Below are 112,673 nucleotides of genomic sequence, written 5' to 3'. Positions count from 1 at the left end.
AGCGGCGCATCCAGCAGTGACAGCGCTTCCTCCACGCCCGGCTCGCGCGCCAGCCGCGGCACCATGGCATGTACCCCGTGCACCAGCACGGCTGCCAGGTAGCGGCCATCGCGCTTGCGCCGCAGTACCCAGTGCGCCCGCGCCAGCAGGCGCGCATCGAGGTTGCTGCGCGCGCGCAGCAGGCCGGCCGGCCATGCTTCGATGGCCTCGGTATTGATCAGCAGGGGCGGGCGTCGTTGCATCGCCGCAGCTTACTGCCGTGGCACGGTCACGGCCACCTTGCGCAGGGCGTCCAGCAGCGCCTGCGGCCGTTCCAGGCTGAGCAGCAGCGTGCTGCCATCGCGCACCGGCAGCACCAGCACGCGGCTGCGGTCGGTCACCAGGGCAAAGCCCTTGCCGCCGCCCTGCAGGCGGAAATGGCCGGAATGGAACCCCGGCATCGAATAGCCGTTGGTCTTGAAGCGGATGGCGTAGCGCCGGTCACGGCCGAGATCGACCACTTCGGCGCGGTCCAGCTGCAGCTGCGCCACCGGCACGCGACGCCGGTACATCGTTGAACGGACGTCCAGCACGCTGCCATCGAACTCCACCCGGCGCCGGAAGAAGGCCAGGCCCAGCCCGATGCCGAGCGCGGCGATCACCACCAGGCTCCATGCCGCGCTGCCGCCCATCCGGAACCACGGCGGCGACAGGGTCACCTCCATCCACGGCGCGTTGGCACGCACCGTGTGCAACTGTGCGTAGACGCTGATGGCAAAGGCCAGCATTAGCGGCAGGACCACCCACAGCACGCGGAAGGGCGAGCTCTCCGCCACGTCGAAGCGCTTCGGGTCGCTGCCGTTCATCGCTGTGCCTTTATCCACGTGGCCACGTCATCGATCAGCGTTGCATCGACATGGCCCGGTTGCGTGTACTCCTGCAGCGAGCTGTGGCCAGTGCCGGCAATGCCGATATGGTTCAGGGCCGGATACGTGCGCCACTGCACGTTGTTGCGGGTGGCCAGCGCCTTCCGCCAAAGCATCCAGTCGGTGTCGGGCACCTGGAAGTCGCGGCCGCCGTGCAGCATCAGCAGCGGCGTGCGCAGTGCCTGTGCATCGGCGCGTGCATCAACGGCTTCGATGCTTTTCCAGAATGACTGCGGCACTCCCAGCGGCAGTTCGCTGGCGGCCACCGGCGCGGTGCCCCGTGCGGCGGCGATCTGCCTGTCGAGCGCCTCCAGGAAGGCCTGCTCCGACGCAGTGATGTCACCGTCCAGGCCCAGCAGGTAGCGGTTCTGTTCCGGCAGCAGGTCCAGCAGCGTGCGGGCCGGCGCCGCCCACAGGATCGCGCCACGCGCCTGCGGCCAGTGCCGGGCAATGCGCGGGGCGAGCATGCCGCCCTGGCTGTGACCGAGTACGAACACGCGGCGCCCGTCGATGCGCGGGTCGGCAGCCAGTGCGGTCAGCGCGGCCACGGCATCGTCGGTGGTTTCGTCATCAACGGTGAACGTGCCGCCCTGGAAATCCTGCGGGCGGGCGAAGGTGCGTTTGTCGAAGCGCAGCACGGCGATGCCCTGGCTGGCCAGGCCGCGGGCGATATCCAGGAACGGGCGGTTGCCGCCGATCGTCTCATCGCGGTCCTGCGGCCCCGAGCCATGCACAAGGACCACCGCCGGGAACGGACCCTTGCCGTTGGGCAGCGCCAGCGTGCCCGGTAGTGCGCCGCGCGGCTGCGGCACGCTGAATTCACTCTCGCCATAGTTCGCATCGGCGGGCGGCGGCGCTGCCTTGGCCGCCGGAGCCGGGCGCAGAATAAGGCCGGCCACCTTGTCCTGTGCATCCACTGCCACCTGCGCGACGACCCGGCCGCTGGCAAACTGCAGCGGCACCACCACCAGGTGCATGCCCTGCTGCGTGCTCACTTCGGCGGCACCTCGCTGCTGCAGGGTGCCCAGCGACTTCCACAGCACGCCGAGCCGGTCGGCGGGCACGGCCTGGGCCATCTGCGCGGTCAGCATCGCTTCGGCATCGGCAATCTGGCCAGCCTGCAGGTGATCCAGCAGCTGGTTGGCGACCTGCTGCGGTTCGGCGGCCAGGGCGGGGCCGGTGAGCAGGGCCAGTGACAGCATCAGCGCTCTGCGTTGCGCGGTCATGGTTACTGCTCCTTCTTGAAGACCAGCATGGCCGGGCACATCGGCGCCGGGATGATGATGTTGACCAGCTCCCAGCCGAGCATGCCCTGGCGGGTCAGCTCGCTCTGGATGTCCTCGGCCTTGAGGACGCCCATCATCGTGGTCTTCACTTCAACGGTCTGGTAGCTCCAACGCGTGCTCATCATTCCTTGTCCTCGGCTGATGTCTTCGGTTTTGGCAGGCGTCCTGCCTTGCGCAATGCGTCGCGCAGTACGTATTCGATCTGCGCGTTGAGGCTGCGCAGCTCGTCGTCAGCCCAGCGCTGTGCCGCGGCCAGGACCTCGGCATTGATGCGCAGCGGATAGGCTTTCTTCTCACTCATGAAAACTCCTGGCGGGGCGGTGGGGCGCCCCGTTGCGAGGATGGCTCAGTACAGCGAACCGGCGTTGACGATCGGCTGGGTGCCGCGATCGGAGCACAGCACGGTCAGCAGGTTGCTGACCATGTGCGCCTTGCGTTCTTCGTCCAGCTGCACCACGCCGTTCTTCTGCAGTTCGGCCAGGGCCATTTCCACCATGCCGACGGCACCGGCCACGATGCGCGTGCGTGCGGCGATCACGGCATTGGCCTGCTGGCGCTGCAGCATCGCCTGGGCAATTTCGGCGGCGTAGGCCAGGTGGCTGATGCGGGCATCGAGCACCTGCACGCCGGCATCGGCCAGGCGCTCGGCCAGCTCGTTCTTCAGGTGCTGGGAGATCTCGCTGGCGTGGCTGCGCAGGGCCAGCTGGCCGTCCTCGTGCTGGTCGTAGGGATAGCTGGTGGCCATCGCGCGCAGTGCCGACTCGGACTGGATGTGCACGAAGCTCTCGTAGTCGTCCACGTTGTAGACCGCTTCGGAGGCGTCGACCACCTGCCAGACGATCACGGCGGCGATCTCGATCGGGCTGCCGTCCAGCTCGTTCACCTTCAGCTTGCCACTTTCGAAGTTGCGCACGCGCTGGCTGACCCGGCGCTTGGCATAGAAGGGGTTGTTCCAGCGCAGGCCGTTGTCCTTGACCGTGCCCACGTACTTGCCGAAAAGGCTCAGCACGGCGGCCTGGTTGGGCTGGACGGTGTACAGGCCGGCCAGGATGAAGACCGCCGCGACGATCACCAGCACCCCGGCCAGCATCATCAGCAGGTTCGGCGCGCCGGTGCTGGCCTTGGCCGCCACTCCCAGCACGAACAGCGCTGCGCCGGCCAATGCGGCCAGCAGGGATCCAGCCAGGGTGCCCAGGCCGTTGAGGGAGGCAAGCGACTTCTCTTTCATGGCGGTACGTCCTTGAGGGTTCGATGAGAAGATATCAAAGTGATATCAGATGTGGCGACCGTTCGTCGGAAGATCCGGGCCGGGGGCGCAGGCCGGACCGGCTAGAATGCCCACCCGTCTTCACATCGCTGCTGGAACCGCCATGGCCAAGCTTGGAACCCCGTTGTCTCCCTCCGCGACCCGTGTGCTGCTGCTGGGCTCGGGTGAACTTGGCAAGGAGGTGGCCATCGAGCTGCAGCGGCTGGGCGTGGAAGTGATCGCCGCCGATCGCTATGCCAACGCCCCGGCCATGCAGGTGGCGCACCGCTCGCACGTGATCGACATGCTCGATGCGATGGCGCTGCGCGCGCTGATCGCGCAGGAGCAGCCGCACCTGGTGGTGCCGGAGATCGAGGCGATCCACACCGAGACCCTGGTCCAGCTGGAACAGGAGCAGGGCCTGCGGGTGATCCCGACCGCACGCGCCGCACGCCTGACCATGGACCGCGAGGGCATCCGCCGCCTCGCCGCCGAGACTCTGGGCCTGCCGACCTCGCCGTACCGCTTCGTCGATACCGAGGCCGAGTACCGCGCCGCGGTCGCGGCGATCGGCCTGCCGTGTGTGGTCAAGCCGGTGATGTCCTCTTCGGGCAAGGGCCAGAGCACGCTGCGCAGCGAGGCCGACATCGCCCCGGCCTGGGACTATGCGCAGACCGGTGGCCGAGCCGGTGCCGGCCGCTGCATCGTCGAAGGTTTCATTGACTTCGATTACGAGATTACCCTGCTGACCGTGCGTCATGCCGGTGGCACCTCGTTCTGCGCGCCGATCGGCCACCTGCAGAAGGACGGTGACTACCGCGAAAGCTGGCAGCCGCAGCCGATGTCGGACAAGGCACTGGCGCGCGCGGAAGAGATCTCGCGCGCGATCACCGATGACCTGGGCGGTTGGGGCCTGTTCGGCGTCGAGCTGTTCGTGAAGGGCGACGAGGTGTGGTTCAGCGAAGTGTCGCCGCGCCCGCATGACACCGGCCTGGTGACCCTGGTCTCGCAGGAACTGAGCGAGTTCGCCCTGCACGCGCGCGCCATCCTCGGCCTGCCGATTCCGCTGATCCGCCAGAGCGGTCCGTCGGCGTCGTGCGCACTGCTGGCGCACGGTGAGGGCGTGCCGTACTTCAACAACGTCGCTGCCGCGCTGCAGGTGCCCGATACCGCCGTGCGCCTGTTCGGCAAGCCGAGCGTGCACGGCCATCGCCGCGTCGGCGTGACCCTGGCGCGCGCGGAGACCATCGACCAGGCGCGTGCCATCGCCCGCGATGCCGCCGACGCCATCGGCGTCGAACTGCGCCCTTGAAGCAAAAAGGGGACGGAGGGGATTAAGTCGTTTGTGGCACAAACGACTTAATCCCCTCCGTCCCCTTTTTCCGGTGGGTACCGACCGTTGGTCGGTACAGATTTCCGTGCAGTCGACTAACAGTCGACTCTACCGCACATCCACCCACACCAGGTGGTGGTCGCTGCCGTCGGCGATCTTCGCCTCCGGGCTTTCATTGGCCGGCCAGAAGATGCCGCTGCCGACGTACTCGAAACCGGTCGAGGGCAGTACGTAGTCCAGGCGCATGGTGCCGGACTTCGGGCCGAAATCGCCGGTGGCGTGGAACGGTGCGCCCCTGCGCGTGATGCCCTTGGCCGCATAGGCCAGACTGGTCTGCTCGCCACCGATGCTGCGCGGGGTGGGGTAGCGCAGCACACGGGCGTTCTCGATCAGTTCCACTATGGCCTCATGGCGGCCATCGCCATCGACCGGGTCGTTGTTGAGGTCACCGAGGATCACGAAGCGCGCGTCCTGCGCCAGGCCACCGCACTGGCCCTTGTCATCGCACAGCCAGGGCTTGTCACCCTTGGCCAGGTATTCTTGCCACAAGCGCAGTTCGTCGTGGTTGCGCGCGGCATTGCGCTTCTCCGGACCATCGAACACCGGCGGCGTCGGGTGCGAGACCAGCGCATGCACCACGCCGGCCGGGGTCTTTACCGGCACGTCCCAATGCGACTTCGACGACAGGCGCAGCTGCGACCACACCGCATCGTTGTAGAAGCTCTGGCCGGTGCGCGGATCGACCGGGCGAATCGCACCAGGCATCGCACTCCACTTCAGCAGTTGGAAGCTGCGCACCTTGGCTTCATCGATCGGGTAGCGCGACAGCACCAGCATGCCGTACTGGCCCGGGTGCAGGCCGTAGCCCCAGGCATCGTTGCCGCGGCTGCGGCCTTCGCCGCCGACCACGCCGTTGTTGTCCAGGTCCAGCCCACTGGGCACGCCGGTGTTGACCGGAGCCAGATAACGGTAGGCGAAGTGCAGCGGCTTGCCGCCGCCGGGCTGGGCCACTTCCAGGTAACGCTTCTGGAACAGGTCGGCAGCGCGATGGGCGTCGTCGAAGTCGAACTCGTTCAACAGCACCAGGTCCGGGCGCACCTGCTGCAGCACCGCCGCGATCTTGCGCGCGTGCTCGCTGTCACCTTCCAGTTCCTTGATCAGGCCACCGGTCTCGTCGGAGTACAGCGAGGTGTTGTAGGTGGCCAGGCGCAGCGCAGCGGACGGCTTTTCGGTCATCGCGGGGGACTTGGCGAAGGCGGGGGCGGTGGCGCCGCAGAGCAGGGCCAGGGCGAGGATCAGGGGTTTGGCGTTCATGGCCCTATTCTGCACCCGCTCCGGTGTCAGCGGTTTGTCAGCGCCCGTCCAGATCGTTGTCGAAATCGTGCCAGCGGCGGCCGTCGTAGGCCTCCAGTGGATGGAAGCGGCGCTTGTAGTCCATCTTCTGATGGCCACGGATCCAGTAGCCCAGGTACACATGGGGCAGCCCCTCGCGGCGGGCCCATTCGATCTGCTGCAGGATCGCGAAGGTGCCCAGCCCGCGCGCGGCGTGCTCCGGTTCGAAGAAGGTGTAGACCGCCGACAGGCCGTGCTCGGTGACGTCGGTCACCGCCACCCCCAGCAGCTGGCTGGGCTGACCGTCGTGGCCGGGCAGGCGCATCTCCATGAAGCGGGTGTGCGACCAGCTGCCGATCAGGAACTGCTCGAATTCGTGCGGGCCGTGGTCGTCCATGCCGCCATTGGCGTGGCGGTGCACCAGATAGCGGTGGTACAGCGCGAACAGATCATCGCGGGCCGTGGCGGCGGTGATCCGCACCTCCAGGTCGGCATTGCGGGCGGCACAGCGGCGCTGGCTGCGGTCCGGGGCGAAACGCGCCACCGGGATACGCACGGCCACGCAGGCCTGGCAGTGCGCGCAGTGGGGCCGGTAGACCAGGTCGCCGCTGCGGCGGAAGCCCCAGCTCAGGGCCAGCGGGTACAGGCCGCCCAGGCGTCGGTCGTGGGGGTCCAGCACCAGGTCGCGCGCCACCCGGTCCGACCAGTACCCGCAGGGGTGCTCGCCGGTCTGGAAAAGCCGCAGTTCGTCGTCTCTGTCGCCGTGTATCGCCATGAGCACAGCATAGCCCCAGCCCGTCGCAGTAGCGGCGACTGTCCGCCGGATGAATGGAACCGGCCGCGGCGTCAACCGATGTCGCCCCCGGGCGTTGTTGTCCCCCGAGGGTGAAGTGATCACCCCGACGCAATTCCCACCCCCAGGAGTGACCTCATGATCCGTATCCCCCTGCTGCTGGCCCTTCTGCTCGGCACCTCCGCTTCCGGTATCGCGCTGGCGGCCGACACCCCGACCGCACCGGCGCAGCGCCCGGTCAAGCTGGATACCAACGGCGACGGTGTCATCGACCGCAGCGAAGCCGCTGCCAACCCGCGCCTGGCCGCGAAGTTCGACGAGCTGGACAAGAACAAGGACGGCAAGCTCTCGCGCGATGAACTGCCGCGCTGGAAGCACGGCCGCCGTGGCCATGGTGGTGAGCGCTGGGCCAAGCTGGACGTCAACAAGGACGGCCGCATCAGCCGCGAGGAAGCCAAGGCCGATCCGCGCCTGGCCGCGCGCTTCGACCAGCTTGACGTCAACAAGGACGGCTACCTGGACAAGGCCGACCGCGAACTGCGCATGAAGCAGATGCGCGATGCCTGGTTCGCCGCCGCCGACACCAACAAGGACGGCCAGTTGAGCAAGGCCGAGTTCGATGCCGCCAAGGGCCCGATGCACGGTGGCCCGCGCCACGGTGGCCAGCGTGACGGCAGCGCGCCGAAGCCGCAGCGCTGATTCATCGCACGCTGATCGATCACGACGCCGGCGTACTGCCGGCGTCGTGCGTTGCGGCCCTAGTGGCCGCCGGTATGGGCCACCGCATACAGCACGACGCCCAGCACCATGATGTTCATGGCGATGACCCCGGTACGCCCATAGAGCGATTCATACACCCAGTTGGTGCCGGTGCGCCCACGCCGCGCCGAATCGCGTGCGATCAGCGGCGCCATGATCTGCTGCAGCGGCCCCAGGCACTGGTAGTTCACCAGGCCCAGGCCGAGCACCAGCACCAGCAGATGCACCCACGTCGGGGTCTGCAGCAGTACCACCGCCAGCACCGCCAGGCAGCAGGCCATGGCGGTCCAGGTGTTCATGCGCACAAAGCGCCAGACCTGCGCACGTTCGGCATCGGTCTTGGCATAGGACAGCAGGAATCGACCGCCCAGGTAGCTGCCGATCACGCCACCGGCCACGCCACCGGCGAAGGCGCCCCAGGTGCTGGCCGGAATCATGTGCAGGTAGCCCAGGGTGGCCGTGACCGAGCCCATGGCTGTACCCCCGGCCACGCTGGCGCCGCCCAGGCCCAGCTTGCTGCTGCCCACACCGACGCCGGCGCTCAGCAGGATCGCCGCGCTGGCGGTCCCGGGGGCCGCCACCAGCACCATCGACACCACGGCGGTGGCGAACGCTGCACTGGGTGCGCTGCTGCGGGCGAACTCGCCGAAGCGCTGCAGCAGGCCTTCGCGGACCTGGCCGCGGGCGCGTGACAGGCGCTTGCGCACCGCCGCGTCGCTGAGCCCGAGCAGATCGGCCACCTGCTGCGAGCGCTGCCCTTCGCGGTAGTACAGCAGCAGCACCTCACGGCTGTCGGCGGGCAGGGCGGAGATGATGTCCTCGGCGGCGATCTCTTCTTCCACACGCTGCAGCCGGTCGGCTGTGCTCGGCGACGGATCGGCGGCCATGCCCAGCGCCACTTCGGCCGCCTCACCGGTGAGGGGCCGGCCACGTTGCGCACGCAACCAGTCGCGGGCCAGGTTGCGGGTGATCTGCCGCAGCCACGGCAGGAAGCTGGTCGAGCTGCGCAGCTGGTGCAGCTGCTGCCAGCCTTTCACGAAGGCTTCCTGGGCGATGTCCTCGCTGGCCTGGCGGTCACGGGTGATGGCCAGGGCGATGGCGGTGACCGTGTTCTGGCAGGCCAGCACGATGCGCCCATAGGCGTGCTGGCAGCCGCTGGCGGCGGCCGGCAGTTCGCGTTCCAGGGTCTGGTCGATCGATGCGGCGAACGTCGTCATGGCAGCGGTTCTCCTGCTGGGATTGTGTCCCATGACGGAGCCGCGCGCTCAATGTGACCGGCCGTCCACACGGTTAATGCCGGCCAGCGGCCGGCATTAACCGTGAGTCAGGTCGAGGGCTGGATGCGGACCCGGACTTCTTCCTCTTCCGGCGCGGCCTGCGGGGCCGGTTGTGCCTGCTGCGGCTGGGCCTGCGGGGCAGGGGCGGGCGCGGCCGGTGCCGGGGCGCCACGGTGGCGCAGGCCGATCACCAGCGCCACGCCGGCGATCACCACCAGCAGCGCGATGCGGATGCGCCAGGCCCAGCTGCGGCCACCGCCACCCTGTTCCGGCGCGTCGCGGAAGGCGAACTCGGCGGTCGGGTGGTCGCGACGGGTGGTATCGAGCAGGCGCGCCTCGCGCAGGATTTCGCGCGCGCGTGGCTGGTCGTCGGCACGTACGATCCACACCGCCGGATAGGCGCTGGCATTGCCCAGATCGGTATAGCTGAACTGGCCCCGGCGGCGGGTCTTGTACGAGCGCCCGTTGGTCACCTTGACCTCGATACCGTGCCCGCGCAGAAGCTCGGCCACGCCTTCGACGGTTTCCACGCGCTGGCTGCTGAAAATCTGGCGCATCGGTTTACTCCTTGGCCGGCACGGCGGCGGCCGCGGCCTGGTCCGGAACGACCCGGATCAGGCCTTCCTGCGCGGTGCTGGCCACCAGCACGCCGTTGCGGGTAAAGAACTGGCCACGGGCCAGCCCGCGCGAATCCTGCGCGCTGGGGCTGTCCAGCGAGTACAGCAGCCAGTCATCGGCTCGGAACGGGCGGTGGAACCAGATGGCGTGGTCGAGCGAGGCCATCTGCACGTGCGGGTGGTAGTAGCTGATGCCGTGCGGGAAGGTCGCCGTGCCCAGCAGATGGAAATCGGACGCGTAGGCCAGCAGTGCCTGGTGCAGTTCGGGCGCATCGCCGACCGGCTCGCTCAGGCGCATCCACACCTGGTGATAGGGCGGGCGCTTGGGTGGGTTCAGTTCGTCACGTGGGTAGACATGGCGGAACTCGAACGGGCCACCGCGCGACAGCCAGCGCTGCACCTTGATCGGCAGGCGTTCGAGCACTTCGGCCGGCAGCGGGCGGTTCGGCTCGATGTCTTCCGGCTGCGGCACTTCAGGCATCTTGTGCTGGTGCTCGGCACCGGTCTCGGCCTGCTGGAACGAGGCGGCGCAGAAGAAGATCACCTTGCCGTGCTGGATTGCGGTGACCCGGCGCACCGAGAAGCTGCCACCGTCGCGGGTGCGGTCCACGTCGTAGACGATCGGGTGGTCGATGTTGCCGGCGCGCAGGAAATAGGCGTGCAGCGAATGCACGTGGCGGCCGTTGTCGACCGTGGCCTGTGCAGCGGCCAGCGCCTGACCCAGCACCTGCCCGCCGAACACGTACTTGGTTCCGATATCGCGGCTTTGCCCGCGGAACAGGTTGTCCTCCAGCCGCTCCAGCGTGAGCAGGTCGATCAGCTCGGAGACGACGGGTTCGGGCGTGTCGTTCAAGGGGGCGGCCACAGCAGGGAAAGAGAGCCTGATTATACCGGTCAGGGGTCAGATCCCTTTCGCATCGCGAAAGGGATCTGACCCCGCCGCCGTGCGCCGGCACTACCGTTTACTTGCCCAGCCGGGCCACCAGCGCCTGCAAGGCGTTCTGTGCATCCGGGGCGAACCAGGCTTCGACAAAGCGGTCGAGCTGGATCAGGTCCGGGTGCAAGGCTTCGTGCAGATCGGTGCGGGCGACCGCGCGGGTCAGCAGCATCGGCTGGCGCGGCTGCTTCAGCAGGTTCTGCAGCCAGGCCACCGCGCGCGCCACCACCAGGTCGCCCTCGGCCAGCTCATCGACCAGGCCGATCTGCAGTGCCTGTTCGGCCGGCACCAGCGAGCCGGTGGTCAGCAGCACGCCGGCACGGTGCACGCCGACCGCACGGCGCAGCAGGCGCTGGATGCCTTCCGGCGCGATCAGGCCCACCTGCACTTCGTTCAGGCCGATAGCATACGGACGCGACGGATCGGCGCTGCGCGCCATCACCCGGTAGTCGCAGCACAGGGCCAGCACGCAGCCGCCGGCCGGCGCATGGCCGGTGATCGCCGCGACCACCGGAATGCGGCTCTCGGCCAGCGTGCGCACGGCGCCGAAAAATGCGTTCCAGGTGTCCAGCAGCTTGTGCTTGTCATCGCCGTGCGAGAGCAGGTGCGGCACGTCCATGCCGCCGGTGAAGACGCGCTCGCTGCCCGAGAGCACGATGCCGTGCGCGTCTTCGGCCATGGCCAGCTCGATGGCGTGGATCAACTGCCGGCACAGTTCGGTATCCAGGGCATTGACCGGCGGCCGCGCCAGGCGCAGTTCGCGGATGGGGCCATGGTTGATCACCTCGATGAGCGTCGTCATGCTGCGGTCTCGTTGCGAAGAAGGAACCTGGGCGATGATAACCAAACCATTCGTTGGCGTATTGTTGCTGCTGTGTGCGGGCGCAGCATCGGCGGAGACCGCCGTGCCGGCCTGCGTCACCGTGCAGCAGGGCTGGGCGCGCCTGCCGCCAAACCCGGCCATGCCGATGACCGCCGGCTACGGGGTGATCCACAACGGCTGCGCCAAAGCGGTGGCCATCAGCGGCGTACGCAGCGCCAGCTTCGGCGACGTGTCGCTGCACGAGACCACGATTGTCGATGGCGTCAGCCGCATGCGCGCCATCGAGCGTCTGCCGTTGGCGCCGGGTGCACGTGCCGAGCTCAAGCCCGGTGGCCTGCACCTGATGCTGATGGAGGGAAAGGGCACGCTGAAGGAGGGCCAGATCGTGCCGCTGCAGCTGCAGCTGGAGGGCGGTGGCGAAGCCAGGGTGACGCTGACGGTGCGCAAGGCCGCGCCGTAACGCGTCGCCCGTTCCGCCGGGCATGGCCCGGCGCTACCGGTGATGATCCGGCGGTCCTGCCTGGGTAGCGCCGGGCCATGCCCGGCGGGGTTTTACGACCAGTCGTAGGTGAACAATACGGTCCTGCTCACCGGTTCGTAGAACATCACAATCGCGTCAGCACCAGCGGCGCACCAGCGGTAGGCGGCCACGCTGGCGACATGGAAGAACGGCTGGCCGTCGCGGGTGATGCGGATACCCTCGTCAGGCAGGTGGTCGCTGCTGTTGCGGAAGTGCAGGTTGCCGCGCTGGGTGGTGCCGGCGAGGTCTTCGATCACGAAGGCAGACGGAATGCGTGTGTACCCGGTCCAGTTACCGAACCAGATCGGACCGCCCAGCTGGTCCAGCCATGCCCGTTCCTCCGGTTCGCCATCGCCGTAGCGCGAGACACTCGCCAGACAACCGTGCTGCTGGAAGTGCGCCTTGGCCTGGTCATGGCTGTCGCGCATCTCGGCCACGTGTGCACGTGCGTCTTCATCATCCGCCGCATCGCCCAGGAAGTACGCTTCGTTGCCGAGGAAACGCATCTGGTTGTCGGCAGTCAGTGCGAAGGCGATCCAGTTGCTGGCGGTAAACGCGTTGTGGTGTGCCGTGGTTTCGTCACCGATGCAGCCTTCATACGGCTCGATCGGGCACAGCATCGTCGCCACCTGACCGGCCAGTTCCGGGCGCAGCACACCCAGGTCGATCTTCAGCAGCGGCAGCAGGTGCTGGCCGAGCCACGCCTGATCGGCGGGGAAGACATCGGTGGGGAAGGCAACCATGCCGGGCAGCAGGTCGCGCAGTTCGGTGTGGTGGATCATGTCAGTCCTTTGAACATAGTGGGTAGTGCCGGCCGCTGGCCGGCAGCCTCATTGCCGCCGAAGCGTGCCGACCCAGGTCGGCACCCACCAGGGCATTTCAGGTAGACGCGCTGCGGATCGCGTCCGGCAGCGGCGCGCTCTTGCCGGTCTGGGTATCCATCCAGACCACCACCACGTTGCCGTCCGAATACAGCTTCGAATCGTCCTGCTGGTCGACGATGCGGTGGCCGATGGTCACGCTGCTGTTGCCCAGGCGTTCGACGAACAGTTCAACGAGGATGTCGTTGGGCCACACGATCGGCAGGCGGTAGTTGACGTTGGTCGCGGCCACCACCGGGGCGATGCGGTCGGTCATCGACACGCCGTCCACGCCCAGCATCCAGCGCACGCGCGCTTCCTCCAGGTAGGAGATGTACTTGGCGTTGTTGACGTGGCCCATGCTGTCCATGTCGCGCCAGCGCACGCTGATCGGGATGCGGGCCAGGATCTTGTGTTCGCTGCTCATCATGCGTCCTTCTTCTTGCTGGCCGTGGCACTCTTGCTGGCCTTGCCGGTGCTTTTGGCGGCCACCGCCTTCTTCGCCGGCTTGGCGACCTTCTCAGGCTTCACCTTGCGCGGCGGGCGGGCGTCGGGCTTGTTGGCCACGGCGGCCGGCTGCTCCGGGCGCGCGCTGGTGGAGGGCAACATGCGCGCCAGGAACTGGCCGGTGTACGACTGCGGGCAGGCCGCCACGTCTTCCGGCGTGCCGGTGACCAGGATGGTGCCACCGCGATGGCCACCTTCCGGGCCCAGGTCGACGATCCAGTCGGCAGTCTTGATCACGTCCAGGTTGTGCTCGATCACCACCACCGTGTTGCCTTCGTCGCGCAGCTTGTGCAGCACGCCCAGCAGCGCTTCGATGTCGTGGAAGTGCAGGCCGGTGGTCGGCTCGTCGAGGATGTACAGGGTGCGGCCGGTATCGCGGCGCGACAGTTCCTTGGACAGCTTCACGCGCTGCGCTTCACCACCGGACAGCGTGGTCGCGCTCTGGCCCAGCTTGATGTAACTCAGGCCGACGTCGACCAGGGTTTCCAGCTTTCGTGCGATCGACGGCACCGGCTCGAACAGCTTCAGTGCATCCTCGACGGTCATTTCCAGCACGTCGTTGATGTTGAAGCCCTTGTACAGGATCTCCAGCGTCTCGCGGTTGTAGCGCTTGCCGTGGCAGACATCGCACGGCACGTACACGTCCGGCAGGAAGTGCATCTCGACCTTGATCAGGCCATCGCCCTGGCATGCTTCGCAGCGGCCGCCCCGCACGTTGAAGCTGAAGCGCCCCGGCGAATAGCCGCGCGCACGTGCTTCGGGCACCTGCGCGAACAGTTCGCGCAACGGGGTGAACAGGCCGGTGTAGGTGGCCGGGTTCGAACGCGGAGTGCGGCCGATCGGCGACTGGTCGATGTCCACCACCTTGTCGAACAGGTCCAGGCCATCGATCTCCTTGTAGGGAGCGATCGGGTGCGAAGCGCCGTTGATCTCGTTGGCGGCCAGCGAGAACAGGGTGTCGTTGATCAGGGTCGACTTGCCCGAGCCGGACACGCCGGTCACGCAGGTCAGCAGGCCCGACGGAATCGCCAGGTCCACGCCCTTCAGGTTGTTGCCGCTGGCACCGCGCAGGTGCAGGGTCATCTTCGGGTTCGGCTTGTGCCGGCGCGCCGGAATCTCGATCGCGCGCTTGCCCGACAGGTACTGGCCGGTCAGCGAGCGCGGTGCCTCCAGGATGTCCTGCAGGGTGCCCTGGCCGACGATCTCGCCGCCGTGCACACCCGCGCCCGGTCCGATGTCCAGCACGTAGTCGGCCAGCCGGATCGCGTCCTCGTCGTGCTCGACCACGATCACCGTGTTGCCGAGGTCGCGCAGGCGGGTGAGGGTGCCGAGCAGGCGTTCGTTGTCGCGCTGGTGCAGGCCGATCGACGGCTCATCGAGCACGTACATCACCCCGACCAGGCCGGCGCCGATCTGGCTGGCCAGGCGGATGCGCTGCGCCTCGCCACCGGACAGGGTGTCGGCCTTGCGCTCCAGGGTCAGGTAATCCAGGCCCACATCGACCAGGAAGCCGAGGCGTTCGCCGATTTCCTTGACGATCTTCGAGGCGATTTCGCCGCGCCAGCCCGGCAGGCTCAGTTCACTGAAGAACTTCAGCGCTTCGTCGATCGGCAGCACCACCAGATCCGGCAGCGGGCGGTCGGCCACGAACACGTTGCGCGCGGCCTTGTTCAGGCGCGCACCATGGCATTCCGGGCACGGCTGTTCGCTGATGTACTTGGACAGTTCCTCGCGCACCGCCGGCGACTCGGTTTCCTTGTAGCGGCGTTCGAGGTTGGGAATGATGCCCTCGAAGCGGTGCTTGCGCTGGGTGCGGCCCCCGGCTTCGGTGAAGTAGGTGAAGGTGATCGCTTCATCGCCGCTGCCATACAGCACGGCCTGCTGCACGTTCTCCGGCAGCGAGTTCCACGCCGCGTCGACGTCGAACTTGTAGTGCTTGGCCAGCGAGGCGATCAGCTGGAAGTAGTAGGCGTTGCGGCGGTCCCAGCCGCGCACCGCACCGGCGGCCAGCGACAGCTCGGGGTGCACCACCACGCGCGAGGGATCGAAGAATTCGGCCATGCCCAGGCCATCGCAGCCGGGGCAGGCGCCCATCGGTGCGTTGAACGAGAACAGCCGTGGTTCCAGTTCCGGCAGCGAGTAATCGCAGACCGGGCAGGAGTACTTGGAGGAGAACAGCGTCGGCGCGGTACCGGCGTTGTCCAGGCTCTGCACCGAGGCCATGCCGTCGCCCAGTTTCAGCGCGGTCTCGAAGCTCTCGGCCAGGCGCTGCTTGATGTCCTCGCGCGGGCGGAAGCGGTCGATCACCGCCTCGATGGTGTGCTTCTGGCGCAGCGCCAGCGGCGGCACCGCGTCGATCTCATGCAGCTCGCCATCCACGCGTACGCGCACGAAGCCCTGCGCACGCAGCTGGTCGAACACCTGCGCATGCTCGCCCTTGCGGTCGCGGATGACCGGCGCCAGCAGCATGTAGCGCTGTTCCGGGTCGAGGGTTAGCACCTGGTCGACCATCTGGCTGACCGTCTGTGCTTCCAGCGGGTAGCCGTGGTCGGGGCAGCGCGGGGTGCCGACGCGCGCGTACAGCAGGCGCAGGTAGTCGTAGATCTCGGTGATCGTGCCGACCGTCGAACGCGGGTTGTGCGAGGTCGACTTCTGCTCGATCGAGATGGCCGGGGACAGGCCTTCGATGTGGTCCAGGTCCGGCTTTTCCATCACGCTCAGGAACTGGCGCGCATAGGCCGACAGCGACTCGACGTAGCGGCGCTGGCCTTCTGCATAGATGGTGTCGAACGCCAGCGAGGACTTGCCCGAGCCGGACAGGCCGGTGATCACGATCAGCTTGTCGCGGGGCAGGTCGAGGTCGAGGTTCTTCAGGTTGTGCGTCCGCGCGCCGCGGATGCGGATGAAATCCATCGCCATGGGGGATCCGGTTGTGGGGGCGTTGGCTGGGTGCCGGGCCAGCGGGGAACGGCAATCGGTCAGCCTACCGAGGTGACCAGATGGGGGCAATGGGCGACAATGCCAGCCCGGTGTCTCACCCTGTGAGACAGGCCGACAGGCAGGGGTCAGATCCCTTTTCACAACGTGAAACGGGATCTGACCCCGTTCTGGCCCGCGCCCCAAGCCCGTTCAGGGGTTGACTTGACCCGCGCCCGCTGATCTGCGTACAATCCCGCTCCTGTCCGCCCTCGATGGCGGCAGCTCAGACCACAATAACTACAGAGGAAGGCCTGGTCATGTACGCAGTACTGGTCACCGGCGGTAAGCAATACCGCGTGGCGCAGGGCGAAAAGCTCCGCATTGAAAAGCTCGAAGTCGAAGTCGGCAGCGAGATCAAGTTTGACAACATCCTGATGCTGGGTGACAGCGACGGCGTGAAGCTGGGCGATGCGCTGAAGGGCGCTGCCGTCACCGCCAAGGTCCTGTCCCAGGGTCGTGCTGACAAGGTCCGGATCATCAAGTTCCGTCGCCGCAAGCACCACATGAAGCGTCAGGGTCACCGTCAGTACTACACCGAAATCGAGATCACCGGCATCGCCGGCTAAGTATCAGGAGAAGCAGTCATGGCACATAAAAAGGGCGTAGGCTCCTCGCGCAACGGTCGCGACTCCAACCCGAAGTACCTGGGCGTCAAGATCTTCGGCGGCCAGGCCATCGAAGCCGGCAACATCATCGTGCGTCAGCGCGGCACCCAGTTCCACCCGGGTTCCGGCGTTGGCCTGGGCCGTGACCACACCCTGTTCGCCCTGGTGGACGGCAAGGTGGAGTTCTCGGTCAAGGGCGCCAAGAAGCGCCGCACCGTCAGCATCGTCTCGGCCGACGCCTGATCCAGGCATCGCCGGCACCCGTGCTACGGCAGGGTAGTGCTGGATGAAGAGCACGTTGCATGGAGGGCCCCGCTTCGGCGGGGCTTTTCGTTAGAGTGAACGCAAGACCGGCTGTGCCGGGTTGCCGGCCCGCGGCCGGCATGACATTCAAGGCGGCGGCCCGCAGGCTGCGCCCATCGCAGGCATCGAAACAATGAAACTGGTAGACGAAGCAGAAATCGAAGTGTTCGCCGGCAACGGCGGCAACGGCTGCATTGGCTTCCGTCGCGAGAAGTTCATTCCGCTCGGCGGCCCGGACGGCGGCGACGGCGGTGCCGGCGGCAGCGTGTACATCCGCGCCGACGAGAACCTGAACACCCTGGTCGACTTCCGCCATGACCGCATCTTCAAGGCGCAGCGCGGCGAGAACGGTATGGGCCGCCAGGCCTATGGCAAGGGCGGCGAAGACCTGACCATCACCGTGCCGGTAGGTACCGTGGTGATCAACGTCGCCACCGATGAAGTCATCGGCGACCTGACCCAGCACGGCGATCGCCTGCTGGTGGCCAAGGGTGGCCGTGGTGGCCTGGGCAACATGCACTTCAAGAGCTCGACCAACCGCTCGCCGCGCCAGGCGCTGCCGGGCGAGCCGGGCGAAGAGCGCACCCTGAAGCTGGAACTGAAGCTGCTGGCCGACGTCGGCCTGCTGGGCTTCCCCAACGCTGGCAAGAGCACCCTGATCCGTGCCGTTTCGGCGGCGACGCCGAAGGTGGCCGATTACCCGTTCACCACGCTGTACCCGAACCTGGGTGTGGTGAAGGTGGAGAATTACCGCAGCTTCGTGATCGCCGATATTCCCGGCCTGATCGAAGGCGCGGCAGATGGCGCCGGCCTCGGTGCGCAGTTCCTGCGTCACCTGCAGCGCACCCGCCTGCTGCTGCACCTGGTGGACATTTCACCGATGGAAGGTGGCGTGGACGGCATTTCGCCGGTGGAGCAGGTGCGTGCGATCGAGCGCGAGCTGGAGAAGCACGACCCGGAGCTGCTGGAAAAGCCGCGCTGGCTGGTGCTGAACAAGGCCGACCTGATGTTCGAGGACGAGGCCAAGGCCGCGGCGGAGCAGATCGTCGCCGAGCTGGGCTGGAAGGAGCCGTGGTTCCTGGTTTCCGCGCTGGGCCGCGAAGGTACCTTCCCGATCATGAGCCGGATCATGGCCTTCTTCGATCGCCAGAAGGAAGACGAGCTGGAAGCCCGCAACGCGCAGTGAATGCCGTTGTGGTTCCATGCGGAAAACCCGGCTTCGGCCGGGTTTTTTGTTGGTAGTGCCGGCCGCTGGCTGGCAATCCCGGTAAACTGCAGGCAACAAAAAACCCGGCCGGGGCCGGGCTTTTGTCTGCTGCCCAACCCCGAAGGGCAGGGCGGCAACGCCGGATCAGGCGGCCTTGAGGGCCTTGATGCGGTCGTTCAGGCGGCTCTTATGACGAGCAGCCTTGTTCTTGTGGATCAGGCCACGCGCGCTGAAGCGATCCAGGATCGGCTGGGCAACGGCGAAGGCGGCTTCGGCGCCGGCGGCATCGTTGGCGTCCAGCGCCTTGATCACTTTCTTGACAGCGGTGCGCAGCATCGAGCGCTGAGCCACGTTGCGCGCGTTGCGCACGACGGTCTGCTTGGCGCGCTTCTTGGCGGACTTGATATTGGCCACGGTGGTGGTTTCCTGAAAAAATCGGTGTTATGGGAACAGCAAGCTAGCTAGTATGATGGCGTAAGAAATGCACGTCAAGTCGATTGTCAAGAGGGACGCTGAGTGAGTTCACCCAAGTTGTTGCGGGGCCTGCTGTCGTTCAGCAGCATGACCATGGTCTCGCGCGTTCTCGGACTTGTCCGGGACTTCGTGGTGACCACCACGTTCGGCACCAACGCCATCACTGATGCTTTCTGGGTCGCGTTCAGGGTACCCAATTTCCTGCGCCGTTTGTTCGCTGAGGGCTCCTTCGCCACCGCTTTCGTGCCGGTGTTCACGGAAGTGAAGGAGACCCGCAGTCACGCCGAGCTGCGTGAACTGATGGCCCGCACCGCCGGCACCCTGGGCGGGGTGTTGATGCTGGTCACCGCGCTGGCGCTGATCTTCGCGCCGCAGCTGGCCTCGGTGTTCTCCAGTGGTGTTGATACCGACCCGGTCAAGCAGGGCCTGCTGGTAGACCTTTTCCGCCTGACCTTCCCGTTCCTGCTGTTTGTCTCGCTGACCGCACTGGCCGGTGGCGCGCTGAACAGCTTCCAGCGCTTCGCGATGCCGGCGCTGACCCCGGTCATCCTCAACCTGTGCATGATCGCCGGTGCGCTGTGGCTGGCGCCGCGGCTGGGCGGCACTCCGGAGAAGCAGATCCTGGCGCTGGGCTGGGCGGTGCTGGCCGCGGGCATCCTGCAGCTGCTGTTCCAGCTGCCGTCGCTGAAGGGCATCAACCTGCTGACCCTGCCGCGCTGGGGCTGGAGCCATCCGGGCGTGCGCAAGGTGATGACACTGATGGTGCCGACCCTTTTCGGTTCGTCGGTGGCGCAGATCAACCTGCTGCTGGACACGGTCATCGCGGCCAAGCTGACTGACGGCTCGCAGTCCTGGCTGTCGCTGGCCGATCGCTTCCTGGAGCTGCCGCTGGGCGTGTTCGGGGTGGCGCTGGGCACGGTGATCCTGCCAGCACTGGCCCGTCACCATGTCAGCACCGACCGCGAAGGCTTCTCGCGCTCGCTGGACTGGGGCCTGCGCATGACCCTGCTGATCTCGGTGCCGGCGATGCTGGGCCTGCTGCTGCTGGCCGAGCCGCTGATCGCGACGATCTTCCAGCACGGCCAGTTCAGCGCCTTCGATACCCGCATGACGGCGCTGTCGGTGTACGGCCTGAGCTTCGGCCTGCCGGCGTTCGCGCTGCTGAAGGTGGTGCTGCCGGCCTTCTACGCCCGCCAGGACACCAAGACCCCGGTACGCGCCGGCGTCGCCGCGCTGGTGGCCAACATGGTGTTCAACTTCGCTCTGCTGGCGGTGCTGTACCAGGTGATGGTGCCGGACGAGTTGAAGGCGCAGGGGGTGATGGCGGCCATCGGCAAACAGCCGGGCCTGCACCTGGCGCTGGGCATCGCCAGCGCGCTGTCCAGTTACCTGAACCTCGGCCTGCTCTGGTACTGGCTGGGCAAGACCGATGTCTACCAGCGCCGACCGGGCTGGGGCGGCTACCTGGGCCGCCTGCTGCTGGCCTGCGTGGCGATGGTTGCCGCGCTGCTGGCCCTGCTGCACTGGCTGCCGGCCTTCTCGGCGATGGGCGTGTGGGAGCGGATCGGCAGCCTGTCGCTGCTGGTCGGCGGTGGCGGTGCCACCTACGCGGTGGCCATGCTGGCGCTGGGCTTCCGCCCGCGCGACCTGCGCGGGCATTGATCACCGCTTGTGGCGGCTATACTTCAGGGTTACACCATTGAAGCGGCGGCCCCGGGTGGGCCGGAACGAGAGTTGATGAGCAGGCTGTTCAGAAGCGTCGAGGGCGGGGAGCTGTTCCCCAACGGAAGCGTGGTCTGTATCGGTGCATTCGACGGCCTCCATCTGGGGCATCGTGCGCTGGTCCGCCACGCGGTCGCCCGCGCGCGCGCCTTGGGCGTGGCCGCGGTGGCGGTGGCCTTCGAGCCGTTGCCGCGTGAATTCTTCGCCAAGGGCACGCCGCCGCCGCGGTTGACCCTGGCGCGCAGCAAGGTCGAGATCCTGCGCGAACTCGGCGTCGATGCGATCGGCCTGCTGCGCTTCGACGCGGCGATGGCAGCGATGCCGGCCGAGACCTTCGTGCGCCAGCTGCTGGTGCACCGGCTGGGCGCGCGTGAAGTGTGGATCGGGCCGGAGTTCTGCTTCGGCAACCGCCGCCGTGGCGATCTGGCCCTGCTGCAGGCGATGGGCGCCGAACTCGGCTTCACCGCGGGCGAGATCGAAGCGGTGGACCTGCATGGCGAGCGCATCTCCAGCACCCGCATCCGCCAGCTGCTGCAGGAGGGCGATTTCGCCCGCGCCAACGACCTGCTCGGCCGCCCCTACGCGATCAGCGGGCGGGTGGTGCGCGGGCGCCAGCTCGGCCGTACGCTGGGCTTCCCCACCGCCAACCTGCGCTTCCCGAAGACCCCGGCACTGTCGGGCATCTACGCGACTTGGGTGCACGGGGTGTTCGATCAGCCGTGGCCGTCGGTCTCCAGCTTCGGCACGCGGCCGACAGTGGACGGCGTGGAGCCGCTGCTGGAAGCGCACCTGTTCGACTTCCAGGGTGACCTGTACGGCCGCCACATCGACGTGGAGTTCGTCGCCAAGCTGCGCGACGAAGAGAAATTCAATGATCTGGCGGCGCTGACCGACCAGATGCACCGCGACGCCGAACAGGCGCGCGCCATCCTTTCCGAACATAGATTGCGAGCCACTGCGTGAGCCAGGACTACAAGACCACCCTGAACCTGCCAGCCACCGAATTCCCGATGCGCGGCGACCTGCCCAAGCGCGAGCCGGGCATTCTGGCGCAGTGGGAAGCGCAGGGGCTCTACCAGCAGCTGCGCGACAACGCCGCCGGCCGCCCGCTGTTCGTGCTGCATGACGGCCCGCCGTACGCCAACGGCCGCATCCACCTCGGCCACGCGGTCAACAAGATCCTGAAGGACATCATCGTCAAGTCGCGCTACCTGGCCGGCTTCGATGCGCCCTACGTGCCGGGCTGGGACTGCCATGGCCTGCCGATCGAGATCGCGGTCGAAAAGAAGTGGGGCAAGGTCGGCACCAAGCTCGACGCCGTTGAATTCCGGCAGAAGTGCCGCGAGTTCGCCGAAGAGCAGATCAACATCCAGCGCGTGGACTTCAAGCGCCTGGGCGTGACCGGCGACTGGGACAACCCGTACAAGACCCTGAGCTTCGACTTCGAGGCCAACGAGATCCGCGCGCTGGCCAAGGTCGTGGCCAATGGCCACCTGGTGCGTGGCGCCAAGCCGGTGTACTGGTGCTTCGACTGTGGCTCGGCGCTGGCCGAAGCCGAGATCGAGTACCAGGAAAAGGAATCGCCGGCGATCGACGTGGCCTACGCCGCGCGTGATGCGCAGGCCATCGGCCAGGCGTTCGGCGTGAGCGTGCCGGCCGACGTTGAAGTGGCCGTGCCGATCTGGACCACTACGCCGTGGACGCTGCCGGCCTCGCTGGCGGTGTCGCTGGGTGCGGAGATCAACTACGTGCTGGCCGAAGGCCCGGCGCACAACGGCAAGCGCCGCTGGCTGGTGCTCGCCGCCGCGCTGGCCGAGCGCGCACTGCAGCGCTACGGCGTTGAGAGCGTGGTGCTGCATGGTGAAATCGCCGGCGCCGCGTTGGAAAACCAGCTGCTGGCGCATCCGTTCTACCCCGAGCGCGAGATCCTGGTGCTCAACGGAGACCACGTCTCCGACGAGGACGGTACCGGTGCGGTGCACACCGCCCCCGGCCACGGCCAGGAAGACTTCGTGGTCAGCCAGAAGTACGGCCTGCTGGACAAGTACAACGCCGGTCAGGTGACCCCGATCGATGGCCGTGGCGTGTACCTGGAATCGACCCCGCCGGCCGGTGACGTAGTGCTGGCCGGCCAGCACCTGTGGAAGGCGCAGGAAGCCATCGTCGGCGTGCTGCGCGACAACGGTGCGCTGCTGGCCTTCCATCCGATCCGCCACAGCTACCCGCATTGCTGGCGCCACAAGACGCCGGTGGTGTTCCGCGCCACCCCGCAGTGGTTCATCTCGATGGACAAGGCCCACCTGCGCCGCGATGCGCTGGCGGCCATCGACACCGTCGGCTGGTTCCCGAGCTGGGGCAAGGCGCGCATCCAGAGCATGGTCGACGGTCGCCCGGACTGGACCATCTCGCGCCAGCGCACCTGGGGCGTGCCGATCGCCCTGTTCACCCATCGCCAGACCGGCGAGATCCACCCGCGTTCGGTGGAGCTGATGCAGCAGGTCGCCGATCGCGTCCAAGCCGAGGGCATCGACGTGTGGTACTCGCTGGACGCTGCAGAGCTGCTGGGCGCTGAAGCGGCCGACTACGAGAAGGTCACCGACATCCTCGACGTGTGGTTCGATTCGGGCGTCACCCATGAAGGCGTGCTCGCGGCGCGTGGCTTCGGCAAGCCGGCCGACCTGTACCTGGAAGGTTCCGACCAGCATCGCGGCTGGTTCCAGTCCTCGCTGCTGACCGGCGTGGCGATCGACAAGCGCGCGCCGTACAAGCAGTGCCTGACCCACGGCTTCACCGTGGACGAGCACGGCCGCAAGATGTCCAAGTCGCTGGGCAACGGCATCGAACCGCAGGACATCATGAACAAGCTGGGCGCGGACATCCTGCGCCTGTGGATCGCCTCGGCCGACTACAGCAACGAGATGTCGCTGTCGCAGGAGATCCTCAAGCGCAACGCCGACGCCTACCGTCGCCTGCGCAACACCGCACGCTTCCTGCTCGGCAACCTGGACGGTTTCGATCCGGCCCAGCACCTGCGCCCGCTCGACCAGATGGTCGCGCTGGACCGCTGGATCGTGCATCGCGCCTGGGAGCTGCAGGAGAAGATCAAGGCGGCCTACGACGGCTACAACATGGCCGAGATCGTGCAGCTGCTGCTGAACTTCTGCAGCGTCGACCTGGGTTCGCTGTACCTGGACGTGACCAAGGACCGCCTGTACACGATGCCGACCGATTCGCACGGTCGCCGTTCGGCACAGAGTGCGATGTACCACATCGCCGAAGCGTTCACCCGCTGGGTCGCGCCGATCCTGACCTTCACCGCCGACGAGCTGTGGGGCTACCTGCCGGGCGAACGCGCCGGCCACGTGCTGTTCACCACCTGGTACGACGGCCTGGCGCCGCTGCCGGCCGATGCCCAGCTCAACGCGGCTGACTTCGACCAGCTGCTGGCTGTGCGCGAGCAGGTGGCCAAGGTGCTTGAGCCGATGCGTGCCAACGGCGCGATCGGTGCCGCGCTGGAAGCGGAAATCACCCTCGCCGCCAGCGAAGCGCAGGCCGCCAGGTGGCAGCCGCTGGCCGATGAGCTGCGCTTCCTGTTCATCAGCGGCGACGTGCAGGTGCGCCCGGCGACCACCGACGAGGTGTTCGTCAGCGCGCAGCCGACCAGCAAGGCCAAGTGCGTGCGCTGCTGGCACCACCGCGCCGATGTCGGCAGCAACGCCGATCACCCCGAACTGTGCGGCCGCTGCGTGAGCAACATCACCGGCGCCGGCGAACTGCGGAGCTGGTTCTGATGGCCGCGCCCCGTCCGCATCCCAATGCCCTGGTCTGGCTGCTGCTGTCGGTGGTCATCATCGGCCTGGACCAGTGGTCCAAGGCCTGGGTCCTGTCGAGCCTGCCGGAGTTCCAGCCGGTGGTGGTCATCGAGGGCTTCTGGAACTGGTACCGCACCTACAACACCGGTGCGGCGTTCAGTTTCCTGAGCGACGCCGGTGGCTGGCAGAAGTACTTCTTCACCGCGTTGGCGATCGCCATCAGCGGCCTGATGGCCTGGTGGCTGCGCGGCACTGCCCGTGGCAACTGGAAGGCCGCGGTGCCGTATGCGCTGATCATCGGCGGTGCCATCGGCAACGTGATCGACCGCCAGGTGCACGGCCACGTGGTCGATTTCATCCAGTGGTACGTGGGCAGCTATACCTGGCCCTCGTTCAACATCGCCGATTCGGCCATCGTGGTCGGTGCCATCGGCATCGCCCTGTTTGGCCTGTTCGACGGCAAGTCCGCCAAAAAGGCGGATAATGCCAACCCGAAACCGTAAGCCGGCCGCCGCCGGGAGACTGAACTGATGGATGTGCTGCTCGCCAACCCGCGTGGTTTCTGTGCCGGTGTCGATCGTGCGATCGAGATCGTCAAGCGCGCGATCGAAACGCTGGGCGCGCCCATCTATGTCCGCCATGAAGTGGTGCACAACCGCTTCGTGGTCGATGACCTGAAGCAGCGCGGTGCGATCTTCGTCGAGGAACTGGACGAAGTGCCGGACAACAACACGGTCATCTTCAGCGCGCACGGCGTGTCCCAGGCCGTGCGCCAGGAAGCCGAGCGCCGTGGTCTGAAGGTGTTCGACGCCACCTGCCCGCTGGTGACCAAGGTCCACTTCGAGGTTGCCCGCCACTGCCGTGCCGGCCGTGACGTGGTGCTGATCGGCCACGCCGGTCACCCGGAAGTGGAAGGCACCATGGGCCAGTGGAACCGCGAAGCGGGTACCGGCCAGATCTATCTGGTCGAGGACGTCGAGCAGGTAGCCACGCTGCAGATCAACCAGCCGGAAAACTTCGCCTACACCACCCAGACCACGCTGTCGGTGGATGACACGCGCGGCATCATCGATGCGCTGCGCGAGCGTTTCCCGGAAATGCAGGGCCCGAAGAACGACGACATCTGCTACGCCACGCAGAACCGCCAGGATGCCGTGCGCGACCTGGCCAAGCGCTGCGACCTGGTGCTGGTGGTGGGTTCGCCGAACAGCTCCAATTCCAACCGACTGAGTGAACTGGCCCGCCGTGAAGGCGTGGAGTCGTACCTGATCGACGGTGCGCACGAGATCGACCCGCGCTGGGTGGAAGGCAAGCAGCACATCGGTGTGACCGCCGGTGCCTCGGCGCCGCAGGTGCTGGTTGATGGCGTGCTGGCGCGGCTGGCCGAGCTGGGTGCCAGCGGCGTGTCCGAGCTGGATGGCGAGCCGGAATCGATGGTGTTTGCACTGCCGAAGGAACTGCGCCTGCGCCTGGTCGACTGACCGGGCCTGACTCTGCTGGGTGCGAACCCGCACAAGGTGGGTGCGGACCTTGGTTCGCACTGCTTTTGCATGCACCCCATCCACGCACGGCGTGGATCTACCGCTCACGGCCTTGTTGCCGGGTTTGTCGCTTCTGGTGGGGTTAGGACGCCCATGACCTTTGGCCATGGGGCAGGGCACTCTACAGGCCTAGCATCGGAGGATTCTCCGTTGTTGGATGCCGCCCGATGAAGACCCGTGCCTTGGTGATGTCCGTGCTGTTCGCGCTGGGCGCAACGCCCGCACTGGCGCAGACCTCGCCGCCGGCCAACGCCGCCGCCCCCGGCCTGCTGCGCATCGATGTGGACGCGCGCGACCTGGCCCGGCGCATCTTCAAGGTCACCGCGACCGTGCCGGCCAAGCCTGGCCCGATGACGCTGCTGTATCCGCAGTGGATTCCCGGCAACCATTCGCCCACCGGCCCGATCGACAAACTGGCCGGCCTGCGCGTCACCGCCAACGGCAGGCCGCTGGCCTGGCAACGAGATCAGTTCAACGTCTACGCATTCAAGGTGGAGGTGCCCGAAGGCGTGAGCGAGATCGTCGCCCACTTCGATTTCCTGTCCTCGCAGGGCGGCAGCCAGGGCCGGGTGGTAATGACCCCGGAAATGCTCAACCTGCAGTGGAACGCCAACTCGCTGTATCCGGCCGGTGTCGATGCACGCCAGTTGCAGGCGCAGGCCAGCGTGACCCTGCCCAAGGGCTGGTCGTTCGCCACCGCACTGGAAACCGCGCGCCGCGACGGCGACACCGTGGTGTTCAAGCCGATTTCCTATGACCACCTGGTCGACTCACCGCTGTTCGCCGGCGAGCACTACCAGCGTATCGATCTCGACCCGGGTGCGAAGGTGCCGGTGCACCTCAACGTGTTCGCCGACGAGGCCAGGTCGCTGAAGCCGACCGACGCGCAGATCACGATGCACCGCGCGCTGGTGCAGCAGGCCGACAAGCTCTACGGTGCGCGTCACTACAACCACTATGAATTCCTGCTGGCGCTGACCGACCGCCTCGGCGGCATCGGCCTGGAGCACCACCGTTCCAGCGAGAACAGTGCCGATCCGGGCTACTTCACCGAGTGGGATGCCAACGCCTGGATGCGTGACCTGCTGCCGCACGAGTACACCCATTCCTGGAACGGCAAGTACCGTCGTGGCGCCGATCTGGCCACCGCCAACTTCAACGTGCCGATGGGCGACAGCCTGCTGTGGGTGTACGAAGGGCAGACCCAGTTCTGGGGCCAGGTGCTCGCAGCGCGCTCGGGTCTGTGGTCCACCGCGCAGGCGCGCGACATGCTGGCCAATGTGGCCGCCACCTATGACCGCGGCCGTCCCGGCCTGGCCTGGCGTCCGCTGCAGGACACCACCAACGACCCGACCATCGCCCAGCGCCGCACGTTGCCGTACCGCAACTACCAGATGAGCGAGGACTACTATTCCGGCGGGCAGATGCTGTGGCTGGAAGTGGAGGGCAAGCTGCGCGAGCTGAGCGGCAACCGCCGCAGCCTGGATGACTTCGCGCGCGCGTTCTTCGGCATCGGTAATGGCGATTGGGACGTCAACCCGTACACCTTCGACGACGTGGTAGCGACCTTGAACGGCATCGCTCCGTATGACTGGGCGACCTTCCTGCGCGGCCGACTGGACGGGCATGGTTCGCTGACCGGCGGCCTGGCGCTGGCCGGCTGGACGCTGGTCTACCGCGATACCCCGAACGAGGCCTACAAGGCGCAGGAGAAGCGCGCCAAGGCGGCATTGCTGGCCTACTCGCTGGGCGCGACTGTGCTCGACAGCGGCACGGTCGGCGATGTGATCTGGGACAGCCCGGCGTTCAACGCAGGGTTGGCCCCGGGCATGAAGGTGATCGCCGTCGGCGGCCGCGAGTACAGCAGCCAGCGGCTGAAGGATGCGGTCGCGGCCGCGGCAAAGGACAAGGCGCCGATCGTGCTGCTGGTGAAGCAGTTCGACCGCATCGAGACAATGAACATCGACTACCACGGTGGCCTGCAGTACCCGGTGCTGGAGCGCATTGCCGGCAAGCCTGACCGTCTGGCCGAGCTGTGGAAGGCACGATGAAACCGCGCGTGCGCGACGGCGTGATCCTGCTGATGGCGGTCCTCGCCATCGTTGGCGGGTTCCTGCACGGCGATGGGCGCTGGCTGCACTGGTTGACCAAGCCGGCGACGACGCTGCTGATCGCGGCCATCGTCTGGCAGGCGCGCGATTCCGCGCGGCCGCTCTACCGGCGCGCGGTGCTGGCCGGCATGCTGTTGTCGTGCCTGGGCGACATCGCGCTGATGTTGCCGGTGGATGCGTTCGTGCCGGGCCTGATTGCCTTCCTGCTGGCGCACCTGTGCTACATCACCGCCTTCCGCGAGGGCCTGCGCGCGGGCCGTGGGCTGCTCGCCGCCACCCTGTTGCTGGGCGCATTCGCCGTGCTCAACGTGATGGGCCTGTGGCCGCACCTGCCGGCGCCGATGCGTATTCCGGTGCTGGCCTATGTGGTGGTGCTGGCATCGATGGCGGTGCTGGCCCTGGCACGGCAGTGGCGCCGACCGCAGCCTGATGCGGTGGAAGCGTGCAGTGCGCGTTGGGCCGCGGCCGGCGCGCTGCTGTTCGTGGCCAGCGATTCCCTGCTGGCCTGGGACCGCTTCGGCGGCGGCCTGCCGTTGGCCAGCCTGCTGGTGCTGTCCACCTACTATGCCGCGCAGTACGCGATCGCCCGCTCGGTGAAACAGCAAAAAGGGGACGGAGGGGATTAAGTCGTATCCGGCATCCATGGCAGAAACGACTTAATCCCCTCCGTCCCCATTTTCTCAGCGGAACTGCAGGGTCAGCAGGACGTAGCGGCCGAGGGGATCATCCAGCCCCGGCATCTGCCCACCGTTGCCGACCAGGTAGTTCACTGGTTGTGCGTCCAGCACGTTGTGCACATCCACGGCCGCGACGATCCGAGGGCCGAGCCGGCGTGCCAGGTGCAGGTTCCAGCGTAGCTGCCGGGGGTTCATGCAGTGGTTCAGTTCGCGCTGGTCGTCCGGGCATTCCGCGCCGGGCAGCCAGGCGCGCGTTCGCCCCACCTGGTTGCCGCGCAGGGCGACATCCCAGTTGCTGTTCTGCCATTGCACGTTGAGTACGGCGGCCGTCGTCGGGGTGACGTGGCCGCGTAGGTCCACCGCCGCGTCCTGGCCGCGGTCGCGGCGAAGCGCTTGTTGCTTCAGTGCATCCAGCGAGAACAGCCACTGGCCGTTGCCACCGGCATCAATGCGGTACTCGCCGCGCATCACCCAGTTGCGTGAGGTGGTGCGGCCGATGTTGTCGAAGGACAGGCGCAGGCTGCGCAGGTGGCCGTCCTCATCCAGTTCCCAGGTGCTGCTGTTCCATACCGCATCGGCCGGTTGCAGGGCCAGGATCTCGTTGCGCAGCTCGACGATGTTGTGGGTCAGCGACAGCGAGACCGTTTCGGTGGGCGTCCACGATGCGGCCAGCGAATGGCTGCGTGATCGCTCCGGCTTCAATGCATCGTTCTCGAACACCTCGGCGGTGACACTGCAGCGGCCACCGCCGGCGAGCTGTGCGCATTCGGGCAGGGCACTGGATGCGGGCAGCTCGATTGAACCGAAGTAACCGGGCGGTCGGCGCTGCTCGAACAGGCTGGGGGCTCGGTAGCCGCGTCCGCTGGCCAGCAGGAACGACCAGTGCGCGGTGGGGCTCCAGCGCAGCCCGGCGCGCGGCGAGAACGCACTGTAACCGCCATCGCGATCGGCGCGCGCGGCCAGGTCCATGCGCAGCGTGGGCGCCAGCGGCAGGCCGAGTTCGGCGTAGGCGCCGCCGCTGCGGCGTGACAGTCGCCGCTGTTGCTGCGGCAGCCCCAGCGCCAGGTCGCCCTTGCTCAGCAGCGCGTCGGGATGCGATGTCCAGCGTTCCTGGCGCACATCAACGCCGGTGGCCAGCTGGGCATGCCCCCCGGGCAACGGCATCAGTTCGCGCTGTATGCCCCACCAGCCCTGCCACTGTTCGGTGCGGCCGCGATTGCGGATGGAAGGGAACAGCTGCTGGGCCGCATCCGTGCGCAGCGTGGTGAAGCCGGGCAGGAAGTCGAGCGTTTCGGCCGCCCGCAGCAGTGGCTCGGTACGCACCGTGCCCGACGTGGCCAGCGTGACATCGCTGCGCTGGGCGCTGATGCCGGCGTCCCAGCTGCGCCCACGCTGTTCGCGGCCGAGCCCGAACGCCAGATCCGCATCGGTGGCGCGCACCCGTGGGCGTACATTGCCGGCCTCGCGCAGCACACTGTTGAAGGTGAAACCGTACAGGCCGATCGCCACCGCCGTAGGCCCCAGGTCGAAGCGCTGCCGGTTGTGGCTGGCCCGTGCCTCGGCATAGGCGTAGCGCCCGTCGCCACGCTCATGGCGGTAGCGCAGGTAGGCCGAGGCGGTGTCCGAGGCGGGCTGGATCGAACGCGGGCGTGCGCTGTCGAACCAGCAGCCATCGTCGCGGCGCTGCAGCGGTGCCTCGCAGCTGCGCGCCGGCCAGTAGCGGTTGCCCTGGAATGCGCCGATCAGGTACTGCGAGGTTTCCGCATGCCAGTCGCGGCGATCGCCGGCCACGTGCTCGATGCGGTACAGGTCGACGCCGGCAAACCAACGGTCGCCGCCGTCGCGCACACCGCCGGTGGCCGCCTGCACGCGGTACTGGCCTGCGTCACCGCGGCTGCTCAGACCGGTCTGCAGCATCGCCTCGGGGCCTTCGGCCTGGTCGCGCAGGATGATGTTGACCACGCCGGACATCGCATCGGCGCCATAGATGGCCGAGGCGCCGCCGCGCACCAGTTCGATGCGTTCGACGAAGCTGAGCGGGATGCCGCCCAGGTCGGTGAGGCCGCCCTGTTCCAGCGACACCATCGGATAGCGTGGCAGGCGCCTGCCGTTGACCAGGAACAGCGTGGCGCGCGGCCCCATGCCGTCCAGGCTGGTGGTGGTGGCCGCGCCGACCGGCAGGTACTGCGAATCGCCACTGCGCGAGGTGCTCATCGCCGGGTGACCGTTCATGCCGGGCAGGTGCCGCAGCAGGTCGAACAGGCTGCCGTAGCCGCTGCGCAGGATGTCGTCGCGGTCGATGATGGTCACCGGCAGAGTGGTCTGCACCGACGTGCGTGGCAGCCGGCTGCCAGTGACGTGGATCGGTGCCAGCTCCACCTGCGGCGGTGCATCGGGTGCCTTGCGTGGCGCTGCCAACGCGGGGCGCGTGGCAACCTCGGCTGGCGCTGGCACGGCGGCACGCGTACGGCGCACCACGAATCCGCCGGAGGGGGTACGCAGGATGGTGACCGGCAGGCCGGCGACCAGTTCCTTCAGTGCCGCCGCCACATCGCGTCGGCCGTGGCTGCCACTGCTGCGCAGACCGTCCAGTTCGCGCGCGTCGAACAGCAGCGCGATGCCACTCTGCCGCGCCCACTGCTGCAATGCCGGGGCCAGCGGCCCAGCCGCAACATCGATGTCCAGTGTGCCGGTGGTCTCGGTCGCGGATGCAGGCAATGCGGCGAAGGCGAGTGCGATGCAAAGCAGACTGCGGCGCAGCCCTGCCTGCAGCGTGCCCGGTACTGCCCTCACCGCCGTTCTCCTCAGTAGGTGCGGCGCAGTTCCAGCGCGCCGTCCGGACGCGTCTGGCCAGCCACGGACCACCCCAGTTCCAGCGCCGCCAACAGTTCCTGTGCATCACCGGCGCGGAAGGTACCACTCACCGCCAGGTCGGCGATCTGCGGATCGGCGATCACCAGCGGGGTACGGCCATAACGGTTCATGCGTTCGACCACGATCGACAACGGCGTGCCGTCGAACACCAGCTTGCCGTGCAGCCAGCCTTCGGCGGCGGCGTTGGACGACAGCGCCGGACCCGGCTCGATGCGCCCGGAAGGCGACACCTGCAGCTGCTGGCCCGGCGCCAGGGTGTGCTGGGAGCTGCCATTGCTGACTTCCACCGCGCCCTCCAGCAGCGCCACTTCGACCCGGCCATCGCGCAGGCGCTCGACCTGGAAGGTGGTGCCGATATCGCGGATGGTGCTGTCGCCGGCGCGCAGCTGCAGTGCTTTGCTCGACGGTGCAACCTGCAGCTGCACGCGCCCGCGTTCAAGCACCAGTACGCGGTGTCGCCAGCCGAAGCGGGCACCCAGCGTGGTGCCGGCATCGAGGGTGACCACGCTGCCATCGGCCAGCGTCTGCTGCCGGGGTTGCAGGGAGTCATTGGCATAGCGCAGTGGCGTCGGGTTGCCATCGACGGCCACCATCCAGCCGATGCCGATGGCCAGGCGGAGGCCGGCTGCCGCCGCCATTGCCGGCCACAGCGGGCGCCGCGGCGGGCGCGCCGCGCGGGCTGCCGCCGTGCGCAACCATGGATCGGCCGCCAGCGCCTGGCCGCGCTGGAACAGGCGCTCGGCCTGGACCCAGGCGGTCACATGGGCGGGATTCTCGGCCAGCCAGTCTTCGAACGTCTCGCGCTCATCGGCGGTGCAGTCCGGTGCTTCCAGCCGCGCCACCCAGGCGCTGGCGCACTCGAATAGCCGGGCGTCATCCTTGTGCCGGTTGCCGCTCATTCGTTGTCCCTGTCGTTGTGCAACGGATCCGATCCGAGTTCCTGGCGCAGGCCCTGCAGCGCACGGGCGATATGTTTTTCCACGGTCTTGGCGGTAATTCCACAATGCCGCGCGATCTGGGTATAGCTCATGCCGGTGATGCGGTTGAGCAGATAGACCTCACGAGCGCGCTCGGGCAGCTTGAACAGGGCCTGCCGCAGCAGGGACAGCATCTGTCCGGACTCGGCCTGGCGCAATGGATCGGGCGACGAGCTGGACGGCTCGTTGCTCCCTTCGTGCTCGGCCAGTGACAGGTGTGGCCGCGACTGCGGCGAACGGCCGCGGTCTGCCAGGCGGTTGCGGGCGATACGATACAGCAGCAGGCGCAGTTCGTCGGCGCCGTGCGCACGGTAGCGGATCAACCGTTCCATGCAGTCCTGTGCGATGTCCTCTGCATCGTCCGGTCCGACGCCACGCATGCGCAGGAACGCGCACAACGGCCCGCGTTCTTCCCGTACGAACGCAATGAATGCATCCGCAGGCGCGGACAGGTCCGGCGCGCGATGGAGCAGAGGAGAGGGGGTGGACAGGGCTGGCCTCGGACAACGGTGACGGGGGCACCTTCGAGTTTTACGCGACCGTGACCGGATGGGGAAGAGTGAGATGGGCCATCGCACGGATCGTGAATGAATTCATGCTTGGCGTGGCCATCGACTGGGGGTGTTGGTGCCCAAAGAACGTTATATGTATCGGCGGCAGCCGGCGGCTTGGCCGTGCCAGGGGCGTTCCGCCCTGCCAGCAGCTGCGGTATGGTCGGCGCGGACCTTTGCCCAGACCCTGCCATGCAGATTGCCGTCTTCAGCGCCCGCCCCTATGACCGCCGTTTCCTGGACGAGGCCAACCTGCGCGATGCGGCCGGGCAGGGCTTTACGTTCGTGTACTTCGAGGCCGCGCTGGACGTGCATACCGCTGCGCTTGCGCAGGCGTGCGCCGGCGTCTGCGTGTTCGTCAACGACCGTCTGGATGCGCCGGTGCTGCACGCCCTGCATGCGCACGGCGTACGTGCCGTGCTGCTGCGCTGCGCCGGTTTCAACAACGTGGATCTGGCCGCCGCGAAGGCGCTGGACCTGTTCGTGGCACGGGTGCCTGCCTACTCGCCCGAGGCCGTGGCCGAACATGCGCTGGCGCTGGTGATGACCCTCAACCGCCAGACCCATCGCGCCTACAACCGGGTGCGCGAGGGCAACTTCATGCTCGATGGCCTGCTGGGGCGCACCCTGCATGGGCGCACGGTCGGCATCGTCGGTACCGGCAAGATCGGCCTGGCGACCGCGCGGATCTTCAAGGGCATGGGCTGCACGGTGCTGGGGCATGACCCGTATCCGTCGCCAGCCTTCGCGGGTGTCGTCGAGATGGTTGGATTGGACGAGCTGCTGGCGCGCGCCGACATCGTGTCACTGCATTGCCCGCTGACACCGGACACCCGCCATCTGATCAACGATGCCTCGCTGGCCCGGATGAAACCGGGTGCGATGCTGGTCAACACCTCGCGTGGCGGCCTGGTCGATACCCACGCGGTGATCCGCGCGCTGAAGTCGCGCCGGCTGGGGCATCTGGCCATCGACGTCTACGAACAGGAAAGCGCGCTGTTCTTCCAGGACCTGTCCGGCGAGATCATCGACGACGAAGCCTTCCAGCGCCTGATGAGCTTCCCCAACGTGCTGGTGACCGGCCACCAGGGATTCTTCACCGTGGAGGCGCTGCAGGAGATTTCGGCGATCACCTTGGGCAACCTGGCCGATTTCGCGGCGGGGCGGGCCTGTGCCAACCGGGTGGAGGCGGGCTGAGCCGGGTGGATTGACCGCCGGGGCGCCCAGCCCGTAAAATCGCGGGCTCCGCCGGAATAGCTCAGTTGGTAGAGCGGCGCATTCGTAATGCGTAGGTCGCAGGTTCGACTCCTGTTTCCGGCACCAGTTGCATGAAAAGCCCCGGCCTTGGTCGGGGCTTTTTTTGTGCTCTGGTAGTGCCGGCCGCTGGCCGGCAACCCGTAGTGCCAGCCCACGGCTGGCAGCCCAGGATTTCCGAGCCTAGTGGCCTGCCAATCACGCCGGCTTCCCAGGCGCTTAGCTCGCCGCACCGTTCCTGACATGGCAACCGCAGCCGTTCATTCCTGTGCTATGAATACACAGCCTTGCTTCGAGGCACTTTCAGGGATTGGAAGGATGCGCAGGTTCGGGGGAGCTGCAGGCGGTGTGTGGACCCGCTTCAGGGGATTTGAAGATCGAATTCGGAGGTTGGGAGCATTAGGCACCTGGCTGTGCTGTGCGCTGCTGATTGGCTTGGGTGTGTCGCCCGCCGCAATGGCACAGACGACGGTTACGTACATTCACACTGATGCCTTGGGCTCGGTTGTGGCTGAGAGCGATGCCAGTGGCAACGTGATCAAGCGCTATGACTACGAGCCCTACGGTGCTGTGGTCGGTGGTCAGGTCGCGGATGGACCGGGATATACCGGGCATGTGAGCGACTCGGCCACGGGGCTGAGCTACATGCAGCAGCGCTACTACGATCCGCAGATCGGATTGTTCCTGAGCGTTGATCCGGTCACGGCGTATGAGCAGCCGGTGGGGCAGTTCAACCGGTATAGGTATGCGAACGGGAATCCTTACAGGTTCACGGATCCAGATGGGCGAATCGTCAAGTACGCATTTGAAGGCGGAGCGACGCTGCGTGATGGTGCTGCCGTGCTCAACCATTGGATGAAGTCAGAAACCATCAGCTCTGAACTGAAGCAGATTCTCCTATCCGATGAGACCTACACCATACAGTTCAATCGCAATGGTGATTTTGGATATGATGAGAACAAAAGAATCATCAGCATTGATGTCACCTCTGGACTTCGCATCAAATCCTCCGGGGAGATCCAGTCTCCTGCTCTGGGGGGCGGTCACGAGGTGAGCCATGCTGCCCAGCATGATCGGGTTGGATTGTCCGCTTTCCAGGCTTCGCTTGTTGCGCCACAGTCCAATTCGGAGAGCAACGGCGTGATGCAGATCCGAGTCGGCGTATCTTCGGAAGAGGCGCGGGCTACGGGGGTGGAGACCCGGGCCGCGCGTGAGCTGGGGGAGCCTGCCCGGAAGAGCTACAGCGACACGAACGGCACGGTTAATGTCTGCTCCCCCACCAGCAATCGGGAGTGTTGAATGAACCGCGTTCTGATGCTTGCGTTGGCTTTGTCCAGTGCCTCATGTCGCGCGGGTGAGGAGCTCCCTGGGCCTTGCCAGACGGCAAGCATTCCGGTGGAGTCCATTGCGCCGGTCGTTCCCGCCGCGACTGAGATGCAGGTGCGTGGCTCTGTCGTGGCGACCGTCGTCGTTGAAGAGGATGGGCGGGTGACAAATCCCGTCATCACGCGGTCACAGTTTGAAGCGCTGGACCGGGGGAGGGTCGACAATGCTGCTTATGAGCGCGCAACCTTGGTTGCCGTGGCGAAGTGGCGTTTCCCTCCGGTCCCCTCCCGCTGCACCAGGAAGGTCACATTCGATTTCCAACGTCTGGATTGAATGAGCCCGGTCAACCTGTTGAAACAGCAACGGCAGCGAGCAGGAGTTGAAGACCCTCATCGAGGACGATCCGCATCCAAACATCGCCTCGCATCCTGTCCTAAGTTGGCCTTATAGCCACTTACGGACGCTCCGCCCAATGTCATCCGCCCTCACCAAGCGCATCGTTCTCACAGCAGAACCCCGAGATCGCCCCTACGAGCTCAGGGACTCTCAGGTTCGCGGCCTGATTCTGCGAGTGCAACCCTCGGGCCACAAAGCTTGGATCGTGACCTGGGCGCACGGTAAGCGTCGTACCTTGGGGTCGGTTGAGCATCTGACACTTGATCAGGCCCGTGACCAAGCCCGGCAAGCCGTTGCTGAGTAAGTTCAGTCGGGATTGCCAGCGCTTGCGAAGTCCAAGCCCACCAGTTGCACGCTCGAGACGCTGCTCAATGATCACTTCGAGCCTTGGGCTGTGGCTGAGCTCAAGGGTGGTCGTCAGTACCCGGACCGCATCCGATCGGTGTCCCCGTGGCTGTTACGCCGTCAGATCGTAGAAATAGACGTGCCCACAATGGAGCGATGGTGGCGCGGGCGTGTCACTGGTCCTGATGCCGTCACCAAGGCTACCGCAGCGCGCGACTTTGCTTGCCTGCGGTCTGCCTTGTCTCGGGCCGTTGAGTGGAAGCTGATCGAGACTAACCCTCTCATGGGCATGCGTCAGCGATCAGCAGCTAGCCGCAAGGTGGTTCGGTTCCTGTCCCCTGATGAGGAGGCGATGCTCCGGGCCACGCTGGCAACGCGCGATCTGGCTGGCGTAGAAGGCAGGGCGAACGCGAATGCGGCCCGACGTAAGTACAGGCAAGCGGTTCTGCCTGACTTGCCGATGGACGGCTATGTCGATCACCTGACCCCGGTGGTCCTTACAGCCATCAATACCGGCATGCGGCGGGGTGAGCTGCTGTCGATGACATGGGCGGACATCAACTGGGAAGCCAAGATGCTGACCATTCGAGCCGAGAACGCCAAGTCCGGTAGGCAGCGTCACATCCCGCTAAACGTCGAAGCCATGGAAGTCCTGCAGCGTTGGGCTGGGCAAGCGGGCGAGCGCCGTGCGGGCAAGGTCTTCGACGTGACCGACATCAAGAAGGGGTGGGGAAAACTCATAGCCGATGCCCGCATTGAAGAGTTCCGCTTCCATGATCTGCGCCATCATTTCGCATCACGCTTGGTGCGGGCGGGGGTGGACCTGAATGCCGTGCGGGAGCTCTTGGGACACGCAGACATCACCATGACTCTTCGCTACGCCCACCTGGCCCCGGACACCCTGGCGGCGGCAGTTGCCAAGCTGGCGGCGTGAGAGGGCTAGTCCCTCTGCTCACCAGCCAAACGATCGAGCTCTTCCCGCATCCTTTGGCGCTCCCCAGAGGGAAGCTTGGCGAAAGCCAAGATCGCCGCAGCCAGGTCATCGTCCTCAGCGAACAGGTAGGCGACCGGTACATCCAATGCCTTGGCCAACTCTGCAGCCTTGGTCATGTCAGCTTGGTTTCGTTCGCGCTCGTACCTGTTGATCAGCACGGCACCCCGGTTCTTGTCCTGGTCTGGTCCTTATCCACCAGCGCCCCCTGCGCGCGCTGGGAGAGCCCGCGCAATGCTCGAGCTTCGGAGAGCCGCTTGGAAAACGTTGCAGTAATGACAGTGGGCGACGGCGCGCGGAGGTAACCCGCTTCAGCAGGTGCGATATCCCAAGCTCATGTCGCATCTGCACCGTGAGGATCGTCCTGCTTCTGAAGAAATGTTCCCGAACGACGGTATCGGCAAGGCATCAGTTGGCTGTCCACAACGCCGGTGCATAGGCGGATTCCGGGCGCGTCGGCAAATCTGGCAAGCGCCGCCATGTGGTTCAGGAAGCCGGCTCGTGGCATCCCTTTTCCGTCTGTGCCTATACTCGATGCAACCGCATACAGCGGCCCGATCCATAGCACAAAGGCTTACTACAATGTCCATTGGCGCGATTCCTGACGTTTCGCTGGTCGACAACAGCGAACAGCGCACGCCGTTGATTCTGGTGCTGGACTGCTCCGGTAGCATGGGCGGTGGGCCAATCAAACAGCTCAATGCTGGCCTGAAGCTGCTGGAGAATGAGCTGAAGGATGACGTGATTGCGGCCAAGCGCGTGCGCGTGCTGCTGGTGGAATACGGTGGCATGGACACTGCCACGGTACGTGGCGACTGGTGTGATGCAATGGATTTCACCGCACCGGCGCTGAAGGCCAACGGCACCACCCCTACCGGCGCGGCGGTGGAGCTTGCCCTGCAGGAAATCGAAGATGAGAAGCAGCGCTTCCGGCAGGCTGGCGTGGCCTACACGCGGCCATGGTTGTTCCTGATGTCCGACGGGCAGCCGACCGATGCCTGGGAGGCAGCAGCCGAGCAGTGCCGTAGTGCCGAGGAGCAGAACAGAGTGGCGGTGTTCCCGATTGCAGTGGGTAATGCCGACCTTGGTGTGCTTGGCCAGTTCAGCCGGAATGGCGAGCGCGGGGTGAAGCGCTTGCAGGGCCTGCAGTTCAAAGAGCTGTTCCTGTGGCTCAGCGCGAGCATGCGAGTGGTGTCCAATTCGACGCCCGGCGGGCAAGTCCAGCTGCCGGCGACCGATAGCTGGTCGCACGCGCCGGTCTGACCGTGGGCTGGCGTGTTATGGCCGCCTCGGCTACGGGGCGGTCGCACGTAGATCGCGGGCAGTCCTGCCAGGACGCGCATGCCGCCGTATGCAACGGCGCGCTGCTGGCGGCCGTGGTCTGCGATGGTGCCGGTTCGGCCTCGCACAGTGATGTCGGGGCGCAACAGGTGTCGCGCAGCGTCGCCGCCGCAGTGGCGGCAGCACCGGCGTTGGGCGTTGCACCACTGGCGGTGCCCGTGGACGTGTTGCGGCCGATCATTGAAACAGCCATCGACGACGCGCGCGGTCAACTGGCGCTGTTAGCCGCCGGGTGTGGCCTGCGCCTGTCCGACCATGCCTGCACCCTGGTGGGGGTAGTAGCCGATGCGCGTGGTGGCTGGTTCTTCCATATCGGTGATGGGGTCGCTGTCTGCGCATTCAACGGTGACACTGCCGATGCAGTGTCGCTGCCGGCCAATGGCGAGTATGCCAACGAAACCTGGTTCGTCACCGGATCCAGTTGGCGGCAACAGTTGCGGCTGACCCGTTTCGAAGGGCCGGTGCAGGCGCTGGTGCTGATGTCCGACGGCGTGCAGCCCTTTGCGATGACACGCCGTGGGGATACCTTGTTCCAGCCATTTTTCGCGCCGGTGCTGCGCTATCTCACTGCCGTTGATGAGGTGCATGGCAGCCAGGCTCTGCATGCGACCTTGTCCGACCCACGCACCGATGGCATTACCGGCGACGATAAGACGCTGCTGATCGCACTGCCGGGCTGAGCACATGCCCGGCCGCAGTGGAGAAACCATTTTCGACCAGCGGCGCCAGCCGCTGACCCTCCTGCGCCTGCTCAAGAGCGGTGGCGCCGGCAGTGTGTTCACTCTGCGGGAGCGTCCGCGCGAGGTCGCCAAGCTCTATCATTCGGCCAAGGACGCGCCGCTCTACGAGCGCAAGCTGCGGGCAATGCTGGAGCTGCAGCCGGATCTGCTGACGCTCCGCGAGGGTGGGCGCGAACGGGTTCAGATCGCCTGGCCGACCGGCCTGCTCCGTAACCGTGACGGGTGCTTCATCGGCTTCAGCATGCCAATCCTGGACGTGTCGGCCACCACTGATCTGGAGCATGTACTGCAGGAACGGCAGGCACGCGCCGCAAAACTGCCCACCGGTCTGGGCGCGAAGATGACCTTGGCGGCGAATCTGGCGGCGACCCTGGCAGCCTTGCACCGCTGCCAGCACTACGTGGTCGACCTCAAGCCGCTGAATGTACGCTTCTACCGGGATGCGCTGTTCATCGCCATGCTTGATTGCGATGGCTTCAGCATCCAGGGCAAGGGTGAGCGTTTCCCGGCCGGCCAGGTGACCACCGATTATCTGGCGGCCGAGTTCCAGCAGCGTGGGGTCACGCCGGGCGATGAAGAGGCGCAGGATCGCTTCGCATTGGCGGTGATCGTCTTCCAGTTGCTCAATTCTGGCCTGCATCCCTATGCCGGGCGCCCCCAGGGGGCCGACGTGCCCAACGACCTGCCCGGGCGCATCGCTGCACGGTTGTATCCATATGGCCGGCGCGGCAACAGCCGCCTGCTGCCCGCACCAGTCAGTGGCCATGAGATGTTCCCGTCGGACCTGCGCGATCTGTTTGATCGTGCGTTTTCGGCGCAGCCGCAGCGCCGTCCATCGGCGCAGGAGTGGTCGTCGCTGCTGATGGGCTACGCGCAGCGAAGTGGCGGCCAGTTGGTAGCGTGCAGCCAGGACGCCAGCCACCAGCACTTCGCCGGGCTTTCCTGCGCAGCATGCGCGCGCGCCGGCCTGGTCGCACGCAGTGCGCACATAGCGCGGGTGGCACAGCACGCGAAGGGCGGCAAGGGTCGCGGTCGCAAGCGGAAACATACCCGCACTGCCTCGCCCCCGCAGCAGCCGGCAGCCGCACGTCCGGTAGCGAGGCCGGCAGCTCCGGGCGCTGCTGTCGCAACCAGTCAGCTTCCCGGCCTGGGATCGCGGGTGACGATGGCGGCGGTTGGCACCTTGGTGCTGGGTTGGGTGGCCGGCTGGGGCATGCCGGCCTGGCGTGCCTACAGCGCGCTGCCCTCGCCGGGCTGGTGGGATGGCTTTGAGTTGGCCCTGCAGTCCGGCATGCTCCTGCTGGGCGTGCTCTTGTACATCCTGTGCGTACCGGTCTTGATCCTGGGGAAGCGGCCGTGAAGTGGCTGGGCTGGCTGGCCGCGCTGCTGGCGGTTCTGATTGGCCTGACGCCATTGTGGGCGTGGCTGGGCGGTATGGTTTACTCCGCGTTTGATGTGCTGGGCCATCTGGGTGCACGCCCGTCCATCAGTGATGGTCGCGCTGCCTTCCGCGCAGCGGTGATGCTGGGCGGCACGGTTTCGGTGCTGTCGCTGCTGCGCGTGGCCTGGCTGGATCGGTCTGGCGATTACCTGGTGGCGGCTCTGATGCTGGGCCTGGGTTTTGGCGTGGTGGTGGTGTTCTCCGGTGGCGAAGGGCCTGTTGATCACGACGCACCACACCAGGTCTACGTAGGGGCGAGCGATCTGGCGCGCGATCAGCGGCAATGGAGTTCGCGCGAGGCATTCGAGCAGAGTTCGCTGCAGACAGTGGAGGCGGCGATGCGCGCTGGCGCACGCGGAGACCTAGCGCAGGTTGATCACCTGCTGAGCGAGCTGAAGACATCTGCCCGGCTCTGGCCGCGCGCGTCTGACCATACGCATGAATTTGCACGCCTGCGCGACCAGTACAGCGCAGTGACGGACAAGATGAACGCACTTTCGCCGCGCAGCCGTAACGGCGTAATCGATCGCAGTGTGCTGGCAGCAAGGCGGAGCCCGGAATACAAGGCGCTGGACGCGGAATCGACCGAACTGCTTCGGCAGATGTGGGCTGCGTCGCCGCGCCGCCCGGCCATTGCACTGGCGCTGTTGATCGAAGACATGCGAGCGCTGTCGATGCGCGGCTTCTTCGGCCGGCGGCAGCTGCCCCCTGCGTTGGACGAGTTGCCATTGCAGGAGCGCCTGTATCGAATCCAGACCCTCTTGGAACAGGTGCTGGCCTACGCGCCCAACGAAGTTCCCGTATGGGAGGCCTACAGCGAAGTAATGGTCGACCAGGACGAGGAACTGGCGCTGGGCGCGCGCGTGGTGGCCGGCCAGTTGGAACGACGGCTGCGCAGCGGCGTGGACACGCGTGACTACCTCAATACAGGCAATATCCTGTTGGGCAGCGACGTGCGCCTGGGAGCCATCATGATGTCGCGCGGCGCCAGGGAGCGCTCGGAGATTCTGGAGGCGCGGGCCCGGGTGCTGCTCGGACCGACTGTGGACAAGACTGCTGACGTTGCAAGTGATGACGCTGGCGGCGACACGGCGGCCTCGCCTGGCGGGATGTCAGAGCCGGGCGTGCCAGTGGCGTCGGTGACGCCGCCCTCGGAACAGCTCGACGCAGAGCGTGCGTTGCCGCCGCGCGGAACGCTGGCGGATGACACAGGGTTGTGGGTGCCGCCGCGACCCCGGGCGTCCACAGCCCCGGCGCAGGAAAAAGGCGGGCCAGCCAACGCGACGGACGGTGACCGAGGAACGCTGCGGGTGGATCTGGTCGCGGCGGGCTTCGCACCTGAGCCATCGCCATCTTTGCCGGCTGGCACCGTGGTTGCCCGCAACGTGCGTGTGTTACTGGTGGTTGATGTATGGGAGGACGGGCAGGTGACCTCCGTGCTTGTGCAGAAGAGCAGCGGCGTCCTCGCGCTGGACCAGGCGGCGCGGGCGGCAGCGGCCGGCTGGCGCAGTGCAGGCAAGGTGCCGGCTGGCGGGGAGCGACGAGGGGTGGCAGTCGAGTTCCTGCCACCGCGTGGTGAGCCCCCAGTGCTTCGCTGACCGGATTCATCCTGCCCTGCCGGAGCAGCCAGCAAGCCATGTGGCCTCTGGATGCCGTAACCACTGCCTGCCCGGTAGTGCCAGCCCATGGCTGGCAAAAGTAAGGTCATGGCCTGTCGCTTCCAGCACGACAAATCGGCCCATTGCGTCAAGTCGCCCCAAGCCATCGGTCCGTCGTGTATTAAGTCGCGTCGCGTCATACAACGAGTGATAAGCGAGAATCGTCACGCATCCAACCTATTGCCGCGCATTTTGCGGAACCAAAGTTCGCATGCGCCTCTGCATCGGTACGCTTGCGACTTCCCTTGTCGTCTCCACCACTCACTGCGCATGCAATAATTCGTGCCGCACTTTCGATGCATCCGAACCTTTCGGATTTTTCTCATTGAATCGAACGTGCAGGCGTAAACAACCTGGCGCGCCACCGAAAGCGGGTGGCCGGGCGTGCAAACCCGAGCACATGCTGTAAACGCTTGCCAGCCGGTATCGCTCTGAAGCGGTGCCGGCTGGCAATCCGTCGGCCTATATGGCGGACGGTGCGTGGGGGTCTTCGGGCCCGCCGGCATAGCATGTGTCCCGGTTTGCAACCCGCACCGTCCGCCACCCCATTCCGTGCGGTGGCGCTGTTAAGTACAGCCACGGAAGCCGACGTAATGACCACTCACAAGATTCCGCAGTTTCCCGTCGATGACCCCATCACCGACAACGACAATCCCTCCGACGAGTTCAGCACCTTCCTGGGCTGCCTCAAGCGCATCCGCGATGGCGAAGGCTCCGATGGAATGCTATGGCCGGAAGAGAGCCTGTCTGAAGGCCGTCGCCAGTCATTGGCCAGAATCGATCGCGCGGCCGTGGGCATGCTGACTGCAGTGGAGATGCTGCACGCGGCGAGTCGCTGCGAATCGGTGGCGACGCCCGACCGCCATCTGGATGAGGGAGTCGTCGAGGGGCTGTTCTTCGCATGCCGCGAATTGGCTGAATTGGTGTGCAGGGAAGTTCGGCCGTCTTGACATCCGCCGCCTGGGCAACCACTCACGGCATTCCAGAGTGAGTCACTATCGCTGGACGCGTCCAGCGTACTTTGCTGCTCTGGTGGTTCGCTCGCGGAATCTTTGGCACCCCGTTGTACTGCTGGTCGGCCTGAGTGCCTGGCCCCGAGGATGGTTGAACGCTTCGACGTGAAGCGCGGAGCGCTATTGGCCTAGCGTCGCACCCACACCGGGGGCATCTTCACCCCGGTCGATGCGAAGCCGGCTTCCACGCCAGTTGCTCACGATGGAAGCATCCCAGCGCCCGCAGGTAGCCGCCGGCCGCTCCCGCAACCGCACCGCACGCCAGCCGGCCTGCCATGTCCGCCCATCGGGCCGCGCGGATCCGCAGCCAGGGCAGGGTGCCCAGCAGTTGCGCGCCCAGCAGCAAGGCCAGCACATCCAGCCCCAGCGCATCGACCAGCGGCAGCAATGGCAGCAGATCCGGATTGCAGGCCAGCACGATCAGCAGCCCGGTGCCGAGCAGGGCGGTCACGCGCTGTGCGAGGGGCGAGGCCAGCCAGCGCCGCACAGCATTGAGGCCATGCCTGCCGCTCGCCGCCCCCGGGGCGTCCCTGCTCATGCCGTGGCTCCGTCGGCGGGGCCTTTCAGTTCGATGGTGTTGCCATCCGGGTCGGTGAAGTAAAGCGACAGCCCATCACCTTCGGCGCCGAAATTGACGTCGGCCGGCCCGGCCACCGGCACACCCAGCGCCTGCAGGTGCGCGACCAGGGCAGGCTCGTCGAAGGGGGTGATGCGCAGGCACAGGTGATCGGTGTTGCGCCCCTCCGCCTCGGGCCCACGCCCGCCGCGCAGGCCCAGCGGGCCGTCCAGGCTCACCAGGTCGATCATCGATGCCCCCGCACGCAGATGCACCAGACCCAGGTGATCGCGCCGCCGCACCACCTCACAGCCCAGCACCTGTCCGTAGAACGCCACGCTGCGCGCCAGGTCGCGAACCCGGAACACCACGTGGTCGATGCGCTCAACAACAAACGGACTTGCCATCCGATCCATCCTCCCAGTGCAGATGCAGCTACCTGAATATGTTCAGTGAACTTTGCCGGGTCTGTTGCGTCGGTGCCCGACGGCCTGATGCTACGCTGCGCGTCCTGTGGTGATCTGCCCCCGCGGGTGCGCGGTGCGACAACGTGTCGCAGCCAGATTGGCGCCTTTCCTGCGCCCGATCATTGTCAATGTCTTTCTTAAATGGTGGGTGACGGCCTAAAATTGAAAGGCTGACTCGACCCCACCTCACTGCCTGTCTCACCACAGGCGGGACCGGCTTTGCCGGAGCGGGCAGGACGGGGAACGGCATTCCCTCGCAATTGGATCGACCGATGATTCCGTTGAAAACCCTTGGGCGCTGGTTGCGCCCGGGCCTGCTGCTGTCGTTGCTGGTGATGCTCACCGGTTGCGATGCGGTGGCCATCCTCAGTCCGAAGGGCCAGATCGGCCAGGATGAGAAGACCCTGCTGATCACGGCCACCGTGCTCATGCTGCTGGTCGTCATCCCGGTCATCATCATGACCCTGACCTTCGCGTGGAAGTATCGCGCCTCCAACACCAAGGCCCGGTACGAGCCGAAGTGGTCCCACTCGACGGCGATCGAGGTGGTGGTGTGGTCGATCCCCTGCATGATCGTGCTGGTGCTGGCGGTCCTGACCTGGCGTTCGTCGCACGCGCTTGACCCGTACAAGCCGCTGGAATCGGACGTCAAGCCGGTCACCATCGAGGCGATCTCGCTGGACTGGAAGTGGCTGTTCATCTATCCGGAAGAGAAGGTGGCGGTCGTCAACGAAATCAAGTTCCCGGTCAACACCCCGCTGAACTTCAAGATCACGTCCGACACGGTGATGAATGCGTTCTTCATCCCGCACCTGGGCAGCATGATCTACTCGATGGCCGCGATGGAGACCAAGCTCCATCTGATCGCCAACGAGACCGGTCAATTCCCGGGCATGTCCTCGCACTACAGCGGCGCGGGCTTCGCCAAGATGCACTTCACCGCCTACTCGGTCACCGATGCCGAATACCGCCAGTGGCTGGACCAGGTCCGTGCCGGCGAGCAGACGCTGGACAAGGCTTCGTTCAAGGCGCTGGGTGAAGCACGCAACGCCGAGTGGTACCCGGTGACCTACTTCGGCAAGACCGAAGAAGGCCTGTTCAACTGGGTCATCGCCAAGCACATGGGCGACAACAAGCACTACGGCATGAAGCATGAACATGCCGGTGCCGCCGCTGCCGATGCCGCCAGCCATGAAGCGCACGAGGGCCACGCCCCCAGTGACGCGCATGATTCCAAGGAGTCGGGTGAGAACCTGGACGCCACCGAACACGAACACGCAGGCCACGCCGGCCACGCGGGTTCGGGAGAATGAACATGTTGGGAAAACTCTCTCTTGAGTCGATCCCCCACGATCCGATCGTGCTGACCACCCTGGTCGGCGCGGTGCTGGGTGGCCTGGGCGTCATGGCCCTGATCACCAAGTTCAAGCTGTGGGGCTATCTGTGGAAGGAGTGGTTCACCTCGGTGGATCACAAGAAGATCGGCGTGATGTACCTCATCGTCGCCTTCGTCATGCTGCTGCGCGGCTTCTCCGACGCCATCATGATGCGTACCCAGCAGGCGCTCGCCGTCGGCGGGTCCGAGGGTTACCTGCCGCCGCACCACTACGATCAGATCTTCACCGCCCACGGCGTGATCATGATCTTCTTCGTGGCGATGCCGCTGATCACCGGCCTGATGAACCTGGCCGTGCCGCTGCAGATCGGTGCGCGCGACGTCGCGTTCCCGTTCGTCAACTCGCTCAGCTTCTGGCTGTTCGTGTCCGGTGCGGTGCTGATCATGCTGTCGCTGTGGATCGGTGAATTCGCCGCCACCGGCTGGCTGGCGTTCCCGCCGTTGTCGGGCATCGAATACAGTCCAAGCGTCGGCATGGACTACTACATCTGGGGTCTACAGGTCGCAGGCCTGGGTACCACGCTGAGCGGTATCAACTTCTTCATTACCATCCTGAAGATGCGTACCCCCAGCATGAAGCTGATGCAGATGCCGGTGTTCACCTGGACGGCGCTGGTCACCAACGTGCTGATCGTCGCCGCCTTCCCGGTGCTGACCATCACCCTGGTGCTGCTGACCCTGGATCGTTACCTGGGTACGCACTTCTTCACCAATGACGGTGGCGGCAACGCCATGCTGTACATCAACCTGATCTGGATCTGGGGTCACCCGGAGGTGTACATCCTGGTCCTGCCGGCGTTCGGTGTGTTCTCCGAAGTCATCGCGACCTTCTCGCGCAAGGCGCTGTTCGGCTACAAGGGCATGGTCTACGCCACCGCCTGCATCGGCGTGCTGTCGTTCATCGTGTGGCTGCACCACTTCTTCACCATGGGCTCGGGTGCCAACGTCAATGCCTTCTTCGGCATCACGACGATGATCATCTCGATCCCGACCGGCGTGAAGATCTTCAACTGGCTGTTCACCATGTTCCGCGGTCGCGTGCAGTTCACCACGCCCGTGCTGTGGACCATCGGCTTCATGGTCACCTTCACCATCGGCGGCATGACCGGCGTGATGCTGGCGATCCCGGCCATCGACTTCGTGCTGCACAACAGCCTGTTCCTGATCGCCCACTTCCACAACGTCATCATCGGCGGCGTGGTGTTCGGCATGTTCGCCGGCATCACCTACTGGTGGCCGAAGATGTTCGGCTTCCGCCTGAACGAGTTCTGGGGCAAGTGCGCCTTCTGGTGCTGGTTCATCGGCTTCTATGTGACCTTCATGCCGATGTACGTGCTGGGCTTCATGGGCATGACCCGTCGCCTGCAGAGCACCGTGAACCCGGCCTACGAGCCGCTGCTGCTGGTGGCTGCCGCAGGTGCCTTCATCGTCGGTGCCGGCATCCTGTGCCAGATCATCCAGGTGGCCGTGTCGATCCGCGACCGCAAGAAGACCGTCGACCTGACCGGCGACCCGTGGGATGCCCGTACGCTGGAGTGGGAAACCTCTTCGCCGCCGGCCTTCTACAACTTCGGCACGCTGCCGGAAGTTACCGAGCTGGACGACTTCTGGGAGCGCAAGCAGCGTGGTGAAGCCTGGCCCAAGCCGGCCAAGTACACCGACATCCACATGCCGCGCAACACCGGCACGGGCGTTGTCATCGGTGCCTTCAGCCTGGTGTTCGGCTTCGCGATGATCTGGCACATCTGGTGGCTGGCCATCGTCGGCTTCGTCGGCATGATCGCCACGTTCATCTACCGCACCTTCGACCAGGACGTGGACTACTGGGTCCCGGCCGCCGAGGTGGAACGCATCGAGAACGAACACCGCAAGCACCTGGAAAGCCAGGGCCTGGTGAAGTCGGAGCTGAAGGCATGAGCACCAATACCTCCACCCTGAGCCACGGGCACGCCGCGCATGCGGCGGCCCATGGCCATGACGACCACGAGCACCACGACACCGGCGGCAACACCGTCTTCGGTTTCTGGGTGTACCTGATGAGCGACTGCCTCATCTTCGCCTCGCTGTTTGCCACCTACGTGGTGCTGGCCGGCGGTACCGATGGTGGCCCCGGCGCGAAGGACCTGTTCGAGCTGCCGTTCGTGGCGTGGGAAACCGCGCTGCTGCTGACCTCGTCGCTGACCTTCGGCCTGGGCATGATCGCCATGCACCGCAAGCAGATGGGCCAGATGTACCTGTGGCTGGCCATCACCTGGCTGCTGGGCTTCGGCTTCATGTGCATGGAAGTGTGGGAGTTCCAGCACCTGATCCACCAGGGCTACGGTCCAGACCGCAGTGCCTTCCTGTCGGCGTTCTTCGCCCTGGTCGGCACCCACGGCCTGCACGTCAGCGCCGGCCTGCTGTGGCTGCTGGTGATGTTCGTGCAGCTGAAGAAGTACGGCCTGACCCCGACCAACAAGACCCGCATGGCGTGCCTGAGCCTGTTCTGGCACTTCCTGGACCTGATCTGGATCGGCGTGTTCTCCGTCGTCTACCTCAATGGAGCGCTGTAATGGCACATGACAACCATGCACACGACCACGGCACCGGCGGCGAAAGCCATGGCACCGTGAAGTCGTACCTGATCGGCTTCGTGCTGGCGGTGGTGCTGACCGTCATCCCGTTCTGGATGGTGATGTCGGGCGATTTCTCGCGCACCGTCAACGGTGTGGTGATCGCCATCACCGCGGTCCTGCAGATGCTGGTGCACCTGGTGTTCTTCCTGCACCTGGACCGTTCCTCGGAAAGCCGCTGGAACGTCAACGCTGCGGCCTTCACCGTGGTGGTGATCGGCATCATCGTGGTCGGTACCCTGTGGGTCATGCACAACATGAACGTGCACATGATGCACTGACGTCTTCGCGACGTTGCCACGCAGAAAGGCCGCCCCCGGGCGGCCTTTTTGTTTTCCTGTGGACGGGTTGATGCCACTGGTCGGATCGCGCTGCGCCTGTGCCTGCAACTGGTTGCGGCGTGGTAGTGCTGGCCGCTGGCCGGCAAATGCGGGAAGCCGGCCAGCGGCCGGCTCTACCGATAGATCCACGCCATGCGTGGATGGGGTCGGAGCCCTTGCCTGCGGCACGGGATCCGACCCCAACGCAAAACCTCAGCCCACCCGGCGCAGGAACTCGTCGGCCTCCATCGGCCTGCCCAGGTGGTAGCCCTGCAGCTGGTCGCAGCCCAGCGCGCTCAGGTACTCACGCTGCGCCTGCGTCTCCACGCCCTCGGCCACCACCTGCAGCTGCAGGGTGCGGCCCAGTGCGATGATCGAGGAGACGATGGCGGCATCTTCGGCATTGCATTCCAGATCGTGCACGAACGCGCGGTCGATCTTCAGTTCGGTGGCCGGCATGCGCTTGAGGTACAGCAGGCTGGAATAACCGGTACCGAAATCATCGATGGCAATGTGCACGCCCATCGCGGTCAGGTCGTTGAGGATCGCCAGGCTGGCGTCCACATCCTTCATCGCGGTGGTCTCGGTGATCTCCAGGGTCAGTCGCGCCGGTTCGATGCGATGCCGCTGCAGCACCTCGCGCACGCTGTCCAGCAGCGCCGGCGAGGCGAACTGCAGGGGCGACAGGTTCACCGCCATCGTCCATTGCCCATGCCCGGCGTCGTGCCATGCGCGCAGCTGCGCACAGGCGCGGTCCAGCACCCAGTCGCCGATCGGCAGGATCAGGCCACTGCGCTCGGCGATGGGAATGAACACGTCCGGCGCCAGCAGGCCCAGTTCCGGGTGCTGCCAGCGCAGCAGGGCCTCGGCGCCGGTGGCCGGGGCGCCGGCGGCCGGGAACTTGGGCTGGTAGTGCAGCACCAGTTCGCCGCGTGCGATCGCCTTGCGCAGGTCCTGCAGCAGGCGCAGCTGCCGGTTGGCACTGAGCTGCATCGAGGGAGTGAAGAAGGTGTAGCCGTTACGGCCGGTCTCCTTGGTGTGGTACATCGCCGCGTCGGCGTGCGCCATCAGCTCGCGCTCATTGCTGGCATCGTCCGGATACAGCGCGATACCCAGGCTGGCGCTGACCTGCAGTTCGGCGGCGTCCAGCGTGAACGGTTCGCTGGCGGCGGCGATGATGCGCTCGGCCACCACCACCGCGTCATCGGGCGTGTCGATGGCCAGCACGATCACGAACTCGTCGCCGCCCAGGCGGGCGAAGGTGTCCTGCGGCCGCAGCTGGCTGCCGATGCGTTCGGCCACGGCCACCAGCAGGCGGTCGCCCAGCTGGTGGCCATAGACATCGTTGACCGCCTTGAAGCCGTCCAGATCGCAGAACATCACCGCCACGGCGTGCTGCCGCCGGCGTGCCTTCTCGATGGCCTGCTCGATACGGTCCTGCAGCAGCATGCGGTTGGGCAGCTGGGTCAGCGGGTCATGCAGGGCGGCCTGGATCAGCTTGTCGTTGGCATGGGCCAGTGAGTCGGCCAGCAGGCCGGTGCGCACACGCATCTGCCGGTCGAACAGCGAGGCCACCAGCGCGATGCCGAGGGTCGCCACGGTGGTCACGATCACCAGCATCGCCAGCCAGCGGGTGTCGATTGCGCCGCTGCCGACCGCGCCGCAGATGCTGCCTTGCGGGAAGCGCGCGGCGGCCATGCCGGTGTAGTGCATGCCGACGATGGCCAGGCCCATCAGCAGTGATGCCAGCAGGCGCAGCCGCAGCGTGTTGCGCTGCTCGGCGCGCAGGCGGAAGGCGATCCACAGCGCGGCGCCGGCCGCGCCGATGGCCACCGCGATGGATGCGGCGAACCAGCCCGGGTGGTAGTCGATGCCGGGCTGCATGCGCATCGCCGCCATGCCCAGGTAGTGCATGGCGGCGATCCCCAGGCCCATCAACACCGCGCCCGCCATCAGGTGGCGCCAGGGCAGGCTGGGGCGCGAGACCAGCCACAAGGCGTAGGCCGAGGCGCCGATCGACACCGCCAGCGAGTACAGGGTGATGGCCAGGTCGTAGCCCAGCGGAATCGGCAGACTGAAGGCCAGCATGCCGATGAAGTGCATGGACCAGATGCCCAGGCCCATCGCGGCGGCACCGCCGGCCAGCCACCAGCGCGCCACGCGGCCTTCAGCGGTGGCCAGGCGGCCGGCCATGTCCAGCGCGGTGTACGAGGCAAGAATGGCCACCAGCAGCGAGATGGCGACCAGGCTCTGACTGTAACTGCCAGTCATGTTGAATCCAGTGGGAAAGGAAGGGGCGGCCGCAAGGCACACGCCCGCGACCGCTATCGGCGCGGGTGGGCGGGACTTGAGCGGTCGCAGCAGCTGCGACCAGGCTCGGCTATCCTGCCACGCCTGTTCCCGTTGCTGGAAATCATCCGATGGCAAAAGCCCGTACCGCCTACGTCTGCAATGAATGCGGCGCCGAGTACAGTAAATGGCAGGGCCAGTGCACCGAGTGCAATGCCTGGAATTCGCTGTCGGAGATCGTCCTGGAAAGCGCCGCCGCAGCCAAGGCGCCGGCCTCGCGACGGGCCGGCTGGGCAGGCAAGATCGATCCGCCGAAGATCACCGCGCTGAAGGATGTCGAGCAGACCGAGCATCGCCGGGTCAGCACCGGCATCGGTGAATTCGACCGGGTGCTCGGCGGCGGCCTGGTGGAAGGCGCGGTGGTGCTGGTGGGTGGCGATCCGGGCATCGGCAAGTCCACCCTGCTGCTGCAGGCGGTGGCGAAGATGGCGGCCGAACTGCCGGTGCTGTATGTGACCGGCGAGGAGTCGCTGGCGCAGGTGGCCGGTCGCGCGCACCGGCTGGAGCTGCCGCTGGATGGCGTCAATGCCTTGGCCGAGACCGGCGTCGAATCGATCCTTCAGCACGCCTCCAAGGCCGGCCCGCGGCTGATCGTGGCCGACTCGGTGCAGACCCTGTGGACCGAGAGCCTGACTGCCGCGCCCGGCTCGGTCAGCCAGGTGCGCGAGAGCGCGGCGCGGCTGGTGCGCTTTGCCAAGGAGACCGGCACTGCGGTATTCCTGGTCGGTCACGTCACCAAGGAGGGCGGCATCGCCGGCCCGCGCGTGCTGGAGCATATGGTCGATGCGGTGCTGTACTTCGAAGGGGAGAGCGGTAGCCGGTTCCGCCTGTTGCGTGCGTTCAAGAACCGCTTCGGTGCGGTCAATGAGCTGGGCGTGTTCGCGATGGGCGACAAGGGCCTGAAGGAGGTCTCCAATCCCTCGGCGATCTTCCTGTCCGGTGGCAGTACCCATCAGCCCGGCAGCTGCGTGATGGTCACCCGCGAGGGCACCCGCCCGCTGTTGGTGGAAGTACAGGCGCTGGTCGATGCCTCGCCGCTGTCGAACCCGCGCCGTGTCGCCGTTGGCCTGGAGCAGAACCGGTTGGCCATGCTGCTGGCGGTGCTGCATCGCCACGGCGGCGTACTGGTCGGTGACCAGGACGTGTTCGTCAACGTGGTCGGTGGCATCCGGGTGCAGGAGACCGCCGCCGACCTGCCGGTGCTGTTGGCCGTGCTGTCCTCGCTGCAGGACCGTCCGCTGGCGGAAAAAACCATCGCCTTCGGTGAGGTCGGCCTGTCCGGCGAGATCCGCCCGGTGCCCAATGGTGAAGACCGCCTGCGCGAGGCCGCCACCCATGGTTTCAAGCGCGCCATCGTGCCCAAGGCCAATGCGCCCAAGGGCGGCTCGGTGAAGGGCATGGAGGTGATCGCGGTGGAGCGCCTGTCCGAGGCCATTGACGCGGCGTAACACCGGTCCTGTGGAGCCGAGCCATGCTCGACTGGTGGTCAAACAGCAGTCGAGCATGGCTCGACTCTACAAAGAGCGAACAGCAGCCGAGCATCGGCTCGGATCTACACGTGTCCAATGCAGTAACGGTCAGCTTCACTGTGCTAGTTTTTCCCGCTCGACGAAGACGCCCTCTGGTGTCTTTCCGTGCCCAGGAGTAACCGATTACATGCAGGACACCGCGCTCATTGCCCCCAACGCCGAAATCCGTCGTGCCGGGGTTGATCTCAATGGATTGATGACGGTGCTGGGCAAGCACCTGTATTCCACCCCGGTGGTGGCCCTGCGCGAGCTGGTGCAGAACGCGCACGACTCGATCATCCGCCGGCGCATCGAGCAACCCGGTACCGAGGTGCCTTCGCGCATCTCGGTGCAGGTCGATGCCGGTGCGGGCGTGCTGCGCATCACCGATACCGGTGCTGGCCTGACCCGCCAGGAAATCCACGACTACCTGGCCACCGTCGGCGTCGGCTATACCCGTGGCCTGCGCCAGGGCGGCGAGGACGATGAAGGCCTGATCGGCATGTTCGGCCTCGGTTTCCTCTCGGCGTTCGTGCTGGCGCGCCGCGTCAGTGTGCGCACCACCTCCTACCAGACGCCGGAGCAGGGGCACCTGTACGTGTCCAGCAACGCCGAGCAGTACACCGTCAGCGAAGTGCCGGCGCGTGCAGTCGGCACCGAAGTGGAGCTGGAGCTGCATCCGGATTTCGTGCCGCTGGCCAACGAGGCGCGCCTGCACGAGGTGCTGGGCCGCTACTGCGCGCTGCTGTCCGAGCCGATTTTCATCGGTGGTGCGGCCGAGGCGCTCAACCCGGAACCGCCGCCATGGCGTGGCCAGGGCGAGGTGGCCCTGCATCCGGTGCAGGCACGGCGGCAGGCGCTGCAGTTCGCCGCACGCTTCGAGCACGATTTCGAACCGATCGTCACCGTGCCGCTGCGCGCCGACGGCGTCAGTGATGCCACCGGCCTGCTGTGGGTGCAGGATGGCGCCACCTATGGCACCAGCGACAACCGCAACCTGTCGGTGTTCGTGCGCGGCATGCTGCTGGACGATGACGCACGCGATCTGCTGCCGCCGTGGGCTGGTTTCATCGGTGGGGTGATCGAATCCTCGCGGCTGACGCCGACGGCGAGCCGCGAGGATCTGCAGCGCGATGACCAGTACCGCGCAGTGCAGCATGCGTTGCTGGAAGCGCTCATCGATGGCCTGGCCGACGTTGCGCGGCAGCAGCCGGAAGCATGGCGGCGGGTGCTGACCCGTCACAACGAGGCATTGCTGGGCGCCGCCCTGTGTGATGACCGCCTGTTCGAGCTGCTGATGGAGCATGTGCGCGTGCCGACTTCGCAGGGCGACCTGCCGGCCAGCGCGTTGCCGGCTCGTGGCGCCGTGCACGTGATTCTCGACAACGGTGGCGGTTTCGAGGAAATGCTGTTCCGCGCGATGGGCGTGCCGGTAGCACACGGCCATCGCTACGCGGTGGTGCCGTTCCTGCGCCGCTGGGCCCAGGCCAAGGGCCTGCGCCTGGTGGAACTGGGCACCGAGCAGGGCAACCGCGCGCTGTTCCGCAGCGACGACAGCCTCGACGAAACCCAGCTGGCCTGGCTGCGTGAGCAGCTCGGTGACGGCGAACAACTGCTGCCGGCGCGCTTCAGCCCCGAGGCGCTGCCGGTGGTGGTGGTGCCCGACCGCGAGGCCGAACTGAAGCAGCGCCTGGAAGACGACGAGAACGACAAGCGGGTGTCGATGGCGGCCCTGCGCCTGGCCCGGCAGTTCACCGCGCGCATCGAGTCGCGTGCACCGTCGCGGCTGTACCTCAACCTCGATAATCCCGCGGTGCAGGCGCTGCTGCGCGCACAGCGCGAGGGCCATCCACAGGCCGAAGCGGCGGCGCGCCTGCTGCGCTCGCTGAAGATCATCGTCGCCGCGCAGGGGCGCCCGCTGGCACGTGCGGCAGCCACGCCCGGCCCGGATCTCAACGGCGCCTTTACCGATATCGCCGGTGCCCTGCAGCAGATGCTGCGCTGAGCACCGCACCTTCTCATCCAGCCTTCGCTAGACAGGAGCAATGACCCCGTGGACATCTGGAACTGGGTTGAAAAACTGCAGGGCGACCTGCGCCAGGCCGGCCAGGCGCAGAATGCGCACCTGCTGAACCGGCTCGCCGACGAGGTGAGCGAGCTGCACGTCGATCGCGTCGACGCTCTGCTGCCGGAAGCGCGCGCGCTGGGCAAGGCGCTGGACAATCCGTGGGTCGACGTCTACGTCGGCCACTGGGCGCTGCGCAACCGCGTCGGCAACCGCGTCGAGGGTGAGAGTGCGCTGGGCGAGGCGGTCGCGCTGTTCGAACGTGCGCATCGCGAGGATACGCTGGAGTGCCCGCAGTCGATCTGCGTGACCCAGGATCTGGCCGCCTGCTACGGCAACATCGACGGCCCGGGCTGGGTGCCCGAGCGCATCGAGGTGTGCGATGAAACGCTGGCGCGCATCGACCCGAGCTGGGCCTGCTTCCAGTGCCTGAGCTGCGAGAAGGCCGATGCGCTGCTCGATGATGGCCGTGGCCAGGATGCATTGGCGTACCTGCAGGTGCAGTCCGACGCGATCGAGGCCTGCGGCAAGGAAGTGTTCGACAGCTTCCCGGAGATGCAGATCAAGATCCTGCTCGGCATGGGCCGTGCCGAAGAAGCGTTGGCGCTGATCGACAAGCGCGAAGCCGAAGTGGCCGCATCCGGCGAGTACGAGCCGGCCAACTGCACGGTGCCGCGCCGTCTGTCCAAGGCCTGGGCGCTGGCCCAGCTCGGACGCGACGAAGAAGCACTGCAGCAGCTGGTGCCGTGGAGCGAACTGACCCCGACCTACTGGCGGTTGTGGGCCAACACGGCCGCTGCACTGTGCCAGCGCGATCCGCAGCGCAATACCTGGGATCTGGGTACCCGCTTCAACACCATCATCGAGCACTTCGCCCGGGTCGGTTCGCACCGCCTGCTGATCGAGGTGGCGGCACTGAGCCTGGAGCTGGCCCTGCAGCGTGGCGCGCGCTGGGTGGCGCAGCGTCAGCTGGAACTGGCCCGTACCCATCTGGCGCAGCTGCGCCAGGACCGCGGTGCGGCGGCGCTGGTGGCCGGCCTGGCCGCACGCATTGAGGCCTTGCCGGAAGCGGCGCCGCTGCCGGTGCCGGCCACCGAGCTGCTGGCCTGGCTGGGTGCGCAGGGCGAACAGAGCCAGGCACGGGACCCCGAGCGCGAGGCGCAGTGGTTGCTGCAGGCGCATGCGCAGTGTCCTGACGATGAGGCGCTGGCCGAAATGGCGGCCTCGGCACTCAATGCGTGCGGCGCGCAGGCCGAAGCCCGCGCGTTGCTGTGGCGGTTCGTGCGGGCACATCTGCAGGAAGATGGCGCGGCCGCCTATACGCTGATGCGCTGGCTGGCCGAGCAGGGCGACGACGAGGGCCTGCGCCAGCTGGCCGATGCTTACCGCGGCAGCGTGCCGGTGTTCGCGCACTGGTGCGAGGTGCAGCGTGCGCGCCGTGTGTCCGACTGGCCGGCGCTGGAGCAGGCAGCTCAGGCGCTGCTGGCGCTGTCGCCGGGGTCGAACGGCGCGCGCGGCACGCTGGCACGCATGTACATGGAGACCGGGCGCTTCAGCGAGGCGCAGGCCTGCTACGCACAGCTGGTGGAGCTGCTGGAAGACCCCAACGCCGCCCACTGGGATCACATGAGCGCGGCCAGCGCGGCGCGCGACTGGGATGCGGTACGTCGCTCGGCGGCGGCCATCGGCATGGAGCTGTCCAGCCAGGAGGGGGTTGTCGAGGAGCCCTGGGGCTGGGTGATCATCCGCAGCGAAGAGGAGGGCGAGCCGATGGAGTACTACGCCCGGCGCACTGGCCCGGTGACCGCGCGCATCGTCGAGAACGCCCCGGCCAACCGCGCCCAGCAGGTCGGCGACTGGGTGGTGTTCGATGCCGCCCTGGTGCATCCGGCGCCGGAGGAGGAAGAGGCGCGCCAGCACTTCATCCCGACCTACGCGCAGGTGCATGTGCTGGAGCGGGGCGGTTTCGCCCGCAGCTGGCTGATCGATGGCGCGCACCCGGGCGAGGACGCCTGGAACGCGCTGGTCGAATCGGCCGAGGCACAGGGTTGGCAGGTGTGGTCGCACAGCCGCGCCGACTACACGGTGACTGACCCGGATGAGCCAGATGGAACGCTGCCCGGCCTGTTGTTCACGGTCGCCCAGCCGCAGGACCATGCGCCGCTGGCGCTGCACCGTTTCCTGCAGCAGGCCACCGCTGACTGGCCGCATCCGCACTGCTGGCTGCGCCTGGCCGAGGCCTGCGACCAGGACCGCCAGCCGCACCTGGATGTGATCGAGCGCTACGGGCTGTAATCCTGGTATCGGGTGGTGCCGGCCGCTGGCCGGCAGCCCCTTGGATATCTGCAATTGCCGGCCAGCGGCCGGCACTACCTCAAGGACGAACGCAATGCGAAAGACAGGGATGTTGATGATCGCCGGCCTGCTGCTGGCGCCGGCCGTACAGGCTGTACCTGCCTGCCAGGAGCCTGCGGCTGTGGCCCGCGCCTTCTACGAGGCGACGATCGGCAATGGTGATCTGCTGGCGCCGCCGCCGGCGCTGGTCAGCGCGGCCTTCGGCAAGGCGCTGCGCGGTGAGCGTGTTTGCCAGCAGCGCGAGGAAGGCATCTGCACGATCGATTCGGACCCGTGGCTGGATGCGCAGGACGGCGACATCGACAGCCCGGTGCGCTACAGCTGGATAGAGACTTCGGCGGCTACCGGCCAGGTCGAAATGCGGTACTCGGTGTGGAAGGCTGCCTACGTGACCCGGTTGTCGATGGTGCGCCAAGGCCAGGGGTGCTGGCAGGTCGATGACATCCGCACCAACAGCGGCCGTTCGGTGCGGAAGATCCTGGCGCAGCCGGTGCCCTGAACCGCCTACGGCATCCACCCATGGTGCTGTCCAATTGCCGGCCTGCGGCCGGCACTACCGGGGTGGGTGCCGACCGTTGGTCGGCACGCCTCTATCGCGTATGCCCGAACACCAGCTCGATCACGAACTGGCTGCCGAAGAACGCCAGCAGCAGCAAGAGCATCGCTGCCAGTGTCCAGTGCACGGCTTTCATGCCTCGCCAGCCGTAGCGGCGGCGACCGATCAGCAGCACGCCGAACACGATCCACGACAGCACGCTCAGCACGGTCTTGTGCACCAGCTTCTGCGCCAGCAGGTCATCGACGAACAGCACGCCGGTGACCAGGGTCAGGGTCAGCAGCGCGAAACCCACGGTGATCACCCGGAACAGCAGCGATTCCAGGTCGGCCAGTGGCGGCAGGGCGCGCAGCCACGGGCGGAACTCACGGCGGCGCAGGGCGCGTTCCTGCAGCCACAGCATGATCGCCAGCAGCGCCGCAATGCTCAGCGTGGCGTAGGCCAGCAGCGCCAGCCAGGCATGGCTGGCCAGGCGCCAGCCCAGGACCTTGCTCGGTTCGTGGCCATAGCCGTGGTAGGCCAGCAGCAGGGCGGCGGCCAGCGGGAACACCACCACCCCCAGCGCCGACATCCGCCCGCGCGCACCGACCAGCGAGGTCAGCCACGCCATGCCCAGACCGACCAGCGACAACGCGGCGAAGAAATGCATGTCCGGGCCGCCGCTGGTACGCATCGCCACCATCACGTGGTAGCCGCCATGCAGCAGCATCGCCGGAAGGGCCGGCCACAGCCAGATCGGCGAGCCGGCGGTTTCATCGCGGCCGAGCGCCCGCACCAGCAGGGCACTGGCAGCCAGGTACAGCAGGACGGCGATGAGAACGATTGTCATCGTTGCAGTTTCGCATACCCCCGCCGTGGTGGCGACGGCCGCGGCGTCGCGGCGCGGGCGGCGGGGCGGACCCGCTATACTGTCTGCCTTATTGTCCCCCGCTTTCAGACAGGTTGCGCCGCATGTTCGAGTCCCTGACCCAGCGCCTTTCCGGCACCATCGAGCGCCTGCGTGGCCGTGGCCGCCTGACCGAGGAGAACATCCGCGAGGCGACCCGCGAAGTCCGCATCGCGCTGCTTGAGGCCGATGTCGCGCTGCCGGTGGTGCAGGCCCTGATCGAGCGCATCAAGGTGCGCGCGGTCGGCCAGGAAGTGCTGAAGTCGCTGACCCCGGGCCAGGCGCTGATCAAGGTCGTGCGCGACGAGCTGACCGCAGTGATGGGCGCCGAAGCCAGCGACCTGAACCTGAATGTTCCGGCCCCGGCCATCATCCTGATGGCCGGCCTGCAGGGCGCCGGCAAAACCACCACCGTGGGCAAGCTGGCCAAGCACCTGAAGGAAAAGCGCAAGAAGAAGGTGATGGTGGTCTCGGCCGACGTTTATCGTCCGGCCGCGATCGAGCAGCTGAAGACCCTGGCCGAGCAGGTCGGCGTGCTGTTCTTCCCGTCCAGCGCCGACCAGAAGCCGGAGGCCATCGTGCGCGCCGCCATCGACGATGCGCGCAAGTCGTTCGTCGACGTGCTGCTGGTCGATACCGCCGGCCGCCTGGCTATCGACGAAGCGATGATGGCCGAGATCAAGGCCCTGCATGCGGCGGTCAACCCGGCTGAAACCCTGTTCGTGGTCGATGCCATGACCGGCCAGGACGCGGCCAACACCGCCAAGGCGTTCGGCGATGCGCTGCCGCTGACTGGTGTGGTGCTGACCAAGACCGACGGTGACGCCCGTGGTGGTGCCGCGCTGAGCGTGCGCTACATCACCGGCAAGCCGATCAAGTTCGTCGGTGTCAGCGAAAAGCCGGAAGGTCTGGATGTGTTCCATCCGGACCGTATCGCCAGCCGCATCCTGGACATGGGCGACGTGCTGTCGCTGGTCGAGCAGGTCGAGCAGCAGGTCGACAAGGACAAGGCCGCCAAGCTGGCCGAGAAGGTCGCCAAGGGCAAGAAGTTCGACCTGAACGACATGCGTGACCAGCTGGAGCAGATGCAGAACATGGGCGGCATCGGCGGCCTGATGGACAAGCTGCCGGGTCTGGGCAACATCCCGGACCATCTGAAGCAGCAGGTCAGCCAGGGCAAGGAAGTGCCGCGCATGATCGCCATCATCGGTTCGATGACCAAGAAGGAACGGCGCAATCCGAACCTGCTGAACGGCTCGCGCCGTGCGCGCATCGCCAAGGGCTCGGGCGTGACCCCGGCCGACGTCAACAAGCTGATGAAGCAGTACATGCAGATGGAAAAGATGATGAGCAAGATGGCTGGCGGCGGCATGAAGGGCATGTTGCGCAGCATGAAGGGCATGATGGGCGCCATGGGCGGCCGTGGCATGCCGTTCCGTTGATCTGTTGATGCGTGGGCGCGCGCTGTGGTCGGCGCGCCCTGCGTAGAGTCGAGCTTGCTCGACTGCTGTTGGTAGTCCAGTCGAGCAGGCTCGACTCTACCCCCGCCCTGCGCGCACCATGGGGGCCTGTCCGAAACGATGGGCCGTCATGCAGAGCTCCGCTGTAACTTCCCGCGTCGAGGCGTTCTGCCGGCGCTTTGACGTTTCCGTCCCGATCCTGTTGGCACCGATGGCCGGCGCCTGCCCGGTGCCGTTGTCGGCTGCACTGGCCAATGCTGGCAGCATGGGCGCGATGGGCGCGGTGCTGTCGTCATCGGCCGACATCGGGCGCTGGATGGACGATTTCCGCGCCGCTTCGACCGGCCCGGCGCAGGTGAACCTGTGGCTGCCGGACCCCGCACCGACCCGCGATGTCGCCGCCGAGGCCGCCAGTCGCGCCTTCCTCGCGCAGTGGGGTCCGGACGTGCCCGCCAGTGCTGCCGACGCCACGCCCGCCGATTTCGACGAACAGTTCGCCGCGCTGCTGGCCGCGCGCCCGGCGGTGGCCTCGACCATCATGGGCGTGCTGCAGCCACGCTACGTGCAGCAACTGAAGGACGCCGGCATCGCCTGGATTGCCTGCGCGACCACGCTGTCCGAAGCGCGCGCAGCGCAGGATGCGGGTGCAGATGCCGTCGTGGCGCAGGGCGTGGAGGCGGGCGGTCACCGTGGTTCGTTCGACCCGGCGATGGCCGAACGCCAGCTGGTGGGATTGTTCGCGCTACTGCCCCGCTTGGCCGATCACCTGCAGATTCCGGTGATTGCCGCCGGCGGCATTGCCGACGGTCGCGGCATCGCTGCAGCGCTTACGTTGGGGGCCAGTGCGGTGCAGATCGGCACCGCTTTCCTGCGCACGCCCGAAGCGGCCATTGCCTCGGCCTGGGCCGATGGGCTGGCCGCCAGCGAACCGGAAGACACCTGGCCGACCCGCGCCTTCAGTGGGCGCCTGGGTCGTGGTCTGGCCACGGCCTATGTGCGCGCGGCCGCCGCCGAAGGCGCCCCGGCGCCACGCCCGTACCCGGTGCAGCGCGGGCTGACCGCGCCGATGCGCAAGCAAGCGGCGCAGCGCAATGAATTGGCGGCGATGCAGGCCTGGGCCGGGCAGTCGGCGTGGATGGCGCCGGCACGACCGGCAGCCGAGGTGCTGCGTGGCATGTGGGAACAGGCGCAGGCGCTGCTGCGATGACGGTAACCTGCAACGGCCAGCCGGCACGGGTCGAGGACCTGCTGCCGGCGCTGGTGAACTACGGTCACTTCACTTCCCTGCAGGTGCGTGGCCATGCCGCGCAGGGTCTGGACCAGCATCTGGCGCGGCTGTCACAGGCAACGCGTGAACTGTTCGGCAGCGAGCTGGACGCGGCGCAGGTGCAGGCATGGATGGCGCTGGCAGTGCGACAGTCAGGTCAGGCCGATGCCTCGCTGCGGGTGACCGTGTATTCGCGCCACTTCGATTTCCGCAATCCGCTGGCGGAGGTGCCGGTGGATGTGCTGGTGGCGGTGTCCGCGCCGGTGACGCTGAGTGCACCGAAGCGTGTGCGCAGCGTGGCCTGGCAGCGCGAACTGCCGCAGATCAAGCACGTGGGTACGTTTGGGCTGTTCGCGCAGCGTCGGGCGGCGCTGGCCGAGGGCTTCGACGATGCCCTGCTGGTCGGCAGCGATGACTGCATCAGCGAAGGCACGACCTGGAACCTGGCCGTGCACGACGGCCATCAGCTGCTCTGGCCGCGCGCGCCTGCCCTGCGCGGTACGGCCGAAAGCCTGCTGAAGCAGCATTGGCCCGGTCCGCAGGTAACCCGGCCGCTGCCGCGAGCGGCGCTGGCCGGTGTGAAGGCGGCCTTTGCCTGCAACGCCAGCGGCCTGTGGGCGCTGGACGCCATCGACGGGCGGGTGCTGCCGGGGTCGCAGGCGCTGGCTGAACAGGGCAGGGCGGCACTGGCGGGCGTGCCGTGGGACGCGCTGGGGTCAGAGCCCTTTTGCGCGGCAAAAAGGCTCTGACCCCGGGAGCAGGTGCCTGGGGTTGGCTCGGCCCGGCTCTGCCGCTATAATCGCCCGCTTACCTCGCCATCCTGGCGACTGGGCAATAGGAAAAACACCATGGTCAAGATTCGACTGACCCGCGGCGGCGCCAAGAAGCGTCCGTTCTACCACATCATCGTCACCGACGTGCGCAGCGCGCGCGACGGCCGCAACATCGAGCGCGTTGGCTTCTACAACCCGGTCGCCCAGGGCGCCGAGAAGCGCATCGAGCTGGACCTGGCCCGCGTTGACCATTGGGTCAAGAACGGCGCTCAGCCGACCGACAAGGTCCGCAACCTGATCAAGGAAGCGACCAAGTCCCAGGCCGCTGCGGCCTGATCCTGACGGGCCACGCTTCGGCGTGGCCCTCTTGGTTGAAGCAGATGAAAGATATCGAGCGCCGCATCCTGCTGGGCAGGGTTGTCGGCGCTTTTGGTGTGCGCGGCGAGATCAAGCTCGAGTCCTGGACCGAGCCACGTTCCGCCATTTTCCGTTACCAGCCGTGGATCGTGCGCAGCCCGTCCGGCGTGGAAACCACGATTGAAGGTGTGCGTGGCCGCGACAGCGGCAAGCACCTGGTCGCCCGTTTCCCCGGCGTTGAGGACCGTGATGCGGTCGAAGCGATGCGCGGCACCGAGATCTATGTGGCGCGCAGTGCCTTGCCGCCGCCGAAACCCGACGAATACTACTGGGTGGATCTGGAAGGCCTGGATGTGAAGACCACCGAGGGCGTTGCCCTGGGCCAGGTCTCGCATCTGTTCAGCACCGGCGCCAATGACGTGGTGGTGGTCCGCGGTGACCGCGAGCGGATGATTCCGTTCGTGCAGCCGGACTTCGTCAAGTCGGTCGACTTCGAGGCCAACCTGGTCGTGGTCGACTGGGATCCCGAGTTCTGAGTGTGAGCATGCGTTTCGACGTCATCACCCTGTTCCCCGAGTTCCTCGCCCAGTCCGCTGGACTGGGCGTGGTCGGGCGCGCGCAGGAGAAGGGGCTGTTCAGCCTGCATGGCTGGAACCCCCGTGATTACGCCGAAGGCAACTACCGCCGGGTGGATGACCGTCCGTTCGGTGGTGGCCCGGGCATGGTGATGCTGATCGAGCCGCTGCAGGCCTGCCTGCAGGCGATCCGCGAGGCCGATCCGACCCCGGCGCGGGTGATCTACCTCAGCCCACAGGGAGCGCCGTTGACCCAGGCCAAGGTGCGGGAACTGGCGGCACTGCCGCGCATGGTCCTGCTCTGCGGCCGTTATGAAGGCATCGACGAGCGTTTCCTGGGGGCCAACGTCGACGAGGAGATTTCCCTCGGCGACTACGTGCTGTCCGGTGGCGAACTGGGTGCGGCGGTGATCATCGACGCCGTGGCCCGCCTGCAGGACGGGGCCCTGAATGACGCCGAATCGGCGGCCCAGGACAGCTTCGAGGGGGACCTGGGCCTGCTCGACTGCCCGCACTACAGCCAGCCGGCCCAGCACCCGCTGGGTGACGTGCCGGACGTGCTGCGCTCGGGCAACCATGCGGCCATCGCCGCCTGGCGTCGCCAGCAGTCGCTGGTCCGTACCGCCGAGAGGCGCCCGGACCTGCTGGATGAACAGGCGCTGGGCAAGGCCGACCGCAAACTGCTGGAACAGGGCCGCCAGGCCCGGAAACAGAAGGCCAGCCCCTAGCGCAAGGCTGGCTTTATCGGCTATCATGGCCAATTCCCGTCGGCCCCGGCCGGCGTGCGCAGTACCCAAAACAAACGTGCAGCACAGTCCGGTGACTGCATGAGCCTACGTTGTCGATACGACACGCCCACCCGAACAAGAATCGGTGTAACCATGAGCAAGCTGAACAAGTCCATCGTCGCGGAATTCGAATCCGCCCAGATCACCCGTGAACTGCCGAAGTTCAGCCAGGGCGACACCGTTGTCGTCAACGTGAAGGTGAAGGAAGGCAGCCGCGAGCGCGTGCAGGCCTACGAAGGCGTTGTCATCGCCACCAAGAACGCCGGCCTGAACTCCTCGTTCACCGTGCGCAAGATCTCGCACGGCTACGGCGTCGAGCGCGTGTTCCAGACCCACAGCGCCATCATCGACTCGGTCGAAGTGAAGCGTCGTGGTAAGGTCCGCGCCGGCAAGCTGTACTACCTGCGTGGCCTGGAAGGCAAGGCTGCCCGCATCAAGGAAGACCTGGCTGCCGCTGCTGCCGCCAAGGCTGCCCGTCTGGCCGAAAAGGCCTGATAAACAACTTCGGTTGTTGCCGCGACGGCCACCTTCGGGTGGCCGTTTGCGTTTCCGGCATCGCATCGGCCACGATCAGGCGATGAACGACATCAATCCGCGCTATCCCGTCGTGATCCAGTCGGCGCTGCGCTTCCTCGACGGCAGGGGGCTGGCGCGTGCGCAGTCGGCGCCGCTGCTGCATCGCCTGCTGTGGCGCCTGGGCATTGTGCTGCCGCCGCCGATCCTGGCCGGTTTTGCGACCAACGCGCTGGTGCAGGGCCTGCTGTTCGGGCTGTTCTGGACCGCCCTGATGTGGCTGATGCTGTGGCAGGGCAGCGAGCGCCCGCTGGCGCTGCTGCTGGCGGCCGGCCTGTTGGCCGGCGTCCTGTTCGGTGTGGTGATGGCGGCGCTGATGCGGTCGCTGCGCCGCCACCGCAAGCTGCCGGACTGGCGGCAGTTCCGGACCCGGCGCGCGGACTGAGCCGATGGCGCGCCGCGCCGTGACCGCCAGGCGCGGACCGCGCTAGTCTGCAGCCTCATCCCGAGGGAGGTGCCGTGCGATGCCTGCCAAGCGAACCGCACCGGCCGCCGTGCCCACGCTGCTGTCCGGCGGCAACCCGCAGATCGCCAAGGGCGAGGGCGATGCTCCCGTGCAGGCTTATATCGCCGCGATGCCCGGCTGGAAGCGGCCGATCGGTGTGCAGCTGGATGCGCTGATCGGCCAGGCCGTGCCGGGCGTGCACAAAGCGGTGAAATGGAACTCGCCGATGTATGCGGTTGCGCCGGGCGCGGGCTGGTTCCTCAGCTTCCACTGCTTCACCCGCTACATCAAGGTGGCGTTCTTCCGCGGCACGACACTGACGCCGGTGCCGCCCGAGTCGTCACGCAGTGCCGACACCCGCTACCTGCACATCGCCGAAGATGCGCCGCTGGATGAAGCGCAGTTCCTCGACTGGGTGCGGCAGGCGGCCGCGCTGCCCGGCGAGCAGATGTAACCCCGACGTTCCCATCCCCTTGCCGACGAGAGCCCCCGATGGCCACCCATGCGCCCAACCCTGCCGATGCCGGCACACCGGCCGCCGAACTGATCGATGCACGGATTGCCGAGCTGGCTGACTGGCGCGGCGAAACACTGGCACGCGTGCGTGCGCTGATCCATGAAGCACTGCCGGACGTGCAGGAAACGTGGAAGTGGCGCGGCACGCCGGTGTGGGAGCAGGACGGCATCCTGTGCACCGGCGAAACCTACAAGCGGGCGGTGAAACTCACCTTCGCCCACGGCGCCGCGCTGCCGGACCCGAAGGGCCTGTTCAACGCCAGCCTGGACGGCAACACCCGGCGCGCAATCGACATCCATGAAGGCGCGATGCCCAATGCGCCTGCGTTGAAGGCCTTGCTGCGTGAAGCAGCGAAGTACAACGCGGCAAAGAAGAAGCGGTAGCGCCGGCCAGCGGCGGGCACTACCGTGGCGGTGCGGCATCCGGGTCGGCCACCGGCGAGGGCGGGCAGGCGGGGATTTCCGAGGGCGTGGCCAGCTCTTCGGCGTGCGACGGGGCGCCCATCATCTTTGCCTTGCGCCAACCGCCCCAACGGTAATAGGCCAGCGAGAGCAGCATCGAGACCAGCGAACTGACCGGGAAACTCCACCAGATCGCATCGGCGCCCCAGTAGGGCTGCAGCAGTTCGGCGAACGGCACGCGCACGCCCCATAGCGACGCAGCCAGGATCAGCAGCGGGGCGATCACCGCGCCGGTAGAGCGCACCACGCCGGAGATCACGAAGCTGACGCCGAAGAACAGGAACGAGCCGATCACCACGTGATTCAGGTGCCGGGCCGTCTCCAGCGCCTGGCTGGCCGGCGGCAGGAACAGGGCCAACAGCTGCCGGTCGAACACCACCAGCGGCAGGATCAGCGCACCGGTCAGCAGGAAGTTGAACAGCACGCCCTGGCGCGCGGTGCCGCGCACGCGGTCCCAGCGCTGCGCGCCGACGTTCTGCGCGGCCATCGACGAACAGGCGGCGCCGATCGCCATCGCCGGCATCTGCAGGTAGTTCCACAGCTGCAGCGCAGCGCCATAACCGGCGGCGGTGTCGGTGCCGTACTGGTTGACCATGGTCATCAACAGGATGATCGACAGCGAGATCAGCACCATCTGGAAGCCCATCGGCACGCCCTTCACCACCAGCGCCTTGAGGATGGTCAGGTCGAGCTTGAACAGGTGCATGTCGGCACGGCCCAGCCATAGGCTGTGGCGCTTGTGGCGCATGTACAGCAGCAGGCCGGCCAGTGACAGCGTCTGCGCGACCAGGGTGGCCCAGGCCGAGCCGGCGATGCCGAGCGCAGGCAGCGGGCCCACGCCGAAGATCAGCAGGGGGTTGAGCACGATGTCCAGGACCACCGACACCATCAGGAAGCGGAACGGCGTGCGCGAATCGCCGGCACCGCGCAGCGCGGCAGTAAGGAAGGCGAACGCATACAGCGTCGGCATCGCCAGGAAGATGATCTGCAGGTAGGCCTCGGCCAGGGGCAACGAGGCGGCCGGTGTGCCCATCGCGGCCAGCAGCGGGTGGGCCATGAACCAGCCGGCGATGGCGATGATCACCGACAGCCCGATGAAGAACGTGGCGCTGGTGCCGACCACACGCCGCGCCTGGGCGATGTCGCGCGCACCCATGGCCTGGCCGATCAGGATGGTGGAGGCCATGCCGAAGCCGAACACCGAGCCGATCAGGAAGAACATGATGTTGTTGGCGTTCGCGGTGGCGGTCAGCGCCGCCTCGCCAAGGAAGCGCCCCACCCAGACCGCGTTCACCGAGCCGTTCAGCGACTGCGCGATGTTGCCTGCCAGGATCGGCAGGGAGAACAGCAGGAGACTGCGGCCGATCGGGCCGGAGGTCAGGTCAAGCGGCGCTTTGGCCATGGAGTGGTGATCGAATCCCGGGAGGCGCACACTAGCACCAAGCCGGTTTGCGGGATGTGGCAATGCATCAACGACTGCAGGTGACGTGGCGCGTAGTGCTGGCCTTGATCGGCGCCGTACTGGCCGCATGTTCGATGGACGACCGGTTGGGTGATACCCAGATCCGGCCGACCGACCGACCCGAATGCCTGGTGGGCAGCCAGCGCCAGGATCTGGCGTCCGGCGTGCGGCCCTTGATCGGTGGCACCGGCTGCCGTGTCGACCCGGACAATCCGCGTCCTTTGAACAAGCCACCGGAGTAGTTTCGCCCCATGCCCGAGCTTTCCCCGCTGTCGCCCAGTGTCCGCCTGGACATCTGGTTGTGGGCGGCCCGTTTCTTCAAGACCCGCAGCCTGGCCAAGCAGGCCATCGAAACCGGCAAGGTCAGCGTGGCCGGGCAGCGCCCGAAATCCTCGCGCGCGGTGCGCGTGGGCGAGCAGCTGCAGGTGGATCGCGGCGAGGAGCATTTCGAGATCCGGGTGCTGGGCCTGAGCGATCAGCGCGGCCCGGCACCGGTGGCGCAGCAGCTGTATGCCGAGAGCGAGGCCTCCAGGGCCCGGCGCGCCGAACAGCGGGCGCTGCGCATGGCCGCTCGTGACGGGTTCCAGCCGCCGGAGCACAAGCCGGACAAGCGTGCGCGGCGATTGATCCGCGCCCTGGGTGACATCGACGCGCTGTGACGCGCCGGCAGGGTTCCGGTCAGCCATCATTGGGTCTGCATCGGGCAGGGTCGGGTGTTCCTGTCATGGAAGATCGCCATGTTGCTGCGCCATTGCCTGTTGTGCCTGCCCCTCGCCACCGCTGCCCCGGTGTTCGCCGCCGACATCACCTTCTGGGATACGCCGCAGCGCGGTGGCAACAGCTTCAACGAGAACCCGCCTGACCGTGCCTACTTCCAGGCGCTGCGGGATACCGGCGCGACCTGGGTCCGGCTGAGCCCGGACAAGTGGAAAAGTGCCGGCGGCCGCGACTTCCTGATGGGCGATGCCGATCGCTATCAGGGGCTGGTGCAGGCCGACGTGGCCATCCTGCGGCGTGCGCTGGATGACGCCAATGCCTCGGGCCTGAAGGTGGTACTGGTGCCGTTGTCGCTGCCCCTGCTGCGCTGGAAGCAGAAGAACAATGGCGTGGTCGACCAGCGGCTGTGGCAGTCGATGGACAACCATCTGCCTGCGCAGCGCTTCTGGCATGACCTGGCCACGGCATTGAAGGGGCATCCCGCGCTGGCGGCCTACAATCTGATCAATGAGCCGGTGCCGGAGTACGGTGCAGGCCTGGCCGAACATGCCTCGACCGATGCCATGCGGCAGTGGTATGCCGGTGTGCAGGACGGTCCGCGCGATCTGCGCCGCTTCTACTCGGCGCTGATCGCCAGCATCCGCGAGGTCGATGCGGACATGCCGTTGATGCTGGATGCGGGCTGGTATGCCGCCGCCGATGGATTCAACTACTGGCCAGCGCCGTTGGCCGATACCCGGCTGCTCTACAGCGTGCACATGTACGAGCCGTATGCGGCGACCAGTGCGCCGAACCAGAAGCGCGCCACGCCGTACCGGTATCCGGGCCTGGTGCCGTTCGGTGAGCACAGTGAACGCTGGGATGCCGCGCGCGTGCAGGCGTACCTGCAGCAGCCGATGAACTGGGCCAGGACCCACGGCATCGGCGCCAACCGCATGGTAATCGGTGAGTTCGGCTGCATGCGGCGCTGGCCGGACTGTGCCCGCTATATGCGCGACGTGCTGGCCGTGGCCGAGCAGCAGCGGGTTCACTGGGCCTTCTACGCTTTCCGCGAAGACGGTTGGGACGGCATGGACTATGAGCTGGGCGACACGGCGCTGCCGGGCTCGTACTGGCAGGCGGTGGAGAAGGGTGAGCCTGTGCAGCCACCGCGTTCGATGCAGGCGCCGCTGTTCGCGCCGATCCTGCAACGGTTGAAAGACGGGGCGCGTTGAGAACGCCGTCGCTGCGCCGCATGCCAACCAAGGTTGGCATCTACCGGGTCATGGCCGCCGTCGGATCGCTCTGGTAGTCGCCCACCTTGGTGGGCGATTGGGTGTGCCAACCCAGGTTGGCACCTACCGAGGCACGTCAACCGTGCAGGTCGTAGCGGTCCAGCTCCATCACCCGGGTCCAGGCGGCGATGAAATCCTGCACGAACTTCTTCTCGCCATCGGCGCTGGCATAGACCTCGGCCAGTGCGCGCAGCACCGCATTGGAACCGAACACCAGGTCGGCGCGGGTACCGGTCCAGCGTGCAGCACCGTCGTTGCGGTCACGGCCTTCGTAGCTTTCACGGCCGGTGGCCTTCCACTGCGTGCCCATGTCCAGCAGGTTGACGAAGAAGTCGTTGCTGAGCGTGCCCGGGCGCGCGGTGAACACGCCGTGCTTGCCGCCGTCGGCATTGGCACCTAGCACGCGCAGGCCGCCGACCAGTGCGGTCATCTCCGGCGCGGTCAGCGTAAGCAGCTGTGCCTTGTCGATCAGCAGCGCCTCACCCGGCACGCTGTAGGCGCCCTTCAGGTAATTGCGGAAGCCATCGGCGGCCGGTTCCAGCACCGCGAACGATTCGACATCGGTCTGTTCCTGGCTGGCATCGGTGCGGCCCGGGGTGAACGGCACGCTGACCTCATGACCACCGGCCTTGGCGGCCTGTTCGACACCCACGCCACCGGCCAGCACGATCAGATCGGCCAGTGAGACGTGCTTGCCGCCGGCATTGAAGCTGGCCTGCACCTTCTCCAGCGCGGCCAGCACCTTGGCCAGCTGCTGCGGCTGGTTCACCGCCCAGTCCTTCTGCGGCGCCAGGCGGATGCGTGCACCATTGGCGCCGCCGCGCTTGTCCGAACCACGGAAGGTCGAGGCCGACGCCCATGCGGTGGAGACCAGCTCGGCTACGCTCAGGCCCGCTGCGGCGATCTGCTGCTTCAGTGCGGCGATGTCCCTGGCATCGATCAGCGGGTGCTGTGCTTCCGGCAGCGGGTCCTGCCAGATGAACTGTTCGGCGGGAATTTCCGGGCCGAGGTAACGCGCGCGCGGGCCCATGTCGCGGTGGGTCAGCTTGAACCAGGCGCGGGCGAAGGCATCGGCGAAGGCCTGCGGCTCGGCGAGGAAACGGCGCGAGATCTTTTCGTAGGCCGGATCCATGCGCAGTGACAGGTCGGTGGTGAGCATGGTGGGGCGGTGCTTCTTCGACGGATCGTGCGCGTCGGGAATCACCGCGTCGGCATTCTTGGCCACCCACTGGTGCGCACCGGCCGGGCTCTTGCTCAGTTCCCACTCGTTGCCGAACAGGATTTCGAAGAAGTCGTGGCTCCACTGCGCCGGGGTACGCGTCCAGGTCACTTCCAGGCCGCTGGTGATGGCATCGCCGCCCTTGCCGCTGCCGAAGCTGTTGGCCCAGCCCAGCCCCTGGTTTTCCAGGCCGGCGGCTTCGGGTTCCTTGCCGACGTTGTCGGCCGGGCCGGCACCGTGGGTCTTGCCGAAGCTGTGGCCACCGGCGATCAGCGCGACGGTCTCCTCGTCGTCCATGGCCATGCGGCCGAAGGTATCGCGGATGTCATGCGCGGCCAGCACCGGATCCGGGTTGCCATCCGGGCCTTCCGGATTGACGTAGATCAGGCCCATCTGCACCGCAGCCAGCGGGTTTTCCAGCTTGCGCGAGTGCACGTCGCCATCGGCGTCGTCATCGGACACCAGCACGCCATGGTTCTCTTCAACGCCTTCCGAGCCATGCTTGTAGCGCACGTCGCCGCCCAGCCAGGTGGTCTCGCGGCCCCAGTAGACATCCTGGTCCGGCTCCCAGGTGTCGGGGCGGCCGCCGGCGAAGCCCAACGTCTTGAACCCCATCGATTCCAGCGCGACGTTGCCGGTGAGGATGAGCAGATCGGCCCAGGAAATGGCCTGGCCGTACTTCTGCTTGATCGGCCACAGCAGGCGCCGGGCCTTGTCCAGGCTGACATTGTCCGGCCAGCTGTTGAGCGGTGCGAAGCGTTGCTGGCCACGGCCGCCGCCGCCACGGCCGTCGCCGATGCGGTAGGTGCCGGCACTGTGCCAGGCCATGCGGATGAACAGGCCACCGTAGTGCCCGAAGTCAGCCGGCCACCAGTCCTGCGAATCGGTCATCAGCGCCTTCAGGTCCGCCTTCAGCGCAGCGTAGTCCAGCCCCTTGAACGCCTTGGCGTAATCGAAGCCGGCATCGAGCGGGTTGGAGCGCGCCGAATGCTGGTTGAGCAGGTCCACGCGCAACTGGTTCGGCCACCAGTCGCGGTTGGTCGTCGCGTCGCCGATGACGGCATGGTTGAACGGGCACTTCGCTTCGCTTTTCATGGGTCTCTACCTGTGGACTGGCGAAAGGTGGAATCGGGGGAGGCCTGACCACCATAGGCGGCGCCTACCGATGGGTAAATTCGATTGATTCAACCGCTGCGATAGTGGATGCCTATAGATGGCCGCGCTCGCCTGTGCGTGATCAGCGCTTGAGCAGGCCCGCGCCCAGCTTCATCAGATCGCTGGCTCCGAACTGGCCGTCGCCGTCCTGGTCCAGTACTCCGCCGAGCAGGCTGCCGATGCCGCCGGACTGTTGCGTTTCCTGGCCCAGTGCCTGGCTCAGCTGGCCTGCGTTGCCGCCCTGGGCGAAGCGTTGGGCCAGGAAGGACATCACGATGGGGGCGAGGATCGCCAGCAGCTTGCCCGAGGTGCCGCTGTCGAGGCCGGTCTTCTGCCCGAGCAGTTGTGCCGCCTGCGGTTGCTGGCCACCGAACACATGGCCGAGGATGCCGGCGCCATCGGTGGCGCCGCTGCCACCGCCGCCCATCACCGCGCCCAGGATGCCGCCCAGGTCGAAGCCGCCGCCACCGCTGTGGTCGCGCTGCAACGCGTTGAGCAGCGACTGCGCGCCCTGTGGCTCACTGGCGTTCTGCCCCATCGCGCCGAGCAGCAGGGGCAGGGCGCTGCCGACAGCCTGGGCGGTCTGGCTGCTGTCCAGGCCGAGTTGCTGGGACACCTGCTGCAGGCCTTGGCCCTGCTGCAGCTGCTGGAAGAGAGATGCAGCAAGCGATTCGGTGTTCATGGCAGTCTCCGTTCGGTGAAGGAAGGACTGCCCGAGCATAACGCCGGGTACACGACGGCAATGCGAAGGGTTCATGGCGCCCGGGCGGGCGCCGTGTCGACCGGTAGCGCCGGGCCATGCCTGGCGGCCCTGGGTTACAACAACGCCTTCAACCGGTACAGCGCTTCCAGCGCCTGCTTCGGGGTCAACTCGTCCGGATCGATCGCCGCCAGCGCTTCCTGCGCCTTGCTGGATGGCGCGCTGAACAGGCCAAACTGCTGCGGTGCGTCCAGTGCCTGCGGTGCCAGTTCGGCCGCGTGGCTTTCGCCGCCACGCTGTTCCAGCTCGGCCAGGCGACGACGCGCCTGCGCCACGGTCGCGCGCGGCAGGCCGGCCAGCGCCGCCACCTGCAGGCCGAAGCTGCGGTTGGCCGGGCCGTCCTTCACTGCGTGCATGAACACCAGCGCCTCGCCATGCTCGACCGCGTCCAGGTGCACGTTGGCAATGCCGCTGCGGCCGCCCTCGTGCTGTTCGTCGGCCAGCGCGGTCAGTTCGAAGTAGTGGGTGGCAAACAGCGTGTAGCAGCGGTTCTGGTAGGCCAGGTGGCGCGCCACCGCGTCGGCCAGCGCCAGGCCGTCATAGGTGGAGGTGCCACGGCCGATCTCGTCCATCAGCACCAGCGAGTGCGCGGTGGCGTGGTGCAGGATGTAGCTGGTTTCGGCCATTTCCACCATGAAGGTGGATTGCCCGCGCGCCAGGTCGTCGCCGGCGCCGATGCGGGTGAGGATGCGGTCGATCGGGCCGATCAACGCGCGGCTGGCCGGCACGAAGCTGCCGATGTGGGCCAGCAGCACGATCAGCGCGTTCTGCCGCATGTAGGTGGATTTACCGCCCATGTTCGGGCCGGTGATGACCAGCATGCGACGGTCTGGATGCAGGTCCAGATCGTTGGGTTCGAACGGCTGTTCGCGCACCGCCTCGACCACCGGGTGGCGGCCGCGTTCGATTTTCAGGCAGGGCTCGGCCTGCAGTTCCGGGCGTGCCCAGTCCAGCGCCTGTGCGCGCTCGGCGAAGGCGGCCAGCACGTCCAGTTCGCTCAGCGCCGCCGCACACTGCTTCAGCGGTTCCAGCTGGCTGCCCAGCGTGTCGAGCAGTTGTTCGTAGAGGTACTTCTCGCGCGACAACGAACGGTCGCGCGCGGACAGCACCTTGTCTTCGAACGCTTTCAGTTCTTCGGTGATGTAGCGCTCGGCATTGGTCAACGTCTGCCGGCGGGTGTAGTGCACCGGCGCGCGCTCGGACTGGCCCTTGCTGATTTCGATGTAGTAGCCGTGCACGCGGTTGTAGCCCACCTTCAGGGTGGGAATGCCGCTGCTTTCGCGTTCGCGCTGTTCCAGGTCGACCAGGAACTGGTCGGCGTGGGTCGACAGCCGGCGCAGTTCGTCCAGTTCCTCGTCGAAGCCATCAGCCAGCACGCCGCCATCGCTCAGCTTCAGCGGTGGCATTTCGGCAATCGCGCTCGCCAGCAGCTGCGCGCATTCGTCGTGCTCGCCCAGCGCGGCGTGCAGGGTCTGCAGGCGCGGCGAATCCAGCGGTGCCAGCACCTCGCGCACAGCCGGCAGCAGGCCCAGGCCATCACGCAGGGTGGAGAAGTCGCGCGGGCGCGCCGAGCGCAGTGCAACGCGGGTGAGGATGCGCTCCAGATCACCCAGGCGGCGGAACTGCTCGCGGATGTCGGCGTCGCCGCCGCGATCAATCAGGGTTTCCACGGCGTGATGGCGCTGCACCAGCACCTCGCGCAGGCGCAGCGGACGATGCAGCCAGCGCCGCAGCAGCCGCCCGCCCATCGGCGTGACCGTGCTGTCGAGCACGCCCAGCAGGGTGTTGCGGGTATCGCCGTCGACGCGCGTATCCAGCTCCAGGTGGCGGCGGGTAGCGGCGTTCATCGCGATTGCCTCGCCGGCGGTTTCCATCGCGATCGAGGTCAGGTGCGGCAGGCGCTGCTTCTGGGTTTCCTCCACATAGCCCAGCAGGGCGCCGGCGGCGGCGGTGGCGCGCGGCTTGTCGTCGATGCCGAAACCGCTCAGGTCATGCAGCTTGAAGAAGGCCAGCAGCTGGCGGCGGCCGCTGTCGGCGTCGAACAGCCACGGTGCGCGGCGGCGCACGCCGGTGCGCTGGCGCAGGAACTCCGGCCAGTTCTCTTCGTCAGGCACCAGCAGTTCGGCCGGCTCCAGGCGCGCCAGTTCGGCTTCCAGCGCGTCGTCGGTCTCCACTTCGTTGACCAGGAAGCGACCACCGGCCAGGTCGGCCCAGGCCAGGCCGTAGCCCTGGCGGGTACGCGACAGGGCCATCAGCAGGGTGTCGCGGCGCTCGTCCAGCAGCGCCTCGTCGGTGACCGTGCCGGGGGTGACGATGCGCACTACCTTGCGTTCGACCAGCCCCTTGGCCAGCGCCGGATCGCCGATCTGCTCGCAGATGGCCACCGACTCGCCCAGCGCCACCAGCCGCGCCAGATAGCCTTCGTAGGCATGCACCGGCACACCGGCCATCGGGATCGGCGCGCCGCCGGAACTGCCGCGCTGGGTCAGGGTGATGTCGAGCAGGCGCGCGGCCTTGCGTGCATCGTCGTAGAACAGCTCGTAGAAGTCGCCCATGCGGAAGAACAGCAGCAGGTCCGGGTAGTCGGACTTGGCTGCGAAGAACTGCTTCATCAGCGGGGTGTGTTCGGCGGACTTGTCTTTGGACATGGGACTCGTGGATCGGGGCATCCGGCCGCGCCGGAAGGCTGCGGCGGCGGAGCAGGGACAGGGCCGTCCATGGTAACTGCTGGGGCACCCGGGTGCCGGTACCGATGCCGGGCCACAAGGTGCATCAGCCGCTGCCGGTGCGATCTGCCGAGGGCGGGTGGGCCCCTCCACGGCGATCGCCCGTCGGGGATTCCCGGTATCCGTCTCAAGGGTATTAACTGGCATTATGAATGCGGGTATCAGGGGTATTTCCCAGGCCGCTTCGCACAGTTCAGGATATTCTTGAAGGTATATGAAGAAAATCTCTTAAAGATTCTCCCGGTCACGCCGCCATCGATCGTACGGCCATGATCAAGGGAATTGAGATGCTCGCCTTACGCAACCTCCGTGTGGGTTCCCGGCTGGGTGCCGGGTTTGGTCTGCTGCTCCTGTTCATCCTGGCCATCGTCGGCCTGGTGCTGTACGGAAATCACCTCAAGTCCGCCCAGTTCGAAAAGGTGGTGGACGTGAACATGGTGAAGATGCGGCTGTTGAACGACATGCTCGATACCAACAACGCGATGCTGATGCACCGGCGGTTGATGGTGATCAAGCGCGGCGAGGATTTCGACAAGGATTATCAGCAGGCCCTGCAGCTGTCGCATACCTACGACGGTATATGGGCACGTTACGTCAAGATTCCGCGCGACGCCACCGGAGATGCGCTGGTGGCGAAAATCGAGGCGGCGCGCAAGGCCACCGAGGTTTCCACCGGGCAGCTGCATGCACGCATGAAGGCCGGTGATTTCGACGGTGCCGCCCGCGAACTGCTGGCCGAGCATGGTCTGGCGACTGTGTGGAACGAATCCATTTCCGCGCTGCTGCGCCACCAGGAATCGCTGACCGCGCGCAGCCGCGAAGAGTATCGCGCCACCGAGGCCTGGACCGGCACGCTGTCGATGGTATTTGGCGCACTGAGCCTGCTGCTGGGGTCATTGGCGGCCTGGGCGATCACCCGCAGCCTGACCCGCCCGTTGGCCGGGGCGGTGAAGCTGGCCGACGGTATCGCCAGCGGACGCCTGGACACTGCCATCGACGCCTCGGGCAACGATGAGGTGACCCAGCTGCTGAAGTCGATGCAGCGCATGCAGGCCCAGGTGCAGGCGGTGATGGCGGCACAGGGCGAGCTGGCCCGCCAGCACGATGCGGGGAGTCTCAGCTATCGCATGGACGAGAGCGCGTTCCCGGGCGACTACGGACGCATGGTGCACGAGACCAATGCCCTGGTGGGCTCGCACGTACAGGTGCAGAACCGCTTGATCGAGGTGATGAAGCATTACGCGCGCGGTGACCTGTCGGTGGACATGGATCCATTGCCGGGCGAGAAGGCGGCGATCACCCAGGCCATGGACGAGACCAAGCGCAGCCTGTCGGCGATCAATGGCGAGATCCGCCGGCTGGCGACTGCAGCGGCCGCCGGCGATTTCAGCCAGCGCGGTGATGAAGCGCGCTTCTCCTACGAGTTTGGTGACATGGTGGCCGGGCTGAACCGGCTGATGCAGACCACCGACGAGAATCTGGTACAGGTCTCGACCCTGCTGCAGGCGATCTCGCGCGGCGACCTGACCGTGCGCATGGAAGGTGACTTCCATGGCGTGTTCGCGCGCATGCGGGACGACTGCAACGCCACCGTCGATCAGCTCAAGCAGATCGTCGGGCGCATCCAGTCCAGTGCATCGAGCATCACTCTGGCCGCAGGCGAGATCGCCGCCGGCAATACCGACCTGTCGCGGCGCACCGAGCAGCAGGCGGCCAACCTGGAAGAGACCGCCGCATCGATGGAGGAACTGACCTCCACCGTCAAGCAGAACGCCGAGCACGCGCGCCAGGCCAACCAGCTGGCCATCGGCGCGCATGGCGTGGCGACACAGGGCGGCGATGTGGTCGGCCAGGTGGTGACCACCATGTCCGCCATCGAAGCCGCTTCGAAGAAGATCGCCGAGATCATCAGCGTCATCGACGGCATCGCCTTCCAGACCAACATCCTGGCGTTGAACGCCGCAGTGGAAGCCGCGCGTGCCGGCGAGCAGGGTAGAGGCTTTGCGGTGGTGGCCAGCGAAGTGCGCACGCTGGCGCAGCGCTCGGCGGGGGCGGCCAAGGAGATCAAGGGGCTGATCGAGGATTCGGTGGGCAAGGTGGCCGATGGATCGGCACTGGTGCGTCAGGCCGGCACCACCATGGGCGAGATCGTGGCCTCGGTGCAGCGCGTGACCGACATCATGGCCGACATTTCCGCAGCCTCGCAGGAGCAGAGTTCGGGCATCGAGCAGGTCAACCAGGCGGTGGTGCAGATGGACGAGACCACGCAGCAGAATGCAGCGCTGGTGGAAGAAGCCAGTGCCGCCGCACGCTCGATGGCGGAGCAGGCCAACCTGCTGTCCGAGGCCGTGGCCGTGTTCCGTACGGGTGCGGTTGCTGCGGCCACATCGGTTCCGCGCGCGCTTGCCGCAGTGGCCGCCTCGATCGCGCCGGTGCGACGACCGGCGACGCTGTCGCCACGCATCGAGCAGACGTTGGCCGCCAATGCAGGTGGCTGGGAAGAGTTCTAGCGGTAGCGCATGCCGGCAGGGAGACGGCGCCCATCGCGATGGCTGATCGCGGTGGGCGCACCTTTGTTCCTGAACGCGCCATGGCCGATCAGGTGGCGGACACGCGCATTTCACTTCCGGTTGCCACCCCCGGGAGGAGACTTGCGACATACCGCAACCTTGGAGATGGCCATGAAGACCTCGACCCGATTGCTTGTGCTGGGCACGCTGCTGGCGGCATCGTCGGTGGCCGGCGCCCAGACCTATGGCCCGCGCGATGAGGGACGCCGTTTCAACGATGGCAGCCGCGTGGTCTGCAAGAACGTAGAAGTGCAGCGCAACTCGCGCGATCCCAACCGTATTGCCGGCACGGCGACCGGCGCGGTGATCGGTGGCCTGCTGGGCAACCAGGTGGGTGGCGGCAACGGCAAGAAGCTCGCCACCGTGGCCGGTGCCGTGGCCGGTGGTGCGGCGGGCCGGCAGATCCAGGGCAACAGCCAGCAGAAGAACGGCGACCGCGTGGTCGAACGCCGCTGCGAGCGCGTCTACCGCTGATTGCCTGTACCCGCGCAGCCCCTTCCGCAGTATTGCGCAGTACGTATGTCCCGAACGCCGGCCCCGAGCCGGCGTTCGTCGTTGAAGTGGCCCGTATCGCGGGCCGCGGCGCGGTGTCTATACTGCGCCGACTTCAATGGATGAACGAACTGTGAACGAATCACCCCTGGCTGAGTCGCGCGCGCCGGTTGCCGAGGTCGATCCAGCACCGGAAGCGACAGCGCGCTTCGGCCGACTGCGCGAGCGTACCGACGAGCTCGAATTGTTCATTTCCGGCCTGCTGGCGTTTGCGCTGTTGGCGGTGCCCGGTTACCTGTTTGATGCCTGGGCGCGCAGCAGCCTGCACACCGAAGGCATGTACTTCCAGGTGCTCTGGTTTGGTTTCAGCATCAGCGTAGGCATGTGCTACGTACTGGCGGTGGCGCTGATCGCGCACCTGACCGTGCGCGGCTACTGGATCGGGCTGATCGGGTTGAAATCGCACTTTCCCAAGGGCATCGACTGGGAGCGGCTGCAGCAGATGGGCCCGGTATCGCGTGCTTTCCTCAAGGCCCGCGACGGCGGCCTGGACGGCAGCATCGAGCGCGCCGACCGCCTGGCCACGCTGCTCTTCTCCACCACGCTGCTGGCGGTGCAGACGCTGGCGGGCACCCTGGTGGTTGCCGTGCTCACGCTGTGCGCGGCGATGGCGATCAGCGCACTGGCCGGGGGGGCGGAGCGCGTCGGCATGACGGTGGTGGCAACGGTGCTGAGCAGCCTGTTCGCGCTCGCGCTGGTGCCGGCGGTGCTGGAACGTGCCATTGCACGCCGGCAGCGGCGCGGCCAGTCCTCCGATCGTCAGCAACGCTGGCTGCAGCGCTTTCTGGGGGCCATGCAGCGCATTCCCCTGCTGCGTCTGATGCAGGCGATGCAGTTGACGTTGCAGAGCAACCTGCGCTCGCGTTCGTTCATGGTGGGCTACCTGCTGGCGGTAATGGTGGCGATGGTGCTGGGCGGAGTGCAGGTGCTGGGGTCACTGAAGTTCTCGCTGTTCAACCGTTATCAGGTGATGACCGATGAAGCGGTCGAACACGGCATGCTTAGTGCGCACTACGAGTCGCTGCGCTCCGCGCACGATCAGCTGTTGCCGTATCCGATGATTCCGTCCGACACGATCAGCGGTTCGCGACTGCGCGTGTTTATTCCGCATCGGCCGCAGCGTGACAACCCGCTGGCCCGCCAGCACTGCACCGCGCTGCCGGGTGCCCGCAACGAAGCGACCGGCATGCAGGCGGCCAATGCGGCAGTGGAGTGCCTGTCGCGGCTATGGCAGGTGCAGCTGGACGGTACGCCGGTGGATCTGCACGACTTCATGCCGATGGAGCGTCGCGACCTCGACATGCGTGGCCTGGTGGGCTATCTGCCAACGGCTGGGCTGACGCCGGGGCGGCATGATCTGTCGCTGGTATGGAATGCGGAGGGCGGCACGCGCGGAGGTGATCGTCGCCGCGAGTTCCGCATCCCGTTCTGGTACGCCCCAGACCCCTAAGAAAAGGGGACGGAGGGGATTAAGTCGCAATCGCGCAATCTTGCCGACGACTTAATCCCCTCCGTCCTCTTTTTTGGTGAGGAGGCGGTGGGCGGCGAGGCTGCCGTAGAGCAGCAACAGGGCGGTGAGGGTGATCAGTTCGTGGCTGACGTCGGCCAGGCGGGCGTCCATCTGGTTCAGGCGCACCATCAGGTTGATGCCGGAAGTGGTCGGCAGCAGCTGCGCCAGCCAGACCAGCGGTTGCGGCGTCATCACTGCCGGCCACGACAGGTTGGCCAGGAAGAACAGCGGGATCGAGGTGGCGATGATGTACTGGAACGCGCGTTCGCGGGTGCGGAAGAAGCTGCCGACGAACAGGCCGAACGCCACCGTGGCGGCGATGAACAAGGTGCCACCCAGCAGTTGGCCCAGCGGATTGCCACCGCGCGGATAGTCCTGCACCCAGGCGGTGAAGCCGGCGTAGTAGAACAGACCGAACAGGCCGATCAGGCCAAAGCCCAATGCCATGCCGGTCAGCGTCGGCAGGTCGAAGCGCAGTCGCCGCCCCAGCGCGAGGCGGCGGCCGCCGAGCAGCACGCCGATGCCCATCAACAGGGTCTGGTGCACGATCAGCTCGGCCACGCCGGGCACGATAGCGCTGCCATAGCCTTCCTGGGTGTTGTACAGCGGGCGCTGCACCAGCGTGACCGGCGGTGCCTGCGGTGCGCCCATGAAGGCGGCCTGGCCGACCACCGCATCCCGCCCGAACGCGCCCAGTGCATCGGCCACGCTGCCCAGCACCCAGCTGGCGCGGCCCAGGTACGCACCGTTGCCGAGCAGCACCAGCTTGGCCGGTTGCCCACGCAGGATGTCGCGCTCCAGGTTGGCCGGGATCAGCACGATGCCCTCGGCATGGCCGACTTCCAGCTGCTGGCGCGCGCTGTCGATGTCGGCCGGTTGCCCGACCACACGTGCAACCCGCAGCGCGTCGAGCTTGCGCAGCAGTTCGCGGCTGGTGGCGCTGTGGTCTTCGTCCACCACCAGCACCGGCAGGTTGCCGGCCACCTGGTGGCGATACGCGGCCGGGTAGAAGAACGAGTACAGGATCACCGCGCCGACCATCACCACGATCGCGTAGCGGTCGCACAGCACCGCCATCAGGGTCTGCCGCAGGCTGCGCCATAGTGCACTCATGCGCCGGCCCCCGCAGGCTGTGCGGCTTCGGGTGTACGCGCGAACGCGATCAGGCGCAGGCTGCCGATGCCACCGGCCACGACGGACATCAGCAGCAAGGTGGCCAGCGGCCACAGCGAGACCAGCAGCGGTGAACCGATGAACTGCTGCTGGGTCTGCAGTTTGATGTAGGCGCTGAGCGGCAGCAGCTGATGCCAGACACGGGTGAACAATGGACCGTCCAGCACCGGGAAGGTGGCGCTGGAGAACGCCAGCGCGGTGCCGATGCTGAGGCCCACTGCGGACAGTGCGGTGCCCATGTCGCGGGTGATGCCGACGAAGAACAGTGCGTAGGCGGCGGTAGCGAGGTAGAACAACGGCTGCGCGAGCACCAGCAGCAGCACGCTGCCGGCCACGCCATCACCACGCAGCCACGCCAGGTAGCCGAGGCCGAGCGCGCCATACAGCGAGAACAGCAGGATGTACGGCGTGATCTTGCCGGCGATGGCCGCCCACGGCGTGCGGCCCAGCCAGCCGGGCAGGGTGCCATCGCGGATCTCGCGGCCGAGGCTGCCGGCCACGGCCAGTGCCAGCACCAGCGACAATACCGCCGGGAAGATCAGCGGCAGCAGGAACAGCTCGTAGCTGCGCGCCGGGTTGTAGAGGATGTCCGACTGCACCGCGATCGGTGCTGCACGCAGTTTGCCCGGGCCGACCTGCAGGCCGATGCGTTCGCGCAGCAGGCGTGCGTTCCAGGCCGAGACCGCATCGCCGATGTCTCGCGCGGCGGACTGGCCGGTGGTCATGTAGGTGGCGTTGTAATAGGCGAACACCGTGCCCTGTCGGCCACGCAGCGCCTGCCGGGTGACATCGCGCGGCACCAGCACGATCGCGAACACGTCCAGGCGGCGCAGCTGCGAACGTGCGTCCTCCATGTCGGCTGGCTGGCTGGCGATGCGTACGCCGGGGCTGGCGTCGAGCATGCGCAGCAGCAGGCGGCTGTCACTGCTGTGATCAAGATCGACCACGGCAATGGGGATATCGCGCATCACCGAGGGCGTGAACATCCACGCCATCAGCACCAGCATCAGCAGCGGCAGCAGGGTAACCAGCATCAGATCGGCGCGGTTGCCGCGCATCGCACGCAGCTCGCGCCGCCACGAAGCGGCGAAGCCGCCCGTGCCCGGGCTCAGTGCTGGGGCCATGCGAACAGCACGCTCATGCCGGGGCGGAAGCCCTCGATGCGGCGTACCGGGCGCACCCGCACCTCGAAGCTGCGAACGTCGTAGCCCGACGACTGGCGGGTGGTACGCCAGGTCGCATAGTCACCGGCCGGGTTGATGAAATAGACCTCGAACTCAGCGTCCTGCCCAAGCGCCGGCACGTTGCCGCGCAGCTTGCTGCCGACCTTCAGGCCCTGCATCTGCGATTCGCGCAGGTTCATCGCCACCCACATGCGGTCGATGTCGACCAGGGTGAATACCGGGTAGCCGGCCGGCACCAGTTCGCCCGGGTCGGCCATGCGCTTGTTGATCTCGCCCGCCATCGGCGCGCGCCCTTCCACTTCGGCACGCGCGGCGTTGACCTCGGCCACCGCGCCCTGCGCCTGCTGCACCTGGCCCTGCGCGGCGCGCTTGTCCTGCTCGCGCGCGCCGGCCAATGCCATGTCGTACTGCGCGCGGGCGGCACGCGCCAGTTCGCGCGAACTGGTGGCCTGGGCATGCGCTTCGTCGCGCTTCTGCCGGGTCATCACCCCTTCGTTGAACAGGTTCTGCACGCGCTGGTAGGTGGCTTCGGCCAGCGTCGCACCGGCTTCGGCGCGCTTCCAGTTCGCTTCCGCAGCGCGGATGTCTTCGCTGCGCGCGCCCTCGTCGGCCTTGTCGGCCACCGCCTGTGCGGCGGCCAGGGCACCGTGGGCCTGCTGTTCCTTGGCGGCCACTTCGGGGCTGTCGAGCAGGAACAGCACCTGCCCGGGCTGCACGCGGTCACCCTCTCGCACCTTCAGTTCGGCCACGCGCGCAGTGATCTTGGCGGCCACGTTGATGGTGTCCGCATCGGCCATGCCCTGGATCTGGTCGGCCGGGCTGCGCCAGGCCAGCCACAGCCCGAGCACCACCACGACCAGCAGCACCACCGCTAGAATCGGGCCCATCCGGCGCTTGCCCGGGGGCGTCGTCGCTTCGTCGTGCAGCACATCACTCATGGTCGATCACCTCGTCCGCACGCCGCCGGAATTCCTCGAAACGGTCCATCTGTCCACTGATCTCCAGCAACTGTGCCAGCGCAATATCGTATTGGTAAGCAGCCTGCGCACGCTCGACACGGGCGCCACCGAGGCCGAGCCGCGCGTCGATCACATCCAGCGAGGTGGCCTGGCCTTCGCGGAACGCCAGTTCCTGCAGGCGCAGGTTTTCCTGGGCCTGGGCGATGCTGCTGTCGAGCAGCACGAACTGCTGGCGCGCGGTTTCCAGTTCGTTCCACGCCTTGCGCACGCCCAGCGCGACCTGGTTCTCGGCCTCGCGCAGGCCGGCTTCGGCCTGTTCCTGTTGTGCACGCGCGGCGCTGATCTGCGCCGGCCGCGAGTTCGGCGACAGGAAGGTGTACTTCAGGCCGATGCCGAACGCCCAGTCCGGATCGGTCAGCATCTCGTCGCGACGGCGGAAGTCGTACTGGCCGAAGGCGAAGATCTGCGGTTTCAGCTTGGCCTGCTGCACGCGTACGCCCTGTTCGGCCTGCGCCACCATCGCTCGCAGGCGTGCGATCTGCGGTTGGCGTGCCTGGGCGGTGCGCTCGAAGCTGGCGACGGGTTGCAGTGGCACCCGCTGCACGAACAGCGGCGATACCGGCTGCACCTCGCCACCGCTGCGCAGCAGCGTGGACAGCGCGGCCTTCAGCGTGGCCAGATCGTTCACCGTCTTCTGGTACTCGCGCTCGGCCTTGTCGCGGGCCACGGTGGCCTGCAGACGCTGTGCGCGCGTGGCGAAGCCCTCACGTTCCAGCTTCTCGGCATCGGAGAGGTGGCGGTTGAGGCCATCGCGCACGTCGCGACGCACGTCCACGGCCTGTTCGGCCAGGCGCTGGCCGAAATAGGCCTGGGCCAGCTGCACGGTCAGCGATTGGCGTTGTGCTTCGCGCTCGGCGCTGGCTTGTTCGTGGGCAGCGCTGGCGGCACGCTGCGCGGCCGGGATCACACCACCGGTGTACAGCGGCAGCACCGCAGTCACCACCGGACGGGTGCGCCAGTCGCGTTCGGTGAACGACAGCGGCGAGTCGATGCCGAAGGCTTCGGCCACCGGTGCCAGCGACCCCAGTGGCAGGGTCAGGGTCTTCTGGAACTGCAGGCGGCGCACTTCACCGGTGATCTCCGGCAGGCGCAGCAGACGCGTCGCCTCCTGCAGGTCCTGCTTGTTGCGTACCGCCGCATCAGACGCGGCCAGCGCATCGGAGACCTGTTCCAGCCGTTGCCGTGCCTGTTCCCAGTCCAGTGCCGGTACAGCGGCGGTACTGTCCTGCGCCGGCGCAGCCAGCGGCAGGCAGGCCAGCAGAGCCAGCGCCAGTGCGGCCGTCGCGCGCTGCGTCCTTGTACGTCGGCCGATCACGCCCATGCCGTCCCAATGGTGAAGAAGTGCGCAAACGGTAGTGCGCGAGGCGTGAAGCCCGGGTCTGCGGTCATCGTGTGGTCCTCAACGAAGGGTACCGCTGGCGGCGGCGCGAAGCGCCTGGGTGATGTGCTGCAGCGTGCTTGAGCGCACGGCCGCATGCTGCCAGTACAACGGCACATCGAGCCAGCGGCGGGGTTCCAGTACCACCACGCGGCCGGAGTGAACTGCAGGTGCGACCAGCGTTTCCGGGGCCATGCCCCAGCCGAGTCCGCATGCCGCAGCTTCGACGAAGCCGGTGGAGGAGGGCAGGTAGTGTAGCGGTGGCTGCAGCCGCGCGCGGGTCAGCCGCCGCACGAAGCGCCACTGCAGTTCATCCTTGCGGTTGAACACCAGCATCGGTGCGTGGGCCAGCGCCGCAGCCTGCATGCCCTGATCAAAGTACTGGCGGGCGAAGCCGGGCGAGGCGATGGCGTGGTAGCGCATGGCACCGAGCGGGTGCACGTTGCAGCCCTTCACCGGTTGGCTTTCGGCGGTGACCGCGCCGAGCACGCTGCCATCGCGCAGCAGGTCCAGGGTGTGGTCCTGGTCGTCCATGCGCAGGTCGAACAGGTAACCATGACGCTGGTGCAGGTCGGCGATGGCCGGCACGAACCAGGTATCGAGCGAATCGTCATTGACCGCCAGCGGGATCGGTGTGCGCGCGGCGTCGTTGCCGCGCTCGGGCAGCAGCTCGGCCAGCGCCTCGGCCTCCAGCGCCTGCATTGGCCGCACCCGGCGCAGCAGTGCCTCGCCAGCGGCCGTCGGGCGGCAGGGCGCCTGCCGCACCAGCAGCACCTGGCCGAGCCGGTCCTCCAGTGCCTTTATCCGTTGCGACAGGGCCGAGGGGCTGATCGACAGGCGGCGTGCAGCGGCCTCGAAACTGCCTTCCTCCAGCACGGCCGCGAACGCAGCCAGTTGCGGGTGTACCAGGTCCATGCAGGGGGCTCTTCAGTTTTTCTGCACAGGATAAAGAAGAATCAGTTTATCTTATCCGGGCGCTGGCCGCACCCTGCGCATCCCTTCGCTGCCCGGTCCTTCCCGATGTGGATTGCCGCCACCGTCGCCGGCCTGCTTGCAGGCGCCGGCCTGATCATCGCCATTGGCGCGCAGAATGCCTTCGTGCTGCGCCAGGGGTTGCAACGCCGCCACGTGGGGACAGTGGTGCTGGCCTGCGCGGGCGCGGACATTGCGTTGATTCTGGCCGGCGTGGGCGGCATGGGCGCGCTGGTGATGCAATGGCCGCTGCTGCTGCAGGTACTGCGCTTTGGCGGTGCCGCGTTCCTGCTCTGGTATGGCCTGCAGGCCGGGTTGCGCGCCTGGCGCGGTGGCGGTGCACTGGCCGCGGACGACGCGCAGGGCGGTAGCCGAGGGCAGGTGCTGTTGGCCTGCCTGGCCTTCACCCTGCTCAATCCGCATGTGTATCTGGATACGGTGGTGCTGCTGGGCAGCCTGTCCACGCGCTATCCGGGCCAGCTGCGCTGGGCGTTCGCTGCCGGTGCCTGTGTGGCCAGCGTGGCCTGGTTCTGCACGCTGGGCTATGGCGCTCGGCTGCTGCAACCGATGTTCCGCAATCCCACCGCCTGGCGGGTGCTGGACGCGGGCGTGGCGGTGTTCATGTTCTGCCTGGCCACGCTGCTGTTGCTGCGTCCGCTCTAGGCGGCATGATCCAGCGCGCACAGCGGCGCTTCGCCGGGGCGCAGGGTCAGTACGCGCACGCCATTGCGGGTAACTGCCACGGTGTGCTCGAACTGCGCCGACAGCTTGCCGTCGCGGGTGTAGACCGGCCATTCGTCCGGCTGCTGGCGGATGGCTGGCTTGCCCTGGTTGAGCATCGGCTCGATGGTGAACACCATGCCTTCCTCCAGCACCATGCCGGTGTTGGGATGGCCGTAATGCAGGATCTGCGGCTCCTCGTGCATTTCCTGGCCGATGCCGTGGCCGCAGTACTCCTTCACCACGCTGTAGCCGTGGCTGCGTGCGTGACGGGCGATGGCGTGGCCGATGTCACCCAGCCGCGCGCCGGGGCGCACGGCAGCGATGCCCTTCCACATTGCCTGGTAGGTGGTCTGCACCAGCCGGCGTGCGGCGTAGTCGACCTCACCGACCAGGTAGGTGGTGCTGGAATCGGCGATGTAGCCGTTCTTTTCCAGAGTGATGTCGAGGTTGACGATCTGACCGCTGCGCAGCACGTCGGCGGTGCTGGGAACGCCGTGGCAGATCACGTTGTCGATCGAAGTGTTGAGCACATACGGGAAGCCGTACTGGCCCTTGCTGGCCGGGCGCGCGCGCAGCTCGTCGACGATCATGCGCTCGACGAATTCATTGATCTGCATCGTGCTGCGGCCCTGCAGCGGCAGTTGATCGAGCGCGGCAAACACCTGCGCCAGCAGGCGACCGGATTCGGCCATCAGCGCGATTTCGTGCGGCTGCTTGATCATCGCCATGTCAGGCCCGCCCGGGCGCCAACGACTGGGGCTGGACGCCGGCCGCGCGCAGCTCGCTGGCGACGATGTCCTGGAAGCTCAGCGTCGGGTTCATCTCGCACAGCATGCCGACCCGGATCCAGAAGTTGGCCTGGGCGTTGATCGAGCGGCTGGAGACGGTGCAGGCACGGCGCAACTGGTCGTGCAGGGTGTCATCGATGTTGACGATGCCCATGGGAGGTCCTGCTGGGGTGAATATACGAAGCGTATATGCTTCATATATTCACCTCAAGTCCCCGTCGTTCAGCCGGCGTCGGTGGCAAAGCGCAGGCGGTTGCCGTCGGGGTCGCGCAACAGCATCTCGCGGCTACCCCACCCGGTGTCATGCGGGGGCTGCTCGATCGGCACACCGGCCGCGCTGAAGGCGCGGTACAGCGCGTCGACGTCCTCGACGATGAAGTACACCGCGCCGCCTGCCTCACAGTCGCCGCTGTGTTCGGTGAGGAAGATCGTCTGGTTATCGCGGGTGAGCTGGGCGAACAGCGGGAAACCGGGCTCGAAGCGGTGTTCCCAGTCGACCACGAAGCCCAGCCCCTGCACGTAGAACGGCAGGGTGGTGTCGGCGTGGCGCATGCGCAGCTGCGGGATGACGGTCTGGGGCATGGCGGCGGCTCCTGGGGCGGGAGCGCCAGTGTAGTGCCGGCCGCTGGTCGGCATTCTCGTGAGCGTGGGAACACCGCGGTCGCCGGCCAGCGGCCGCGGTCAACAGGCCGTTGGCACTGCCGCCATCGCCGCCAGCAGTTCGCGGTTCACCTGCTGATGCCGGGCCTGCCAGGCAGGAAGTTCGTCGGCACGGATGTCGGGCTGGCCGTCCAGTGATGACAGCCAGCGCTTGAAGCGGCTGCGATAGTTGGCCTGCGAGACTTCACCGGTGATGTCACTGCCGACCAGGCCGCCGGCACGCAGCGCCTCGATCACCACCAGGGCGTCTTCCAGCTGGAACCGGCCCTGGTCCCAGTTGCTGCGCGCCACTTCTTCGGCGAACACATCCTTGTCGATCGAAAGATAGGTCGGCTGCGGCGACGCGGCCTGCTCGGCGGCGAACGCCGCCACCAGCGCCTCGGGGTGCTCGAAGCGGCGGAACGCGTGGCCCATGGCGAGGCGGTGGCCCCAGCTCACGTCCACGTCCATGCACCAGTAGGTCAGGCGGCCGCCCAGCAGCGGGCGCCAGTGGTTCTCCCAGGCATGGCCGAGGCCGATGTCGCTGGAGGTGATGCCCAGCACGTGAATGTGGGAGATCTGCGGCAGCTTGCTGGCGGCGTTCACCCATGAACCGCAGTGCATGCCCAACGGAAAGCGCATGTTGTCCGGATGGTTGTCCAGAACCACCAGCTGGAACGGCGGTCGTATGCGCATGCGCTGCAGCAGGGGCAGGCTGAGATGGTGGAAGTCGCCACTGCCGAGCATCACCGTGCCGAGCTGCGCAGGCAGCGGTGCCAGCACTTCAGCGCTGAAACGCGCCAGGGTGGTGTTGCTGCAGGCGAAGCGCAGCGGGTCGTGCCAGTGCGGCAGCGCCACGGTCTGTGCCTGCGGCAGCGGCAGCACGCCACCGTCCAGATCCAGGATCAGCGGAGAACGCAACAGCATCGCTCAACCGCCTCCATCCGGTTCGCCCTGCAGATGCGGGGCCAACCTGCGCAACGCGGCGCGCAGCAGCGGTGAGCGGGCGTGGATCGCGTGCCGGGTGGAGGTGAAGCGCGCGCCAAGTTCGGCCTTGATCCGCGAATCGGTCCAGCCCGCCACGTAGTGGCTGAGGCCGTGCTGCAGGGCGTACTCGAGGTTGTGCATCCAGCTGACCGCGTACAGGTTGTGCTCGCGCGACTGCGGATAGGCCAGGCCGATGTACTTGTCCACCAGCTTGCCGGCATGCACGTAGCACAGGTTCCAGCCGATCAGCCGGCCCTGGTGACGGTACAGGAACATGCGTCCCTGGCCGTGGCTGTCGGCCAGCAGGTGCTGGAAGTAGGGCAGGTCGAGCTGGTCGAAGTGCACTGCACTCTGCGCGTACACGGCCAGGTACAGCGCATGCAGTTCTGCCTGCAGCCGTGGGTCGGCCAAGGCCGGATCACCGGTGGCGATGCAGTCGATCTGCAGGTCCACGCGCGAGCGCAGCTTGCGCCGGATGTTCTTGCGGCGCGAGGACGACAGGCGGCCGAGATAGCCGTCGATCGAATCGAAATCGATCGCCACCCAGGCCAGCGGCATGCCTTCCAGTTCAACGAAGCCGCGCGCCAGCAATGCCTGCAGGAAGGCAGCACTGTGCGCGTTGGCCGCGTCGTCCAGCAGTGGTGAATCGATCGCCAGGTCCTTGACCACCAGCAGCCGGGTATCGCCGATCGCGTGACGCGTCACGTCCTCGGCCAGCGCCTCCGGCGCGACGTGTGCCGGCAGCGGGGTGTACTCGGTGCTGGTGGCACCGACGAAGCGGGTCTTCCAGGTGATCCACGGCCGCCACAGGCGCGACAGCGGCAGGCCGAGCAGCCTGCCGCGCAGTTCGTCGTCCATCGTGGTGGTCAGGTCCAGCGGCGCACGGAAGGTCGGCAGGCCGCTGGGCAGGCGGCTCGCTTCGAAACCGAGCGGCGGGTGGGCCAGGAAGCCCTCCAGCAGCACGGCCGGTTCCAGCGCGGTGCTGGAGGCGCGTAGGGTCATCTCCATCGGCACAGGAACCGGCAGCGCATGCGGCCTCAGCCCTTGGCCTTGGTCAGCGCCTGGTCGAGCAGGGTGATCGCCAGATCGATCTCTTCATAGCTGATGTCCAGCGACGGCGCGAAGGTGATCACGTTCTTGTACCAGCCACCCACATCGAGCACGAGGCCCATGCGCTTGCCATCATGCAGCAGATCACCGGCCAGGCCGATGTCGACCATGCGGTCCAGCAGTTCCTTGTTCGGTGTGTAGCCGTCGGCCTGGCAGATCTCGGCGCGCAGGGCCAGGCCCAGGCCGTCGACGTCGCCGATTTCCGGGTGGCGCTTCTGCAGGCCACGCAGGCCATCGAGGAAGTACGCGCCCTTCTCCGGCACGGTGCGCTCGTAGTCCATTTCCTTGCCCAGCTTCAGCACTTCCAGGCCCAGGCGGGTGCCCAGCGGGTTGGAGTTGAAGGTGGAGTGGGTGGAGCCCGGCGGGAACACGGTCGGGTTGATCAGCTCTTCGCGCGCCCACAGGCCCGACAGCGGGTTCAGGCCGTTGGTCAGCGCCTTGCCGAACACCAGCACGTCCGGGGTCACGCCGAAGTGCTCGATCGACCACAGCTTGCCGGTGCGCCAGAAGCCCATCTGGATCTCATCGACGACCATCAGGATGCCGTACTTGTCCAGCACGCGCTTGAGGCCGGTGAAGAAGTTGCGTGGCGGGATGACGTAGCCGCCGGTGCCCTGGATCGGCTCGACGTAGAACGCGGCGTACTCGGCCTGGCCGACCTTGGGATCCCACACGCCGTTGTATTCGCTTTCGAACAGGCGCTCGAACTGCCACACGCAGTGGTCGGAATACTCGTCCGGGGTCATGCCCTTCGGGCGACGGAACGGGTACGGGAACGGGATGAACATCGCGCGCTCGCCGAAGTGGCCGTAGCGGCGGCGGTAGCGGTAGCTGGAGGTGATCGAGGACGCGCCCAGGGTGCGGCCGTGGTAGCCGCCTTCGAAGGCGAACATCAGGCTCTTGCCGCCGCGCGCGTTGCGCACGATCTTCAGCGAGTCTTCGATGGCCTGCGCGCCGCCGACGTTGAAGTGCACGCGGCCGTCGAGGCCGAACTTGTCGTGCATGTCCATCGCAATGGTCTTGGCCAGCTGCACGCGGGTTGGGTGCAGGTACTGGCTGGCGACCTGCGGCAGGGTGTCGATCTGGTCCTTCAGCGCATCGTTCAGGCGCTGGTTGCTGTAGCCGAAGTTGCAGGCCGAGTACCACATCTGCAGGTCGAGATAGGGCACGCCCGCACCGTCGAACATGTAGCTGCCTTCGCCGCGCTGGAAGATCTTCGGCGGGTCGACGTAGTGGACGGTGTCGCCGAAGGAGCTGTAGCGGGCTTCGTCGGCCAGCAGCTGCGCATCGGAGGCAGCGGCGTCGGCGTTTTTGTCAAAAATGTTCATGCAGTTCGGTTCCGTGAAGGACGTTCGAAAGGGGCAACAGGGGGGGCGTGCTTGGAAGAAGTGCTCAGGCGGTGGCCAGCAGCAGCGGCAGTGCGGTCGGCTGCGGGCTGGCGTCGACGTGACGAGGCTGCAGCAGGCTGCCATCGAGCAGGCGCGGCAACAGTTCGATTGCATCGTGGAAGGTATCGATGGCGGCATGCGCGATGCCGGCATTCGTGCAATGGGTGATCAGGCGGCGCTTGGCGAACACGAAGTCGGCATCTTCGGAGACGCAGAAATCCGAGCTGCCGTCGCCGATCATCAGCACGCGCGGTGCTTCGTTGGCACGCGCCTGCGCGGCGCAGGTGCACTTGCAGGTACCGCTGCGGCAACCTTCGGCCTGGTACGGCGATTCCAGTTCCCAGTGGTCTTCGCACCAGCGCAGGTGGTTGGCCACCACCGGTAGCCGCGGCAGGCCGTGGTTGGCGAGGATGCGGTGGATCGCGTAATCCAGGCCGTCGCTGACAATGCGCAGCGGCAGGCCCAGCTGCGCAGCGCGGGTGACGAAGGCAGCAAATCCCGGATCGATCCGCACCTGGTCCAGATGTGCATCGAGCGTGGCCGGGTCCAGCTTCAACAGCCGCACCTGGCCCTTCATGCATTCACGCGAGCCGATGACGCCGGCCTTCCACTGTGCCTCCAGTTCCTGCCAGCCCGGCTGGCCGTACTTTTCCAGCAGCGAGTCGATGACATCTTCGAGGCTGATGGTGCCATCGAAGTCACACAGGATGCTCCAGCGCATGGGCAGGTCCGTCGATGAGAGAAACCACCGGCTCGATGCCGGGGCAGGCTCAATGTAGGCAGGCCGCCTTTCTCGTTCCTTTCCTGTTGAAAGCCTTCATTGCGCGGCAGGGAAAACGTTCAGGAAGGTGCACGGATGAATGCGTGGGGTGCTGCCGATGCAGGCGGGTGCAGGTCAGGCCCGTGCCAGCACCTGCAGGATCTGCGCGGTCTCTTCACGCGTCTGCCAGGCGCTGTTGCCGAGGGTGAGCATGCGCGCGGCGAAGTCGCGGGCATTGGGCACATCGGTGGGCGGCACGATGCCGCGCAGGTAGGCGTAATCGGGCAGGGCATGGATGAACATGCGGCTGACGCCGAGCCCGCGTGGCCATAGATCCGCCAAGGCGGCGTCGCGGGCACGCTGGCTGGGCAGCAGCAACATCAGCAGCGGCCAGGTACCACCGGTTCCGGCCACGCCATCAACCACCTCCACCACTGGCAGTTGCGCCAGCTGCACGCGCAGCTGCAAGGCACGCAGGCGCCCGGCCTGCAGGAACGCAGGCAGGCGCTGCGCGGCTCTGGCACCGATGCTCTGTCGCCAGCGGCTGACCCGGTGCTGAGGGATGTCCAGCGCGAACACATCACCGACCGCGGCTTCGACGTCACCACGGCGCAGCGCGCTGCGCCGTGGATTGCCGTACACCAGTGACAGCAGCGAAGGGCGGTAGCAGGCGGCAAGGCCCATCAGCTGCACGCTGCGCAGCAGCTCCCAGCGCAGGCTGAAACGAACGTGTTGAGCCGCATGTTCGGCCAGTGCCGCGCGCAGCTCGTCATCGCGGCTGACCAGCAGACCGCCTTCGTGCAGGCTCAGGCCCTTGCCGGCGGCCAGGCTGAAGAAGCCGATATCACCACGCAGGCCGACACTGTGGCTGCCTACGCGTGCACCGAGTGCCTGTGCGGCATCTTCGATCACCCAGGCACCGGCGCTGCGTGCAATCTCGCAGGCCAGCTCGACATCGGCGATTCGGCCACCGAGATGGGTGGGCAGGATCGCCAGCGTGCGCGCGTCGGCCAGCCGCTTGAGCTGGCCGGGATCGAAGTCGAAGTGGCCATGGCGGGTATCGCACAGCTGCACGCGCAGGCCCAGGCTGTGCACCGCGATCGGCACCAGCGGGCAGGTGTAGGCCGGCAGGATCACGGTGTCGCGATGTGGCGCGCGCTTGCGCAGCGTACGCAACGCGATCAGCAGCGCATGCGTGCCGGAGCAGGTCGGCTGCAACGGCGGTGTTCCGAGCTGGTTGGCCAGGATCGTGCGCAGATCGCCGCCACCGGGAACAAAATCGCTGGCCTGCAGCGGCAGACCAGCGGTGGGCGGCAGTTCGCGCGCGAACAGGTTCATTGCTGCGCGCTCATGCGCTGCTCTCAACCGGGCTGTGCGGGTCGTCCGCCTCGGCACGGCCGAGACAGACGATGCCGGCCACGATCAGTACCGCGCCAAGCAGATGGTGAAGGGTCAGCGGCTCGTTCAACAGCCACGCCGACAGCAGCAGCACGCTGATCACTTCCAGGTGCGAGGCGGCAAAGGCGGGGCCGATCGGCGCGTGGCGCAGCAGGCTCATCCAGGTGAAGAACGCACCGACGTAGCCGAGGATGGCGCCATACACCCACGGCTGCGACAGCACGCGCAGCAGCCACGCGGTGTTGGCTTCGACCGGCAACGCGGCATCGCCGGCATACTTGAAGCACAGCTGCGCCAATGTATCGAAGGCCATCAGCAGCGGGAAGCCGATCACATACAGGCGCCTCATGAGCCGGCCCCCACCACCGCTACGCCTGCGGTGACCAGCAGCATGCCGGTCACCCGCAACGGCGTGAGCTTCTCGCGGAACAGGATGCGGCCGGCGATCATCAGCGCGACGATGTTGATCGAGCCCAGCAGCACGCCCTTGGACAGCGGCACCAGCGAGAGGAAGGCGATCCAGGCAACGAACTCGAGCACGTAACAGGCGATGCCGATCCACAGCCAGGGCCGGCTGAACATGTGTTTCCAGCGCTGCAGCCCTTCACCCTGCTGGGGGTCGCTGGCGGCGGCCTTGAAGGCGAGCTGGCCACCGGTATCGAGCACCACGTTGGCCAGCCACAGCAGCGTGGCAAGTGCCCCCATCTCAGGCCACCGCCTTGAGCACGTCGCTGCGTTCACCGATCTCGCTGAAGAAGCGCGCGCTGCGACGGATCACATCGCGGCGTTCGCGGTCGATGGTGATCATGTGGTAGCTGTCTTCCAGCACCACCAGTTCTTTCGGGCCACTGACCCGCGACATCACCAGTTCGGCATTGCCCATGCTGGCCACGTCGTCCTCGCGGGCATGCATCACCAGGCACGGCGCGGTGACCTGGTGCAGGTGGCGGCGGGTCCAGTGGCTCAACGCCCGCATCTCGGCCAGTGCATGCCAGGGATTGCCGGGCAGGCCGGCGGCGGCGCTGTCGCCGGACAGCATGGCGGCACTGACCTGCGCGCGCAGGCGCTCGTCACGCAGGCCGTACGGCGGCTCTTCCATGAACATGCGATCGCGGCCGATGTTGAAGCGCTTGAACCAGGGCAGCAGGAACGAGAAGCGGGCCACCGCGGGAATGTTCCAGCCGTCGTAGCGGAAGGTGGCGCCGTACACGCCCACGCCGGAGATCCATTGCGGGCGGCGTGCGGCCAGGGCCAGCGACAGCACCGCGCCCATCGACAGGCCGCCCACGAACAACTGGTCGACCTTGCCGCGCAGGGCCGCCGCCGCATCCTCCACACCCTGGTACCACTGCTCCCAGGTGGTCGCCAGCAGATCGTCCACGGTGCCGCAATGGCCGGGCAGCTGCACGCCGTGCACGGTGAAACCGGCGTTGTTCAGGCCCTTGCCGAGCATGCGCATTTCCGCCGGGGTGCCGGTCAGGCCGTGCACCAGCAGCACGCCCTGCGGGCCACCGGGGAGGAAGAAGTCGTGCGATTGGGTCACCTGGCGGCTCCGGGACGGCAGTGGAGAGGGCAGGATCGCAAGCGCGATTTTCGCCAGCCTTTCAGCGCCCCGGGCCGGGTCAGGGGGCCTTCAGCAGCGGCAGCGTGACGGCTACCTTCAGCCCCCCGCCGGGCCGGTTGAGGAAGCTCAGGCGGCCGCCGAAGTGCTCCACCGCCTCGTGGGCGATGGCCAGGCCCAGCCCGGTGCCGCTGGCGGTGGTGCCGGGGGCACGGAAGAAGCGCTCGCCCAGCCGCGGCATCACGTCGTCGGCGACGCCAGGGCCGTTGTCCTCCACGTACAGCTCGACATCATTGTCATCCAGCGCGTGCACGCCCACGGTGACGGTGGCGTCTCGACCGGCATAGCGCAGGGCGTTGTCGATCAGGTTGTCCAGCGCCTCCTGCAGCATTGCGCCGTTGCCGAGCACGCGCAGCGGGTGCGGACCACCGCGATAGCCCAGATCGATGCCGTCGCGGATCGCTTCGGGCACGCGCATGCCGACCCACTGCGGCACCAGCTGGCACAGATCCAGTGCTTCCACCGTGTCCGGCACGGTCTGCGCACGGCTCAGTGCCAGCAGCTGGGTGCTGACGCGGGCCGTGCGCTGGTTGAGCCGGCGGATGTGCTGCAGCGCTTCACGCACCGTGTCCGGGTCGCCATGCGCCAATGCCTGGTCCACATGCAGGGCCATGCCGGCCAGCGGCGAGCGCAGCTGGTGGGCGGCATCGGCGATGAAACGGTTCTGCAGGGTGATCATTTCCGCCTGGCGCGCGAACAGATCGTCGATGGTGCTGATCAGTGGCTGGATTTCTTCCGGTACGTCGGCATCGGAGATCGGCGCCAGTTCGCCCCGGCGCTGCGCCAGCCGGGTCCTCAGCGGGGTCAGGATGCGCAGGCCGTAGGTCACGCCGAACCAGACCAGCGCGGCGGTGCCCAGCGCCAGCATGGTCATCAGCGGGATGATGATCATCAGGATCTCGCGTGCGCGCTGGCGGCGGTCAGCCATGCTCTCGGCCACGGTTACCGCCAGCTGGTCCTGCGCGTCGTTCAGCGCCTGCGTGCAGACCGTGGCCATGCGCACCTGCTGGCCGTTGAGGATGCCGTCGTACAACGCCGGGTGCACGCCGGTGCAGTCCTGGGAAGGCGCATACGGGCTGAAATCGGCGTTGCCGCTGATCGTGCCCTTGCGGCTGCTGTCCACATTGAAGTAGCGGTGGCCGTCGGGGTCGTACTCGATCAGGAAGCGCGCCTGCGGTGACAGATCGCTGGTCACCGGCATGGTGCTGAGCATCTGCGCGAACGAGTGGGTGTCGTCGACCAGGTTGCGGTCGTGGATGCGGTTGGAATAGTCCAACGCAACGTAGTAGGCCAGCACCGTATTGAAGATGAGCAGGCCCAGCATCGGCAACGCCAGGAAGGCGAGCAGGCGCCGGCGCAGGCTGGGCGGGCCGCTGATCACGGCGTATTTTCGTCCTGCGTGTCTTCCAGCATGTAGCCCAGCCCACGCACGGTGCGGATGCCCATGCCGCCGGGCTGCAGCTTGCGGCGCAGGCGGTGCAGGGCGATGTCCAGGCCATTGTCGGTCAGGTCCTGGCCCCAGTCGCACAGCGCTTCCACCAGCTGCGCGCGCGACACGATGCGCTCGGCGCGTACCGCCAGCGCCGACAGCAGGCCGAACTCGCGCGCGGTCAGTTCCAACGACTGGTCGTCGATCCACACCCGGTGCCCGGCCAGGTCCAGGCGCAGACGGCCGATGCGCAGGTCCGGGTTGCCGTTGCTGGTGACCCGGCGCAACTGCGCGCGCACACGCGCTTCGAATTCGTCCAGTGCGAACGGCTTGACCAGGTAATCGTCGGCGCCAAGATCGAGCACGCGCACGCGTTCGGCCAGGCCATCACGGGCGGTCACCACCAGTACGGCCAGGCCGTCGCCGCGCTGGCGCAGGCGCTGCAGCACATCGCGGCCGTCCAGCTGTGGCAGGCCCAGGTCCAGTACCAGCAGGGCGTACTGGGTTGAACCCAGCGCGGCGTCGGCATGCGCGCCGTTGTCGACGTGGTCGACCACATGCCCCTGCCGGCGCAGCGAGGCGCACAGGCCGGAGGCGATGTCCGGGTCGTCTTCAGCAATCAGTACGCGCATGCGCAGGGGCTCCTGTAACGGTCAGGCCCGCCGGCAGGGGCGGGCCTACAGGTTGCCGAGGGTAGCGGCAAACCGGGTGAAGAGGGAGCGTGACGGCGCCGGCTGGCGCGGCCGTGGTATCCGGCCGTTCAGTCCTGCAGGCCGGGCTCACCCTGTGCCAACGGGACCCGGGAGCCGTCCAGCAGGCCACGGCTGAGCGTGCCGTCCTCGATGAACAGCAGTTCGCCGTTCTCGCCGTTCTTGATGCTGCTGTCGATGGCGATCACGCGGTCGCCGTGGAAGCTGCTGACGTGCGGCATCGAGGTATGGCCGACCACGATGCGCTTGAGATGCAGGCGGTCGAGCACGCTCTGTACCCCTGCGGTGTCGAGGCGGCCATCGAAGTAGCCGCGGTACCAGATCGGGCTGGTCTTGCCGTCATACAGCGGTGCGGTGGCCGGGTCGGCCTTCACCTCGGCCTTGGGCAGGCCCAGCGTGGCCTGGTAGGCCGCGTTGGTGCGCGCCGGGTCCAGTGCCAGCTCCACCGCCTCGGGTGAGATGCCGCCGTGCAGGAACAGCGTGTCGCCGATCTTCAGCAGCACCGGCCGCGTGCGCAGCCACTGGCCGATCACCGAATCGGCGCCATACAGCTGCGGGTAGCTGCGGCCGAGCAGCTGGGCGCTGCGCAGGTACTTCGGATTGACGTAGCGCAGGTCGTCGTACAGCACCATGGTCTCGTGGTTGCCCAGCACGAAGTGCACCGCGCCACCGGCAGCGGCCGCCTGCTGCTGCAGGCCGTACAGCAGCCAGAACGCTTCGGTGACCTGCGGGCCGCGGTCGAACACATCGCCGGCGATGACCAGGGTGTCGGTGCCCAGCGCCCAGCGGTCCTGCGCATCGATCACCTTGTTGGCGCGCAGCAGGCGTACCAGCAGGCCGTACTGCCCGTGGATATCGGACAGGGCAACGATGCGCGGTACCGCCGGTAGCACGGAGACCGACGGCGCATTTGGTGCTGCGACATGCAAGGTGTGTTCGTAGCCGCAGCGCGGCGCGATATCGGTGCCCGTCGCGTTGATCGGCAGCGCGCGCGACTCGACCTTGTCCGCGCAGATCCATTTCGCCTTCAACTGCTGGCCGTCGCGGAACACGTACGGGCCATCGGCCTGTACATGGTCAGCGGGCGCGGCGACCTCGCGGGCCTGCGTGGCTCCAGCGGCACAGGCCAGCAGGGGCAACAGGGCGATCAACAGCGAACGGCGATAGCGCGACATCGGCGGCATCCAGCGGCGGAAAGCGCCGATGCTACCCGGCCCGGCCGTAGTACGGTGTGCGCGAACGGGCGGATCAGATATCACGCCCCTCGTCCTTGAGCTTGCGCACGCGGGTGGCCGCCGCCTGCAGAGGTTGGCCGTCGCGCCCACGCGGCTGCATGTAGGGCAGCGGACGGCGCGTGCTCGATTCGATCAGCTGCGAATGAGCCTCACCGGCAGCGAAGCGATGCCGTTCGCCCCACTGGCGCAGCGCGACCAGCAGCGGGAACAGCTCCTGGCCGGCGGCGGTGAGCACGTATTGCTGGTAGGCCGAACCATCGGAGGCCGGCTGCAGCTGCAGGATGCCCGCCTCGACCAGCCGGCGCAGGCGGTCGCTGAGGATGTTGCGCGCGGCGCCGAGGCTGCGCTGGAAGTCGCCGAAGCGGGTGATGCCATCGAAGGCATCGCGGATCACCAGCAATGCCCAGCGGTCACCGAGCAGGTCGGCGCTGCGGGCGACGGGGCAGGGGCTGTCGGCGTGCATGGCAGGTCCCGCAGAAGGTGGTTGCAGTTTAAAACCGATTTCGCTAGCCTGCATCAAGTTTCAAATTGAAACTACATGATGAGTCTCGCCCCGATACCCCGCTCCCTGCTGGTTCTGCTCGCGGTCGCCGCCGGCGCCAGCGTCGCCAACGTCTACTATGCGCAGCCGCTGCTGGACCAGCTCGCGCGCGCCTTCGCGCTGGACCGGGCGGTGGCGGGTGCGGTGGTGTCTGCCACCCAGGCCGGCAGCGTGCTGGCGCTGCTGGGCCTGCTGCCGCTGGCCGATCGTGGTGACCGTCGACGCCTGCTGCGGTTTCAGCTGGTGGCACTGGTGCTGGCGTTGCTGTGGCTTGCTGCGTCAGGCACGGCGGCCTGGTTGTTGTCGGGCATGCTGCTGGCCGGCTTGCTGGGCACGGCGCTGACCCAAGGGCTGATCGCCTACACAGCCACGCTGGCACCGCCCGAGCAGCGGGGGCGCGTGGTGGGCGCCGTGCAGGGTGGGGTGTTCATCGGCCTGCTGCTCGCGCGTGTGCTATCGGGGGCAGTCGCGTCTGCGCTGGGCTGGCGCGCGGTCTATCTGCTGTCGGCGATGGTGATGATGGCCTTGGCGGTGCTGTTGTGGCAGCGCCTGCCCGCCGTGCCGGTGCCGGTGGTTCCCCCGCGCTGGCGCGAACTGCTGGATTCGATGCTGGGCATGCTGCGCAACGACCGGACCCTGCGTGAGCGCGGTCCGTTGGCGCTGTTGCTGTTTGCCGGGCTCAATGTGTTCTGGGCGGCGGTACCGCTGCCGCTGTCGGCTCCGCCGTTGCACTGGTCGACCGCGGCCATCGGTGCACTGGGCCTGGCGGGCGTGGTGGGGGCGCTGCTGGCGGCGCGGGTCGGGCATTGGATGGATCGTGGCTTCGCGCATCGGGTCAGCGTCGGCGCGCTGACGTTGATGCTGGTTGCCTGGTGGCCACTGCTGGGCTTGCCGCGTTCGCTGGTGCTGTTGTTGCTGGGCGTGGTGGTTCTGGATCTGGGCGGACAGGCGCTGCACGTCGCCAATCAGGCCCTGCTGCTGCGTGCACCGGCGGAACAGCACGGTCGCCTGGTGGCGCTGTACATGTTGTTCTATGCGATGGGCAGCGGTGCCGGTGCGGCGGCCGGAACCTGGATGCAGGCCCGTCACGGCTGGCCGGCGGTGTGCCTGCTGGGCGCGGGCATCGCCTTGGTGGCGCTGCTGTGGTGGGTGGCAGCGCTCAGGGTATCGGCGGACGCACGAACCGGTAGCGCCGGCTGCCGGTAAAGTCGACCGCTGGTCGACTGCTCTTCCTTTGGACCCCGCAACCCCCCGCGCTGCGCGCGATAGTCGACCAGCAGTCGACGCTACCATCGCCGGGACTCTTCATTTCCGCCGGTTCAGCGCTGCAATGCACGCCGCCCCGGCGCGTCCTGCAACGCATCGCTGGCCACCACCACACGGTTGCGGCCGCCGCGCTTGGCCGCGTACATCGCGGCATCGGCGCGCGACATCAGGCGTTCGTAGTCGGGGTGCCCGTCGTGGCCGGCTACGCCGATGCTGGCGGTCAGTTCCAGCACCTGCCCGTTGGCCAGCACCACCGGCGACTGCGCAATCTGCCGCCGCAGGCTTTCGGCAATCACCTCGGCCTGCGATTCGCTGGCCGCGACCAGCACCACCACGAACTCTTCGCCGCCATAGCGGAACAGGTAGTCACTGCCGCGCGTGAGCTGGCCGAGCAGGCCGGCCACATGCTGCAACGCGCGGTCGCCGGCGTCGTGGCCATGGCCGTCATTGATCGCCTTGAAGTGGTCCAGGTCGAGCAGCAGCAGCGAGAACGGCGTGCGGTTGCGCGTGGCCAACTCGATTTCCCGGCGCAGCACGGTGGGCAGGAAGCGGCGGTTGAGCAGGTTGGTCAATGCGTCGCTGCCGGCATCGAGTTCGCCGATACGCTCGAACAGCAGCGTCATCAGGGTGCGGATGCTGGCCAGGTCTTGACGGATCGACGGCAGCACTGCCAGGCGCTGCGCGGGAGCATCCATCGCCGCGTGCTGCAGGCACGTGTCGATACGCGCCATCAAGCGGCCGACCTGTTGGGTCTCGCTGCTTTCGCCGAAGCTGGGAATGCCCTTGTGGGTGAACCACAGGCCGAATTCGGAGGTGGCCAGGCTGGCACTGTCGCTACCCTGCACGTGGCCGGCCAACGCGTAGAGCAGGGCGTTTTCCCAGTCCAGCAGCAGTGCACGCTGGCGCTCGCGTTCGGTGCTGACATTCTGCACCAGTGAAAACAGCCGGTAGGCAGCATCGGCCCGGGTGGAGCGCTCGCGCGCATGGGTGTAGGCCAGGGTCATGCCTTCCATGGCGATGTCCATGATCGCGCTGAGGCAGTCGATGGCGGCGAAGGCGGTGGCGCTGTCCGGCGCATCGTCGCGCAGGCGCACGAACAGTTCGTGCTTGAGCACTCGCGCACCGCGCGTGACCAGATCGACCGGAATGCCGACCCGTGCATGCACGTCGCCGATCACCCGCTGCGCGGCCACCGTGCTGGCGATGCCGTCGGCATCGGTGGTCAGCAACTGCACCAGCCAGCGCTGCATGGCCGGCTGCAGGCGCTGCTTGACCTGCTCGTGGGACAGGAAGCGGCGCGCGCGACCATCCTGCAGCAGCACCTCGTAGAAGCGCTGGGCCAGCGCCGGTGGTGCATCGGCGGCGGCATCGCGCAGCAGCGCGGTGGCTGCCGGCCCGGCCTGCTGCAGGCAGTGTTGCCACGCCTCGGCCAGCGGCTGGCTGGCGTCGTCCAGTTGGGGTGTTTCCACGTCGATCTCTGACTGCGTACGGCAAACCACGGATATCGGCCGCGGTGGCGCGCGATTGATGGCGATGAGCCGGCCAGTTTAAGCGCGATGCAGGGATGCCCGGTGCGCAAAGCACAGCGCGGCGGCTGCTGCAATGAGCGAACGCATTTGAGAATCACTCGCATTGGTGGGAGAATGTGCACAGCGAACCTTGCCGCAGAGGCCTGCGGCACGGTTCCACCTCCCCCTCGTCGTTGCCTCAAGCCCTTCGCCAGAGGCCCCGTTGCCCTGCCAGAAGGTCCAGAACATGTCCCCTGCCGTTGTCCTTTCGCCGCGCCCGCTGGCGCTCGCCGTTGCTGCGCTGCTGGCCGGCAGCGCCCTGTCCGCCCGCGCCGAGACCGATGCCACCGATATCGATACGGTGCATGTCACCGCCTCGCAGATCGCACGTCAGGCGCTGGGTACCTCGACCATCACCGCCGAGGACATCGCCAGGCGGCCGCCGGCCAATGACATCGCCGAGCTGCTGCGCACCATGCCGGGCGTCAACCTGACCGGCAACAGCGCTTCCGGCCAGTACGGCAACAACCGCCAGATCGACCTGCGTGGCATGGGTCCGGAAAACACCCTGATCCTGGTCGACGGCAAACGCATCGGCGCACGTGACGCCGTGCGCATGGGCCGCAGCGGCGAGCGCAACACGCGCGGTGACACCAACTGGGTGCCGGCGGAGATGATCGAGCGCATCGAAGTGCTGCGCGGTCCGGCGGCAGCACGCTACGGCTCCGGTGCCTCGGGCGGCGTGGTGAACATCATCACCAAGCGCCCGACCGGTGACCTGACCGGCGCAGTCGATCTGTACGGCCTGGTGCCCGAGCACAGTGCCGAAGGCGGCAGCGAGCGCGTCGGCCTGCAGTTGAGTGGCCCGATGACTGACACCCTGTCGTTCCGCCTGTACGGCAACCTCAACAAGACCGACGCCGATTCGCTGGACCTCAACCGCCAGTACGCCACCAACCCGAACGCGGTGCCGCCGGCCGGCCGCGAGGGCGTCAAGAACCGCGACGTCAACGCGCTGCTGCGCTGGGACGTGACCGCCAACCAGGTGGTCGAGTTCGAGGCGGGCACCAGCCGCCAGGGCAACATCTACGCCGGCGACCGTGCGGTCAGCACCACCGGTACCTCCACCGGCGTCGACCTCGCGGCGCTGGCCGAGGGTGAGGCGGAGACCAACCGCATGTACCGCAACACCGGCGCGATCACCCATCGTGGCCGCTGGGGCGACCTGACCTCGCGGGTGACGGCTGCGGTGGAAGCGGTGAACAACTCGCGCATCAATGAAGGCCTGGCAGGTGGCCCGGAGGGCAGCTTCAACGGCACCGACTGGTCAACCTCGCGCCTGCGCAATTACCAGCTGGACGGTGAAGTCAGCTTCCCGACCACGCTGGGCGGCGCCGAGAATGTCTGGACGCTGGGCTTTGAATACCTCGACAGTCGTTTGACCGACCCGTACTCGATGAGCCAGTCCAGCAGCAGCGGTGGTGGCTTCCCCGGACTGTCAGCCGACCGCGCGCGCGGCAAGGCCGATGCGCAGACCACCGCGGTGTTCGTAGAAGACAACATCTACCTTGGCGAGCGCTGGACCGTGACCCCGGGCCTGCGCTTCGACCACCACAGCCAGTTCGGCAACAACACCAGCCCCAGCCTCAATGCGCAGTTCCGCATCAACGGCGACTGGGTGGTGAAGGGCGGCATCGCGCGTGCATTCAAGGCACCGAACCTGTACCAGTCGAATCCGGATTATCTGTACTACACCCGCGGCAACGGTTGCCCGAATGCACTGCCGAGCCTGGGTGCCGGCTGCTACATGCGCGGCAATGCGGACCTGAAGGCGGAAACCAGCCTGAACAAGGAGCTGGGCATCGAGTGGGCGCCGCAGAGCGGCTGGCAGGCGTCGTTGACCTACTTCCACAACGACTACAAGGACAAGATCCAGGCCGGCTACGACCAGATCGGTCTGACCGCCGATGGCCGCGGCCGCATCTTCCGCTGGGAGAACGCGCCGAAGGCGATCGTGCAGGGGCTCGAAGGCAACCTGGTGATTCCGCTGCTGGGCGAGCAGGGCAGCCGCCTGAAGTGGAGCAACAACTTCACCTACATGGTCGAGAACGAGAACAAGACCACGCGCCAGCCGTTGTCGGTGATCCCGAAGTACACGATCAACACCATGCTGGACTGGCAGGCCACCGACAAGTTGTCGCTGCTGCTGACCGGCACGTTCTATGGCAGGCAGGAACCGGCCACCACCAACATCAACAACGACCCGCGCTGCACCGGTACGTGCGATCCGTCGGTAGCGCTGCAGGACCGTGGCGCCTACAACATCTGGGGCGTGAGCGCGCGCTACAAGGTGACCGAAACGGTCAGCTTCGGCTTTGGCGTGAACAACCTGGCCGACAAGCGCCTGTTCCGCGAGGCCAACAGCAGCGATGCCGGTGCGGCGACCTACAACGAACCGGGCCGTGCTTACTGGGCCAGCCTGCGCTTCGGGTTCTGAGCGCACGCAGGTGTCGCTCCGCTGCGCCCGCCAGGCAGGGCCTGGCGCTACCCCGGTAGCGCCGGGCCCTGCCCGGCGGGCTCGGCAGGTTGCCGGTTCTGCAATGTTATAAACACCGTGATAGTTTCCCCACGACCGCCAGCGTAGCCTGCCTCCATCGCAAAGGAGCTGTTGCCATGGGCCACGACCACGATCACTTGCCATCCCAGATCCGCCACGAGAAACCCTTGTGGTGGGCGCTTGGCCTGACGTCTACCTTCCTCGTCGTCGAAGTGGTGGGCGCGTTCTGGACCAACAGCCTGGCGCTGCTGTCCGACGCGGCACACATGGCCACCGACGCGCTGGCTTTGATGATCGCGCTGGTGGCGGTGCGGCTGAGCCGGCGCCCGCCGGATGCACGGCGTACCTATGGCTATGCACGCCTGGAAGCACTGGGCGCGATGATCAACGGCGCGATGCTGTTCGTGGTCGCGGCGTACATCCTGTGGGAAGCGGTTGGACGTTTCCGCCAACCGCAGGAGATCGCCTCCACCGGCATGCTGGTCATTGCCGCCGCCGGCCTGGTCATCAATCTGATCTCGATGCGCCTGCTGCAGGCCGGCAGTGGCGAGAGCCTCAACGTGAAGGGCGCGTACCTGGAAGTGTGGGCCGACATGCTGGGCTCGGTGGCGGTGATCGCCGGCGCCATCCTGATCCAGCTGACCGGCTGGAAGCCGATCGACCCGATCCTGGCGGTGCTGATCGGCCTGTGGGTGCTGCCGCGAACCTACGTGCTGATGCGCGAAGCGATCAACGTGTTGCTGGAAGGCGTGCCCAAGGGCATGGACGTGGCCAAGGTGCGCGACAGCCTGTCCGGGCATGCGGCGGTGATGGACGTGCATGACCTGCACGTGTGGGCGCTGGCCTCCAGCACGCCGGCGCTGACCGCGCACATCGTGATGCGTGACGGCACCGACGCCGATGCGCTGCGCCGTGAGTTGGGGGCGCGCCTGCATGATGATTTCGGCATCGAGCATGTGACGTTGCAGATCGAGGCCGACCATTGCGGCGAAGCCTGCGGTGAGCCGGCACCGGTGAAGGGCGGCGAGCACGAGGGCCATGAAGATCATGATCATGGCGAAGACGCACAAGGGCATCGCGGTCACGTGCATCGTTGAACGGGATATGCCGTCATGCGGATCGGGTGAATCCGGCCGGGCGAAACAGCCTTGGTAGAATCGACTGTTGGTCGACTGCTCTCCCGCGAGGCTGCGCCAAAGCGCGTGCTGCGCGCGACAGTCGACTCTACCCAATCGTCCCGACGCGACCGCGCAGGCTGCATCCGTCCTCAGCAGCGAAGGTCATTCGTCCCGTCGGGACGCCAGCCGGTCCGCCAACCGGGTCGGCTCCGGCAGGCGGTAGCCACGCAGCGTGCGCCGCACCCAGTCCAGCGCGGTATCGGCACTGACCCGATGGCCACCGGCCACGAACAGCGGCTTGCACCGCAGCTTGCTGCGCAACACCCAGCCCAGTTGTTCATCGCCGTCCAGCAGCGGTGCATGCGCGCCGGCCTCGGTGCCCGGCTCGACGAAGCGCCCCACCAGTTTCGACTTGGCCACGCCGATGCTGGGCAGGTCGGTGACCACGCCCAGGTGCGCGGCCACGCCCAACCGGCGCGGATGGCTGATGCCGTGGCCATCGACGAACACCAAGTCGGGCACGCGCGGCAGCAGTGCGAGCGCGGCCAGCAGTGCCGGCAGTTCGCGGAAGCTGAGCAGGCCAGGGATGTACGGCATCACCGTGGGAATGCGCGCGATTTCCTGCGCTACGGGCTGCAGCGACGTCGCATCCAGCAGCACCGCCGCAGCGCGGGTGGTGGCACCGTTGTCCTCGAAGCCGACATCCAGCCCGGCCAGCCAGCGCACGGTGCGGGGCAGGCGGTCCTGGCGCTCCACGCGGGCGGCCAGTTGCAGTTGTTGCGCGCGGGCAGCAGCGACGCTGCCTTCCCAGCGCCCTGGGTCGATCACCGTATTCATTGGCAAGAGCATGGCATGGGCAACGCCACGGCACGGTGAGCGGCGGCCGGGGCTACAATGGCGGCCTGCCTTTCCTCGCGTTGGAGACCCTGCAGTGACCCGTAAACTCGTACTGTTGCGCCATGGCCAGAGCCAGTGGAACCTGGACAACCGCTTCACCGGCTGGGTCGATGTCGACCTGACCGAGCAGGGGCGCCGGGAAGCGGCCGCCGCCGGCCGCCTGATGCGCGAGGAAGGCCTGCAGTTCGACGTCGCCCACACTTCGGTGCTCAAGCGCGCCATCCACACCCTGCAGGGGGCGCTGGCCGAGCTGGAGCAGGACTGGCTGCCGGTGAACAAGTCCTGGCGCCTCAACGAGCGCCACTACGGCGGCCTGCAGGGCCTGGACAAGGCCGAGACCGCCGCCAAGCACGGCGAAGAGCAGGTCAAGGTGTGGCGCCGTTCGTACGACATTCCGCCGCCGCCGATGGAGCTGGACGATCCGGGCCACCCGATCCATGACCGCCGCTACGCCGGTCTGGACCGCAACGCACTGCCGGGCACCGAATCGCTGGCCACCACCCTGGACCGCGTGCTGCCGTACTGGCACGACGCCATCGCGCCGCAGTTGAAGGACGGCAAGACCGTGCTGGTCACCGCCCACGGCAACTCGCTGCGCGCGCTGTACAAGTACCTCAACAACGTCTCGCGCGAGGAGATCCTCGAGCTGAACATCCCGACCGGCATTCCGCTGCTGTTCGAACTGAACGACGACCTGACCGTGCAGTCGTTCCGCTACCTGGGTGACCCGGAAGCGGCGCGCAAGGCCGCCGAAGCCGTGGCCAACCAGGGCAAGGCGAAGTAAGAAGCAGAAGGCCGGCGCAAGCCGGCCTTCTCTTTTGTGGAGTCGAGCCCACGCTCGACTGCTCTCCGTTCCAGTTTCATGACCCTGCGGCAACAGGCCAACAGCAGTCGAGCATGGCTCGACTCTACAAGAGGCTCGCCCCTGTGACCTTTGGCTGGTCCCCGCGCAGGGACTTCCCGGCTACCCTGTGAAATTACCCGCAGGAGAGCATCATGAACGTCCGCAACCTGGTCCCGTTGGGCCTGACGATCGCCATCGCCGCCTCGCTGGCCGCCTGTGGCAAGAATGAAACCGCGCCGGCCGCCAGCGCCGATGCCAAGCCGGCCTTCGACCTGTCGCAGATCAAGACCCCGCTGATCTCGCTCAACAGCGCCGACCTGGATCCGGCCATCTCGGCCTGTACCGACCTCAATGGCTTCGTCAACAGCAAGTGGCTGAAGGCCAACCCGGTGCCGGGCGACCAGACCACCTGGGGCAGCTTCGAGATCCTGCGCGAGCGCTCGCTGGAAGTGCAGCACGCGCTGGTGCAGCAGGCCGCCGCCAGCCAGGCCAAGGCCGGCTCGGTGGAAGCCAAGATCGGTGACATCTGGAAGACCGGCAACGACGAAGCGAAGATCGAGGCCGCCGGCCTGGCGCCGCTGCAGCCGCAGCTGGACAAGATCACCGCGCTGAACGACACCGCCGCCATCACCCAGTACCTGCGCGACAGCCAGGCCGAGGGCAAGGGCGTGCTGTTCTCGCTGTTCGCCAATGCCGACTACAAGGATTCGGCCAACGTCATCGCCTACGTCGGCCAGGGCGGCCTCGGCCTGCCGGAGAAAGGCTATTACTTCGACGAATCGCAGGCCAAGATCCGCGACGCCTACGTGGCCTACATCGCACAGGTGCTGACCCTGTCCGGCGTGGACGCGGCACAGGCCGCCGAGCAGGCCAAGGCCGTGATGGCCTTCGAAACCCGCCTGGCCAAGGCCTCGATGTCGCGCATCGAAATGCGTGATCCGGCCAATCGCTACAACCCGCTCAGCGCCGCCGACGCCGACAAGCTGACCCCGAACTTCAGCTGGACCGCGCTGTTTGACACCCTGAAGGTGCCGGCCGCGCAGAAGTTCTCGTTGGCGCAGCCGGGCTTCTTCGGTGAGATGGACAAGATGCTGGCCGACGTGCCGGCCAGCACCTGGCAGGCCTACCTGCGTTTCCACACCATCGACGATGCTTCTCCGTACCTGAGCAGCCAGTTCGAGAAGGCCAACTTCGATTTCTACGGCACCACCCTGCGTGGCCAGAAGGAAATGCAGCCGCGCTGGAAGCGCGTGCTGGAGTCGGTCAATGGCGGCATGGGTGAAGCGCTGGGCCAGCTGTATGTCGACGCCGTGTTCCCGGCCGAATCCAAGGTCGCCATGCAGCATCTGGTGGAGAACCTGTCGCAGGCGCTGAAGGCGCGCCTGGAGCAGCTGCCGTGGATGGGCGAAGAGACCAGGAAGAAGGCACTGGAAAAGTGGGCCAGCTTCACCCCGAAGATCGGTTACCCGGACAAGTGGCGTGACTGGGCGGGCCTGCAGACCAACGGCGACAGCTACCTGGGCAACATGCAGGCCGCGCGTGCGTTCAACTACCGCTACATGCTGGACAAGATCGGCAAGCCGGTGGACAAGACCGAGTGGGGCATGACCCCGCAGACCGTCAACGCGTACTACAACGCCACCAAGAACGAGATCGTGTTCCCGGCGGCGATCCTGCAGGCGCCGTTCTTCGACGCCAAGGCCGACCCGGCGCTGAACTACGGCGGCATCGGTGCGGTCATCGGCCACGAGATGATGCACGGCTATGACGATTCGGGCAGCCAGTTCGCCGCCAACGGCAACTTCGACAACTGGTGGACCGACGCCGACCGCAAGGCCTTCACCGAGCGCACCGACCAGCTGGTGGCGCAGTTCGACGGCTACGAGTCGGTGCCGGGCGTGTTCGTGAAGGGCAAGCTGACCCTGGGCGAGAACATCGGCGACCTGGGCGGCCTGACCGTGGCCTACGACGCGCTGCAGATGGCGCTGAAGGAAGACCCCAAGGCCAACGTGGACGTCGATGGCCACAGCCAGGACCAGCGCTTCTTCATGAACTGGGCCACCGTGTGGCGCCGCAACTTCACCGACGGTGAGCTGCGCGTGCGTCTGAACACCGATCCGCACGCCCCGGCCAACTTCCGTGCCAACGGTGCGCCGTCGAACATGCCGTCGTTCGCCGCAGCGTTCCAGTGCAAGGCCGGCGATGCGATGGTGCGTGCCGACGACAAGCGCGTGGTGATCTGGTAATCGATCGCACGTGAAACGTGATGCAGAAGGCCCGGCGAACGCCGGGCCTTTTGTTTGTCGGCGCCGATGGCGTCGGACCGGTAGAGTCGGCGGGATGTTCGCGGTCTGGCCGAAGGGCAGTCGACCCGCGGTCGACTCTACAGGTGCGTTGCTCGGCACGTCGGTTCATGCCCGCCGCCGGCGATCACGCCAGCGCTGGTTCCTGCGCCAGCATCCGATGGAATCGCTGCAGCACATACGGATCCACCAGCCCGCCGGACTGCGCATCGATGATGCCCAGCGCGGTCTCGCGCGCCATCGCCGCACGGTAGGGACGCACGCTGGTCATCGCATCGTAGGCGTCGGCGATGGTGACGATGCGCGCGCCCAGGGGAATGGATTCACCGCGCAGCCCATCGGGATAGCCGCTGCCATCGAACGCCTCGTGGTGGGCGCGGATCAGCTGCGCGACCGGTGCGGCATCACTGCGGCCGGTGGCCAGGAAGATATGCTCACCCCGAACCGGATGCTCACGCATGATCGCGCGCTCTTCGTCGGTGTGCCGGCGCGGGGCCAGCAGCACCTCGTCGGGAATGCCGATCTTGCCGATGTCGTGGAAGCGCGCAGCCAGGCAGATCTGTTCGCATGCGTCGCTGTCGAGATCGCAGTGCGCGGCCAGGCGCTGCGCGAGCAGGCCGACGCGGTCGCAGTGGTGGCGGGTGTAGGCGTCGCGCATCTGCAGCGACATCGAGAGGGCATCGATCAGGCAGGCCTGCGCGTGCAGCAGGTCGGGGGCGGGTACGGCGTCAGGAAACATGGTCATCCGCCCGCACCGGGTGGGGACCGGTGCGGGGTATTCGGGGGCGATCAACCCGGGGCGAGGGTGGTCAGAAGGGCGCGGGCCGCGTTGAAGCGGTCTTCCGGCAACGGCAGCGGGTGCTTGATCCGCAGCTTGTCCGGCCCTTCCATGGCGTACAGGTTCGGTTGCTTCTGGATCAGCTGGATCACCGCCATCGGGTCGATGTTCGGCTTGGATTCGAACACGATGCGGCCACCGTTCTCGCCCAGGTCGAGCTTGCGGATACCCAGCCTGCTGGCGTTGAGCTTCAGCTCGGCGATGGCGAACAGGTGCTTGGCCGCATCCGGCAGCAGGCCGAAGCGGTCGATCATCTCCACCTGCAGCTCGCGCAGCGCATCGCTGTCGCGCGCGCTGGAAATGCGCTTGTAGAGGGTCAGGCGGGTGTGCACGTCCGGCAGGTAGTCTTCCGGAATCAGCGCCGGCACATGCAGCTCGACCTCGGCGCCGCGTACTTCCTCACCGGCATCCAGGTCGGGCAGCTTGCCCTGCTTGATGCTGCGCACCGCGCGCTCCAGCAGCTCGGTGTACAGGCTGAAGCCGACCTCGGCCATCTGTCCGCTCTGGTCCTCGCCAAGCAGTTCACCGGCACCACGGATCTCCAGATCGTGCGTGGCCAGGGTGAAGCCGGCGCCCAGTTCGTCCATCGAGGCGATCGCTTCGAGGCGCTTTTCCGCATCCGGGGTGATCGAACGGCGGTCAGGGGCGACCAGGTAGGCGTAGGCGCGGTGGTGCGAACGGCCGACGCGGCCGCGCAGCTGGTGCAGCTGGGCCAGGCCGAAGCGGTCGGCGCGGTTGATGATGATGGTGTTGGCGTTGGGGATGTCGATGCCCGATTCGATGATCGTGGTCGACAGCAGCACGTTGAAGCGCTGCTTCTGGAAATCCAGCATTACCTTTTCCAGCTCGCGCTCGGGCATCTGGCCATGGGCGATGCCGATGCGCGCTTCGGGCACCAGCTCGGACAGCTCGCGCTGCATGCGGCCGATGCTCTCCACGTCGTTGTGCAGGAAGTACAGCTGGCCACCACGTGACAGTTCACGCTGGAAGGCTTCGCGCAGCAGCGCGTTGTCCCACTGGGTGATGAAGGTCTGCACCGCCAGCCGGTTGGGCGGCGGGGTGGCGATGATCGACAGGTCGCGCAGCCCGGCCATGGCCATGTTGAGCGTGCGCGGAATCGGCGTGGCGGTCAGGGTCAGCAGGTGCACGTTGGCGCGCAGCGCCTTCAGCGCTTCCTTCTGGCGCACGCCGAAACGCTGTTCCTCGTCGACGATGACCATGCCCAGGTCCTTGAACTTCACGTCCGGCTGCAGCAGGCGGTGGGTACCGACGATGACGTCGATGGTGCCGGCGGCGACCTTCTCCAGCTCGGCCTTGATCTCCTTGCTGGTCTTGAAGCGCGACAGCACTTCGACCTTCATCGGATAGTCGGCGAAGCGGTCGCGGAAGTTGCGGAAATGCTGTTCGGCCAGCAGCGTGGTCGGCACCAGCACCGCCACCTGCTTGCCGGCGCTGGCGGCAGCAAAGGCGGCACGCACGGCCACTTCGGTCTTGCCGAAGCCGACGTCACCGCAGACCACGCGGTCCATCGGCTGGCTGCTGGCCAGGTCGCGCAGGGTGGCCTCGATCGCGGCCAGCTGGTCCGGGGTTTCCTCGAACGGGAAGCCGGCCGCGAACGGTTCGTACATGGCGCGGTCCACCTGCAGTGCCAGGCCGGCACGCGCCTGGCGGCGCGCCTGGATCTCCAGCAGTTCGGCGGCGACGTCGCGCACCTTCTCGGCGGCCTTGCGCTTGGCCTTGCTCCATTGCTCGCCACCGAGCGAATGCAGCGGCGCGGTTTCCGCCGAGGCGCCGGAGTAGCGGCTGATCAGGTGCAGCTGGGCCACCGGCACATACAGGCGGTCGCCCTTGGCGTACTCGATTTCCAGGAATTCGCCGGGCATGCCACCGACGTCCATCGCGATCAGGCCACGGTAGCGGCCGACGCCATGGTCCTCGTGCACGATCGGCGCGCCCTCGGTCAGTTCACCCAGATCGCGGATGATCGCTTCCGGCTCGCGGCCGGCACGGCGCGTGCGGCGTGTGCTGCCGGCGCGCTCGGGGAACAGCTGGCGCTCGGTGAGTACCGCGATGCGCGGATCGTCCAGCGCGAAGCCATCCTCCAGTGGTGCCACCGCGATCGCAAAGCGCGCATCGCTGGCGAGGAAGGCGGGCATGTCGGCCACCACCGGTGGCTTCAGTCCGGCGGCCTGCAGCACTTCCAGCAGGGCCTCGCGGCGACCCGGCGAATCGGCGGCGATCAGCACCCGGCCGGGGTAATGGCCAAGGAACGACTTCAGCGCATCGCCGGCGGGTGCCTCGCGGGCGGCGACCGGCAGCGGTGGCAGCGGCTGATCGCCCAGTGCGTGGGCATCGCCGATGCGGGCGTGGTCGGCGGACCAGACCTCGATGCGCGGGGCATCGTTGAGCCGTTCACGCAGCAGTTCCGGTGAAAGGTACAGCGCCGACGGCGGCAGCAGCGGCCGCTCCACATCGTGGCGGCGCTGTTCATAGCGTTCGCCGGTCTGTGCCCAGAACGCCTCG

General features: G+C 67.0%; 105 protein-coding genes and 1 tRNA gene (2 of these 106 cut by a window edge). 54 read left to right on the top strand and 52 right to left on the bottom strand.

The window, feature by feature from the left end:
• The 6 genes in view from AC5YGJ_RS01015 to AC5YGJ_RS00990 are tightly spaced (at most 45 nt apart) and all read right to left on the bottom strand, a layout consistent with a single transcriptional unit that may run on beyond the window.
• A protein-coding gene (locus tag AC5YGJ_RS01015; protein ID WP_249844705.1) for a M15 family metallopeptidase crosses the window boundary here: on the bottom strand, positions 1-242 show its 5' portion. It extends 568 nt beyond the left edge of the window; 242 of the gene's 810 nt are visible here — the first part of the coding sequence; the start codon lies at positions 240-242; its stop codon lies off the left edge, out of view.
• A 9-nt stretch (positions 243-251) separates the two neighbouring features.
• Entirely contained in the window at positions 252-845 is a 594-nt protein-coding gene (locus tag AC5YGJ_RS01010; protein WP_309339874.1) for a PH domain-containing protein, read from the bottom strand.
• Positions 842-2,131 carry an alpha/beta hydrolase family protein gene (locus AC5YGJ_RS01005; RefSeq protein ID WP_496185470.1) on the bottom strand — a complete coding sequence of 430 codons (1,290 nt, stop codon included), beginning with the start codon at positions 2,129-2,131 and terminating at the stop codon, positions 842-844. The genes AC5YGJ_RS01010 and AC5YGJ_RS01005 overlap by 4 nt, the downstream gene beginning before the upstream one ends.
• A gap of 2 nt (positions 2,132-2,133) precedes the next feature.
• Positions 2,134-2,313 (bottom strand): DUF4177 domain-containing protein, encoded by a 180-nt coding sequence (locus AC5YGJ_RS01000; protein ID WP_496185469.1) that lies wholly within the window; start codon positions 2,311-2,313, stop codon positions 2,134-2,136.
• A complete protein-coding gene (locus AC5YGJ_RS00995) occupies positions 2,313-2,492 on the bottom strand; it encodes a type II toxin-antitoxin system antitoxin (RefSeq protein ID WP_249844702.1) in 180 nt (59 codons plus the stop codon). Before AC5YGJ_RS00995 ends, AC5YGJ_RS01000 begins: the two co-directional genes overlap by 1 nt.
• A gap of 45 nt (positions 2,493-2,537) precedes the next feature.
• Positions 2,538-3,419, bottom strand: a complete 882-nt coding sequence (locus AC5YGJ_RS00990; protein ID WP_496185468.1) for an SPFH domain-containing protein — start codon at positions 3,417-3,419, stop codon at positions 2,538-2,540.
• 142 nt (positions 3,420-3,561) lie between these two features.
• On the opposite strand from AC5YGJ_RS00990, the gene purT reads away from it, so the two are divergent.
• Positions 3,562-4,749: a formate-dependent phosphoribosylglycinamide formyltransferase gene (gene purT, locus AC5YGJ_RS00985; protein ID WP_249844701.1), complete on the top strand. Its 1,188-nt coding sequence runs from the start codon at positions 3,562-3,564 to the stop codon at positions 4,747-4,749.
• A gap of 129 nt (positions 4,750-4,878) precedes the next feature.
• On the opposite strand, the gene AC5YGJ_RS00980 is transcribed toward purT, so the two are convergent.
• Positions 4,879-6,084, bottom strand: a complete 1,206-nt coding sequence (locus AC5YGJ_RS00980) for an endonuclease/exonuclease/phosphatase family protein (protein ID WP_496185467.1) — start codon at positions 6,082-6,084, stop codon at positions 4,879-4,881.
• Positions 6,085-6,121: 37 nt separating this feature from the next.
• Entirely contained in the window at positions 6,122-6,877 is a 756-nt protein-coding gene (locus AC5YGJ_RS00975) for an arginyltransferase (protein WP_249844699.1), read from the bottom strand.
• Between the two features lie 156 nt (positions 6,878-7,033).
• On the opposite strand from AC5YGJ_RS00975, the gene AC5YGJ_RS00970 reads away from it, so the two are divergent.
• On the top strand, positions 7,034-7,594 hold the full coding sequence (locus AC5YGJ_RS00970; protein ID WP_496185466.1) for an EF-hand domain-containing protein: 561 nt from the start codon (positions 7,034-7,036) through the stop codon (positions 7,592-7,594).
• 59 nt (positions 7,595-7,653) lie between these two features.
• Here AC5YGJ_RS00970 and AC5YGJ_RS00965 read toward each other — a convergent pair whose 3' ends face one another.
• From AC5YGJ_RS00965 to AC5YGJ_RS00950, 4 genes are all read right to left on the bottom strand, one after another.
• Positions 7,654-8,871 carry an RNA polymerase sigma factor gene (locus tag AC5YGJ_RS00965; protein WP_496185465.1) on the bottom strand — a complete coding sequence of 406 codons (1,218 nt, stop codon included), beginning with the start codon at positions 8,869-8,871 and terminating at the stop codon, positions 7,654-7,656.
• Between the two features lie 107 nt (positions 8,872-8,978).
• Complete coding sequence (locus tag AC5YGJ_RS00960) at positions 8,979-9,488, bottom strand: pathogenicity-like protein (protein WP_249844696.1); 510 nt, start codon at positions 9,486-9,488, stop codon at positions 8,979-8,981.
• Positions 9,489-9,492: 4 nt separating this feature from the next.
• Positions 9,493-10,413 (bottom strand): acyl-CoA thioesterase II, encoded by a 921-nt coding sequence (tesB, locus tag AC5YGJ_RS00955; protein ID WP_409461101.1) that lies wholly within the window; start codon positions 10,411-10,413, stop codon positions 9,493-9,495.
• Positions 10,414-10,510: 97 nt separating this feature from the next.
• Positions 10,511-11,287, bottom strand: coding sequence for an enoyl-CoA hydratase/isomerase family protein (locus AC5YGJ_RS00950; RefSeq protein WP_496185464.1), 777 nt, complete (start codon positions 11,285-11,287; stop codon positions 10,511-10,513).
• 34 nt (positions 11,288-11,321) lie between these two features.
• On the opposite strand from AC5YGJ_RS00950, the gene AC5YGJ_RS00945 reads away from it, so the two are divergent.
• Positions 11,322-11,768, top strand: a complete 447-nt coding sequence (locus tag AC5YGJ_RS00945; protein ID WP_496185463.1) for a copper chaperone PCu(A)C — start codon at positions 11,322-11,324, stop codon at positions 11,766-11,768.
• A gap of 92 nt (positions 11,769-11,860) precedes the next feature.
• On the opposite strand, the gene AC5YGJ_RS00940 is transcribed toward AC5YGJ_RS00945, so the two are convergent.
• The 3 genes from AC5YGJ_RS00940 to uvrA all read right to left on the bottom strand — a co-directional run bounded on the left by AC5YGJ_RS00940 (position 11,861) and on the right by uvrA (position 16,114).
• Positions 11,861-12,610 (bottom strand): enolase, encoded by a 750-nt coding sequence (locus AC5YGJ_RS00940; protein WP_496185462.1) that lies wholly within the window; start codon positions 12,608-12,610, stop codon positions 11,861-11,863.
• A 97-nt stretch (positions 12,611-12,707) separates the two neighbouring features.
• The gene (locus AC5YGJ_RS00935; protein WP_188218600.1) at positions 12,708-13,115 is read right to left on the bottom strand and encodes an acyl-CoA thioesterase; all 408 of its coding nucleotides are present in this window, start codon (positions 13,113-13,115) and stop codon (positions 12,708-12,710) included.
• Entirely contained in the window at positions 13,115-16,114 is a 3,000-nt protein-coding gene (gene uvrA, locus AC5YGJ_RS00930; protein ID WP_249844692.1) for an excinuclease ABC subunit UvrA, read from the bottom strand. The genes AC5YGJ_RS00935 and uvrA overlap by 1 nt, the downstream gene beginning before the upstream one ends.
• A 317-nt stretch (positions 16,115-16,431) precedes the next feature.
• On the opposite strand from uvrA, the gene rplU reads away from it, so the two are divergent.
• From rplU to cgtA, 3 genes are all read left to right on the top strand, one after another.
• A complete protein-coding gene (gene rplU / locus AC5YGJ_RS00925; RefSeq protein WP_005408557.1) occupies positions 16,432-16,740 on the top strand; it encodes a 50S ribosomal protein L21 in 309 nt (102 codons plus the stop codon).
• Between the two features lie 18 nt (positions 16,741-16,758).
• A complete protein-coding gene (rpmA, locus tag AC5YGJ_RS00920; protein ID WP_005415704.1) occupies positions 16,759-17,022 on the top strand; it encodes a 50S ribosomal protein L27 in 264 nt (87 codons plus the stop codon).
• A 193-nt stretch (positions 17,023-17,215) separates the two neighbouring features.
• The gene (cgtA, locus tag AC5YGJ_RS00915; protein ID WP_496185461.1) at positions 17,216-18,268 is read left to right on the top strand and encodes an Obg family GTPase CgtA; all 1,053 of its coding nucleotides are present in this window, start codon (positions 17,216-17,218) and stop codon (positions 18,266-18,268) included.
• Positions 18,269-18,433: 165 nt separating this feature from the next.
• Here the strand turns inward: cgtA and rpsT are convergent, their stop codons facing one another.
• Positions 18,434-18,703, bottom strand: coding sequence for a 30S ribosomal protein S20 (gene rpsT / locus AC5YGJ_RS00910; RefSeq protein ID WP_005408560.1), 270 nt, complete (start codon positions 18,701-18,703; stop codon positions 18,434-18,436).
• 117 nt (positions 18,704-18,820) lie between these two features.
• Here rpsT and murJ point away from each other — a divergent pair, with 117 nt between their 5' ends.
• The 7 genes from murJ (at position 18,821) to AC5YGJ_RS00875 (ending at position 28,575) form a co-directional block, all read left to right on the top strand.
• Positions 18,821-20,425 (top strand): murein biosynthesis integral membrane protein MurJ, encoded by a 1,605-nt coding sequence (gene murJ / locus AC5YGJ_RS00905; protein ID WP_249844896.1) that lies wholly within the window; start codon positions 18,821-18,823, stop codon positions 20,423-20,425.
• Positions 20,426-20,500: 75 nt separating this feature from the next.
• Positions 20,501-21,448: a bifunctional riboflavin kinase/FAD synthetase gene (locus AC5YGJ_RS00900; RefSeq protein ID WP_496185460.1), complete on the top strand. Its 948-nt coding sequence runs from the start codon at positions 20,501-20,503 to the stop codon at positions 21,446-21,448.
• Positions 21,445-24,276, top strand: a complete 2,832-nt coding sequence (gene ileS, locus AC5YGJ_RS00895) for an isoleucine--tRNA ligase (RefSeq protein ID WP_496185459.1) — start codon at positions 21,445-21,447, stop codon at positions 24,274-24,276. Before AC5YGJ_RS00900 ends, ileS begins: the two co-directional genes overlap by 4 nt.
• Positions 24,276-24,800: a signal peptidase II gene (lspA, locus tag AC5YGJ_RS00890; RefSeq protein ID WP_496185458.1), complete on the top strand. Its 525-nt coding sequence runs from the start codon at positions 24,276-24,278 to the stop codon at positions 24,798-24,800. The genes ileS and lspA overlap by 1 nt, the downstream gene beginning before the upstream one ends.
• A 27-nt stretch (positions 24,801-24,827) precedes the next feature.
• On the top strand, positions 24,828-25,778 hold the full coding sequence (ispH, locus tag AC5YGJ_RS00885) for a 4-hydroxy-3-methylbut-2-enyl diphosphate reductase (protein WP_496185457.1): 951 nt from the start codon (positions 24,828-24,830) through the stop codon (positions 25,776-25,778).
• 227 nt (positions 25,779-26,005) lie between these two features.
• Positions 26,006-27,889, top strand: coding sequence for a M61 family metallopeptidase (locus tag AC5YGJ_RS00880; RefSeq protein WP_309337184.1), 1,884 nt, complete (start codon positions 26,006-26,008; stop codon positions 27,887-27,889).
• Positions 27,886-28,575, top strand: coding sequence for a lysoplasmalogenase (locus tag AC5YGJ_RS00875; protein WP_496185456.1), 690 nt, complete (start codon positions 27,886-27,888; stop codon positions 28,573-28,575). The genes AC5YGJ_RS00880 and AC5YGJ_RS00875 overlap by 4 nt, the downstream gene beginning before the upstream one ends.
• 54 nt (positions 28,576-28,629) lie before the next feature.
• Here AC5YGJ_RS00875 and AC5YGJ_RS00870 read toward each other — a convergent pair whose 3' ends face one another.
• Genes AC5YGJ_RS00870 through AC5YGJ_RS00860 form a run of 3 tightly spaced genes read right to left on the bottom strand, consistent with a single transcriptional unit; the run spans position 28,630 to position 32,929 of the window.
• Entirely contained in the window at positions 28,630-31,419 is a 2,790-nt protein-coding gene (locus AC5YGJ_RS00870; RefSeq protein WP_496185455.1) for a TonB-dependent receptor plug domain-containing protein, read from the bottom strand.
• A gap of 11 nt (positions 31,420-31,430) precedes the next feature.
• On the bottom strand, positions 31,431-32,399 hold the full coding sequence (locus AC5YGJ_RS00865) for a FecR family protein (protein WP_496185454.1): 969 nt from the start codon (positions 32,397-32,399) through the stop codon (positions 31,431-31,433).
• Positions 32,396-32,929: an RNA polymerase sigma factor gene (locus AC5YGJ_RS00860; RefSeq protein ID WP_107230223.1), complete on the bottom strand. Its 534-nt coding sequence runs from the start codon at positions 32,927-32,929 to the stop codon at positions 32,396-32,398. The genes AC5YGJ_RS00865 and AC5YGJ_RS00860 overlap by 4 nt, the downstream gene beginning before the upstream one ends.
• A gap of 291 nt (positions 32,930-33,220) precedes the next feature.
• Here AC5YGJ_RS00860 and AC5YGJ_RS00855 point away from each other — a divergent pair, with 291 nt between their 5' ends.
• The 6 genes from AC5YGJ_RS00855 (at position 33,221) to AC5YGJ_RS00830 (ending at position 37,283) form a co-directional block, all read left to right on the top strand.
• Positions 33,221-34,225, top strand: a complete 1,005-nt coding sequence (locus tag AC5YGJ_RS00855) for a 2-hydroxyacid dehydrogenase (RefSeq protein WP_496185453.1) — start codon at positions 33,221-33,223, stop codon at positions 34,223-34,225.
• A gap of 50 nt (positions 34,226-34,275) precedes the next feature.
• Positions 34,276-34,351 (top strand) — tRNA-Thr (locus AC5YGJ_RS00850).
• 249 nt (positions 34,352-34,600) lie between these two features.
• The gene (locus AC5YGJ_RS00845) at positions 34,601-35,581 is read left to right on the top strand and encodes an RHS repeat-associated core domain-containing protein (protein WP_496185452.1); all 981 of its coding nucleotides are present in this window, start codon (positions 34,601-34,603) and stop codon (positions 35,579-35,581) included.
• Positions 35,582-35,941, top strand: a complete 360-nt coding sequence (locus AC5YGJ_RS00840) for an energy transducer TonB (RefSeq protein ID WP_496185451.1) — start codon at positions 35,582-35,584, stop codon at positions 35,939-35,941.
• 139 nt (positions 35,942-36,080) lie between these two features.
• Positions 36,081-36,308, top strand: coding sequence for an Arm DNA-binding domain-containing protein (locus AC5YGJ_RS00835; RefSeq protein ID WP_496185606.1), 228 nt, complete (start codon positions 36,081-36,083; stop codon positions 36,306-36,308).
• A gap of 90 nt (positions 36,309-36,398) precedes the next feature.
• Positions 36,399-37,283: a tyrosine-type recombinase/integrase gene (locus tag AC5YGJ_RS00830; RefSeq protein WP_496185450.1), complete on the top strand. Its 885-nt coding sequence runs from the start codon at positions 36,399-36,401 to the stop codon at positions 37,281-37,283.
• A 5-nt stretch (positions 37,284-37,288) separates the two neighbouring features.
• Here AC5YGJ_RS00830 and AC5YGJ_RS00825 read toward each other — a convergent pair whose 3' ends face one another.
• Positions 37,289-37,459, bottom strand: a complete 171-nt coding sequence (locus AC5YGJ_RS00825) for a hypothetical protein (protein ID WP_496185449.1) — start codon at positions 37,457-37,459, stop codon at positions 37,289-37,291.
• 382 nt (positions 37,460-37,841) lie between these two features.
• Here AC5YGJ_RS00825 and AC5YGJ_RS00820 point away from each other — a divergent pair, with 382 nt between their 5' ends.
• From AC5YGJ_RS00820 to AC5YGJ_RS00800, 5 genes are all read left to right on the top strand, one after another.
• Positions 37,842-38,603, top strand: a complete 762-nt coding sequence (locus tag AC5YGJ_RS00820) for a vWA domain-containing protein (protein WP_496185448.1) — start codon at positions 37,842-37,844, stop codon at positions 38,601-38,603.
• Positions 38,604-38,605: 2 nt separating this feature from the next.
• Entirely contained in the window at positions 38,606-39,361 is a 756-nt protein-coding gene (locus tag AC5YGJ_RS00815; protein ID WP_496185447.1) for a PP2C family serine/threonine-protein phosphatase, read from the top strand.
• Positions 39,362-39,365: 4 nt separating this feature from the next.
• The gene (locus AC5YGJ_RS00810; RefSeq protein WP_496185446.1) at positions 39,366-40,781 is read left to right on the top strand and encodes a hypothetical protein; all 1,416 of its coding nucleotides are present in this window, start codon (positions 39,366-39,368) and stop codon (positions 40,779-40,781) included.
• Positions 40,778-42,460 (top strand): TonB family protein, encoded by a 1,683-nt coding sequence (locus AC5YGJ_RS00805; RefSeq protein ID WP_496185445.1) that lies wholly within the window; start codon positions 40,778-40,780, stop codon positions 42,458-42,460. The genes AC5YGJ_RS00810 and AC5YGJ_RS00805 overlap by 4 nt, the downstream gene beginning before the upstream one ends.
• Positions 42,461-43,113: 653 nt before the next feature.
• Positions 43,114-43,470 (top strand): hypothetical protein, encoded by a 357-nt coding sequence (locus AC5YGJ_RS00800; RefSeq protein WP_496185444.1) that lies wholly within the window; start codon positions 43,114-43,116, stop codon positions 43,468-43,470.
• A 220-nt stretch (positions 43,471-43,690) separates the two neighbouring features.
• Here AC5YGJ_RS00800 and AC5YGJ_RS00795 read toward each other — a convergent pair whose 3' ends face one another.
• A complete protein-coding gene (locus AC5YGJ_RS00795; protein WP_496185443.1) occupies positions 43,691-44,071 on the bottom strand; it encodes a hypothetical protein in 381 nt (126 codons plus the stop codon).
• On the bottom strand, positions 44,068-44,496 hold the full coding sequence (locus tag AC5YGJ_RS00790; RefSeq protein WP_496185442.1) for a VOC family protein: 429 nt from the start codon (positions 44,494-44,496) through the stop codon (positions 44,068-44,070). Before AC5YGJ_RS00790 ends, AC5YGJ_RS00795 begins: the two co-directional genes overlap by 4 nt.
• A 332-nt stretch (positions 44,497-44,828) precedes the next feature.
• Here AC5YGJ_RS00790 and cyoA point away from each other — a divergent pair, with 332 nt between their 5' ends.
• From cyoA to cyoD, 4 genes are read left to right on the top strand one after another with little or no spacing between them, the layout of a single operon-like run.
• Positions 44,829-45,869, top strand: a complete 1,041-nt coding sequence (cyoA, locus tag AC5YGJ_RS00785) for a ubiquinol oxidase subunit II (protein ID WP_496185441.1) — start codon at positions 44,829-44,831, stop codon at positions 45,867-45,869.
• A gap of 2 nt (positions 45,870-45,871) precedes the next feature.
• The gene (cyoB, locus tag AC5YGJ_RS00780) at positions 45,872-47,869 is read left to right on the top strand and encodes a cytochrome o ubiquinol oxidase subunit I (protein WP_107230229.1); all 1,998 of its coding nucleotides are present in this window, start codon (positions 45,872-45,874) and stop codon (positions 47,867-47,869) included.
• A complete protein-coding gene (gene cyoC / locus AC5YGJ_RS00775) occupies positions 47,866-48,504 on the top strand; it encodes a cytochrome o ubiquinol oxidase subunit III (RefSeq protein ID WP_107230230.1) in 639 nt (212 codons plus the stop codon). The genes cyoB and cyoC overlap by 4 nt, the downstream gene beginning before the upstream one ends.
• Positions 48,504-48,845 carry a cytochrome o ubiquinol oxidase subunit IV gene (gene cyoD / locus AC5YGJ_RS00770; protein ID WP_005408584.1) on the top strand — a complete coding sequence of 114 codons (342 nt, stop codon included), beginning with the start codon at positions 48,504-48,506 and terminating at the stop codon, positions 48,843-48,845. Before cyoC ends, cyoD begins: the two co-directional genes overlap by 1 nt.
• 252 nt (positions 48,846-49,097) lie before the next feature.
• Here cyoD and AC5YGJ_RS00765 read toward each other — a convergent pair whose 3' ends face one another.
• Positions 49,098-51,155: a putative bifunctional diguanylate cyclase/phosphodiesterase gene (locus AC5YGJ_RS00765; RefSeq protein WP_496185440.1), complete on the bottom strand. Its 2,058-nt coding sequence runs from the start codon at positions 51,153-51,155 to the stop codon at positions 49,098-49,100.
• 149 nt (positions 51,156-51,304) lie between these two features.
• Here AC5YGJ_RS00765 and radA point away from each other — a divergent pair, with 149 nt between their 5' ends.
• The 4 genes from radA (at position 51,305) to AC5YGJ_RS00745 (ending at position 57,660) form a co-directional block, all read left to right on the top strand.
• On the top strand, positions 51,305-52,681 hold the full coding sequence (gene radA / locus AC5YGJ_RS00760; protein WP_309337265.1) for a DNA repair protein RadA: 1,377 nt from the start codon (positions 51,305-51,307) through the stop codon (positions 52,679-52,681).
• 208 nt (positions 52,682-52,889) lie between these two features.
• Positions 52,890-54,746, top strand: coding sequence for an ATP-binding protein (locus AC5YGJ_RS00755; protein WP_309337268.1), 1,857 nt, complete (start codon positions 52,890-52,892; stop codon positions 54,744-54,746).
• Positions 54,747-54,794: 48 nt separating this feature from the next.
• Positions 54,795-57,101, top strand: a complete 2,307-nt coding sequence (locus AC5YGJ_RS00750; RefSeq protein ID WP_496185439.1) for a tetratricopeptide repeat protein — start codon at positions 54,795-54,797, stop codon at positions 57,099-57,101.
• A 94-nt stretch (positions 57,102-57,195) separates the two neighbouring features.
• The gene (locus tag AC5YGJ_RS00745) at positions 57,196-57,660 is read left to right on the top strand and encodes a YqhG/Tai3 family protein (RefSeq protein ID WP_496185438.1); all 465 of its coding nucleotides are present in this window, start codon (positions 57,196-57,198) and stop codon (positions 57,658-57,660) included.
• Between the two features lie 91 nt (positions 57,661-57,751).
• On the opposite strand, the gene AC5YGJ_RS00740 is transcribed toward AC5YGJ_RS00745, so the two are convergent.
• Positions 57,752-58,546 carry a cytochrome C assembly family protein gene (locus AC5YGJ_RS00740; protein ID WP_249844671.1) on the bottom strand — a complete coding sequence of 265 codons (795 nt, stop codon included), beginning with the start codon at positions 58,544-58,546 and terminating at the stop codon, positions 57,752-57,754.
• A 122-nt stretch (positions 58,547-58,668) separates the two neighbouring features.
• On the opposite strand from AC5YGJ_RS00740, the gene ffh reads away from it, so the two are divergent.
• The 10 genes from ffh to AC5YGJ_RS00690 all read left to right on the top strand — a co-directional run bounded on the left by ffh (position 58,669) and on the right by AC5YGJ_RS00690 (position 65,741).
• Complete coding sequence (gene ffh / locus AC5YGJ_RS00735; protein ID WP_014036403.1) at positions 58,669-60,045, top strand: signal recognition particle protein; 1,377 nt, start codon at positions 58,669-58,671, stop codon at positions 60,043-60,045.
• A 148-nt stretch (positions 60,046-60,193) separates the two neighbouring features.
• Entirely contained in the window at positions 60,194-61,270 is a 1,077-nt protein-coding gene (locus AC5YGJ_RS00730) for an NAD(P)H-dependent flavin oxidoreductase (protein ID WP_496185437.1), read from the top strand.
• The gene (locus tag AC5YGJ_RS00725) at positions 61,267-62,079 is read left to right on the top strand and encodes an aminotransferase class IV family protein (protein ID WP_496185436.1); all 813 of its coding nucleotides are present in this window, start codon (positions 61,267-61,269) and stop codon (positions 62,077-62,079) included. The genes AC5YGJ_RS00730 and AC5YGJ_RS00725 overlap by 4 nt, the downstream gene beginning before the upstream one ends.
• A 99-nt stretch (positions 62,080-62,178) precedes the next feature.
• Positions 62,179-62,439, top strand: a complete 261-nt coding sequence (gene rpsP / locus AC5YGJ_RS00720; protein WP_005415733.1) for a 30S ribosomal protein S16 — start codon at positions 62,179-62,181, stop codon at positions 62,437-62,439.
• Between the two features lie 44 nt (positions 62,440-62,483).
• Positions 62,484-62,996, top strand: a complete 513-nt coding sequence (gene rimM / locus AC5YGJ_RS00715) for a ribosome maturation factor RimM (protein ID WP_049431209.1) — start codon at positions 62,484-62,486, stop codon at positions 62,994-62,996.
• A gap of 8 nt (positions 62,997-63,004) precedes the next feature.
• Positions 63,005-63,763, top strand: coding sequence for a tRNA (guanosine(37)-N1)-methyltransferase TrmD (trmD, locus tag AC5YGJ_RS00710; protein ID WP_249844895.1), 759 nt, complete (start codon positions 63,005-63,007; stop codon positions 63,761-63,763).
• A 153-nt stretch (positions 63,764-63,916) separates the two neighbouring features.
• Positions 63,917-64,318, top strand: coding sequence for a 50S ribosomal protein L19 (rplS, locus tag AC5YGJ_RS00705; RefSeq protein WP_005408597.1), 402 nt, complete (start codon positions 63,917-63,919; stop codon positions 64,316-64,318).
• 82 nt (positions 64,319-64,400) lie between these two features.
• A complete protein-coding gene (locus tag AC5YGJ_RS00700; RefSeq protein WP_249844667.1) occupies positions 64,401-64,781 on the top strand; it encodes a DUF6404 family protein in 381 nt (126 codons plus the stop codon).
• Between the two features lie 79 nt (positions 64,782-64,860).
• Entirely contained in the window at positions 64,861-65,295 is a 435-nt protein-coding gene (locus tag AC5YGJ_RS00695) for a DUF1801 domain-containing protein (protein ID WP_496185435.1), read from the top strand.
• Between the two features lie 38 nt (positions 65,296-65,333).
• A complete protein-coding gene (locus AC5YGJ_RS00690; protein WP_496185434.1) occupies positions 65,334-65,741 on the top strand; it encodes a DUF1801 domain-containing protein in 408 nt (135 codons plus the stop codon).
• Between the two features lie 19 nt (positions 65,742-65,760).
• Here the strand turns inward: AC5YGJ_RS00690 and AC5YGJ_RS00685 are convergent, their stop codons facing one another.
• Positions 65,761-67,221 carry an MATE family efflux transporter gene (locus AC5YGJ_RS00685; protein ID WP_107230243.1) on the bottom strand — a complete coding sequence of 487 codons (1,461 nt, stop codon included), beginning with the start codon at positions 67,219-67,221 and terminating at the stop codon, positions 65,761-65,763.
• Between the two features lie 62 nt (positions 67,222-67,283).
• Here AC5YGJ_RS00685 and AC5YGJ_RS00680 point away from each other — a divergent pair, with 62 nt between their 5' ends.
• The 3 genes from AC5YGJ_RS00680 to AC5YGJ_RS00670 all read left to right on the top strand — a co-directional run bounded on the left by AC5YGJ_RS00680 (position 67,284) and on the right by AC5YGJ_RS00670 (position 69,212).
• Positions 67,284-67,523 carry a hypothetical protein gene (locus AC5YGJ_RS00680; protein WP_309337309.1) on the top strand — a complete coding sequence of 80 codons (240 nt, stop codon included), beginning with the start codon at positions 67,284-67,286 and terminating at the stop codon, positions 67,521-67,523.
• Between the two features lie 9 nt (positions 67,524-67,532).
• Positions 67,533-67,940, top strand: a complete 408-nt coding sequence (locus AC5YGJ_RS00675) for an RNA-binding S4 domain-containing protein (protein ID WP_496185433.1) — start codon at positions 67,533-67,535, stop codon at positions 67,938-67,940.
• 78 nt (positions 67,941-68,018) lie between these two features.
• A complete protein-coding gene (locus AC5YGJ_RS00670) occupies positions 68,019-69,212 on the top strand; it encodes a glycoside hydrolase family 5 protein (protein WP_496185432.1) in 1,194 nt (397 codons plus the stop codon).
• A gap of 136 nt (positions 69,213-69,348) precedes the next feature.
• Here the strand turns inward: AC5YGJ_RS00670 and katG are convergent, their stop codons facing one another.
• The 3 genes from katG to mutS all read right to left on the bottom strand — a co-directional run bounded on the left by katG (position 69,349) and on the right by mutS (position 75,054).
• Positions 69,349-71,586: a catalase/peroxidase HPI gene (gene katG / locus AC5YGJ_RS00665; RefSeq protein WP_496185431.1), complete on the bottom strand. Its 2,238-nt coding sequence runs from the start codon at positions 71,584-71,586 to the stop codon at positions 69,349-69,351.
• A gap of 142 nt (positions 71,587-71,728) precedes the next feature.
• Positions 71,729-72,328, bottom strand: coding sequence for a DUF937 domain-containing protein (locus AC5YGJ_RS00660; RefSeq protein ID WP_496185430.1), 600 nt, complete (start codon positions 72,326-72,328; stop codon positions 71,729-71,731).
• A gap of 134 nt (positions 72,329-72,462) precedes the next feature.
• Complete coding sequence (gene mutS, locus AC5YGJ_RS00655) at positions 72,463-75,054, bottom strand: DNA mismatch repair protein MutS (RefSeq protein ID WP_496185429.1); 2,592 nt, start codon at positions 75,052-75,054, stop codon at positions 72,463-72,465.
• Between the two features lie 365 nt (positions 75,055-75,419).
• On the opposite strand from mutS, the gene AC5YGJ_RS00650 reads away from it, so the two are divergent.
• The 3 genes from AC5YGJ_RS00650 (at position 75,420) to AC5YGJ_RS00640 (ending at position 79,704) form a co-directional block, all read left to right on the top strand.
• Positions 75,420-77,642 (top strand): methyl-accepting chemotaxis protein, encoded by a 2,223-nt coding sequence (locus AC5YGJ_RS00650; RefSeq protein ID WP_496185428.1) that lies wholly within the window; start codon positions 75,420-75,422, stop codon positions 77,640-77,642.
• 165 nt (positions 77,643-77,807) lie between these two features.
• A complete protein-coding gene (locus tag AC5YGJ_RS00645) occupies positions 77,808-78,176 on the top strand; it encodes a glycine zipper 2TM domain-containing protein (protein ID WP_014646414.1) in 369 nt (122 codons plus the stop codon).
• 151 nt (positions 78,177-78,327) lie between these two features.
• A complete protein-coding gene (locus AC5YGJ_RS00640) occupies positions 78,328-79,704 on the top strand; it encodes a hypothetical protein (RefSeq protein WP_496185427.1) in 1,377 nt (458 codons plus the stop codon).
• A gap of 51 nt (positions 79,705-79,755) precedes the next feature.
• Here the strand turns inward: AC5YGJ_RS00640 and AC5YGJ_RS00635 are convergent, their stop codons facing one another.
• The 5 genes from AC5YGJ_RS00635 to AC5YGJ_RS00615 all read right to left on the bottom strand — a co-directional run bounded on the left by AC5YGJ_RS00635 (position 79,756) and on the right by AC5YGJ_RS00615 (position 85,433).
• Complete coding sequence (locus AC5YGJ_RS00635) at positions 79,756-80,877, bottom strand: ABC transporter permease (protein ID WP_496185426.1); 1,122 nt, start codon at positions 80,875-80,877, stop codon at positions 79,756-79,758.
• On the bottom strand, positions 80,874-82,061 hold the full coding sequence (locus tag AC5YGJ_RS00630; protein WP_496185425.1) for an ABC transporter permease: 1,188 nt from the start codon (positions 82,059-82,061) through the stop codon (positions 80,874-80,876). Before AC5YGJ_RS00630 ends, AC5YGJ_RS00635 begins: the two co-directional genes overlap by 4 nt.
• The gene (locus AC5YGJ_RS00625) at positions 82,046-83,059 is read right to left on the bottom strand and encodes an HlyD family secretion protein (protein WP_249844657.1); all 1,014 of its coding nucleotides are present in this window, start codon (positions 83,057-83,059) and stop codon (positions 82,046-82,048) included. Before AC5YGJ_RS00625 ends, AC5YGJ_RS00630 begins: the two co-directional genes overlap by 16 nt.
• Positions 83,052-84,461 carry a TolC family protein gene (locus AC5YGJ_RS00620; RefSeq protein ID WP_309337333.1) on the bottom strand — a complete coding sequence of 470 codons (1,410 nt, stop codon included), beginning with the start codon at positions 84,459-84,461 and terminating at the stop codon, positions 83,052-83,054. The genes AC5YGJ_RS00625 and AC5YGJ_RS00620 overlap by 8 nt, the downstream gene beginning before the upstream one ends.
• Positions 84,462-84,539: 78 nt before the next feature.
• On the bottom strand, positions 84,540-85,433 hold the full coding sequence (locus AC5YGJ_RS00615; protein WP_409461117.1) for a LysR family transcriptional regulator ArgP: 894 nt from the start codon (positions 85,431-85,433) through the stop codon (positions 84,540-84,542).
• A 105-nt stretch (positions 85,434-85,538) separates the two neighbouring features.
• Here AC5YGJ_RS00615 and AC5YGJ_RS00610 point away from each other — a divergent pair, with 105 nt between their 5' ends.
• Positions 85,539-86,153: a LysE/ArgO family amino acid transporter gene (locus AC5YGJ_RS00610; RefSeq protein ID WP_249844654.1), complete on the top strand. Its 615-nt coding sequence runs from the start codon at positions 85,539-85,541 to the stop codon at positions 86,151-86,153.
• On the opposite strand, the gene map is transcribed toward AC5YGJ_RS00610, so the two are convergent.
• The 15 genes from map to AC5YGJ_RS00535 form a co-directional block, all read right to left on the bottom strand.
• Complete coding sequence (gene map, locus AC5YGJ_RS00605; protein WP_249844893.1) at positions 86,150-86,935, bottom strand: type I methionyl aminopeptidase; 786 nt, start codon at positions 86,933-86,935, stop codon at positions 86,150-86,152. The genes AC5YGJ_RS00610 and map overlap by 4 nt on opposite strands.
• Positions 86,936-86,942: 7 nt before the next feature.
• Positions 86,943-87,155: a ParD-like family protein gene (locus AC5YGJ_RS00600; RefSeq protein ID WP_249844653.1), complete on the bottom strand. Its 213-nt coding sequence runs from the start codon at positions 87,153-87,155 to the stop codon at positions 86,943-86,945.
• 68 nt (positions 87,156-87,223) lie between these two features.
• Positions 87,224-87,583, bottom strand: a complete 360-nt coding sequence (locus AC5YGJ_RS00595; protein WP_496185424.1) for a bleomycin resistance protein — start codon at positions 87,581-87,583, stop codon at positions 87,224-87,226.
• 99 nt (positions 87,584-87,682) lie between these two features.
• On the bottom strand, positions 87,683-88,567 hold the full coding sequence (locus tag AC5YGJ_RS00590; protein WP_496185423.1) for a hypothetical protein: 885 nt from the start codon (positions 88,565-88,567) through the stop codon (positions 87,683-87,685).
• A gap of 3 nt (positions 88,568-88,570) precedes the next feature.
• The gene (locus AC5YGJ_RS00585) at positions 88,571-89,635 is read right to left on the bottom strand and encodes a GNAT family N-acetyltransferase (RefSeq protein WP_496185422.1); all 1,065 of its coding nucleotides are present in this window, start codon (positions 89,633-89,635) and stop codon (positions 88,571-88,573) included.
• 29 nt (positions 89,636-89,664) lie between these two features.
• Positions 89,665-91,065: an aspartate aminotransferase family protein gene (locus AC5YGJ_RS00580; RefSeq protein WP_496185421.1), complete on the bottom strand. Its 1,401-nt coding sequence runs from the start codon at positions 91,063-91,065 to the stop codon at positions 89,665-89,667.
• 64 nt (positions 91,066-91,129) lie between these two features.
• The gene (locus AC5YGJ_RS00575; protein WP_496185420.1) at positions 91,130-91,846 is read right to left on the bottom strand and encodes an MtnX-like HAD-IB family phosphatase; all 717 of its coding nucleotides are present in this window, start codon (positions 91,844-91,846) and stop codon (positions 91,130-91,132) included.
• Between the two features lie 174 nt (positions 91,847-92,020).
• Positions 92,021-93,223, bottom strand: a complete 1,203-nt coding sequence (locus tag AC5YGJ_RS00570; protein WP_496185419.1) for a DegT/DnrJ/EryC1/StrS family aminotransferase — start codon at positions 93,221-93,223, stop codon at positions 92,021-92,023.
• Positions 93,224-93,233: 10 nt separating this feature from the next.
• Positions 93,234-93,632: a DMT family transporter gene (locus tag AC5YGJ_RS00565; RefSeq protein WP_309337357.1), complete on the bottom strand. Its 399-nt coding sequence runs from the start codon at positions 93,630-93,632 to the stop codon at positions 93,234-93,236.
• Positions 93,629-93,988: an EamA family transporter gene (locus tag AC5YGJ_RS00560; protein WP_249844645.1), complete on the bottom strand. Its 360-nt coding sequence runs from the start codon at positions 93,986-93,988 to the stop codon at positions 93,629-93,631. The genes AC5YGJ_RS00565 and AC5YGJ_RS00560 overlap by 4 nt, the downstream gene beginning before the upstream one ends.
• Before the next feature lies 1 nt (position 93,989).
• The gene (locus AC5YGJ_RS00555; protein ID WP_249844644.1) at positions 93,990-94,826 is read right to left on the bottom strand and encodes an alpha/beta hydrolase; all 837 of its coding nucleotides are present in this window, start codon (positions 94,824-94,826) and stop codon (positions 93,990-93,992) included.
• 79 nt (positions 94,827-94,905) lie between these two features.
• On the bottom strand, positions 94,906-96,285 hold the full coding sequence (locus tag AC5YGJ_RS00550; protein WP_496185418.1) for a sensor histidine kinase: 1,380 nt from the start codon (positions 96,283-96,285) through the stop codon (positions 94,906-94,908).
• Positions 96,282-96,965, bottom strand: a complete 684-nt coding sequence (locus AC5YGJ_RS00545; protein ID WP_249844642.1) for a response regulator — start codon at positions 96,963-96,965, stop codon at positions 96,282-96,284. The genes AC5YGJ_RS00550 and AC5YGJ_RS00545 overlap by 4 nt, the downstream gene beginning before the upstream one ends.
• Before the next feature lie 128 nt (positions 96,966-97,093).
• Positions 97,094-98,218 carry a metallophosphoesterase gene (locus tag AC5YGJ_RS00540; protein ID WP_409461121.1) on the bottom strand — a complete coding sequence of 375 codons (1,125 nt, stop codon included), beginning with the start codon at positions 98,216-98,218 and terminating at the stop codon, positions 97,094-97,096.
• 73 nt (positions 98,219-98,291) lie between these two features.
• On the bottom strand, positions 98,292-98,741 hold the full coding sequence (locus tag AC5YGJ_RS00535) for a winged helix-turn-helix transcriptional regulator (RefSeq protein WP_107230268.1): 450 nt from the start codon (positions 98,739-98,741) through the stop codon (positions 98,292-98,294).
• Between the two features lie 78 nt (positions 98,742-98,819).
• Here AC5YGJ_RS00535 and AC5YGJ_RS00530 point away from each other — a divergent pair, with 78 nt between their 5' ends.
• Positions 98,820-100,025 carry an MFS transporter gene (locus AC5YGJ_RS00530; protein ID WP_496185417.1) on the top strand — a complete coding sequence of 402 codons (1,206 nt, stop codon included), beginning with the start codon at positions 98,820-98,822 and terminating at the stop codon, positions 100,023-100,025.
• A 113-nt stretch (positions 100,026-100,138) separates the two neighbouring features.
• Here the strand turns inward: AC5YGJ_RS00530 and AC5YGJ_RS00525 are convergent, their stop codons facing one another.
• The gene (locus tag AC5YGJ_RS00525) at positions 100,139-101,554 is read right to left on the bottom strand and encodes a GGDEF domain-containing protein (protein WP_496185416.1); all 1,416 of its coding nucleotides are present in this window, start codon (positions 101,552-101,554) and stop codon (positions 100,139-100,141) included.
• Between the two features lie 286 nt (positions 101,555-101,840).
• Between AC5YGJ_RS00525 and AC5YGJ_RS00520 the strand changes: the two genes are divergently transcribed.
• Complete coding sequence (locus tag AC5YGJ_RS00520; protein WP_496185415.1) at positions 101,841-104,090, top strand: TonB-dependent siderophore receptor; 2,250 nt, start codon at positions 101,841-101,843, stop codon at positions 104,088-104,090.
• Positions 104,091-104,266: 176 nt separating this feature from the next.
• Positions 104,267-105,247 carry a cation diffusion facilitator family transporter gene (locus tag AC5YGJ_RS00515; RefSeq protein WP_496185414.1) on the top strand — a complete coding sequence of 327 codons (981 nt, stop codon included), beginning with the start codon at positions 104,267-104,269 and terminating at the stop codon, positions 105,245-105,247.
• A gap of 183 nt (positions 105,248-105,430) precedes the next feature.
• Here the strand turns inward: AC5YGJ_RS00515 and nfi are convergent, their stop codons facing one another.
• Entirely contained in the window at positions 105,431-106,105 is a 675-nt protein-coding gene (gene nfi / locus AC5YGJ_RS00510) for a deoxyribonuclease V (RefSeq protein ID WP_249844635.1), read from the bottom strand.
• A gap of 94 nt (positions 106,106-106,199) precedes the next feature.
• On the opposite strand from nfi, the gene gpmA reads away from it, so the two are divergent.
• Together gpmA and AC5YGJ_RS00500 are read left to right on the top strand one after the other, a co-directional pair.
• Positions 106,200-106,949: a 2,3-diphosphoglycerate-dependent phosphoglycerate mutase gene (gene gpmA, locus AC5YGJ_RS00505; RefSeq protein ID WP_249844634.1), complete on the top strand. Its 750-nt coding sequence runs from the start codon at positions 106,200-106,202 to the stop codon at positions 106,947-106,949.
• A 212-nt stretch (positions 106,950-107,161) separates the two neighbouring features.
• Positions 107,162-109,255 carry a M13 family metallopeptidase gene (locus AC5YGJ_RS00500; protein ID WP_496185413.1) on the top strand — a complete coding sequence of 698 codons (2,094 nt, stop codon included), beginning with the start codon at positions 107,162-107,164 and terminating at the stop codon, positions 109,253-109,255.
• 184 nt (positions 109,256-109,439) lie between these two features.
• Here the strand turns inward: AC5YGJ_RS00500 and AC5YGJ_RS00495 are convergent, their stop codons facing one another.
• Both AC5YGJ_RS00495 and mfd read right to left on the bottom strand, forming a co-directional pair.
• Complete coding sequence (locus AC5YGJ_RS00495; RefSeq protein WP_496185412.1) at positions 109,440-110,057, bottom strand: HD-GYP domain-containing protein; 618 nt, start codon at positions 110,055-110,057, stop codon at positions 109,440-109,442.
• A gap of 44 nt (positions 110,058-110,101) precedes the next feature.
• Positions 110,102-112,673 carry the 3' portion of a transcription-repair coupling factor gene (mfd, locus tag AC5YGJ_RS00490; RefSeq protein ID WP_496185411.1) on the bottom strand. The gene runs 893 nt beyond the window's last position, so 2,572 of the gene's 3,465 nt are visible here — the last part of the coding sequence; its start codon lies off the right edge, out of view — the gene reads right to left on this strand; its stop codon occupies positions 110,102-110,104.

Source organism: Stenotrophomonas sp. CS3K5 (assembly GCF_059515225.1).
The sequence above is the reverse complement of the archived record's forward strand: the minus strand, read 5'-3'. Positions and strand labels throughout refer to the sequence as shown.

Coding starts and splice junctions, on each gene's coding strand:
- AC5YGJ_RS00970 (WP_496185466.1), top strand. CDS start 7,034: ATGATCCGTATCCCCCTGCTGCTGGCCCTTCTGCTCGGCACCTCCGCT.
- AC5YGJ_RS00600 (WP_249844653.1), bottom strand. CDS start 87,155: ATGGGCATCGTCAACATCGATGACACCCTGCACGACCAGTTGCGCCGT.
- AC5YGJ_RS00565 (WP_309337357.1), bottom strand. CDS start 93,632: ATGAGGCGCCTGTATGTGATCGGCTTCCCGCTGCTGATGGCCTTCGAT.
- AC5YGJ_RS00515 (WP_496185414.1), top strand. CDS start 104,267: ATGGGCCACGACCACGATCACTTGCCATCCCAGATCCGCCACGAGAAA.
- AC5YGJ_RS00765 (WP_496185440.1), bottom strand. CDS start 51,155: ATGACTGGCAGTTACAGTCAGAGCCTGGTCGCCATCTCGCTGCTGGTG.
- map (WP_249844893.1), bottom strand. CDS start 86,935: ATGATCAAGCAGCCGCACGAAATCGCGCTGATGGCCGAATCCGGTCGC.
- AC5YGJ_RS00725 (WP_496185436.1), top strand. CDS start 61,267: ATGACGGTAACCTGCAACGGCCAGCCGGCACGGGTCGAGGACCTGCTG.
- AC5YGJ_RS00700 (WP_249844667.1), top strand. CDS start 64,401: ATGAACGACATCAATCCGCGCTATCCCGTCGTGATCCAGTCGGCGCTG.
- trmD (WP_249844895.1), top strand. CDS start 63,005: ATGCGTTTCGACGTCATCACCCTGTTCCCCGAGTTCCTCGCCCAGTCC.
- AC5YGJ_RS00790 (WP_496185442.1), bottom strand. CDS start 44,496: ATGGCAAGTCCGTTTGTTGTTGAGCGCATCGACCACGTGGTGTTCCGG.
- AC5YGJ_RS00520 (WP_496185415.1), top strand. CDS start 101,841: ATGTCCCCTGCCGTTGTCCTTTCGCCGCGCCCGCTGGCGCTCGCCGTT.
- AC5YGJ_RS00650 (WP_496185428.1), top strand. CDS start 75,420: ATGCTCGCCTTACGCAACCTCCGTGTGGGTTCCCGGCTGGGTGCCGGG.
- AC5YGJ_RS00945 (WP_496185463.1), top strand. CDS start 11,322: ATGATAACCAAACCATTCGTTGGCGTATTGTTGCTGCTGTGTGCGGGC.
- AC5YGJ_RS00995 (WP_249844702.1), bottom strand. CDS start 2,492: ATGAGTGAGAAGAAAGCCTATCCGCTGCGCATCAATGCCGAGGTCCTG.
- AC5YGJ_RS00960 (WP_249844696.1), bottom strand. CDS start 9,488: ATGCGCCAGATTTTCAGCAGCCAGCGCGTGGAAACCGTCGAAGGCGTG.
- AC5YGJ_RS00635 (WP_496185426.1), bottom strand. CDS start 80,877: ATGAGTGCACTATGGCGCAGCCTGCGGCAGACCCTGATGGCGGTGCTG.
- AC5YGJ_RS00825 (WP_496185449.1), bottom strand. CDS start 37,459: ATGACCAAGGCTGCAGAGTTGGCCAAGGCATTGGATGTACCGGTCGCC.
- cyoB (WP_107230229.1), top strand. CDS start 45,872: ATGTTGGGAAAACTCTCTCTTGAGTCGATCCCCCACGATCCGATCGTG.
- AC5YGJ_RS00935 (WP_188218600.1), bottom strand. CDS start 13,115: ATGAGCAGCGAACACAAGATCCTGGCCCGCATCCCGATCAGCGTGCGC.
- AC5YGJ_RS00610 (WP_249844654.1), top strand. CDS start 85,539: ATGTGGATTGCCGCCACCGTCGCCGGCCTGCTTGCAGGCGCCGGCCTG.
- AC5YGJ_RS00950 (WP_496185464.1), bottom strand. CDS start 11,287: ATGACGACGCTCATCGAGGTGATCAACCATGGCCCCATCCGCGAACTG.
- AC5YGJ_RS00745 (WP_496185438.1), top strand. CDS start 57,196: ATGCGAAAGACAGGGATGTTGATGATCGCCGGCCTGCTGCTGGCGCCG.
- AC5YGJ_RS01010 (WP_309339874.1), bottom strand. CDS start 845: ATGAACGGCAGCGACCCGAAGCGCTTCGACGTGGCGGAGAGCTCGCCC.
- AC5YGJ_RS00595 (WP_496185424.1), bottom strand. CDS start 87,583: ATGCCCCAGACCGTCATCCCGCAGCTGCGCATGCGCCACGCCGACACC.
- AC5YGJ_RS00675 (WP_496185433.1), top strand. CDS start 67,533: ATGCCCGAGCTTTCCCCGCTGTCGCCCAGTGTCCGCCTGGACATCTGG.
- AC5YGJ_RS00695 (WP_496185435.1), top strand. CDS start 64,861: ATGCCTGCCAAGCGAACCGCACCGGCCGCCGTGCCCACGCTGCTGTCC.
- AC5YGJ_RS00840 (WP_496185451.1), top strand. CDS start 35,582: ATGAACCGCGTTCTGATGCTTGCGTTGGCTTTGTCCAGTGCCTCATGT.
- cyoC (WP_107230230.1), top strand. CDS start 47,866: ATGAGCACCAATACCTCCACCCTGAGCCACGGGCACGCCGCGCATGCG.
- AC5YGJ_RS00800 (WP_496185444.1), top strand. CDS start 43,114: ATGACCACTCACAAGATTCCGCAGTTTCCCGTCGATGACCCCATCACC.
- AC5YGJ_RS00575 (WP_496185420.1), bottom strand. CDS start 91,846: ATGCGCTGGAGCATCCTGTGTGACTTCGATGGCACCATCAGCCTCGAA.
- AC5YGJ_RS00530 (WP_496185417.1), top strand. CDS start 98,820: ATGAGTCTCGCCCCGATACCCCGCTCCCTGCTGGTTCTGCTCGCGGTC.
- katG (WP_496185431.1), bottom strand. CDS start 71,586: ATGAAAAGCGAAGCGAAGTGCCCGTTCAACCATGCCGTCATCGGCGAC.
- rplS (WP_005408597.1), top strand. CDS start 63,917: ATGAGCAAGCTGAACAAGTCCATCGTCGCGGAATTCGAATCCGCCCAG.
- AC5YGJ_RS00865 (WP_496185454.1), bottom strand. CDS start 32,399: ATGAGCGGCAACCGGCACAAGGATGACGCCCGGCTATTCGAGTGCGCC.
- radA (WP_309337265.1), top strand. CDS start 51,305: ATGGCAAAAGCCCGTACCGCCTACGTCTGCAATGAATGCGGCGCCGAG.
- uvrA (WP_249844692.1), bottom strand. CDS start 16,114: ATGGCGATGGATTTCATCCGCATCCGCGGCGCGCGGACGCACAACCTG.
- AC5YGJ_RS00835 (WP_496185606.1), top strand. CDS start 36,081: ATGTCATCCGCCCTCACCAAGCGCATCGTTCTCACAGCAGAACCCCGA.
- AC5YGJ_RS00630 (WP_496185425.1), bottom strand. CDS start 82,061: ATGGCCCCAGCACTGAGCCCGGGCACGGGCGGCTTCGCCGCTTCGTGG.
- AC5YGJ_RS00500 (WP_496185413.1), top strand. CDS start 107,162: ATGAACGTCCGCAACCTGGTCCCGTTGGGCCTGACGATCGCCATCGCC.
- lspA (WP_496185458.1), top strand. CDS start 24,276: ATGGCCGCGCCCCGTCCGCATCCCAATGCCCTGGTCTGGCTGCTGCTG.
- purT (WP_249844701.1), top strand. CDS start 3,562: ATGGCCAAGCTTGGAACCCCGTTGTCTCCCTCCGCGACCCGTGTGCTG.
- AC5YGJ_RS01005 (WP_496185470.1), bottom strand. CDS start 2,131: ATGACCGCGCAACGCAGAGCGCTGATGCTGTCACTGGCCCTGCTCACC.
- AC5YGJ_RS00580 (WP_496185421.1), bottom strand. CDS start 91,065: ATGAACATTTTTGACAAAAACGCCGACGCCGCTGCCTCCGATGCGCAG.
- AC5YGJ_RS01000 (WP_496185469.1), bottom strand. CDS start 2,313: ATGAGCACGCGTTGGAGCTACCAGACCGTTGAAGTGAAGACCACGATG.
- rpmA (WP_005415704.1), top strand. CDS start 16,759: ATGGCACATAAAAAGGGCGTAGGCTCCTCGCGCAACGGTCGCGACTCC.
- AC5YGJ_RS00645 (WP_014646414.1), top strand. CDS start 77,808: ATGGCCATGAAGACCTCGACCCGATTGCTTGTGCTGGGCACGCTGCTG.
- AC5YGJ_RS00620 (WP_309337333.1), bottom strand. CDS start 84,461: ATGGGCGTGATCGGCCGACGTACAAGGACGCAGCGCGCGACGGCCGCA.
- AC5YGJ_RS00540 (WP_409461121.1), bottom strand. CDS start 98,218: ATGTCGCGCTATCGCCGTTCGCTGTTGATCGCCCTGTTGCCCCTGCTG.
- AC5YGJ_RS00975 (WP_249844699.1), bottom strand. CDS start 6,877: ATGGCGATACACGGCGACAGAGACGACGAACTGCGGCTTTTCCAGACC.
- AC5YGJ_RS00680 (WP_309337309.1), top strand. CDS start 67,284: ATGCATCAACGACTGCAGGTGACGTGGCGCGTAGTGCTGGCCTTGATC.
- cyoA (WP_496185441.1), top strand. CDS start 44,829: ATGATTCCGTTGAAAACCCTTGGGCGCTGGTTGCGCCCGGGCCTGCTG.
- AC5YGJ_RS00545 (WP_249844642.1), bottom strand. CDS start 96,965: ATGCGCGTACTGATTGCTGAAGACGACCCGGACATCGCCTCCGGCCTG.
- AC5YGJ_RS00625 (WP_249844657.1), bottom strand. CDS start 83,059: ATGAGTGATGTGCTGCACGACGAAGCGACGACGCCCCCGGGCAAGCGC.
- AC5YGJ_RS00730 (WP_496185437.1), top strand. CDS start 60,194: ATGCAGAGCTCCGCTGTAACTTCCCGCGTCGAGGCGTTCTGCCGGCGC.
- ffh (WP_014036403.1), top strand. CDS start 58,669: ATGTTCGAGTCCCTGACCCAGCGCCTTTCCGGCACCATCGAGCGCCTG.
- cyoD (WP_005408584.1), top strand. CDS start 48,504: ATGGCACATGACAACCATGCACACGACCACGGCACCGGCGGCGAAAGC.
- AC5YGJ_RS00685 (WP_107230243.1), bottom strand. CDS start 67,221: ATGGCCAAAGCGCCGCTTGACCTGACCTCCGGCCCGATCGGCCGCAGT.
- AC5YGJ_RS00880 (WP_309337184.1), top strand. CDS start 26,006: ATGAAGACCCGTGCCTTGGTGATGTCCGTGCTGTTCGCGCTGGGCGCA.
- AC5YGJ_RS00755 (WP_309337268.1), top strand. CDS start 52,890: ATGCAGGACACCGCGCTCATTGCCCCCAACGCCGAAATCCGTCGTGCC.
- AC5YGJ_RS00855 (WP_496185453.1), top strand. CDS start 33,221: ATGCAGATTGCCGTCTTCAGCGCCCGCCCCTATGACCGCCGTTTCCTG.
- AC5YGJ_RS00740 (WP_249844671.1), bottom strand. CDS start 58,546: ATGACAATCGTTCTCATCGCCGTCCTGCTGTACCTGGCTGCCAGTGCC.
- rpsP (WP_005415733.1), top strand. CDS start 62,179: ATGGTCAAGATTCGACTGACCCGCGGCGGCGCCAAGAAGCGTCCGTTC.
- cgtA (WP_496185461.1), top strand. CDS start 17,216: ATGAAACTGGTAGACGAAGCAGAAATCGAAGTGTTCGCCGGCAACGGC.
- AC5YGJ_RS00940 (WP_496185462.1), bottom strand. CDS start 12,610: ATGATCCACCACACCGAACTGCGCGACCTGCTGCCCGGCATGGTTGCC.
- AC5YGJ_RS00660 (WP_496185430.1), bottom strand. CDS start 72,328: ATGAACACCGAATCGCTTGCTGCATCTCTCTTCCAGCAGCTGCAGCAG.
- rplU (WP_005408557.1), top strand. CDS start 16,432: ATGTACGCAGTACTGGTCACCGGCGGTAAGCAATACCGCGTGGCGCAG.
- AC5YGJ_RS00965 (WP_496185465.1), bottom strand. CDS start 8,871: ATGACGACGTTCGCCGCATCGATCGACCAGACCCTGGAACGCGAACTG.
- AC5YGJ_RS00810 (WP_496185446.1), top strand. CDS start 39,366: ATGCCCGGCCGCAGTGGAGAAACCATTTTCGACCAGCGGCGCCAGCCG.
- AC5YGJ_RS00875 (WP_496185456.1), top strand. CDS start 27,886: ATGAAACCGCGCGTGCGCGACGGCGTGATCCTGCTGATGGCGGTCCTC.
- AC5YGJ_RS00795 (WP_496185443.1), bottom strand. CDS start 44,071: ATGAGCAGGGACGCCCCGGGGGCGGCGAGCGGCAGGCATGGCCTCAAT.
- mutS (WP_496185429.1), bottom strand. CDS start 75,054: ATGTCCAAAGACAAGTCCGCCGAACACACCCCGCTGATGAAGCAGTTC.
- AC5YGJ_RS00690 (WP_496185434.1), top strand. CDS start 65,334: ATGGCCACCCATGCGCCCAACCCTGCCGATGCCGGCACACCGGCCGCC.
- AC5YGJ_RS00615 (WP_409461117.1), bottom strand. CDS start 85,433: ATGGACCTGGTACACCCGCAACTGGCTGCGTTCGCGGCCGTGCTGGAG.
- ispH (WP_496185457.1), top strand. CDS start 24,828: ATGGATGTGCTGCTCGCCAACCCGCGTGGTTTCTGTGCCGGTGTCGAT.
- AC5YGJ_RS00590 (WP_496185423.1), bottom strand. CDS start 88,567: ATGCTGTTGCGTTCTCCGCTGATCCTGGATCTGGACGGTGGCGTGCTG.
- AC5YGJ_RS00570 (WP_496185419.1), bottom strand. CDS start 93,223: ATGAACCTGTTCGCGCGCGAACTGCCGCCCACCGCTGGTCTGCCGCTG.
- AC5YGJ_RS00535 (WP_107230268.1), bottom strand. CDS start 98,741: ATGCACGCCGACAGCCCCTGCCCCGTCGCCCGCAGCGCCGACCTGCTC.
- AC5YGJ_RS00585 (WP_496185422.1), bottom strand. CDS start 89,635: ATGGAGATGACCCTACGCGCCTCCAGCACCGCGCTGGAACCGGCCGTG.
- AC5YGJ_RS00980 (WP_496185467.1), bottom strand. CDS start 6,084: ATGAACGCCAAACCCCTGATCCTCGCCCTGGCCCTGCTCTGCGGCGCC.
- nfi (WP_249844635.1), bottom strand. CDS start 106,105: ATGAATACGGTGATCGACCCAGGGCGCTGGGAAGGCAGCGTCGCTGCT.
- AC5YGJ_RS00560 (WP_249844645.1), bottom strand. CDS start 93,988: ATGGGGGCACTTGCCACGCTGCTGTGGCTGGCCAACGTGGTGCTCGAT.
- AC5YGJ_RS00900 (WP_496185460.1), top strand. CDS start 20,501: ATGAGCAGGCTGTTCAGAAGCGTCGAGGGCGGGGAGCTGTTCCCCAAC.
- rimM (WP_049431209.1), top strand. CDS start 62,484: ATGAAAGATATCGAGCGCCGCATCCTGCTGGGCAGGGTTGTCGGCGCT.
- AC5YGJ_RS00495 (WP_496185412.1), bottom strand. CDS start 110,057: ATGACCATGTTTCCTGACGCCGTACCCGCCCCCGACCTGCTGCACGCG.
- AC5YGJ_RS00990 (WP_496185468.1), bottom strand. CDS start 3,419: ATGAAAGAGAAGTCGCTTGCCTCCCTCAACGGCCTGGGCACCCTGGCT.
- AC5YGJ_RS00845 (WP_496185452.1), top strand. CDS start 34,601: ATGCGCAGGTTCGGGGGAGCTGCAGGCGGTGTGTGGACCCGCTTCAGG.
- AC5YGJ_RS00670 (WP_496185432.1), top strand. CDS start 68,019: ATGTTGCTGCGCCATTGCCTGTTGTGCCTGCCCCTCGCCACCGCTGCC.